This window comes from Paenibacillus sp. FSL H8-0315, from assembly GCF_038005365.1.
GTDB lineage: Bacteria > Bacillota > Bacilli > Paenibacillales > Paenibacillaceae > Paenibacillus_AQ > Paenibacillus_AQ odorifer.
In genome coordinates, this window is sequence record NZ_JBBOTA010000001.1 from 3,402,616 (window position 1) to 3,517,958 (window position 115,343).

99 protein-coding genes, 12 tRNA genes, 6 rRNA genes, 1 other RNA gene and 2 riboswitches (2 of these 120 only partly in view) are annotated in these 115,343 nt (G+C 45.2%); of the genes, 102 read left to right on the plus strand and 16 right to left on the minus strand.

The features are described from left to right. The 28 genes from MHB56_RS14825 to MHB56_RS14960 form a co-directional block, all read left to right on the plus strand. Positions 1–407 carry the final stretch of an anthranilate synthase component I family protein gene (locus tag MHB56_RS14825; RefSeq protein ID WP_445667744.1) on the plus strand. Its footprint begins 1,207 nt before the window's first position, so the window shows 407 of its 1,614 coding nt (coding positions 1,208–1,614); its start codon lies off the left edge, out of view; its stop codon occupies positions 405–407. Further along, positions 404–985 (plus strand): aminodeoxychorismate/anthranilate synthase component II, encoded by a 582-nt coding sequence (pabA, locus tag MHB56_RS14830; protein ID WP_036678733.1) that lies wholly within the window; start codon positions 404–406, stop codon positions 983–985. The genes MHB56_RS14825 and pabA overlap by 4 nt, the downstream gene beginning before the upstream one ends. Beyond that, the gene (locus MHB56_RS14835; RefSeq protein WP_076130082.1) at positions 982–1,863 is read left to right on the plus strand and encodes an aminotransferase class IV; all 882 of its coding nucleotides are present in this window, start codon (positions 982–984) and stop codon (positions 1,861–1,863) included. The genes pabA and MHB56_RS14835 overlap by 4 nt, the downstream gene beginning before the upstream one ends. Continuing rightward, positions 1,860–2,717, plus strand: a complete 858-nt coding sequence (gene folP / locus MHB56_RS14840; RefSeq protein WP_076186830.1) for a dihydropteroate synthase — start codon at positions 1,860–1,862, stop codon at positions 2,715–2,717. The genes MHB56_RS14835 and folP overlap by 4 nt, the downstream gene beginning before the upstream one ends. 30 nt (positions 2,718–2,747) lie before the next feature. Further along, positions 2,748–3,110 carry a dihydroneopterin aldolase gene (folB, locus tag MHB56_RS14845; RefSeq protein WP_076138480.1) on the plus strand — a complete coding sequence of 121 codons (363 nt, stop codon included), beginning with the start codon at positions 2,748–2,750 and terminating at the stop codon, positions 3,108–3,110. An 11-nt stretch (positions 3,111–3,121) separates the two neighbouring features. Further along, positions 3,122–3,673: a 2-amino-4-hydroxy-6-hydroxymethyldihydropteridine diphosphokinase gene (gene folK / locus MHB56_RS14850; RefSeq protein ID WP_036678725.1), complete on the plus strand. Its 552-nt coding sequence runs from the start codon at positions 3,122–3,124 to the stop codon at positions 3,671–3,673. Beyond that, a complete protein-coding gene (locus tag MHB56_RS14855; protein ID WP_076099929.1) occupies positions 3,625–3,834 on the plus strand; it encodes a helix-turn-helix domain-containing protein in 210 nt (69 codons plus the stop codon). Before folK ends, MHB56_RS14855 begins: the two co-directional genes overlap by 49 nt. A 33-nt stretch (positions 3,835–3,867) precedes the next feature. Beyond that, positions 3,868–4,884, plus strand: a complete 1,017-nt coding sequence (dusB, locus tag MHB56_RS14860; protein ID WP_341143709.1) for a tRNA dihydrouridine synthase DusB — start codon at positions 3,868–3,870, stop codon at positions 4,882–4,884. A 201-nt stretch (positions 4,885–5,085) separates the two neighbouring features. After that, on the plus strand, positions 5,086–5,565 hold the full coding sequence (gene greA / locus MHB56_RS14865) for a transcription elongation factor GreA (RefSeq protein ID WP_036678719.1): 480 nt from the start codon (positions 5,086–5,088) through the stop codon (positions 5,563–5,565). A gap of 248 nt (positions 5,566–5,813) precedes the next feature. Next, on the plus strand, positions 5,814–7,331 hold the full coding sequence (gene lysS / locus MHB56_RS14870; protein ID WP_038573979.1) for a lysine--tRNA ligase: 1,518 nt from the start codon (positions 5,814–5,816) through the stop codon (positions 7,329–7,331). 405 nt (positions 7,332–7,736) lie between these two features. Continuing rightward, a 16S ribosomal RNA gene (locus tag MHB56_RS14875) occupies positions 7,737–9,294 on the plus strand. 263 nt (positions 9,295–9,557) lie between these two features. Further along, a 23S ribosomal RNA gene (locus MHB56_RS14880) occupies positions 9,558–12,484 on the plus strand. 128 nt (positions 12,485–12,612) lie between these two features. Further along, positions 12,613–12,729: ribosomal RNA gene (gene rrf, locus MHB56_RS14885) — 5S ribosomal RNA — on the plus strand. Together the 16S, 23S and 5S rRNA genes form the textbook arrangement of a ribosomal RNA operon. Before the next feature lie 432 nt (positions 12,730–13,161). Next, entirely contained in the window at positions 13,162–14,619 is a 1,458-nt protein-coding gene (gene guaB / locus MHB56_RS14890) for an IMP dehydrogenase (RefSeq protein ID WP_036679982.1), read from the plus strand. Positions 14,620–14,744: 125 nt separating this feature from the next. Continuing rightward, complete coding sequence (locus tag MHB56_RS14895; RefSeq protein WP_076130392.1) at positions 14,745–16,139, plus strand: D-alanyl-D-alanine carboxypeptidase family protein; 1,395 nt, start codon at positions 14,745–14,747, stop codon at positions 16,137–16,139. Between the two features lie 112 nt (positions 16,140–16,251). Next, entirely contained in the window at positions 16,252–17,133 is an 882-nt protein-coding gene (gene pdxS / locus MHB56_RS14900) for a pyridoxal 5'-phosphate synthase lyase subunit PdxS (RefSeq protein WP_036679980.1), read from the plus strand. Positions 17,134–17,151: 18 nt separating this feature from the next. Then, positions 17,152–17,748 carry a pyridoxal 5'-phosphate synthase glutaminase subunit PdxT gene (pdxT, locus tag MHB56_RS14905; protein WP_076130391.1) on the plus strand — a complete coding sequence of 199 codons (597 nt, stop codon included), beginning with the start codon at positions 17,152–17,154 and terminating at the stop codon, positions 17,746–17,748. A 74-nt stretch (positions 17,749–17,822) separates the two neighbouring features. Then, positions 17,823–19,109 carry a serine--tRNA ligase gene (gene serS, locus MHB56_RS14910; RefSeq protein WP_038568043.1) on the plus strand — a complete coding sequence of 429 codons (1,287 nt, stop codon included), beginning with the start codon at positions 17,823–17,825 and terminating at the stop codon, positions 19,107–19,109. Between the two features lie 67 nt (positions 19,110–19,176). Continuing rightward, positions 19,177–19,265, plus strand: a tRNA-Ser gene (locus MHB56_RS14915). A 134-nt stretch (positions 19,266–19,399) separates the two neighbouring features. Continuing rightward, positions 19,400–20,452, plus strand: coding sequence for a tyrosine-type recombinase/integrase (locus MHB56_RS14920; protein ID WP_341143710.1), 1,053 nt, complete (start codon positions 19,400–19,402; stop codon positions 20,450–20,452). A gap of 575 nt (positions 20,453–21,027) precedes the next feature. Beyond that, positions 21,028–21,309 carry a hypothetical protein gene (locus MHB56_RS14925; RefSeq protein ID WP_341143711.1) on the plus strand — a complete coding sequence of 94 codons (282 nt, stop codon included), beginning with the start codon at positions 21,028–21,030 and terminating at the stop codon, positions 21,307–21,309. A gap of 324 nt (positions 21,310–21,633) precedes the next feature. Next, the gene (locus MHB56_RS14930; RefSeq protein ID WP_341143712.1) at positions 21,634–21,819 is read left to right on the plus strand and encodes a helix-turn-helix transcriptional regulator; all 186 of its coding nucleotides are present in this window, start codon (positions 21,634–21,636) and stop codon (positions 21,817–21,819) included. After that, positions 21,816–22,688, plus strand: a complete 873-nt coding sequence (locus MHB56_RS14935; RefSeq protein ID WP_341143713.1) for a hypothetical protein — start codon at positions 21,816–21,818, stop codon at positions 22,686–22,688. Before MHB56_RS14930 ends, MHB56_RS14935 begins: the two co-directional genes overlap by 4 nt. 1,000 nt (positions 22,689–23,688) lie before the next feature. After that, positions 23,689–24,564, plus strand: a complete 876-nt coding sequence (locus tag MHB56_RS14940) for a hypothetical protein (protein WP_341143714.1) — start codon at positions 23,689–23,691, stop codon at positions 24,562–24,564. Between the two features lies 1 nt (position 24,565). Then, a complete protein-coding gene (locus MHB56_RS14945) occupies positions 24,566–27,685 on the plus strand; it encodes a DEAD/DEAH box helicase (protein WP_341143715.1) in 3,120 nt (1,039 codons plus the stop codon). A 404-nt stretch (positions 27,686–28,089) separates the two neighbouring features. Continuing rightward, complete coding sequence (locus MHB56_RS14950; protein WP_036679977.1) at positions 28,090–28,431, plus strand: hypothetical protein; 342 nt, start codon at positions 28,090–28,092, stop codon at positions 28,429–28,431. Between the two features lie 11 nt (positions 28,432–28,442). After that, entirely contained in the window at positions 28,443–28,595 is a 153-nt protein-coding gene (locus MHB56_RS14955) for a small acid-soluble spore protein P (RefSeq protein WP_076138623.1), read from the plus strand. A 105-nt stretch (positions 28,596–28,700) separates the two neighbouring features. Beyond that, positions 28,701–29,792 carry a hypothetical protein gene (locus MHB56_RS14960; protein WP_076130388.1) on the plus strand — a complete coding sequence of 364 codons (1,092 nt, stop codon included), beginning with the start codon at positions 28,701–28,703 and terminating at the stop codon, positions 29,790–29,792. Between the two features lie 104 nt (positions 29,793–29,896). Here the strand turns inward: MHB56_RS14960 and MHB56_RS14965 are convergent, their stop codons facing one another. Together MHB56_RS14965 and tadA are read right to left on the minus strand one after the other, a co-directional pair. After that, positions 29,897–30,466, minus strand: coding sequence for a GNAT family N-acetyltransferase (locus tag MHB56_RS14965; protein WP_076187218.1), 570 nt, complete (start codon positions 30,464–30,466; stop codon positions 29,897–29,899). Further along, on the minus strand, positions 30,467–30,988 hold the full coding sequence (tadA, locus tag MHB56_RS14970) for a tRNA adenosine(34) deaminase TadA (protein WP_076130386.1): 522 nt from the start codon (positions 30,986–30,988) through the stop codon (positions 30,467–30,469). A gap of 304 nt (positions 30,989–31,292) precedes the next feature. Here tadA and MHB56_RS14975 point away from each other — a divergent pair, with 304 nt between their 5' ends. Together MHB56_RS14975 and rluF are read left to right on the plus strand one after the other, a co-directional pair. Continuing rightward, a complete protein-coding gene (locus MHB56_RS14975; protein ID WP_076280415.1) occupies positions 31,293–33,620 on the plus strand; it encodes a sensor histidine kinase in 2,328 nt (775 codons plus the stop codon). Beyond that, on the plus strand, positions 33,610–34,311 hold the full coding sequence (gene rluF / locus MHB56_RS14980; RefSeq protein ID WP_036679985.1) for a 23S rRNA pseudouridine(2604) synthase RluF: 702 nt from the start codon (positions 33,610–33,612) through the stop codon (positions 34,309–34,311). The genes MHB56_RS14975 and rluF overlap by 11 nt, the downstream gene beginning before the upstream one ends. 113 nt (positions 34,312–34,424) lie before the next feature. On the opposite strand, the gene motB is transcribed toward rluF, so the two are convergent. Together motB and motA are read right to left on the minus strand one after the other, a co-directional pair. Beyond that, positions 34,425–35,240, minus strand: a complete 816-nt coding sequence (gene motB / locus MHB56_RS14985) for a flagellar motor protein MotB (RefSeq protein WP_076130384.1) — start codon at positions 35,238–35,240, stop codon at positions 34,425–34,427. Further along, entirely contained in the window at positions 35,224–36,024 is an 801-nt protein-coding gene (gene motA / locus MHB56_RS14990) for a flagellar motor stator protein MotA (protein ID WP_036679967.1), read from the minus strand. The genes motB and motA overlap by 17 nt, the downstream gene beginning before the upstream one ends. Positions 36,025–36,230: 206 nt before the next feature. Between motA and MHB56_RS14995 the strand changes: the two genes are divergently transcribed. Next, a complete protein-coding gene (locus MHB56_RS14995; RefSeq protein ID WP_036679966.1) occupies positions 36,231–36,524 on the plus strand; it encodes a hypothetical protein in 294 nt (97 codons plus the stop codon). A 228-nt stretch (positions 36,525–36,752) separates the two neighbouring features. After that, positions 36,753–37,040 (plus strand): 4a-hydroxytetrahydrobiopterin dehydratase, encoded by a 288-nt coding sequence (locus MHB56_RS15000; protein WP_076130383.1) that lies wholly within the window; start codon positions 36,753–36,755, stop codon positions 37,038–37,040. A gap of 81 nt (positions 37,041–37,121) precedes the next feature. On the opposite strand, the gene MHB56_RS15005 is transcribed toward MHB56_RS15000, so the two are convergent. From MHB56_RS15005 to MHB56_RS15030, 6 genes are all read right to left on the minus strand, one after another. Beyond that, positions 37,122–37,478: a c-type cytochrome gene (locus MHB56_RS15005; protein WP_036679962.1), complete on the minus strand. Its 357-nt coding sequence runs from the start codon at positions 37,476–37,478 to the stop codon at positions 37,122–37,124. A gap of 127 nt (positions 37,479–37,605) precedes the next feature. Then, positions 37,606–38,091, minus strand: coding sequence for a GNAT family N-acetyltransferase (locus tag MHB56_RS15010; RefSeq protein ID WP_076280416.1), 486 nt, complete (start codon positions 38,089–38,091; stop codon positions 37,606–37,608). 189 nt (positions 38,092–38,280) lie between these two features. Next, positions 38,281–38,772, minus strand: coding sequence for a C40 family peptidase (locus MHB56_RS15015; RefSeq protein ID WP_036679958.1), 492 nt, complete (start codon positions 38,770–38,772; stop codon positions 38,281–38,283). A gap of 5 nt (positions 38,773–38,777) precedes the next feature. Then, positions 38,778–38,920: riboswitch (cyclic di-AMP (ydaO/yuaA leader) on the minus strand. 362 nt (positions 38,921–39,282) lie between these two features. After that, entirely contained in the window at positions 39,283–39,711 is a 429-nt protein-coding gene (locus MHB56_RS15020) for a C40 family peptidase (RefSeq protein ID WP_076130394.1), read from the minus strand. A 57-nt stretch (positions 39,712–39,768) separates the two neighbouring features. Continuing rightward, a riboswitch (cyclic di-AMP (ydaO/yuaA leader) is annotated at positions 39,769–39,907 on the minus strand. 218 nt (positions 39,908–40,125) lie between these two features. Beyond that, positions 40,126–40,956, minus strand: a complete 831-nt coding sequence (locus MHB56_RS15025) for a hypothetical protein (protein WP_341143716.1) — start codon at positions 40,954–40,956, stop codon at positions 40,126–40,128. Between the two features lie 11 nt (positions 40,957–40,967). After that, entirely contained in the window at positions 40,968–42,974 is a 2,007-nt protein-coding gene (locus MHB56_RS15030) for a M1 family metallopeptidase (protein ID WP_341143717.1), read from the minus strand. Positions 42,975–43,077: 103 nt separating this feature from the next. Here MHB56_RS15030 and MHB56_RS15035 point away from each other — a divergent pair, with 103 nt between their 5' ends. Continuing rightward, complete coding sequence (locus tag MHB56_RS15035) at positions 43,078–43,584, plus strand: YwhD family protein (protein WP_036679953.1); 507 nt, start codon at positions 43,078–43,080, stop codon at positions 43,582–43,584. A 79-nt stretch (positions 43,585–43,663) separates the two neighbouring features. Here the strand turns inward: MHB56_RS15035 and MHB56_RS15040 are convergent, their stop codons facing one another. After that, a complete protein-coding gene (locus MHB56_RS15040; protein WP_038568063.1) occupies positions 43,664–44,137 on the minus strand; it encodes an AbrB/MazE/SpoVT family DNA-binding domain-containing protein in 474 nt (157 codons plus the stop codon). 205 nt (positions 44,138–44,342) lie between these two features. Then, positions 44,343–46,409 carry a transglycosylase domain-containing protein gene (locus MHB56_RS15045; protein WP_076278004.1) on the minus strand — a complete coding sequence of 689 codons (2,067 nt, stop codon included), beginning with the start codon at positions 46,407–46,409 and terminating at the stop codon, positions 44,343–44,345. A gap of 181 nt (positions 46,410–46,590) precedes the next feature. On the opposite strand from MHB56_RS15045, the gene MHB56_RS15050 reads away from it, so the two are divergent. The 3 genes from MHB56_RS15050 to argS all read left to right on the plus strand — a co-directional run bounded on the left by MHB56_RS15050 (position 46,591) and on the right by argS (position 50,520). Then, complete coding sequence (locus MHB56_RS15050; RefSeq protein ID WP_341143718.1) at positions 46,591–47,769, plus strand: hypothetical protein; 1,179 nt, start codon at positions 46,591–46,593, stop codon at positions 47,767–47,769. A 625-nt stretch (positions 47,770–48,394) separates the two neighbouring features. Next, a complete protein-coding gene (locus tag MHB56_RS15055; RefSeq protein ID WP_036679946.1) occupies positions 48,395–48,838 on the plus strand; it encodes a DUF1934 domain-containing protein in 444 nt (147 codons plus the stop codon). Then, entirely contained in the window at positions 48,835–50,520 is a 1,686-nt protein-coding gene (gene argS / locus MHB56_RS15060; protein WP_036679944.1) for an arginine--tRNA ligase, read from the plus strand. Before MHB56_RS15055 ends, argS begins: the two co-directional genes overlap by 4 nt. A 128-nt stretch (positions 50,521–50,648) precedes the next feature. On the opposite strand, the gene MHB56_RS15065 is transcribed toward argS, so the two are convergent. Further along, complete coding sequence (locus MHB56_RS15065; protein WP_036679942.1) at positions 50,649–51,815, minus strand: S8 family peptidase; 1,167 nt, start codon at positions 51,813–51,815, stop codon at positions 50,649–50,651. Between the two features lie 460 nt (positions 51,816–52,275). On the opposite strand from MHB56_RS15065, the gene rpoE reads away from it, so the two are divergent. The 35 genes from rpoE (at position 52,276) to MHB56_RS15240 (ending at position 79,906) form a co-directional block, all read left to right on the plus strand. Then, positions 52,276–52,824 carry a DNA-directed RNA polymerase subunit delta gene (rpoE, locus tag MHB56_RS15070; RefSeq protein WP_036679939.1) on the plus strand — a complete coding sequence of 183 codons (549 nt, stop codon included), beginning with the start codon at positions 52,276–52,278 and terminating at the stop codon, positions 52,822–52,824. Positions 52,825–53,149: 325 nt separating this feature from the next. Then, positions 53,150–54,757: a CTP synthase gene (locus tag MHB56_RS15075; protein ID WP_076130377.1), complete on the plus strand. Its 1,608-nt coding sequence runs from the start codon at positions 53,150–53,152 to the stop codon at positions 54,755–54,757. Positions 54,758–55,027: 270 nt separating this feature from the next. After that, the gene (locus MHB56_RS15080; RefSeq protein WP_036679935.1) at positions 55,028–55,414 is read left to right on the plus strand and encodes a response regulator; all 387 of its coding nucleotides are present in this window, start codon (positions 55,028–55,030) and stop codon (positions 55,412–55,414) included. Between the two features lie 207 nt (positions 55,415–55,621). Then, entirely contained in the window at positions 55,622–56,476 is an 855-nt protein-coding gene (gene fba / locus MHB56_RS15085; RefSeq protein WP_036679934.1) for a class II fructose-1,6-bisphosphate aldolase, read from the plus strand. A 188-nt stretch (positions 56,477–56,664) separates the two neighbouring features. Beyond that, complete coding sequence (locus MHB56_RS15090; RefSeq protein ID WP_036679932.1) at positions 56,665–57,918, plus strand: UDP-N-acetylglucosamine 1-carboxyvinyltransferase; 1,254 nt, start codon at positions 56,665–56,667, stop codon at positions 57,916–57,918. Between the two features lie 164 nt (positions 57,919–58,082). Continuing rightward, entirely contained in the window at positions 58,083–59,435 is a 1,353-nt protein-coding gene (gene rho / locus MHB56_RS15095; protein ID WP_036679930.1) for a transcription termination factor Rho, read from the plus strand. Between the two features lie 25 nt (positions 59,436–59,460). Continuing rightward, the gene (locus MHB56_RS15100; RefSeq protein ID WP_038568079.1) at positions 59,461–60,738 is read left to right on the plus strand and encodes a radical SAM protein; all 1,278 of its coding nucleotides are present in this window, start codon (positions 59,461–59,463) and stop codon (positions 60,736–60,738) included. A 121-nt stretch (positions 60,739–60,859) separates the two neighbouring features. After that, the gene (rpmE, locus tag MHB56_RS15105; protein ID WP_036679927.1) at positions 60,860–61,057 is read left to right on the plus strand and encodes a 50S ribosomal protein L31; all 198 of its coding nucleotides are present in this window, start codon (positions 60,860–60,862) and stop codon (positions 61,055–61,057) included. Between the two features lie 117 nt (positions 61,058–61,174). Next, an RNA gene (gene ffs / locus MHB56_RS15110) (signal recognition particle sRNA large type) lies at positions 61,175–61,443 on the plus strand. Between the two features lie 137 nt (positions 61,444–61,580). Then, positions 61,581–63,350 (plus strand): DNA polymerase III subunit gamma/tau, encoded by a 1,770-nt coding sequence (gene dnaX / locus MHB56_RS15115; RefSeq protein ID WP_076280419.1) that lies wholly within the window; start codon positions 61,581–61,583, stop codon positions 63,348–63,350. A 47-nt stretch (positions 63,351–63,397) separates the two neighbouring features. Continuing rightward, positions 63,398–63,709 (plus strand): YbaB/EbfC family nucleoid-associated protein, encoded by a 312-nt coding sequence (locus MHB56_RS15120; protein ID WP_036679924.1) that lies wholly within the window; start codon positions 63,398–63,400, stop codon positions 63,707–63,709. 38 nt (positions 63,710–63,747) lie between these two features. Continuing rightward, positions 63,748–64,347: a recombination mediator RecR gene (recR, locus tag MHB56_RS15125; RefSeq protein ID WP_036679922.1), complete on the plus strand. Its 600-nt coding sequence runs from the start codon at positions 63,748–63,750 to the stop codon at positions 64,345–64,347. 137 nt (positions 64,348–64,484) lie between these two features. Then, positions 64,485–64,736 (plus strand): DUF2508 family protein, encoded by a 252-nt coding sequence (locus MHB56_RS15130; RefSeq protein WP_076130375.1) that lies wholly within the window; start codon positions 64,485–64,487, stop codon positions 64,734–64,736. A gap of 42 nt (positions 64,737–64,778) precedes the next feature. Continuing rightward, a complete protein-coding gene (locus MHB56_RS15135; RefSeq protein WP_370510561.1) occupies positions 64,779–65,036 on the plus strand; it encodes a pro-sigmaK processing inhibitor BofA family protein in 258 nt (85 codons plus the stop codon). Between the two features lie 301 nt (positions 65,037–65,337). Continuing rightward, positions 65,338–66,895, plus strand: a 16S ribosomal RNA gene (locus tag MHB56_RS15140). 124 nt (positions 66,896–67,019) lie between these two features. Further along, a 5S ribosomal RNA gene (rrf, locus tag MHB56_RS15145) occupies positions 67,020–67,136 on the plus strand. Positions 67,137–67,182: 46 nt separating this feature from the next. Beyond that, positions 67,183–67,259 (plus strand) — tRNA-Ile (locus MHB56_RS15150). Between the two features lie 24 nt (positions 67,260–67,283). Then, positions 67,284–67,359 (plus strand) — tRNA-Ala (locus MHB56_RS15155). 139 nt (positions 67,360–67,498) lie between these two features. Continuing rightward, positions 67,499–70,425, plus strand: a 23S ribosomal RNA gene (locus MHB56_RS15160). Positions 70,426–70,507: 82 nt separating this feature from the next. Then, positions 70,508–70,599: transfer RNA gene (locus tag MHB56_RS15165), tRNA-Ser, on the plus strand. A gap of 30 nt (positions 70,600–70,629) precedes the next feature. Continuing rightward, positions 70,630–70,706, plus strand: a tRNA-Met gene (locus tag MHB56_RS15170). An 8-nt stretch (positions 70,707–70,714) separates the two neighbouring features. Continuing rightward, positions 70,715–70,790, plus strand: a tRNA-Val gene (locus MHB56_RS15175). Between the two features lie 32 nt (positions 70,791–70,822). Beyond that, a tRNA-Thr gene (locus MHB56_RS15180) sits at positions 70,823–70,898 on the plus strand. A gap of 14 nt (positions 70,899–70,912) precedes the next feature. After that, positions 70,913–70,990 (plus strand) — tRNA-Asp (locus tag MHB56_RS15185). 62 nt (positions 70,991–71,052) lie between these two features. Further along, positions 71,053–71,125, plus strand: a tRNA-Phe gene (locus MHB56_RS15190). Between the two features lie 8 nt (positions 71,126–71,133). Continuing rightward, positions 71,134–71,219: transfer RNA gene (locus tag MHB56_RS15195), tRNA-Tyr, on the plus strand. 5 nt (positions 71,220–71,224) lie between these two features. Further along, positions 71,225–71,297: transfer RNA gene (locus MHB56_RS15200), tRNA-Lys, on the plus strand. Between the two features lie 149 nt (positions 71,298–71,446). Next, positions 71,447–72,541, plus strand: a complete 1,095-nt coding sequence (locus MHB56_RS15205; RefSeq protein WP_076307322.1) for a PucR family transcriptional regulator — start codon at positions 71,447–71,449, stop codon at positions 72,539–72,541. 111 nt (positions 72,542–72,652) lie between these two features. Continuing rightward, complete coding sequence (locus tag MHB56_RS15210; RefSeq protein WP_076126826.1) at positions 72,653–73,774, plus strand: ABC transporter ATP-binding protein; 1,122 nt, start codon at positions 72,653–72,655, stop codon at positions 73,772–73,774. A 210-nt stretch (positions 73,775–73,984) separates the two neighbouring features. After that, on the plus strand, positions 73,985–74,923 hold the full coding sequence (gene hprK / locus MHB56_RS15215) for an HPr(Ser) kinase/phosphatase (protein WP_036687047.1): 939 nt from the start codon (positions 73,985–73,987) through the stop codon (positions 74,921–74,923). Between the two features lie 12 nt (positions 74,924–74,935). Next, the gene (lgt, locus tag MHB56_RS15220; RefSeq protein ID WP_076126827.1) at positions 74,936–75,967 is read left to right on the plus strand and encodes a prolipoprotein diacylglyceryl transferase; all 1,032 of its coding nucleotides are present in this window, start codon (positions 74,936–74,938) and stop codon (positions 75,965–75,967) included. Between the two features lie 5 nt (positions 75,968–75,972). Continuing rightward, positions 75,973–76,629 (plus strand): pyrophosphatase PpaX, encoded by a 657-nt coding sequence (gene ppaX / locus MHB56_RS15225; protein ID WP_076308717.1) that lies wholly within the window; start codon positions 75,973–75,975, stop codon positions 76,627–76,629. Next, complete coding sequence (locus MHB56_RS15230) at positions 76,626–77,135, plus strand: acyltransferase (protein ID WP_172628771.1); 510 nt, start codon at positions 76,626–76,628, stop codon at positions 77,133–77,135. The genes ppaX and MHB56_RS15230 overlap by 4 nt, the downstream gene beginning before the upstream one ends. Before the next feature lie 293 nt (positions 77,136–77,428). Next, a complete protein-coding gene (locus tag MHB56_RS15235) occupies positions 77,429–78,637 on the plus strand; it encodes an acyltransferase (RefSeq protein WP_341143719.1) in 1,209 nt (402 codons plus the stop codon). A gap of 111 nt (positions 78,638–78,748) precedes the next feature. Next, complete coding sequence (locus MHB56_RS15240; RefSeq protein ID WP_341143720.1) at positions 78,749–79,906, plus strand: acyltransferase; 1,158 nt, start codon at positions 78,749–78,751, stop codon at positions 79,904–79,906. Positions 79,907–79,976: 70 nt separating this feature from the next. Here the strand turns inward: MHB56_RS15240 and gntK are convergent, their stop codons facing one another. Further along, on the minus strand, positions 79,977–81,506 hold the full coding sequence (gntK, locus tag MHB56_RS15245) for a gluconokinase (RefSeq protein WP_341144376.1): 1,530 nt from the start codon (positions 81,504–81,506) through the stop codon (positions 79,977–79,979). 280 nt (positions 81,507–81,786) lie between these two features. Between gntK and MHB56_RS15250 the strand changes: the two genes are divergently transcribed. The 26 genes from MHB56_RS15250 (at position 81,787) to MHB56_RS15375 (ending at position 109,555) form a co-directional block, all read left to right on the plus strand. Next, positions 81,787–83,004: an ATP phosphoribosyltransferase regulatory subunit gene (locus MHB56_RS15250; RefSeq protein WP_341143721.1), complete on the plus strand. Its 1,218-nt coding sequence runs from the start codon at positions 81,787–81,789 to the stop codon at positions 83,002–83,004. 69 nt (positions 83,005–83,073) lie between these two features. Then, a complete protein-coding gene (gene hisG, locus MHB56_RS15255) occupies positions 83,074–83,712 on the plus strand; it encodes an ATP phosphoribosyltransferase (protein ID WP_036687062.1) in 639 nt (212 codons plus the stop codon). Positions 83,713–83,750: 38 nt separating this feature from the next. Beyond that, positions 83,751–85,061: a histidinol dehydrogenase gene (hisD, locus tag MHB56_RS15260; RefSeq protein ID WP_076126836.1), complete on the plus strand. Its 1,311-nt coding sequence runs from the start codon at positions 83,751–83,753 to the stop codon at positions 85,059–85,061. Next, the gene (gene hisB, locus MHB56_RS15265; protein WP_036687073.1) at positions 85,048–85,656 is read left to right on the plus strand and encodes an imidazoleglycerol-phosphate dehydratase HisB; all 609 of its coding nucleotides are present in this window, start codon (positions 85,048–85,050) and stop codon (positions 85,654–85,656) included. The genes hisD and hisB overlap by 14 nt, the downstream gene beginning before the upstream one ends. Before the next feature lies 1 nt (position 85,657). Continuing rightward, positions 85,658–86,281 (plus strand): imidazole glycerol phosphate synthase subunit HisH, encoded by a 624-nt coding sequence (hisH, locus tag MHB56_RS15270; protein ID WP_341143722.1) that lies wholly within the window; start codon positions 85,658–85,660, stop codon positions 86,279–86,281. Positions 86,282–86,323: 42 nt separating this feature from the next. After that, positions 86,324–87,061: a 1-(5-phosphoribosyl)-5-[(5-phosphoribosylamino)methylideneamino]imidazole-4-carboxamide isomerase gene (gene hisA, locus MHB56_RS15275; RefSeq protein ID WP_341143723.1), complete on the plus strand. Its 738-nt coding sequence runs from the start codon at positions 86,324–86,326 to the stop codon at positions 87,059–87,061. Positions 87,062–88,138: 1,077 nt separating this feature from the next. Next, positions 88,139–88,897: an imidazole glycerol phosphate synthase subunit HisF gene (gene hisF, locus MHB56_RS15280; RefSeq protein ID WP_036687077.1), complete on the plus strand. Its 759-nt coding sequence runs from the start codon at positions 88,139–88,141 to the stop codon at positions 88,895–88,897. After that, the gene (hisIE, locus tag MHB56_RS15285; protein ID WP_076126841.1) at positions 88,894–89,607 is read left to right on the plus strand and encodes a bifunctional phosphoribosyl-AMP cyclohydrolase/phosphoribosyl-ATP diphosphatase HisIE; all 714 of its coding nucleotides are present in this window, start codon (positions 88,894–88,896) and stop codon (positions 89,605–89,607) included. Before hisF ends, hisIE begins: the two co-directional genes overlap by 4 nt. Positions 89,608–89,621: 14 nt before the next feature. Beyond that, complete coding sequence (hisJ, locus tag MHB56_RS15290; RefSeq protein ID WP_341143724.1) at positions 89,622–90,449, plus strand: histidinol-phosphatase HisJ; 828 nt, start codon at positions 89,622–89,624, stop codon at positions 90,447–90,449. Between the two features lie 26 nt (positions 90,450–90,475). Continuing rightward, complete coding sequence (locus tag MHB56_RS15295; RefSeq protein ID WP_036687083.1) at positions 90,476–91,426, plus strand: ribose-phosphate diphosphokinase; 951 nt, start codon at positions 90,476–90,478, stop codon at positions 91,424–91,426. Positions 91,427–91,658: 232 nt separating this feature from the next. Next, positions 91,659–93,398, plus strand: a complete 1,740-nt coding sequence (locus MHB56_RS15300; RefSeq protein ID WP_076282607.1) for a tetratricopeptide repeat protein — start codon at positions 91,659–91,661, stop codon at positions 93,396–93,398. Positions 93,399–93,548: 150 nt separating this feature from the next. Continuing rightward, complete coding sequence (trxB, locus tag MHB56_RS15305; RefSeq protein WP_036687084.1) at positions 93,549–94,502, plus strand: thioredoxin-disulfide reductase; 954 nt, start codon at positions 93,549–93,551, stop codon at positions 94,500–94,502. A gap of 350 nt (positions 94,503–94,852) precedes the next feature. Next, positions 94,853–96,280 carry a glucuronate isomerase gene (gene uxaC, locus MHB56_RS15310; RefSeq protein ID WP_076192647.1) on the plus strand — a complete coding sequence of 476 codons (1,428 nt, stop codon included), beginning with the start codon at positions 94,853–94,855 and terminating at the stop codon, positions 96,278–96,280. Between the two features lie 57 nt (positions 96,281–96,337). Then, a complete protein-coding gene (locus MHB56_RS15315; RefSeq protein ID WP_341143725.1) occupies positions 96,338–97,342 on the plus strand; it encodes a LacI family DNA-binding transcriptional regulator in 1,005 nt (334 codons plus the stop codon). Positions 97,343–97,499: 157 nt separating this feature from the next. Further along, positions 97,500–98,969 (plus strand): tagaturonate reductase, encoded by a 1,470-nt coding sequence (locus MHB56_RS15320; protein ID WP_076280345.1) that lies wholly within the window; start codon positions 97,500–97,502, stop codon positions 98,967–98,969. 33 nt (positions 98,970–99,002) lie between these two features. Continuing rightward, positions 99,003–100,493 carry a UxaA family hydrolase gene (locus tag MHB56_RS15325; protein WP_076219204.1) on the plus strand — a complete coding sequence of 497 codons (1,491 nt, stop codon included), beginning with the start codon at positions 99,003–99,005 and terminating at the stop codon, positions 100,491–100,493. 207 nt (positions 100,494–100,700) lie between these two features. Then, the gene (locus tag MHB56_RS15330) at positions 100,701–100,925 is read left to right on the plus strand and encodes a DUF1858 domain-containing protein (RefSeq protein ID WP_076186866.1); all 225 of its coding nucleotides are present in this window, start codon (positions 100,701–100,703) and stop codon (positions 100,923–100,925) included. A gap of 15 nt (positions 100,926–100,940) precedes the next feature. Then, a complete protein-coding gene (locus tag MHB56_RS15335) occupies positions 100,941–102,200 on the plus strand; it encodes a DUF438 domain-containing protein (protein ID WP_341143726.1) in 1,260 nt (419 codons plus the stop codon). A 209-nt stretch (positions 102,201–102,409) separates the two neighbouring features. Further along, on the plus strand, positions 102,410–103,360 hold the full coding sequence (locus tag MHB56_RS15340; protein ID WP_036687097.1) for an ROK family glucokinase: 951 nt from the start codon (positions 102,410–102,412) through the stop codon (positions 103,358–103,360). 46 nt (positions 103,361–103,406) lie between these two features. Further along, positions 103,407–104,306, plus strand: coding sequence for an RNase adapter RapZ (gene rapZ / locus MHB56_RS15345; protein ID WP_076126855.1), 900 nt, complete (start codon positions 103,407–103,409; stop codon positions 104,304–104,306). Positions 104,307–104,360: 54 nt separating this feature from the next. After that, positions 104,361–105,308, plus strand: a complete 948-nt coding sequence (locus MHB56_RS15350) for a gluconeogenesis factor YvcK family protein (protein WP_169744815.1) — start codon at positions 104,361–104,363, stop codon at positions 105,306–105,308. 45 nt (positions 105,309–105,353) lie between these two features. After that, positions 105,354–106,283: a DNA-binding protein WhiA gene (whiA, locus tag MHB56_RS15355; RefSeq protein WP_036687104.1), complete on the plus strand. Its 930-nt coding sequence runs from the start codon at positions 105,354–105,356 to the stop codon at positions 106,281–106,283. Between the two features lie 97 nt (positions 106,284–106,380). Beyond that, on the plus strand, positions 106,381–106,650 hold the full coding sequence (locus tag MHB56_RS15360) for an HPr family phosphocarrier protein (RefSeq protein WP_036687106.1): 270 nt from the start codon (positions 106,381–106,383) through the stop codon (positions 106,648–106,650). Between the two features lie 169 nt (positions 106,651–106,819). Further along, the gene (locus tag MHB56_RS15365) at positions 106,820–107,575 is read left to right on the plus strand and encodes an SIMPL domain-containing protein (protein ID WP_076126857.1); all 756 of its coding nucleotides are present in this window, start codon (positions 106,820–106,822) and stop codon (positions 107,573–107,575) included. Positions 107,576–107,701: 126 nt separating this feature from the next. Beyond that, positions 107,702–108,805, plus strand: coding sequence for a PdaC/SigV domain-containing protein (locus tag MHB56_RS15370; protein ID WP_076303372.1), 1,104 nt, complete (start codon positions 107,702–107,704; stop codon positions 108,803–108,805). Between the two features lie 111 nt (positions 108,806–108,916). Beyond that, a complete protein-coding gene (locus MHB56_RS15375; protein ID WP_076186860.1) occupies positions 108,917–109,555 on the plus strand; it encodes a GDSL-type esterase/lipase family protein in 639 nt (212 codons plus the stop codon). Between the two features lie 89 nt (positions 109,556–109,644). On the opposite strand, the gene clpP is transcribed toward MHB56_RS15375, so the two are convergent. Both clpP and MHB56_RS15385 read right to left on the minus strand, forming a co-directional pair. Next, positions 109,645–110,241: an ATP-dependent Clp endopeptidase proteolytic subunit ClpP gene (gene clpP, locus MHB56_RS15380; protein ID WP_036687113.1), complete on the minus strand. Its 597-nt coding sequence runs from the start codon at positions 110,239–110,241 to the stop codon at positions 109,645–109,647. Positions 110,242–110,434: 193 nt separating this feature from the next. Then, positions 110,435–110,509: transfer RNA gene (locus tag MHB56_RS15385), tRNA-Arg, on the minus strand. Between the two features lie 268 nt (positions 110,510–110,777). Between MHB56_RS15385 and MHB56_RS15390 the strand changes: the two genes are divergently transcribed. From MHB56_RS15390 to gpmI, 5 genes are all read left to right on the plus strand, one after another. Beyond that, a complete protein-coding gene (locus MHB56_RS15390) occupies positions 110,778–111,830 on the plus strand; it encodes a sugar-binding transcriptional regulator (RefSeq protein WP_036687118.1) in 1,053 nt (350 codons plus the stop codon). A gap of 113 nt (positions 111,831–111,943) precedes the next feature. Then, a complete protein-coding gene (gene gap / locus MHB56_RS15395; protein ID WP_036687120.1) occupies positions 111,944–112,954 on the plus strand; it encodes a type I glyceraldehyde-3-phosphate dehydrogenase in 1,011 nt (336 codons plus the stop codon). A 116-nt stretch (positions 112,955–113,070) separates the two neighbouring features. Beyond that, positions 113,071–114,252 carry a phosphoglycerate kinase gene (locus MHB56_RS15400; RefSeq protein ID WP_036687122.1) on the plus strand — a complete coding sequence of 394 codons (1,182 nt, stop codon included), beginning with the start codon at positions 113,071–113,073 and terminating at the stop codon, positions 114,250–114,252. A gap of 26 nt (positions 114,253–114,278) precedes the next feature. Further along, a complete protein-coding gene (gene tpiA / locus MHB56_RS15405) occupies positions 114,279–115,031 on the plus strand; it encodes a triose-phosphate isomerase (RefSeq protein ID WP_036687124.1) in 753 nt (250 codons plus the stop codon). A gap of 1 nt (position 115,032) precedes the next feature. Continuing rightward, positions 115,033–115,343: the 5' end (the start) of a 2,3-bisphosphoglycerate-independent phosphoglycerate mutase gene (gpmI, locus tag MHB56_RS15410; RefSeq protein WP_076305439.1), read on the plus strand. 1,234 nt of this gene lie beyond the right edge of the window; 311 of the gene's 1,545 nt are visible here — the first part of the coding sequence; its start codon is at positions 115,033–115,035; its stop codon lies off the right edge, out of view.

Sequence of the window (115,343 nt, forward strand, 5' to 3'; positions counted from 1 at the left end):
TGCATCTCGTTTCGCAGGTAGAGGGCCAGATTGCGCCGGATAAAGACGCTTATGCGGTTATTGCAGCTTTATTCCCGGGGGGAACCATCACAGGGGCTCCCAAGGTAAGGACAATGGAGATTATCGAAGAACTGGAGCCGGTTCGACGGGGACCCTATACAGGTTCGATGGGTTTTATTGACTATAACGGCAATATGGAATTAAATATTATTATAAGAACGCTGGCTGTAAAAGACGGGGTCGGATATATTCAGACAGGTGCCGGCATAGTGATCGATTCTGATCCCTACCGTGAATACCGTGAATGCCATAATAAAGCCAAAGCGGTAGTGAAGGCAGTACTCTGTAGTGAACTGCAGCAGGAATTGCCAGCTACCAGCGGAGCCGAAGGGGGAGTAGCACTGTGATCTTGGTCATCGATAATTATGATTCCTTTACGTATAACCTCGTACAGTATTTAGGTGAGCTTGGGGAAGAGGTTAAAGTGCACCGCAATGATGAAATTACCATCGAAGAGATTGAAAAACTGGCACCTGACCATATTCTGATTTCACCAGGCCCATGTACACCAAATGAAGCGGGAATTAGTCTGGAATTGTTGCATCATTTCAAGGGGATCATTCCGATCTTCGGCGTATGCCTTGGACATCAAGCGATTGGACAAGCATTTGGTGGCAATGTCATCCGTGCTGAGCGTTTGATGCATGGGAAGACATCGCCTATTTACCATAACGGGACCTCAGTTTTTGAAGGTCTGGAGTCTCCATTTACAGCTACCCGATATCATTCACTGATTGTAGAGCGGGAGAGTCTCCCAGATTGCTTGGAGATTACGGCTGAGACTGAAGAGGGGGAGATTATGGCATTGCGCCATAAAGAATACCCTATTGAAGGTGTGCAGTTCCACCCGGAATCTATTATTACGGATCATGGTCATACGATGCTGCGTAATTTCTTGAAACGGAGAGCCGGAGAAACGGCATGAAATATATAGGATTTAACAATGGTGTCATTGACGCCCGAGAAGCCGTGGTTTCTGCCTTGGATCACGGCTTTTTGTACGGCATTGGCTTGTTCGAAACCTTTCGGACCTATGGGGGAGTTCCCTTTTTGCTGGAGCGTCATTTGAAGCGTATGGCAGAGGGGTGCAAGGAACTGGGCATTCCATTTGAGGCAGAAGCGGCACATCTACTTGACTGGATTAAGCGCGTCATGGACAAAAATGAATTAAAAGAAGCTTATATACGCTATACCGTAACAGCCGGTGAGGATATTCTCGGATTACCTGCTGGTGATTATCAAAAGCCCAATCATTTGTTGTACATCAAAGCGCTGCCGAAAGTACCAGATAAGCTTAACAGTGAAGGCAAAGAGCTGCAGCTGTTGTCCTTGCGGCGTAATACTCCTGAGGGAACAGTGCGATTCAAGTCGCTGCATTATATGAATAACATTCTGGCTAAGCGTGAGCTTAGAGGGTATGCTTCTGCGGCAAATGGTGCTGAAGGACTAATGCTGACGGCAGAAGAATTTATTGCGGAGGGCATTGTCAGCAACATCTTTTTTATTAAAAACAACAGGCTCTATACCCCAGATCTCACCACAGGCATTCTTCCGGGAATTACCCGGGAAATGGTGCTGGAGCTGGCTCTTAGTGCAGGCCTTAGTGTTGAAGAAGGAACATATCACTGGGAGCAGTTGAAAGCTGCTGATGAAGTGTTTCTTACCAATTCCGTACAAGAAATTGTTCCTGTTACCGGGGTGTGGCACGGAGATGCAAGATTTACTATAGGTACTGGCCAGTGTGGAACAATTACTGCTGGCTTGATTTCATTATATAGAGATAGGACGGCGATTGCGAAATGAGACCAGTCCTCTTTAAGCGGACATACCGTTGTGGAAATACAGACTTGGAGTTAGGAAATCGAACATTGATTATGGGCATCCTTAATGTTACCCCTGATTCTTTTTCAGATGGAGGACTTTGGGATCATCCGGACAAAGCCGTTGAGCATGCGCTGCGTATGGCTGCAGAGGGTGCTGATATTATTGATATCGGCGGTGAATCTACTCGTCCTGGTCATCAACCGGTGGGACTTGAAGAGGAGTTAGCCCGTGTATTGCCTGTGATCGAGAGTATTCATAAGGCGGCACCTCATCTTCCGTTATCCATCGATACCTATAAAGCTGAGGTAGCCCGCCAAGCTATGGCTGCGGGTGCCCATATCATTAATGATATATGGGGTTGTAAGGCTGATCCGGAAATGGCGGCAGTGGCCGCTGCTGCTGACTGTCCTATTATTTTGATGCATAACCGGCAGGACCGTAATTATACGAATCTGAGTGCGGATATGTCGGCTGACCTTAAGGAAAGTATTGATCTTGCGTTAGCCGCAGGTGTTAAGCCGGCCAATATCATATTGGATCCAGGTATCGGCTTTGCTAAGGATTATAATGAAAACCTGCAGGCAATGATGCTTTTAGACGGGTTGACTGAGTTAGGCTATCCGTTGTTACTGGCGACATCCCGCAAAAAATTCATCCGCACGGTACTTGATTTGCCGTCTGATGATGTTGTGGAAGGCACCGCAGCTACAGTAGCTTTTGGTATTGCTCAGGGTTGCCAGATCGTACGTGTACATGATGTATCTCTAATTAAACGAACGGTTAAGATGTGTGATGCGATGTTGTATGCTGCACCTCCAGTGGTGCGTGAATAGCTATATTTTACGAAAAAGGGCGGATTAATCATGGATAAAATGACAATGCATCGCATGGAATATTACGGATACCACGGTGTATTTGAGGAAGAGCGTAAGCTGGGACAACGTTTTTACATTGATTTAGAGCTTGAGCTTGATTTGCAGGGTGCGGGCTTGAATGATGATTTGAATCAAACTGTGAATTATGCTGAAGTTCATGAATTAGTCAAAAATATTGTCGAAATAAAGTCTTTTAAGTTGATTGAAGCTTTGGCAGAATATATTGCATCCTCCGTACTGGACACTTATACTGTTATCAATGCAGTAACGGTTAAGGTAACTAAACCTCATCCGCCTTTCGACATTCATTTTCAGGGAGTGACTGTAGAGCTGCGCAGAACTAGAAAGTGAGAACAAGGTCCATGAATATACATTCCACCTCTGAAGAATCAGAGGCTTATATTGCTTTAGGGGCTAATTTGGGTGACCGCGAGGGCACACTGTCAGAGGCTTTGAACAGACTGGACGCTCATGATGAAATATCGGTGGTCCGCTGCTCCAAAGTTTACGAGACAGAGCCAGTAGGTTATTTAGATCAGCCGCAGTTTCTCAATATGGCAGCAGCTTTGCGAACGACACTTGCGCCCGAGTCCTTGCTGGAAGTGATGTTGGGGATTGAAACGCAGCTGGGTCGTATCCGGGATATCCGCTATGGACCGAGAACGGTAGATTTGGATTTGTTGTGGGTTGAGGGTCAGGTACTCGATACACCACATTTAACGTTACCGCATCCACGCATGTTAGAGCGTGCTTTTGTATTGTTTCCGCTCAGTGACATCGTTCCACAGAATGAACAATCTTCCGGACTTCGCAAGCTGATTACAGCAGCGCTTCAAGACATAGACGGGAAGGAAGGAATTCGGTTGTGGACAACAAGCGTTTGGGACGGAGGGTCAGGGCATTCCGTAAGCTAAAAGGGTATACTCAACAGGATCTTGCGGATCTTGCCGGAATTTCCTTGGCTGTGCTTGGTGCAGTCGAGAGGGGTAACAGACGATTAGAAGATCAAATTTTAGATAAAATTGCGAATGTTCTAGGGGTTACAACAGAAGAGCTTGTGGATCCCAACTCATAATTTCCAAGAATTAAAAGGCAGGAAGTGATACGAATGCTGAAGATTGGCGATATCGAGATGAAAAATCAGGTTGTTCTGGCACCTATGGCTGGCGTGTGCAATCCGGCTTTTCGTCTGATCGCTAAGGAATTTGGTACAGGTCTGGTCTGTGCGGAAATGGTAAGCGATAAGGCCATTATTCACGGAAATACACGTACTCGCGAAATGTTGTTTGTAGATGAACGGGAGAAACCGCTTAGTTTGCAGATTTTTGGCGGGGATAGAGCATCACTGGTGCAAGCAGCTAAAGTCGTTGATAAAGAAACCCATGCTGATATTATCGATATCAATATGGGATGCCCAGTGCCAAAAGTGACTAAATGTGATGCGGGAGCCCGCTGGCTTTTGAATCCCGACAAAATCTATGAAATGGTCTCTGCGGTTGTCGATGTTGTCGATAAACCGGTAACCGTGAAAATGCGGATTGGCTGGGATAGCGACCATATTTTTGTCGAAGATAATGCGCGTGCGGTTGAACGTGCCGGGGGTAAGGCTGTCAGCGTACACGGTCGTACCCGCGAGCAGCTTTACACAGGCCATGCGGACTGGAACTACATCAAGATGGCAAAAGAAGCAGTTTCCATTCCCGTTATCGGCAACGGAGATGTTAATACACCTGAAGATGCTCGGGCTATGTTGGATCAGACTGGCTGCGATGGCGTAATGATCGGGCGTGGAGCACTAGGTAATCCTTGGATGTTGTATCGTACGATTCAATATTTGAGCACCGGCGAGCTTATGCCTGAACCTGGTTTGGATGAGAAGATTAAGGTTGCTATTCTTCATATGGATCGTCTGGTAGCTCTTAAGGGAGAAGCTGTAGCTGTCCGTGAGATGCGTAAGCATATGGCTTGGTATTTAAAAGGCTTGAAGGCTGCCGCTAGAGTGAAGGATGTCCTTATGACAGAAACAAAACGCGATGGAATGGTGAGGATATTGAATGATTTTGTCGTTCAATTAAAGCATGAAGAAGAGAGCAAGGGCATTGAAATGTCTTCTTCTGCTGTATAATCGCCTTTTTTCTGCTGATATTTGAACACATCTGACTTTATATGTGGTGTCATTGACATTTTGTAGCGGTTCCAATATAATTTCACAGTATAAAATCGCCGTTACAGTAAGAGCAATGCAGCAGGGAGGGTTCTTATCCTTCTAGATTAGCATATAGTATGGTGTTTTCAATAATTGTATACGACAGGAGAATCGGTTGAGATGAGCGATAAAGAAGTCATCCTTACGCCGGACGGGCTAAAACGTCTGGAAGATGAGCTGGAGACCCTCAAATCCGTAAAACGCCGTGAGGTTGCTGAACGGATTAAGGTAGCGATTGGCTACGGAGATATCAGTGAGAACTCGGAGTATGAAGACGCGAAGAATGAGCAAGCTTTTATCGAAGGACGCGTTCTCACTTTGGAGAAGATGCTTCGCAACGCGCGTATCATCAATAGCGACGAGATCGTTACTGACGTAGTAAGTATTGGTGTTACTGTAAGTGTCGAGGATTTGGAATATGGGGACACTATGGAGTATACGATCGTAGGTACAGCAGAATCTGATCCACTGAATAACAAGATTTCCAACGAAAGTCCGGTAGGCAAAGCTATTATCGGAAAAAAAATAGGTACGGTAGTTGATGTTTCTACACCTGCAGGAGTTATTCAATATAAAATTCTCGATATCAGAATGAAGTAATATACAGACCTTAATGTCTGTAAATAGATGTGCTGCCATATGTATTAGTCATTTCACTGTACATAGGTAGATAAGGGAACATGTTTGGGAAAGCTTCCTTAGGGAAGCTTTTTTCAAATCATCCAGAAACGATAGGTAAAACAAACTGCTTATATTTTGAGCTGGAACGGGACTGTCCTCTAACTATGGAGACGGAGCCGTTTCTTCTTGTGTATATGATATTACTGAGTTATAAGGGGATGAATCGCATGACCGAGGAAATGAACAATGTGGACAATGCAGAGAACGAACTTAGTGAGCTTTTGCAGATCCGCCGTGCCAAACTGGACGAGCTAAGAGGACTTGGTATTGATCCTTTTGGCAAAAAATACGAGCGCACAGCTAACGCTGGCGATATCGTAGCTAAGTATGATGGACTTTCCAAAGAGGAATTGGACGAGCTTTCTGTTGAAGTGAGCATTGCTGGGCGTATTATGGCAAAACGCGTTATGGGTAAAGCCAGCTTTGCGCATATCCAGGACCTTAGCGGAAGAATTCAGCTTTATGTTCGTCAAGACAGCATTCCTGAAACTCAATACGCGGCGTTTAATGTTCTCGATCTGGGAGATATTATCGGCGTTCGTGGAACAGTATTCAAAACCAAAACAGGCGAGACCTCCATCAAAGTGCATAATCTCGAAGTCTTGTCCAAGTCCCTGCTGCCACTTCCTGAAAAATATCATGGTCTTAAAGATGTAGAACTGCGTTATCGCCAGCGCTATGTTGATTTGATTATTAATCCGGAAGTTCAACAGACCTTTATTGCCCGTTCAAGAATTATTCAATCGATGCGTCGTTATTTGGATTCACTTGGTTATCTTGAAGTTGAAACACCTACACTTCATACGATCGCCGGTGGAGCAGCTGCGCGTCCGTTTATTACTTACCACAACACACTTGAAATGCAGCTGTATATGCGGATTGCTATCGAGCTTCACTTGAAACGCCTTATCGTTGGCGGTTTGGAAAAAGTGTATGAAATCGGCCGTGTCTACCGTAACGAGGGAATGTCGACTCGTCATAATCCAGAGTTCACTATGATTGAGTTGTACGAAGCATATGCCGACTACAAGGACATCATGAATCTCACGGAGAATATGATTGCACATATTGCCCAAGAGGTATTAGGTACACAACTGCTGGATTACCAAGGCAAAGAGGTAAATCTGTCTCCAGGATGGCGTCGTGTAACTATGGTTGATGCTGTTAAAGAAGTAACCGGTGTTGATTTCAGCGTTCACATGACAGATGACGAAGCACAAGCTTTGGCAAAAGAACATCGTGTGCCTGTTGAGAAACATATGACGTTCGGTCATATCCTTAACGCTTTCTTCGAGCAATTTGTAGAGGAAACTCTAATTCAGCCAACCTTTGTAATGGGACACCCTGTTGAGATTTCACCACTTGCGAAGAAAAACGATGAGGATCCACGCTTTACCGATCGTTTTGAGCTGTTTATTGTGGGTCGTGAGCACGCTAATGCATTTAGTGAATTGAATGATCCGATTGACCAACGTCAACGCTTTGAGGCACAGATCCAGGAGAAAGAGCAAGGTAATGACGAAGCTCATGAGATGGATGATGATTTCATCCGCGCCCTGGAATATGGTATGCCGCCTACTGGCGGACTGGGAATCGGCGTAGACCGTTTGATCATGCTGCTTACCAATTCTGCATCGATTCGCGATGTATTGCTGTTTCCACATATGCGTAACCGTACTGAATAGTATCTATAGAACACAGGGCTTAAGGGAGCTGTCTAAGGGCAGTTCTCTCAGCTACTGTTGATTAGAAGCAGTGCTTTCACTTCATCGCTCCTATAGAATGTAGAGATTTAATATTAGTTTCAAAAAAACTCTTGCAATGCATCTCCATACATGATATATTCTAAGTCCGGCCAAGAAGTACACATGCCGAGCTCGAAAAAGAAGTTAAAAAAAGAGCTTGACATTAAATAGCCGAACATGATATAGTATAAGAGTTGCTGCTGAGACATTAAACGGCGCCAACGAGAACTTGATCTTTGAAAACTGAACAACGAGTGAGTGGGAAATCACGTAAGTGAAATCCAAATTAGAGAATTAATTTTCTCGTCAGATGTTTCAAAATGAGCATATCGCTCTTTTCAATACTAATTGGAGAGTTTGATCCTGGCTCAGGACGAACGCTGGCGGCGTGCCTAATACATGCAAGTCGAGCGGAGTTATTTTGAAAGCTTGCTTTCAAAATAACTTAGCGGCGGACGGGTGAGTAACACGTAGGCAACCTGCCCTTCAGACTGGGATAACTACCGGAAACGGTAGCTAATACCGGATAATTTCTTTTTTCTCCTGAGAGAAGAATGAAAGACGGAGCAATCTGTCACTGAGGGATGGGCCTGCGGCGCATTAGCTAGTTGGTGGGGTAACGGCCCACCAAGGCGACGATGCGTAGCCGACCTGAGAGGGTGAACGGCCACACTGGGACTGAGACACGGCCCAGACTCCTACGGGAGGCAGCAGTAGGGAATCTTCCGCAATGGGCGAAAGCCTGACGGAGCAACGCCGCGTGAGTGATGAAGGTTTTCGGATCGTAAAGCTCTGTTGCCAGGGAAGAACGTCCGGTAGAGTAACTGCTACCGGAGTGACGGTACCTGAGAAGAAAGCCCCGGCTAACTACGTGCCAGCAGCCGCGGTAATACGTAGGGGGCAAGCGTTGTCCGGAATTATTGGGCGTAAAGCGCGCGCAGGCGGCTATTTAAGTCTGGTGTTTAAACCTTGGGCTCAACCTGAGGTCGCACTGGAAACTGGGTGGCTTGAGTACAGAAGAGGAAAGTGGAATTCCACGTGTAGCGGTGAAATGCGTAGATATGTGGAGGAACACCAGTGGCGAAGGCGACTTTCTGGGCTGTAACTGACGCTGAGGCGCGAAAGCGTGGGGAGCAAACAGGATTAGATACCCTGGTAGTCCACGCCGTAAACGATGAGTGCTAGGTGTTAGGGGTTTCGATACCCTTGGTGCCGAAGTTAACACAGTAAGCACTCCGCCTGGGGAGTACGGTCGCAAGACTGAAACTCAAAGGAATTGACGGGGACCCGCACAAGCAGTGGAGTATGTGGTTTAATTCGAAGCAACGCGAAGAACCTTACCAGGTCTTGACATCCCTCTGAATCTGCTAGAGATAGCAGCGGCCTTCGGGACAGAGGAGACAGGTGGTGCATGGTTGTCGTCAGCTCGTGTCGTGAGATGTTGGGTTAAGTCCCGCAACGAGCGCAACCCTTAACTTTAGTTGCCAGCAAGTAATGTTGGGCACTCTAGAGTGACTGCCGGTGACAAACCGGAGGAAGGTGGGGATGACGTCAAATCATCATGCCCCTTATGACCTGGGCTACACACGTACTACAATGGCCGGTACAACGGGAAGCGAAGCCGCGAGGTGGAGCCAATCCCATCAAAGCCGGTCTCAGTTCGGATTGCAGGCTGCAACTCGCCTGCATGAAGTCGGAATTGCTAGTAATCGCGGATCAGCATGCCGCGGTGAATACGTTCCCGGGTCTTGTACACACCGCCCGTCACACCACGAGAGTTTACAACACCCGAAGTCGGTGGGGTAACCCGCAAGGGAGCCAGCCGCCGAAGGTGGGGTAGATGATTGGGGTGAAGTCGTAACAAGGTAGCCGTATCGGAAGGTGCGGCTGGATCACCTCCTTTCTATGGAGAATCGTTCTCTGCAATGAGAACATTCAAATCGGAAGTTTAACTTCCACAAACTCAGGTTTAGGCCTGTTACTCACTCGTTGCTCAGTTTTGAGAGTTTAAGCTCTCAAGTAAGACTTGATCCTTGAAAACTGGATACCGAAACGAATTTGCGTTTTAGAACATCTTTTAGCAACTTGTGTAAACAAGTAAATGTTATTAGTGAGATGATTCCAAAGAGAATGTCATCGTATGATATTTTCCTGCGGAAAAATCAAGGTTAAGCTAATAAGAGCACACGGAGGATGCCTAGGCGCCAGGAGCCGACGAAGGACGTGGCGAACAACGAAACTGCCTCGGGGAGCTGTAAGCAAGCTTTGATCCGGGGGTGTCCGAATGGGGAAACCCAGCTGTGGTAATTCGCAGTTACTCATTTCTGAATACATAGGAAATGTAGAGGCAGACCAGGGGAACTGAAACATCTAAGTACCCTGAGGAAGAGAAAACAATAGTGATTCCGTCAGTAGCGGCGAGCGAACGCGGAACAGCCTAAACCTAAGAGCTTGCTCTTAGGGGTTGTGGGACGTCTCACATGGAGTTACAAAGGAATATGGTAGGTGAAGAGGTCTGGAAAGGCCCGCGATAGAGGTAAAAGCCCTGTAACCTAAACTGTGTTCTCTCCGAGACGGATCCCGAGTAGTGCGGGGCACGTGAAACCCCGTATGAATCCAGCAGGACCATCTGCTAAGGCTAAATACTACCTGGCGACCGATAGTGAAACAGTACCGTGAGGGAAAGGTGAAAAGCACCCCGGAAGGGGAGTGAAATAGAACCTGAAACCGTGTGCTTACAAAAAGTCAGAGCCCTATTAATGGGTGATGGCGTGCCTTTTGTAGAATGAACCGGCGAGTTACGTTTAACATGCAAGGTTAAGCCGAGAAGGTGGAGCCGCAGCGAAAGCGAGTCTGAATAGGGCGAATTAGTATGTGGACGTAGACCCGAAACCGTGTGATCTACCCCTGTCCAGGGTGAAGGTGCGGTAACACGCACTGGAGGCCCGAACCCACGTACGTTGAAAAGTGCGGGGATGAGGTGGGGGTAGCGGAGAAATTCCAATCGAACTCGGAGATAGCTGGTTCTCCCCGAAATAGCTTTAGGGCTAGCCTCGGTATAAGAGTAGTGGAGGTAGAGCACTGATTGGGTGCGGGGTCCGCAAGGATTACCAAGCTCAGTCAAACTCCGAATGCCATATACTTATTGCCGGGAGTCAGACAGTGAGTGCTAAGATCCATTGTCAAAAGGGAAACAGCCCAGACCATCAGCTAAGGTCCCCAAGTGTGTGTTAAGTGGGAAAGGATGTGGAGTTGCACAGACAACCAGGATGTTGGCTTAGAAGCAGCCACCATTGAAAGAGTGCGTAATAGCTCACTGGTCGAGTGACTCTGCGCCGAAAATGTAACGGGGCTAAACACACCACCGAAGCTATGGCTAGATACGTATGTATCTGGGGTAGGGGAGCGTTGTGTAGGGGTTGAAGGTGTACTGAAAAGAGCGCTGGACACTACACAAGTGAGAATGCCGGTATGAGTAACGAAAAGATCAGTGAGAATCTGATCCGCCGAAAGCCCAAGGTTTCCTGAGGAAGGCTCGTCCGCTCAGGGTAAGTCGGGACCTAAGGCGAGGCCGAAAGGCGTAGTCGAAGGACAACAGTTTGAAATTACTGTACCACCGTAATCCGCTATGAGCGATGGGGTGACGCAGGAGGGTAGTGACGCGGACTGATGGATGTCCGTCTAAGCAGTGAGGCTGATGTGTAGGCAAATCCGCACATCATTAAGGCTGGGCTGTGATGGGGAGCGAAAATTATAGTAGCGAAGGTCATGATCTCACACTGCCAAGAAAAGCCTCTAGCCAGGAGAAGGTGCCCGTACCGCAAACCGACACAGGTAGGCGAGAAGAGAATTCTAAGGCGCGCGGAAGAACTCTCGTTAAGGAACTCGGCAAAATGACCCCGTAACTTCGGGAGAAGGGGTGCCCCGGTAGTGTGAATAGCACGAGGGGGCCGCAGTGAAAAGGCCCAAGCGACTGTTTAGCAAAAACACAGGTCTGTGCGAAGCCGCAAGGCGAAGTATACGGGCTGACGCCTGCCCGGTGCTGGAAGGTTAAGGGGAGTGGTTAGGGGTAACCCGAAGCTATGAACCGAAGCCCCAGTAAACGGCGGCCGTAACTATAACGGTCCTAAGGTAGCGAAATTCCTTGTCAGGTAAATTCTGACCCGCACGAATGGCGTAACGACTTGGGCGCTGTCTCAACGAGAGATCCGGTGAAATTTTAATACCTGTGAAGATGCAGGTTACCCGCGACAAGACGGAAAGACCCCATGGAGCTTTACTGCAGCTTGATATTGAATTTGGGTACGATCTGTACAGGATAGGTGGGAGCCGTAGAAATCGGAGCGCAAGCTTCGGTGGAGGCGCCGTTGGGATACCACCCTGATCGTATCTAGGTTCTAACCTAGTGCCCTTACCGGGTACGGGGACCGTGTCAGGCGGGCAGTTTGACTGGGGCGGTCGCCTCCTAAAGAGTAACGGAGGCGTTCCAAGGTTCCCTCAGAATGGTTGGAAATCATTCGCAGAGTGCAAAGGCATAAGGGAGCTTGACTGCGAGACCTACAAGTCGAGCAGGGACGAAAGTCGGACTTAGTGATCCGGTGGTACCGCATGGAAGGGCCATCGCTCAACGGATAAAAGCTACCCTGGGGATAACAGGCTTATCTCCCCCAAGAGTCCACATCGACGGGGAGGTTTGGCACCTCGATGTCGGCTCATCGCATCCTGGGGCTGAAGTAGGTCCCAAGGGTTGGGCTGTTCGCCCATTAAAGCGGTACGCGAGCTGGGTTCAGAACGTCGTGAGACAGTTCGGTCCCTATCTGTCGTGGGCGCAGGAAATTTGAGAGGAGCTGTCCTTAGTACGAGAGGACCGGGATGGACGTACCGCTGGTGCACCAGTTGTTCCGCCAGGAGCATGGCTGGGTAGCTACGTACGGACGGGATAAGCGCTGAAAGCATCTAAGCGTGAAGCCCCCCTCAAGATGAGATTTCCCAATTAGTAAGACCCCTTGAAGACGACGAGGTAGATAGGTTGGAGGTGGAAGTGCAGCAATGCATGGAGCTGACCAATACTAATCGGTCGAGGGCTTATCCTATACTTAGAATGCAGATTCGTTTCGGATTCAGTTTTCAGGCATCAAGCCTGTAACACGCTTAGAAATTAATTCTCACTTCTGGTGAAGAACCGAATTTCACGCGGCAGCGTCTGTTTCACAGACGCATGTTTGGTGGCGATAGCGGAGGGGTTCCACGCGTACCCATCCCGAACACGACCGTTAAGCCCTCCAGCGCCGATGGTACTTGGACCGAAGGGTCCTGGGAGAGTAGGACGTTGCCAAGCACGCAAGACCACTGTTGAGTAATCGACAGTGGTCTTTTTGTTATGTAAATAGAGAATTCATTGGGCTATATTTTGAGATACTAAGATGGAGATAAGCGTGGTTTAAAAGGTGAACAGAGGCGAACTGTAAATTTTTAACACACTAAATTGTCCTCTCAGCACGGACTAACGTCCAATAATTCGCTTACTCGGCGGCCGTTTTTTGAATACCTACTCTGATGATGTAATGTTCTTGACAGTCCAAATGCCCTTTGCTAAGATGGCAATAATATATTTTTGGATAAGCATCTCAAACCTTAATTGAAGATCTACACTTGTTCAGCCCCCAGATGTACAGAATTGTCTGTCGTGAATGGACTGGAGTCAAAGGTTCTTCTTTCATAAAGTTTGTAGGCGGGTATAATTTAAAACAACCGAGGAGGAATGACCCAGGTGTGGAAAGATAAGTTTGGTAAAGAAGGTCTAACTTTTGATGATGTGCTGCTGGTTCCGCGTAAATCTGAGGTACTGCCTAAAGAAGTGGATTTGACCACAGTTCTAAGTAAGAATGTGAAGTTGAATATTCCACTTATGAGTGCAGGTATGGACACAGTCACAGAAGCAGCCATGGCCATTGCAATTGCTCGTGAGGGTGGCATCGGGATTATACACAAGAATATGCCTGTAGAGCAGCAAGCGGAAGAAGTAGATCGTGTGAAGCGTTCCGAGAGCGGAGTTATTACGAATCCATTCTCACTTACGGCAGAACACATGGTATCTGATGCAGAGCTTTTAATGGGTAAATATCGCATTTCCGGAGTGCCGATTGTAGACAGTGACAATAAACTTGTCGGTATTCTGACTAATAGAGACTTACGCTTTATTCATGATTTCAATATTCAAATTAAAGAAGTTATGACACATGAGAATCTTGTAACAGCTGCTGTGGGTACAACCCTTCAGGAAGCAGAAGGTATCCTGCAACGTCATAAGATCGAGAAGCTTCCCCTTGTGGACGAGAATAATATTCTTAAGGGCCTCATCACCATTAAGGATATTGAAAAAGCTATTCAATTCCCTAACGGAGCCAAAGATGCACATGGCCGTCTACTTGTTGGAGCAGCTGTTGGTATCTCTAAAGACACCTTCGAACGTACTGCAGCATTAGTAAAAGCTGGTGTGGACTTGATCGTCGTCGATTCTGCACATGGTCACCACATTAATATAATTGAAGCGGTTCGCCAAATTCGTGAGCTGTATCCTGATCTTACGATTGTTGCTGGTAACGTAGCTACAGGCGAAGCAACCCGTGAACTTATTGAAGCTGGTGCATCTGTAGTTAAAGTAGGTATTGGACCAGGATCGATCTGTACTACACGCGTTATCGCTGGTATCGGCGTACCACAGGTTACAGCCATTTATGATTGTGCGACAGTTGCTCGCGAGTACGGAATTCCTATTATCGCTGATGGCGGTATTAAGTATTCTGGGGAGATCACTAAGGCTATCGCAGCTGGTGCTCATGCTGTAATGATGGGAAGTATGTTTGCGGGTACAGAAGAAAGCCCAGGGGAATCTGAGCTTTATCAAGGCCGTAAATTTAAAGTATATCGTGGTATGGGCAGCATGAGTGCCATGAAACAAGGCAGTAAAGACCGTTATTTCCAAGATGATGATAAAAAGCTCGTTCCTGAAGGAATTGAGGGACGTATTGCTTTTAAAGGGCCTCTTTCTGACACTGTTCATCAATTGATCGGCGGATTGCGCTCAGGTATGGGCTATTGCGGTACGAAGTCATTGGAAGAACTGCGTAACGATACTTCTTTCATTCGCATCACAAGTGCTGGACTTCGTGAAAGCCACCCGCATGATGTGCAAATTACAAAAGAAGCACCAAACTATTCCGTATAATGGACTAACCGTATTATTTTTTGGACAGACAGGACTATTTCGTCCTGTCTGTCTTTTTTTGCGGGTACCCCTGTGTTAGAATAGAACAAGCTATTGATATGAGATTTAAAGGAGAGTCGTAATCATTGAAGCACAAACGAAAATTTAATGGTAAGCAAATTGTAATTAAGACAGCGACTGTAGGTCTGCTTTTAAATATGTTAATGAACCCTGTAATTCCAGCATTGGCTGAAGCGGGCAAAACTCCGGCTACAACCGAGGGTGCCGCAACTACTACTGAAACTGCACCCAAGACCAACGCAGTTAAGATCCCTTCTGTGGAATCTCTTAACTTGGAATTGAGTTCTGCTATTCTAATAGAACCAACTACAGGCCAAGTACTTATGGCTCTAAATCCAGATACACCACTCCCGCCTGCGAGTATGACCAAGATGATGACTGAATATCTTGTATCTGATGCCGTGAAAAAAGGAGACATCTCTTGGGATCAGAAAGTTATCATTCAAGAGAATGCTTCCAAACAGGTCGGATCACGAATTTTTCTGGCAGCTGGAGATGAACATACGGTTAAAGAGCTATACATAGCGATGGCCGTAGGATCGGCGAATGATGCCACAGTTGCTTTGGCAGAATTGGTATCGGGTTCAGAAGAACAATTTGTAGAACTAATGAATCAGACTGCACAGAAGATGGGCATGAAAAATACCTATTTTATTAACTCAACTGGACTTGATCGGGCAGACATGCCGAAGAAATTCCGTCCTGATCTTGATAAAGAGACTGTAATGTCAGCTAGAGATGCAGCTACTCTTGCTAAATTTATAGTTACTGACCACCCGGACTTCACTGAATTTACAACGATTCAGTCTTATAAATTCCGTGATCGGGATACAGCGCCGATCATTAACTACAACTGGATGCTGGAAGCTAACAAAAGTATCCCCAACTTTAAGGCATATGCTTATCCAGGTCTAGATGGACTGAAGACTGGCCATACCACAAATGCAGGTAACTGCTTTACCGGTACTGCTGTGCGTGATGGAATGCGTCTAATCAGTGTTGTTATGGGTGCTAATTCAGAGGCACATCGATTCACAGAAACAAAAAAAGTGCTCGACTACGGATTTAACAACTTTGAAATCAAACAGGTTGTAGCTCCGAAGGCTGTTATTGCTGGCACGGAAACAGTTCCGGTACTGAAAGGAAAGAATAAAGATGTTTCTATAGTTACTGATGAAGGAGTTTCTTTCATTGTTCCTAAGGGAACGGTTTCTCCTGAAGTTACTACAACTGTTGTAACAAATGACCCTGCAACTTTGGTTGCTCCTATAGCTCAATCCTCTAAAGTAGGTAAAGTTACCTATTCCTACAAGGCTGAAGGCATGCAAGCAGCACAGGAGAAAACAGTTAATCTGATCACAGTAGAGGAAGCTGAGAAGGCTGGCTGGTTCAAGTTGTTCCTTAGAGCGATTGGCGATTTCTTCGGTGATTTATTTTCAGGGATCAAGAACTTGTTCTAATGCAGTTTGGTGTCGAAATCAGCAGTAAATCCGAGTAAATGGGTTGTAGATTTCCCTTCATTGGGGTAAAATTACAAGTTAGATTAAGATAGATCATTCGGGGGGTTAGGACATGGAAACAGGTACATCGCGAGTTAAAAGAGGCATGGCAGAAATGCAAAAAGGCGGCGTCATTATGGACGTCATGAATGCAGAGCAAGCAAAAATTGCTGAGGCTGCTGGTGCAGTTGCTGTTATGGCTCTGGAACGCGTACCTTCTGACATTCGTGCAGCTGGCGGTGTAGCACGGATGGCCGATCCTACAATTGTAGAAGAGGTTCTCAAGGTGGTAAGTATCCCTGTTATGGCTAAGGCTCGTATCGGCCATTATGTAGAAGCGAAAGTTTTAGAATCTTTGGGTGTTGATTACTTGGATGAGAGTGAAGTTCTTACTCCTGCTGATGAAGTATTCCATATTGATAAACATGAGTTCACCGTTCCTTTTGTATGTGGAGCGAAGGACTTGGGAGAAGCACTGAGACGTATTAACGAAGGTGCCTCCATGATCCGTACAAAAGGTGAACCAGGAACAGGCAACATTGTTGAGGCCGTGCGTCACATGCGCTTTATCAACAGTCAAATCCGTAAAGTAACGAATTTGTCCAAGGACGAGCTATATAATGAAGCAAAGAACCTGGGAGTTTCCTACGAGCTGTTGCTCGAAGTACATGAGCTTGGCAAACTGCCGGTTGTTAACTTTGCCGCTGGGGGTGTAGCTACTCCTGCAGATGCTGCTCTTATGATGCATTTGGGTGCTGATGGTGTATTCGTAGGCTCGGGTATTTTTAAATCGGACAATCCTGAGAAATTTGCGCGTGCGATTGTTGAAGCCACTACACACTATACTGATTACAAACTGATTGCTGAAGTATCCAAGAACCTTGGTGCACCAATGAAGGGGATTGATATTGCAACTCTCACCCCGGCTGAACGTATGTCGGAGCGTGGCCGTTAATAGAGAGAAGGTTGTAGGATGAAGATAGGAGTATTGGCGCTGCAAGGCGCTGTTACGGAGCATATTGTTAGTATAGAGAAGACCGGTGCAGAAGGCGTGCCTATCAAGCGTGTGGAGCAGCTAGAAGAGGTTGAAGGCCTGATTATCCCCGGCGGAGAAAGTACAACGATTGGAAAGCTAATGCGGAAATATGGCTTCATAGAAGCCATCCGTGATTTTTCTGATCAGGGTAAGCCTATTTTTGGCACATGTGCGGGTATGATCGTGCTGGCCAAAAAAATTGCCGGTGGTGAACCGGGGCATTTGGAGCTAATGGATATTACCGTAGCCCGGAATGCATTCGGCCGCCAACGGGAAAGCTTTGAATGTGATCTGGAGGTTAAAGGCATTGATGAGCCGGTTCGTGCTGTGTTTATACGTGCACCGCTTATCAACGAGGTAGGACCGGGAGTTGATGTGCTTACAGTCTATAATGATGAGATTGTAACCGCGCGCGAAGGCAACTTGCTGGTGTCTTCTTTTCATCCAGAACTGACCGATGATTTCAGACTGCACCAATATTTTGCCGATATGGTAGAGGCGAATAGGGAAGTCCAACAACAAAATCGCATATAAAGAACATCCTGACTCTTTCAAAGCTGTAATCAGCATTTTGAAAGAGTTTAGGCTGTTTTCAGGAGGGAAACTTTGTGTTAGATGTAAAAATACTACGTAGTGATTACGCAAGAGTGGAAGAGGCTTTAGAAAAACGGGGCAAATCACTGGACTTAATTGCTGATTTTCCACAACTTGATTTGCGTCGACGTGAATTACTGCAAGAAACCGAAGGTCTTAAGAACCGTCGTAATACAGTTTCAGGTGAAGTAGCGAAAAAGAAAAAGAACGGCGAGCCAGCAGATGATCTAATTACAGAAATGCGTACAGTATCTGACCGAATTAAAGAGCTTGATGATGAAGTACGTGAACTGGAAGCTCAGATTGCTGATCTTACTATGAATATCCCTAATATTCCTCATGATTCAGTTCCAGTAGGGAAATCCGAGGATGATAACGTTGAATTACGCCGCTGGTCGGAGCCCAAAGAGTTCGGATTCACTCCGAAATCACATTGGGAGCTTGCGCAGCAGCTTGATATTATTGATTTTGAAGCTGCAGCAAAGGTTACAGGATCCCGGTTTGTTTTCTATAAAGGACTTGGAGCACGTCTAGAACGGGCGCTGATTAACTTTATGATGGATCTTCACAGTGGTGAGCATAACTATGAGGAAATGCTGCCGCCTTACATTGTAAACAAAGACAGCTTGTATGGTACAGGACAACTGCCTAAATTCGAAGAGGATCTGTTCAAGCTGCGGGATACCGAATACTATTTGATTCCTACAGCTGAAGTACCGGTAACGAACTACTATCGCGAAGAGATTTTGACGGCAGCTGACCTGCCTAAATACCATGTAGCTTACAGCTCTTGTTTCCGTTCTGAGGCGGGCTCGGCGGGCCGTGATACTCGCGGTTTGATTCGCCAGCATCAATTCAACAAGGTAGAGTTGGTGAAGCTCACCACCCCTGAATCCTCTTATGAGGAATTAGAAAAAATGACAGCAGACGCTGAAAGTGTGCTGCAGCTGTTGGGACTGCCTTATCGTGTACTTGGGTTATGTACGGCTGATATGGGCTTTACATCGGCTAAGACGTACGATTTGGAAGTGTGGTTGCCTGAGAGTGGGATGTACCGTGAGATCTCCTCTTGCTCAAATACAGAAGACTTCCAAGCACGCCGGGCAAATATTCGTTTCCGTAAGGATCCAAAATCGAAGCCTGAATTTGTTCATACGCTGAACGGCTCTGCTTTGGCTGTTGGACGTACGGTTGCTGCAATTCTTGAGAATTATCAGCAAGAGGATGGCAGTGTTCTGATTCCAGAATGCCTACAACCTTATATGCGCAATGTAAAATCGATACAACCAAAAACTATTTAAAGATATAGTTGCTTTTTCTTTGCATTGTATGGTACAATCCTAATGCATGTGAAATTTAAATGCATTTGGAGAGGTACCGAAGCGGTCATAACGGGGCGGTCTTGAAAACCGTTAGGGTGCAAGCCCACATGGGTTCGAATCCCATCCTCTCCGCCATTCCTTTATAAATGCACACCGCATAAGGCTTTGCGGTGATTATGATTGAAACGCACTAGACTGTTGAACAACGGTCTGGTGCGTTTTTTTGTGTTCGTGACCGTTAGAGAAAAATCTAACGGGAGGTACTCAATATGAATGTGAACACAGGAAAAACAGCCCATAAACGGGGGCAAAGAAAGAATAATTTAGACATACCTCAGCGGTTATTAGACCGCCTTACTCCTTCGGTCTTGGAAACGCCCCGCTCCACGCTTCAAGAAGCCGAGAAACCTCGCCCTGAGACGTTGACACTGGACAAGCTATTTAACCGCTACTATGCCGCACGGCAAGCGGCAGGAGCAGCAGAACGCACCTTAGAAGACTACAGGAAGCATATGAACTGGTTTCGACGTTTCTTGGCATCGGAGTACAGCGGTCTAGATAACTTTGTACCTAACCGTGATGTCATTCGTGTATGGATTTCATCTATGTTGACGTTACAGAAGTTGAAACCTTCGACAATAAATATCAGATTACGTACAGTTAAGGCAATGTTCAATTGGGCTATAAGTGAAGGGATTATTAGAGAATCCCCTTTTGAGAATGTAGAATTATTGAAAGTACCTGAAGAAGACTTCCAAGTAATTTCAAAGGCACAGGAACGGAAGCTTTTTAATTGCTGTGAATTGACTACCTACTTAGGACTGCGTGATGCATTATTGATGTCTTTTCTGCTTGATACAGGAGTACGTATTGGGGAGTGTATGAGAATATTTGTAGAGGAAGTTGATTTACAGAACCGCTCTGCTTCCGTACGTGCAGAATCAGCTAAAACTAGAAAAGCGCGAACAGTTTACTTTGGAGTAAGAACCCAAGAGCTATTGGTTATTTACCTCGCTTGGCATGAGATGAACGGACAAGCTCCAAATTTATTTCTAAATGAATATGGTCAGCCATTAGATAAGAATTGGGCAACCAGATGTATTAGCTACATCGGGAAGAAGGCAAAGATTACGGGGGTTCGTATAAGCCCTCACACATTCCGACATACATTTGCTACTCGTTATATAAAGGCAACAGGTGACCCTTTTTCATTACGACGATTGCTCGGACATTCATCAATGGAAATGGTCAACCGTTATGTTAATCAGGATGTTGCTGATGTTCGTGAGCAATATGAGAAGTTCATGAATAGAGGGGATTGAATGATGCTTACGGACTAAGGTATGGCTGGGAAGATGGCGTAACTGCCACCCGAACTTCTGGGCATTGTCAGAAAGCATGTAAGCGATGCTGTAGATTATTTTGATGAGCACTACAAAGGGTAACGTTAGCGTTATTTTTGTTGTATAATATGGGAGGGAATACCACTTATATTATAAGTTATATTATAACTTCATTACCCCCTTACTAAAAATAAGGGGGTGTTTTGCTATATTTTCAAGCAATATTCTTAACCATTTTGATGCCAACCTAGGGAATGGAATTAAAGAATTTTTAAAAACTTATTGGTTTGTAATTGGAATGCTATTTGGTGTCATATTGTATCTGATTGAACAAAAGTTTAAGAAATAACTTTTGAGGAGGGATGTGCTTGAAGCATGAGAACAAAATCATTGGAATTGAGGAATACAGAAGGATAAAGGCTTAAGGGATTATCCTAAACCACAACCTATTAAGAAAGTGACGGCAGAACAAATGAAGTCGTCAAATGAGAAGGAATGACGAGAAGACTGACTAAAGTTCAGAACATCAAACATGATTAATAGGAGTGAGCGTTATGAGTTCAATAAAGCAGTTAGAGCAAATTATCGAAGATGAAAAAGCTTTGAGGTTACTGGAGATGGTTGGAGAGTATTTTAAGTATACTGAAAAGGCTCGCACAAAATTAGACGATTTGACAATCATGCTCAAAGATATAATCTTAGAGCCTTACACATGTGAAGGGCGATTTAATGCTGATTACGAATTACTTCGCAGTTTAGATAGTGTGATACTAGGAACTGGCACAAAAGAAGAGTTCGTTGAATTTATTAAGAATTGTCAGGACAAGCAGGGCTAATATTTATCTTTCCCGCCGCCGTAATTTTCTTGAACTTCAGTGTGAAATAGAAAAATATACTTCTCCCTAAAATCTAATATTTGATTGTATAGACGACATTCCAAAACGGAGGTCGTCTTTTTTTTTCGGCGACTTTGGCAGTATCAGCATTCTACATGTTTGGTTCCCGCTTTCCTCTCCAACATCCATTATGAATTTAAAATTTATTCGACTATGTGGGGATTTTTGAAGCGGTCCACTTAAATATATAAATGTGTCCGAATAAGGCATATTAGGACTGAATCAAAGCTCTATTATAAAAGATTACTCAAAGGAGAAGTGTTAATGGAAAGTTTAGTGAGTTCGAATGTAGTTTGTGACAGGTACGGTATTTCTAAGCGTACGCTATGCAGATGGAAACTTGAGGGATTACCTTCAGTCAAATTATCATACAACATGGTTAGGTATCAGCTTGATGAAGTGGCTAAATGGATTGAAGATAATAAAGTTATGGCGGAAGGAACAAGATGAGTAGCGCAATAAACAAGAAAGAATATGTTATTTATTCATATAAAACAGGGGAAATTGTAGCTACATTGGATAAATACGAACATGACCAGAAAATACAGAAAGCGGTTAATGCTTATAAATGGGCCAATAAGCACGAAGAAAAATTTGTATTCGCTCATATGGAAGCTGTTAAGGATATTATATCCGTACTAACTAGACCACAGCGCGGGCTATTATTATTGCTTCAAACCTACGCAGACTATGAGGGTATCCTGAGAAATACCGCGTTAAGAAAGCGAGATAAAACGGTAATGACAAATGCAGACATTATGAAGGTCTTAGGTATATCTAAGCAGACTTACTCTGACTTTTTGAGTAATTGCTTAAAAAACCATATCATTATCAAAGGTGATGGTGGATGTTATAAGTTGAATAACAAATACCATTTCAGAGGTAAGATGAAGGATGGCGATAATACGGTGAAAATATGGAGGACGGAAGTAAGGAGTATGAAGGATAAAGTTAGCTATGCAAACTTGGGATTACTGTATGATTTGATTCCACATATCCATTTCACAACTAATACAATTTGTGCGAATCCATATGAAACTGACCCAACGAAGATTAAGAAGCTTAATAAGAAAGAAATATGTGAGTTACTTGATATTAGTCACCATACATTCAATCGCCTACTTGTAATGATATATGACGGAAAGGCTGTACTTGCCGAAGTGAAAATATTGCGAAAGTATAAATCATACTTAATTAATCCTTGGGTATTCTATCGTTTGGACGGAAGACCGAATGATGGCTTAATCGAAGAAGAAGTTGACCCCTATCAACCGGAAAAGACACTGCGCTCAATCTTTAGTTTGAAAGATAAAGAGTAAAAAGTGGAAATTTCTCGGACGAAGTATACTGGAAAGTTGAAGTTTCTCGGACAATGAAATCGCCAAAAAACTCAGTGGAATCAAGGGTTTTAAACGATTTTAGGTTCCGCTTTATTCTATTCTTAATATAGTCTACTCTATAATATTATTTCATCTACTAAGCTAAAATGGTGTTCTCGTCACGATGCGAAGCAAGTAATAGTCAATCTTAGAGAGTATGTTCTCTGATTTCAGATTGATGATTCAAATTATAGGCATTAGCAAGGAATATATAGCTGATAGAATCTAATATATAATTGAAGTACCCTGCCATCGGAAATGAATGGTTAGGGTACTTGCCCCGCCTATATATGTGGGGCATGTATAGAATCTTATTTACATTGGCAGAGCAATAGATAATAGGATGGATTAATATCCAAACAATACTCTACTTGCCAATGGATAAAATATATCTTATGCAAATGGTCATCCAAATCTAAGCGCTCACGTAATCACTCCTATTGGTGGCGGCGCTAAGATTCAGATAGAAGGATGTTATGAGCTTGTCAAAATATTGCCAACCAGAATACTGCCAACCAAAATGTTGCTTAGTAGATTATTGCTTAGCAGAATGTTGCCGCTGGAACCGATGGATACATAATTACGAGACACACTTTATCCAACTAAAGTGCGCTTAGTAAACCGGAGTTTTTGTGTGTGACCCTGCGTAGTCCTAACTTCCTCGTTCTGATTCCGTTCCGGCGAATATCCCCCTCCCCCACTTCAGATAAGGTATATTATCAGAATAGTATTTAATAAGTTCGTTCAGATGATTGTATTTAGAAGAACGTTAAAAGTGGATATGATAATGGTTACTTCTGCAGTTAAAAAAACTGGTTAAAACAAGACTAAAAGATAAAGAGAATTTAGCACATATAAGGAAAAAGGTGGTATAGTGGAGTGGAAACATACAACTAGATTCTGGAGAGAGACCGATAATTAAGATAGTAGGTGTCAAAGAATGGCATATCCATATTCGAAAGTAATATCAACTCTAGAAGAAGCCAACCGCCATAAATTCACTACGTATGAGCTTGAATATCCTAATGACAAAGAAGATTTTTTGGCTTACATACTTCCAGTTTTAAAAGAGGAATATGGTATTACAGGTAAAGAAATAGAATTAAAAATGTCAAACTTAAGTGATGAAAAATCAAAAAACATACAAAACTTTCTTAAGAAGTACAATACAGCTAATCCTGGAAAAAAGGCACCTCCAAAAAGCCCTTGGTTAAAAAATACTCGGAGCAAGCTCCCTGAAATTATTGCGAGGGACATCCTCAGAAGAATCGAAGGAGTTACTTTTCCTTGTAGATATAGTTTGGAAGAAGACGACCCTGATATGCCTAAAAGAGGTGTTGATGGTCTAGGTTTTGTGTTTGAAGAATCAGAGAATGGTATAAACTTAAAGTACATTGTCTCTACAGAAGTAAAGGCATCAGAAGATAAGGCTAGTCCACCAAGTTCTGTACACACAGCTTCCGATAGTATGTTCCTTTCATTAAAAAGTCTTGCAGACTTTGATGAGAGATTAAAAAAGTCACTCGCAAGCGCTATTGATGTTATGCCACAAGGAGAATTTATAGCTCTTGTATTTTCAATCGTGAATACATTAGAAGAGAAGGATACTGAAGCGATTGAAGAATTGAAAAAGAAAATGATAGTCGTTCCTTTTTTACTAAGAAAAAGGGAATTTTGGACAGAAGCTGATTATGGAAAGTTCAAAACTCATCACACAGATTTTTCATCCGCAATAATACGGTATTATATTTTAACATTAGGCTATTCGCTAGGTGACTTTGCAGATGAAATTTATGAAAAATTAAGGGCTGATTAGTATGAAAGAGTTGAAATCAAATAATAAAATAAATGAACTGACTAAATTCATGAGAGCGAATGAGATAGTCAGTTCTTGGACTGAGTATGATTTGAAAAAAAGGCTTCATGTGGAAGCATATCCTCCAGAAATCAGCAAAAATTCTGGATTATTTGCGTTTCTATATCAAGGTTTAGGTTATGTGATTGACGAGCAAAATAAGGAGACTTCTAATGTATTCTTCAATAAAAGTTATGACCTATGGAAAACATTATGGTTTTCATCAAAGCCTAATGATACTTACGAATATACTAAAAGTCTGTTTTTTTTAGCTGCTACTGGAATACAAACGAAGTCAATTGCAGAAGTAAGAATGATATTAAAAGAGGAAAAACTACAAGAAATTCATTCGAAATTACATATAGACAATTGGGCGCATTACTTAGAACAAAGCTTATACATAATGCTGCTGATATTAATTAGAAAAGCAAATGGATGGGAAGATATAAATTATATAGAAAATATCATTAATGAGATAAAGAAAAAACAAGATGAGTTAGAACCAAAATACCTTGAGGTTCTAGAAGAGATGAATAACCCTTTCCCAAAGGTTAGCTGGTTAGCATCTTTGCTTCATGTTATGGAATCTTTAGAGGTGTACTGCAACTTTGCTGTCAATGGAAAGCCAGATAATGTTGATAAGGTAATTATGAGGTTTAGTGCAGATGCTTATCAATTAGCTGCCGGTTCAGACAAGCAAGAGGATAAGTTTATTATAAAGCTATATGAAAAGTCACTTTTAGAAATGGTGAATAATTCAATTTGGACGAATTCGTATGGTATATCTGAAAAGCTAGACGAGTATATCAAACATTTAACTGCTAAAGATAATCTGGCACCAATTTTTGAGCTATACCCATCACAACAAAAAGCTTTGCAAAAAAACTTTTTAGATTCTAGTAAAACAGCAGTAGTTGTTCAAATGCCAACAAGTGCAGGAAAAACACTACTTTCTAAGTTTTATATATTGCAAACATTAAATCTTTATCAAGATGCTAAGATAGCTTATATAGTTCCTACAAGAGCATTAGTTAATCAAGTTAAGAAGGACTTGAAAAGAGATTTTAAATTGCTAGGTATAAAAGTTGATGTAGCTATACCTTTTGCCGAAATAGACCCATTAGAAGAGGAAATTCTGCTTGATGATTTTGATATTTTAGTTACAACACCTGAGAAATTAGATGTATTATATCGAAGTAAACATAAGTCTTTAGAAAATCTTAAATTAGTAGTGGTCGATGAAGCACATTCTTTGGCTGACAAGACAAGAGGTTCAAAATTAGAATTACTTTTAGCACTCTTGAGAAGAGAAAACAGAAATTTAAGATTGTTACTCTTAAGCCCATTTTTAGATAATGCAAAAGAATTAGCTCATTGGCTTGGTGAATCAAGAGGAATAGAGATATTCGTTGACTGGAAACCGGCTCAACAATATACAGGTACTTACAGCCTTAATAAGCTTGCTAGAGCCAATTATAAAGGCAGCATTAACTATATACCTTCAAGTCTTAATACCATGTATAATACTTCTTTTGAAGTAGCAATTAATCGTTCTACTTCTAATATTACGTCGAAAACAGATAGGGCCTTAATAGTTGCAAAACTTTATGAGAACATCGGTGGAGTTTTGGTTCTCTGTATAAATAGGGATTCTGCTGAAAATGTAATAAGAAAGCTTATTGAAAATAGAGAGATAGTGAGTGCAGAACATTTAGGACGTCTTAATTCACTTCTTAAATTAATTGAAGAGGAAATTGGGTCAGACAGTTTGTTATATCAAGCTGTTCAAAAAGGATGTGCATATCACCATTCGTCATTGCCAATGAATATTAGAGAAGAAATCGAAACTGGAGTTGTTAACAAGCAAATTACAATTATTGCAGCTACCACTACTCTAGCTCAAGGCATGAACTTTCCTATTTCGACTGTAATATTTCAGGGAATGAGTGTTCCAGACAACGGATTTTCACGACCTATGACAGACGCGGAATTTTGGAATATATCAGGACGTGCAGGAAGAGCATTAACAGACAAAGAAGGGCATATTATCGCAATAACAAAAACAGACAAAGACGTAAAGCAATTCAATGAGTATTTGACTAAAAAAAATAATGAAGTTTTATCATCACTCCTGGACACATTACAAACTTTATCAGAACACGTAGATTTTAACCTTGCACTACTTAGAAATTCTAAGGGATTAACAAACCTGCTCCAATATATTTATCATATCCTATCTGTAGACAAAAATATTGAGGTAGAAGATGTTGTTCGTGGAAGTCTTGTATATTATCAATTAAGTCAAAAAGGAAATACTAAGCTTGCAGAAAAGTTGGTAGCATTTACGAAGGAATATCAAAATCATATTACTTCTGATTTGAAAAACAAAAAGAAAATGGAGGTAGTAAATGGAAGTGGACTAAGTAGTCTTAGTATGAATTATTTGTTGGCGAATTATAGTAAGGAATTAAAGTTAGATGCGTCAAGTTTATTTGTTGAACATGATAACATGCTATCTGAAATTATAAAAATCGTAAGTGGTGTTCCAGAAATCGACTTAGGTGTTTATAAGAAGGACGGGAAATTAAACCCTGAACTTGTTGCAGAAATTACGAAGGATTGGGTAAATGGAAAATCTTTAAGAGAAATAGCGCTCAAGCATATTCATTATAAAGACAATCTTGATGATAAGATTCAACATTGTGGGAAGTACATTTATGGGACATTAACAAATAATTTATCTTGGGGAGTTGCTGCATTACAAAAAACAATAGGAATGAGAACGCAAGAGGATGTATCTTTCTCTTTAGAGGATAGTCTAATCCCATCGTATATTTACTTTGGAGTAAATTCAAAAGAAGCAGCAGCGTTGTCAATGCTGGGGGTACCTAGATTTGCTTCAGAGGTTTTAGGGAAGTATTGGAGTAAGCAAAATGGTAACCTAACAAAAGAAAAGGTAACTACCTTAAAAAAATGGTTAAATGAAATAACAGAAAGTGAATGGATAGAACAGTTTGAAATGAGTAAAAAAGATACAGCTAAAATCAGTTATAATAAATGGCGAAGTGAATATGCAGAATGACTATAAGTTCATAAGTAATTCTCTTTAATTTATTCACTTAAAATGAGAATTGACTTGAATAGTTTGGGATACTAAGATTAAACTATCCAACGGTCACGCACCAAATCGAACGTTTTAACTCAGACCGCTGTAGCGGTTCAACGATAAAGTGCCATAATGTCAATCAGCATAAGGGATTGCGGGATTTTACAGCGAGGGGCGGTCTTGAAAACCGTTAGGGTGCAAGCCCACATGGGTTCGAATCCCATCCTCTCCGCCATTCCTTTATGAACTTAAAGAATAATTAGATAGAAACCGTTCCCTCTGGGGGACGGTTTTTTGTTTTGTTTGGTAGACCCAGTTCTATTGAGAATAAAAAGCTTCATTTCTCCGCAATGTATTAGAGAAGGAGGATGATCATAATCATGGATAGATCATTAGAAGTTGATCAGCATAAGCTTGTCTCAGCCTGGCAGGAGCGCTTGCCGGCGTTGATGGATGATGGGGATAGTTTCAGTGTGCTGGCGGATAATGGGGATCCGAATAGCTTGCTGATTCATTTTAATGCGGCAGGTCATCAAGGCTATTCGCTGGATTTTCGCTGCAAGTATGTAGATAGCAGAGAAGTGGCAGTGGATCTGCTGGATGTGGAACAGAGCGGTCTCCATATTGATGAGCGTAGTGATGCCGTACAGCAGCTGGCACAGCAATACTCACGGCAAATTCATGAATGTGCTCAGGCTCTTCAGAACTTGACCAATCCTTAGGAGGAATGAAAATGTCGAAACCAAAAAGTATCCCTGTTCCTGGGGCAGAGCCAACAAGTGGTGAGCGGAGAAAAGACCATACTCCTTCAGGCCCAGAACCACTTTCAGGTTCTAAAAAGGTGAAACAAGCGAACCATGTTGACCACCATAATCCACAAGGTTAACAAATAAAAACGTTAAGAATTTTAAAGAAGTGTTTCTTGATTTTTACAAATGGTTTATCATAGGAGGGGGAGAGATTTCTTTTACAATGGGAGAGGAGAACAATAATGAACAAAAAGTGGGGTTTGTCGGCCGCTGCATTGCTGCTTACAGCAGCAGTAATTCTGCCGGGATGTGCAAGTAAACAGGAGGCGCCAAAAGAGGCCTTAAAATCAGCCGCTACTAAAGCGACTACAATGTCATCTTATGAGATGAAGAGTAAATTCACGATCAACGATCTTACGATCGAGACTTCTGACGCTGAATCTGCTGCAATGACTACACAGGTACTTAGTATGCTTAAGAATGCTGATATTACCATTGATGGGGTATATCAAGCAGAGCCAATGCAGACAGAACTAACTATGGTTCTGAATCTGAAAGGCGATATGAGCATGAGCTTTAATGTTCCTATGGTAATGACTGCCGAGAAGTTGTATGTTAAGATTCCATCTATTCCTTTCGTACCGATTCCTGAGACAATCCTCAATAAGTTTGTAGAGGTTGATCTGAAGGCGTTGGCAGAGCAGGAGGGTGCAGAATTTAACCCAAGTACGATGGATACTCAAAAAATGCAGAAGCTGTCTAATGAAGTGGTGGACACTGTCCTAGCTGAATATGACGAAGAAAAATATTTTAACGAGATTGATCCCAAAGATGCTAATTTACCAGAAGGTGTGGAAGCTAAACAAGTCGTTCAGTTCCAAGTGACTAACGATAATGTTAAAGAAGCAATCACTATCTTGGTGAATAATGCCCTGCCAAAAATCATTGATATCGTAAGCAAGGAAGAATACAAGGATATGCTGCAGATTAAAGATGCAGATCTAGCTAAGGCTAAAGAAGAACTGACATCAGGTGAAGCTAGAACTGAATTGGATAAGGGCTTAGCTGATCTTGATAAGTACCTTACCATCAACCAGTTCCACTATAATACTGCGATCAATAAGGACGGATACGCTGTGTATCAGGATTTATTGATGGATGTTAAAGTAAATGATCCGGAAGATGGCACAAAAGTGGCCTTCTCAGTAAATGGAACGGGCCAATACAGCAAGATCAACGAAAAGCCGGTATTCAAGATTGGTATCCCTCAAGGTGATGATGTAATTACAATGGATCAACTTGGAGAAGAATTCGGTGGTTTGGGAACTTATTAATCCCAGTTCGCAAGATAAAGACCCGCATGAGGCGTATATTATACGCCCATGCGGGTCTTTTTTTAGGAAAAAAGTAGCGCTGATTCCTGCGACAATGCAGAATCCTATTTCTGTTCCTCTGTCAGCACATCTTCAGTTAAGATTGCGTAGGTTTGGTGATCCTGCCACTGTCCATTTATTTTAAGATACTGACGGGCAACCCCTTCAGGTTTAAACCCACTCTTCTCCAGGACTCTTCGGGAAGCTTCATTATGCAATAAAATAGCTGCCTGAACTCTATGTAGACCTAAGGCTCGGAAAGCATAGCCAAGGACTAATCCGACCGCTGCTGTCATATAACCTTGTCCTTGCATCCGATGATCCATTAAATATCCTAAATCAGCATATTGTGCTACACCTCGTGAGACGTTGGACAATGTGATCTGACCGATTAGCTGTCCATCCAGCAGATAAATGCCGAACATATAAGCTCTGTCCTGTAGGGCGTCCTCAATACGCTGATTGATGATCTGTTGCTGACTCTCCAGGGTAAAGAAGTGCTCATCACGTTTTGGCTCAAACGGTTCGTGGGTTACCCGGTTATTTAAACGAAGCTCCAGCAGGCTCTGTGCATCCTTAAGCTCAAGTGGAGAAATATAGATCCCTTGAGAGGTATGATATAGAGTAAGGGTCATTTAGGAGTCCTCCTTTTGTTTAATTGGCTTTTTACGTAAACGGCGAAAGAAGGAGGTGAGTAGATCTGCACATTCTTCTTGTAAAACATCCTGTATTACCTCAGTTCTATGATTAAATCGCGGCTCTTCAAGCAAGTTCATGAGGGTCCCGGCACATCCAGCTTTAGGGTCAGGCGTTCCATATACCGTGAGAGGCACTCTGGACTGCACTATTGCTCCTGCACACATCGGACAAGGTTCTAGGGTGACGTACAGCTGGCAATCCAGCAGACGCCAAGAATTCATGACATTGCTGGCCTCGCGAATGGCTACCATCTCTGCATGGGCTGTCGAATCCATTGTCGTTTCTCGTAAATTGTATCCACGTCCTATAATTTCACCATGTCGAACAATGACAGCGCCAATAGGAACCTCACCTAATGCCTCAGCTTTACGTGCTTCTGCGATCGCCTGCCTCATCCAATATTCATGAACCGCTTGTATATCTTCTGGCGATTCATTGGCTTTAATATTCAAGATCATCTTCCCTTCTTCTGTAACCATTATACAACGAACAAATATTCGTTCTTAACAAAATGTGCATAACTCTGTGGATAACAGCCTACTTATACACATTTTTGTACACACCGGACTTTAATAATTTGTTTATATGTGCATAAGATGTGGATGGTTTCTTATATATTGTAGAGAAACACCTTTTGAATTTCAATATTTGGTGAATTAATAGGCTTGTTTTAAATGTCCTTTTCAAATGAGGGGGCAAAAGGTATGATGTTTATTATAGGCTCCGCAAGGATTTACCAGTGGATAAGAGGTGAATAACAGTTTGTCCATAAAGACAAAACTATCTGCTATTATTTTTGGAGCGGTACTGCTAATTTTAGCATTGAATCTGACATTTAACCTTTATGCCGCTCAGAATAATCTAAGAAATGAAAACGTAAATAATATGCAGATCACCGCTATGCAAATGGCTGTTTCTGTAGAACAAAGTAACTATAGCTCTAACTATGTAGAATATCAAATCGCGCATAACTTAAGAATGGCTGCCATCTTTGCCTCTAAGGAATTGGGTCCGGATTATAAGAATATAACCAACGCTCAACTTAAGGCCCTAACTTCCAAGTTGGGCGTGTCTAATATTTCAATTCTGGTAAAGACTGATAATGATATCGTGGTGACAAGGGCATCAAATCCGATTGATATTGGAATGTCCACTCAAGGTTGGGGGTACTGGTACCTTGCCCTTTTGGAGTTATTTGATAATCAGGAAGTCACTGTGGGGCAAGGTCAGTCATTGGATCATTTTTGGTCAGGCCCATTTGAATATTCAACCTACAATCCCGATTTCATTGAGAAGTGGGGTTATTATCATGATGAAGCAAGCAACTACATCATTAATCCTGTTATTCTCAATACTGCGGCAAGTGAATATATCGAAATCACCAACCCCGATCAAATTGTAGAGCGAACCAAAGAAGTTAATCCAGGGATTTTAGAGCTTACAGGATTTAATCCAACAACATTTGGTTTAGCAAGTATGGCGGGTGATGGAAGCGATGCATTTAAAAAGAAACTTGGCAACCGCCCAATTAAGTTCGGTACCTATACTTATGGTAATGTGGAGCAAGATAAAGCAGCTATTCTATTAGCTCAGCAGAAGCAGAAGCCAGTTACACTGGAGACGAAGGTACATGGGAAAAGAGTGCTCAAAAGCTTCATTCCTATTCAGAATCCTAAAATGGAGCCTTACGTAATCGGTGTAGTTTTGGATTATTCTGTGATTTCATCCGTAGTTCATGAACAATTAGCCAATTATTTGACTACGTCTCTGTTATTGCTGGCATTATTTTTGCTATGTAGTTACATACTTTCAGGTTTTATTACTCGTCCAATTCAGGCTATACTTGCCAAAGTCAATGACGTAGCGCGAGGTAAGTTCGAACCTCCATTAAAGGTAACCTCTCGTGATGAGTTAGGTCAATTAGCCTTGCGGATTAACGCTATGACTTCTCATCTTATGCAACGCACCAATCGTCTTAAGCAGACGCTGGAAGAGAACCGGGCGGTTAAGGAGCATTTGGAATCCGTAATTAACGGTACGTCGGATGCGATTCATACGTTGGATATGGAGGGACGAATCACTAGCACTAACAGAGCCTTTGAGGAGCTGTACGGATGGAGTGCAACAGAAGTGATAGGCAATATGCCATATCTTGTACCCGCGACAGCGCTTAAGCAAGAGGAAGAGCGGCTTGACGCGTTAAGAAATGGTGCAGTTCTGCCGCCGATCGAGACAGTGAGACTTAAACGGGACGGATCATTAGTTGAAGTTAGCGTTAGTACCTCGATAATTCGAGATGAAGAGGGTTATCCCCATTCCTTTATTCACGTTTCCCGTGATATGACGGAACGCAATCGAATGGAGGAGCTGCTTAGACGCTCTGAGAAACTAACTACAGTCGGCCAATTGGCCGCAGGAGTAGCTCATGAGATTCGTAACCCTCTTACCACGTTAAAAGGATTTCTACAGCTTCAACAGGAGAAGGAGCTCTTGGTTCCGCTTCATGTAGAGCTGATGTTATCCGAGCTGGAGCGGATTAATCTTATCGTCAGTGAATTTTTAATCCTGGCTAAGCCGCAAGCCGTTCATTTTCAGGAGAAAGATCTTCGCTACATATTAGGTGATGTAGTTTCTCTATTGGATAGTCAGGCTCATCTACATGATATTCAATTTAGTACGAAATTCTCTGAACAACCTGCTACTGTACATTGTGAAGAGAACCAGCTGAAGCAGGTATTTATTAATATTGTTAAAAATGCAATTGAGGCTATGCCTGAGGGTGGCGTCATTTCAATGGAACTGTGGAACTCTGTGGATTGCGTCTTTATTGTAATCAAAGATCAGGGTGAAGGGATTCCAGAGGACGTGCTGCCTAAGCTGGGTGAACCGTTCTTCACGAATAAGGAATCGGGGACTGGGCTTGGGTTAATGATTAGCCAGCGTATTATTCAGGCTCATAAGGGTCATTTGGAAATACAAAGTGAAGTTGGCCGGGGGACAACCGTTATGATTAAGCTGCCTGCAGCTGGAGGGGTTACACCTTGGCTTAACATTAAGGATGAACGGAGTGAAGAACAACGTGAGAATTAATAAATTCATCAGTGAGACAGGATACTGTTCACGCCGAGAAGCAGACAAGCTTGTGGATGCCGGCAGAGTTACGATCAACGGAGAGCCTGCTGTGCTGGGCAGTCAGGCTGTTCCGGGCGATGATGTGCGAATAGATGGTATAGCGCTTGAAACCTCAAGCCAGACGGTCTACATTGCTCTAAACAAGCCGGTTGGGATTACATCAACCACAGAACAGCATATCAAGGGGAATATTGTCGATTTTGTAGGTCATCATGAGCGTATATTCCCGATTGGTCGTCTCGATAAGGATTCGGAAGGATTAATCTTGCTTACTAATGATGGTGATATCGTTAATAAAATTTTGCGGGCGGAAGGCCGGCATGAAAAAGAATATGTGGTTACCGTGGACAGACCCATTACGCCTTCATTTATTACCGGCATGTCGAGCGGTGTGAAAATATTAGGTGAGAAGACGCTGCCCTGTGAGGTCACGCGTATTACGGAGCGTGTCTTCCGTATTATTTTGACAGAGGGCAAAAATCGCCAGATTCGTCGTATGTGCAGCGCTTTTGGCTATGAGGTGCGAAAGCTGCAACGCATTCGGATTATGAATATTCGCCTGGGGGCATTGCAAACGGGAGAATGGCGGGAGCTGTCTGCTGATGAGAAGAAGGAGCTTGGAGCTACGCTGAACTACGAGTTACTGTAGGAATGTTATTACAATGTTACAGGTCCATATAGAATGTAGTACTCGCAACAAAAAAAGAGCTGTCCGGGGTCTAAGACCTTTGGACAGCTCTTTTTATTACCTTACGAAATCAATTATTCAGCAGAGGGAACAATCCCTGTAAACTCTTTGGATTCTTGATATTTGCGAATAATGGAAACCTCTACCCGGCGATTCTTGCTTCGGCCGGTAGCTGTGTCATTATCCGAAATAGGATGATACTCGCCGTATCCAATCGCACTAAATTTGCGCGGATTTAGATTTGTGTTCTGCAGCAAAATCTTCATGAACTGAAGTGCCCGATCCGCACTCAGATCCCAGTTGGATGAATAGTTGCTATTGGAAATCGGAATATCGTCGGTGTGCCCTTGCACTACTACATCATAATCCGGGAATTGCTGCAGCATCGTTGAGATGGATTTAGCTAATTGCCGCGAATCATCCTTAACAATGGCTTGGCCAGAGGCGAACAATGCGTTATCACTGATCGTAATCATTAGCTGAGATTGATTAAGCTTCGTACTGAGCAGATCAGTTAGGCCGTTGCTCTTAATATATTGATCGAATTGTTTCTTAAGCTTCTCTAAATCCTCTTGTTCCTTTTGTCGTAGCTTTGCCATTTCTGCTTCTTCAGCTTTCTTGGAAGTAGAGCTACCCATCTTATCATTTTTCCCCAGATCTTCTTGAGTTTTACTAGGCATTGCTGCCCGCTCTTCAAGAATACCTGTACCGCCATTAAGTGCGGAACTGAAGGCTTGACTCATCTCTTCAAATTTCTTGGCATCCGTTGCGCTCATAGAATACATAACGATGAACAGAGCCACCAGAAGAGTCATGAGGTCGGAATAAGGTAACAGCCACGATTCATCGGCATGTTCTTCATGCTCTTCGTGTCTAGTCTTTTTGCTCACCTGATCCACCGTCCTTCTCATTTAACTTAACGCGTTGCGAAGGTGTTAGGAATACAGCAAGCTTCTGATTGATGGCAATAGTAGATACACCGGACTGTATGGACAAAAGACCTTCGACCATCATCATTCGAACTTCGATTTCTTGTTTGGAGAGACGTTTCAGTTTATTAGCAATAGGATGCCATAATACGTAACCTGTAAAGATACCAAGCAAAGTGGCGATGAAGGCAGCCCCGATTGCCGCAGCCAATTTGTTCATATCACTCATATCAGCCAGAGCGGCGATGAGGCCGATAACCGCCCCGAGCACCCCAAGGGTAGGAGCATACATACCTGCCTGTGAGAAAATGAGCGCTCCTGCTTTATGTCTATCCTCTGTGGCGTGGATATCCTCCATGAGGACATCGCGGACAAAATCCTGATCATTTCCATCAATGATCATCCGCATGCCATTCCTGAGGAAGTTATCTTCTATTTCATCGACCTTTGATTCTAGAGCCAACAGACCTTCACGCCGTGTGATAGAAGCCCATTCCATGAACATAGTGATTAATTCGGGTTTACTGATTAATTTCTTTTTGATAAAAATCATTTTGAACAGACTTGGAATCTTTTTGACCTCGTTGAAAGGAAAGGCCATGAAAATAGACGCTGCCGTACCCACCAAGATAATAACGTAAGCAGCAGGTGTGGCCAAAGCATGAAGTGGAGCGTGCTTGAGGATCATGCCCCAGATTACAGCAACCAAACCAAAAATTAAACCAATTATTGTTGAAATTTCCATTTTGCACCTCGTCCGTGAGATTTAAGATGTGTTCCGACAATGCCGCGTATATCATCCTTGAAACAGCGGCAGGGCACTCTGTGCGAAACCGAATTAACGTATATTCTTATTTATCGACATCATTCGGTTTTTTGTGAAGTCATTTTTTCGGCTATAATGGATAAGGTAAGTAATTATTCATCTGTGAAGAAAACGGAGTGATATACGTGGGTGTAAAGCATGGTAGAGATTACGGTGAAATTCTAACAGATTTGACCGAAGCCGTCGGACGAATTTCCGATGGATATTTATTTTTTGAGATGGATCCGGACGAGTGGCAGGAACTACCCCAAGAATCAAAGCTGGAGGTATGGGAAGCATTGGCTGAGGATCTTTTCTTCGCGCTGGGTAATGAACCTATGATTGAAGTGGGGAGCGGCGTAATTATTTACGATAAGGACACGCATCGCATTAATATTTTAGTTGGCGAAGAGGATTTGGCTTCAGTGGTTTTGATTTAGGCAGAGGAGACGTCTGGACGTAATTTGCCCGTAGTTAGTAGCCCGTGTTAAAATTGATAAAGCCGAGTTATAATCGCTGGGATTTGTGAATACATTAAATCGAAAATATCGCCTTTATCCTGGCACATCCCTTGGACCTCAGAAGCTAAGGGATGTTTTGTTTAACGCCTAAGTCATGTAAAGGGAACTGCGCACTTTACTGCAATTTTTTGTAAGGGAGGAAACGAATTGTTATTTACGGAAGAGGAACTGCGTGAGGAGATCACCAAGCTGGAGGGATGGAAGCTGGATAATAATGTTATGGTGCGAAAATATATGTTCAGCCAATATATGAAGGGCATTGCGTTCGTTGATGAAGTAGCCACGATTTCAGAAGCCTTCGATCATCATCCACATATTACGATTGATTATAAAACAGTTACCCTGCGACTTGAATCTAATGAAGAAGATGGGATTACGGCTCTAGATCTTCGAGCGGCGCATGAATTTAATGAAGCCTTTGAAAAAAATCATTAGTTTAGCCAAAATCATAAAATAAACGCCCGTGCATAGATAGTCACCTATCTCATACACGGGCGTTTTTAGTTGCTTGATGGGTTACTTTTTCTCTGAGAGCCAGAGTGCGACGTTGGCGATCTCTTCAGGGGCTAGCTTCTCTTTAAAGGAAGGCATTTGACCACGTCCTTTGGTGACGATGCTGTAGATTTCCTCAGCGTCATGCTGGCCGCCTTCATTCTGAAGACTTGGTCCAACTCCACCTTGAAGCTGATCGCCGTGACAGGTGATACAGCTGGCTTTCACGGTTGCTTCTGCCTTTGCTGCGTCCAGTTGAACTACCGGCATCGTGGGCTTATTTTCTTCCGCTACCTCTTCTTTACCCGGAAGTGTAAACATGAGTACTACCGCAAAGGCACAGGCGGCAAAAAACAAACCGCTCATGATCCATTTCTGCATCCCAATTCGTCCCTTCTATGTAAGCTGCTCCCTACATTATAGCTTATGGTGAAGCGTTATCATAGGGTTTGTGACAAAAAAATGAACGAGAATACAATCATTCTTATGAAATATCTGGTATTTAATATCATTTGTCATAGACCATGCAATAAAAAGGTTTGTCTCCTGTAGGTGTGCGGCGTTCATACGTATCTGTAATCGTAAATCCACATTTTTGATAAGTTCGAATGGCGCGTTGGTTCCAGGTCAGGACTTCTAGATCTATCTCTCGATCAGGATAACGACTCAAGGCTGTCTGGACGATGGCATCTACGAATAGTTTGCCTAAACCATGGCCGCATAGATCGGGGCGCATCCCAACTCCTAAACGGACGACTCCTTCCATCGGGAACAACTGTGCGAATCCGCACAAAACCTCTTGTTCATTTAATATGGAGATATATTGTTCCTCCCGGAGCTGCGGATCACCAAACTCGATGCCAAGAGCCTGCATCTGCTCCCACGGCATCCAGCCATAAATATTATATGGGGGCGTATAGCTCCACTTACAAATAGCTTCTCCGTGAATTGCCTCCATAGGAACAACATGAAAAGTTACCGAGGGATTTATCATAAAGTCAACGATCTCCTTTCACGAGGACATTGCTATATTACTAATTATATACAAAATGGGGGAGGTTCGACTCAGAAACTTTATATGAGAGGAATGTTTTACAAATTATGAGAGGGGTAAATAAGTAATAAGACAAAAAAACAAGCTCTCCTCCAAGAGTTACCTTGGAAAAGAGCCTATGTACGTTACTTATTGCACATCATCATTGTCTTCCGATTCAGCAGCAACCGATTGATAAGCGTCTGTGCTCATAATGCGCTTGGCACCAACGTAGCGTTTCACGTAGTAGCTATCACTCAGAGAGCTAATCGTAACACCGCGTGAGGTAGAAGCGTGTGCGAACTTACCTTCACCGACATAAATGCCGACATGGGAGACACCTTTGCCACTTGTATTGAAGAATACAAGATCTCCGGCTCTTATATCATCACGGGAGATTGCTGTGCCCATTTGATATTGGGAACCTGATTGGTGTGGAAGGTTAATGCCAATCTTATCAAACACATACATTGTAAATCCGGAGCAATCAAATCCGTTAGTGGATATACCGCCGGATACGTATTTAGTACCGATGGCCTTGTCAATCACTTTATCCATTTTGGAATCTGCGAAAGCGCTTCCTGCTCCGATGGTGAGGATGATGGAAAAGCTTAGTACTGCTGCTGCTAACTTCTTCTTCAAAAGTGTATACCCCTTCCAAATGCCTACGAGGTTAGCTTAAGGGTTCGGTTGAAGGTCCCCTATGACCCCTCTATATAATGGAGGTCAATTCACCCAAAGTTGGTTCCCCCGTTTTCCTAATAGTTAGGAAACTCGGCTCATACTGTTGATTAGGATTAGCTTGTAATCAATACATGACAAAACCTTTGTAAATAACAACTTAATGATTACAAAAATGTTACTAAAATCTCACTGCGCTAATTGTAACAAACAGAAAGCCGCTTGGCAATCGTTTTTAACATATTAATGCAGAAAAATTGGCATTTTTACGGTAGAAAGGCATATGTAAGCGTTAATAATGACCTAATTTTTAATATAATTGCAATTTTTATCAAATAAACGTGTTTCAATTGGGCTCTATTAGTGTAAAAATATATTATGGAAAAAAGAAAAACCCGAATTTGATTACGGGCATAATCAGATTCAGGTTCATATAGTTGTAATTATGAGGTTATAGTTGTGAGGAAGGTTTCAATCGAAGGCTACAGCTTGATAAGCTGAAGTACTCATTACTCTTTTAGCGCCAACATAACGATTGGCCCAGTAGGCCTGACTGAGTGAAGTGATGGTCACTCCACGCGAAGAGGACGATTGTGCGAATTTTCCGTTTCCAACATAAATGCCGACATGGGATACTCCATTGCCAAGTGTGTTAAAGAACACTAGATCACCAGAACGCAGATTGCTTTTGGATACAGCAGTTCCAACGCTATATTGAGCTTTTGATGTACGAGGTAAAGTAAGACCCACATTCTTGAATACATATTTTGTAAATCCAGAGCAATCAAATCCGGCAGTGCTTGTACCTCCGGTTTTATAGGCAACTCCAATAGTCTTTGAGATTACAGTGTCCATCTTAGAGTCGGCAAAGGCGCTTCCTCCACCAATAGATAATGCCATTACAAGTCCTAGCGCCGCAGCGACGCATTTTTTTCTTAAATTATGTCTTTTCAAAAGATGTACTCCTTCCAAGGCCTGCGAGGTTAGCTTAAGGGTTCGGTAGAAGATTCCCTATGATCCCTGTAAAGCGAGATCAATTCACCCAAAATATGGTTCCCCCACTTCCCGGTGCAAAGGAATTAGGCGTGTTAAGCACCAAGAGAATGACGTTTCGACAGTTACACTTACGATAAATACATTTAGTTATGTAGGAATCGTTTCAATTGATTACAAAATTGTTACTAATAGCACAGGACTTATTGTAACAGAGCTTTTATGATTTTGCAAATACTCTTAAGTTATCCGTAATGAGAAAAAGTCCCAGCTCCTGAATACAGGAATTGGGACCTTTTTATTATGTCAAATAAGGTTAATTTATTGTGGAAATGCTTTGCTACACCATAGATGATATTGTGCAGAGATTCCCCACATTTTTAAGAGCGTAGAAGGTAGTGGTGAGATTTGCCGTATTATAAGTGCCGGCAGGCCGGGACAGAACAGACCCGTCAGTCCGCACACTAGCAGTAAGAGCAAGCCTCCCGCACCAAGTACAATGGAAACACCTATAGCAGGAATCAGTGACCGCAAGCAGATGAACAGTGAGGAGAACATTCCTGTACCGCCGGTGTAACCAAACTGCATATATAGAAGAAACAGGCGCACGATAAAAATATATATAAGCCATGCCAATACGTATGGTACTAAATGAAGTAACAAAGTGTAGTTAAACAAAGAGGATAAGAACAGCCCGTACATTTTTGGAGCAAGCCAGTAAAGCGGCAGCAGGGTCAGCACCCATTCGATTAGGCTAAAGACTAAGACAGGTAGTCCATAGATCTTCATGCCGGGGAAAAAGAACAGCCCGCGCTCGCCCTTTCGCTCCTGGTGCAGCTCATGCAGCAATCCTGCCCTTATGAAAGGAGAAAGCAGAAGTCGCAAGACAACAAGTCCTAGAAGCATCCATAACCAAGTGCGTATCGCAGGGTCAGTATTCAAGCTGAACTGTCCCTCGATATAATACAACAGTCTGCCCATACCGCTGCCGCCGGCGTCTTTATCTGGATAGCGCAGTAGAATTGGAATAATAGCAGATCGGATGAAACCATACATAAAGTAGCCCCAGAGCAGTCGGTAGATGAAGAGCAGAATTAAAATATAAAATTGCTCCTTCATGCTTTGCCAGCCGCGGGTTATCGATATTCTCACAATCATTCACCTCACCAGACAAGAGTTCCGAGCACGGTTTCAAGTAGTTTAGTTACACTTAACGTCCAGCGAGAGAGCGTCTTGGGCTCTATTTCCGCCAGCCTAAAGTTGTTTAAATGTTTGCTCTCCAATAAGATGGAATGCTCAGGGTCAATCTCAGCAGAGAGAAGAGGCTTATCGCTTAACAATTGAAACGTAGTCTCTGCTCCTTCACCGTTCCAGACCCGCTGTACCGAAGAGCTGTCGGCGAATGTGAATTTCACGGGAACATCATCGTAATGGCTCCCTTTATTTGAAATCTTCACTAATGATTCGTAGCTTTGAGCATCGCCGCTGTTATTTTTTTTAAAAGTAATCGTATCTACTGAGAAGTCAGGCGCACCATCACCATAAATGTAATCATCGAAATAGGCCTGCCATGATTTTTTGGTTACCTTCTCAACGACTTTCTGAAAATCTGACGTAGCGGGATGCTGGAAACGGAACTTACGAGCGTAGGAGGACATGATGTTGTTCATTGCTTTGGTACCTACCTGGCGTTCGATATCTTTAAGTACAAGCTTGCCGCGGATATAAACATTTCGGCTATAGGAATCCGCCCCTGCATATTTCCACGTTTCCAGATTTAACGGCTCAGGTATAGTTACCAGGCTGGCCTGTAAAGGCAAATTAGACTTGATACCGTATTCTTGTTCCATAAGTCTGTCTTCGGCATAGGAAGTAAAGCTTTCATCCAGCCAGGCCTCCTCGAATTCATTACTGGCTACCATACCGTAGAAGTATTGATGGCCGATCTCATGAATGACGGTTCTTTCAAGTGAGGTATCTGGAGAAGAATCTGCGGCCCCAAAGGCTGTAATAAGTGTAGGATATTCCATTCCTCCAGCGCCGTTTCCCTCCTTAGGTGGGACGATAATAGACAGCGTAGAGTAGGGATAAGGGCCATACCATTTGCTGAAGTAGGTCAGGGCAGCCTTGGCAGCTTGAAGGTAACGCTCTTGTAAGTCTTTGTGCAGTGGGTCGAGATACACCTTAATTCGTACTCCAGGCACTTCCGGCGTAGAGAAAGCCTCCTCTGCTACTGTAAAATCAGGGGATGCAGCCCAAGCGAAGTCGTGGACATCATCGGCGTAGAACTGATATATTTTTTGATCTTGTTTGAGCTTGGCATTTTTTACAGGAAATCCGGTCGCAGCCACCGTATAGTTGGAAGGAACGGCAATCGTTACATTAAAGATGCCAAAATCACTGTAAAACTCAGAGGTCCCGTGATACTGATGCAGGTCCCAGCCTTCTTCTTTAACTCCGCGTGTGCCCTTAGGCTCGTATACACTAAGCTTAGGGAACCATTGCCCAGCCATAACGAAGTTACCTGAAGCACCCATGCGAGCAAAGATTTTGGGCAGCTGGACTTCATACTGAAGCTTAAGTGTTACACTTTCCCCACCATTAACAGGCTGAGGAAGATGTACCTTTAGAAGCGTCTTATCGTTGATATTGCCGTCATCAGGTTGAACATATTGCACTCTTTGCATTAGCGAAGTTCCCTCTGTCGTGCGCAGATCGGTCAGCGTCATATTTCCGAAGCCGTTCTCAGGCATGCTGTCGCCTCTGAGCGTCCCCCCGGATTCCTTCATAAAGGTGGTATCTGATGAGGCGAATGCATTTGGATACATGTGAAAATATAAATCACTTACTGGCTTTACTCCGGGGTGTGTCCAGGTTACTGTCTCAGAAGCTTTTAAGGTTTCTGTGTCAGGAACAAGCTGGACATCAATGTGATACTCGACTACCCGCTGGCTTAAAGCCTCCTCTGCCGGGACGGGTGCGCTCTCAGGCAATACCTGCTGTGGTACGGCTGCAGGCGCTGTGCCGCTGGAGGACTTGGCCTCTTTTGAAGCAAAGCTAGTAACAGAAGCTGTTGAGCTATCCCCTGAAAAGGCCCATATTCCTCCTCCCAGCAGCGCGAGGATGGCCAGGGTCGCAAAGATGATGTACTTTAATGACAGTGACTTCATAGTGTGATTCCTCCCGTGACAAGCATCTACGGGATGTATATGTTTGCAATCGCCGCATTATTAGCTAAAATTAAATTATTCGTAAGAGGAAGGGTGTGCACTCGTGGACAACATACAACCGGAGGGCAAGAAACAGATTGCCTTAAATATTGTGAACGCTAAAAGTAAACATAAAGGCTTTGGAGCAGGCTCTATAGATCTCAACAACGTTTCACCTGTCATTATTGATGGTGATGTGGCGGTTATTGATATCGGTGCCATGCATGCCAAGAGCAAGGTGGAAAAAGGAATTAAATTTTCCATGAATCGTGAAGATGTACCGAATGGAAGACAGGTTTGGGTGGTATGGGTAGCGGTAGACCGTACATTGGAAGCTCAATTTTATGGTGGAATCACAGCCTGTGAAATGTGGATTGATACAGAAGCGCGCCGCGGATGGAAAATTCTTGCCGAGCATGTCAATAAGCTGGATGCAGCTCTTAAACGCAAGATCGATGTGGCAGGGCTTGGAGCCATTGAGAAGTCGGCGCTCAAATCCCTTCTGATCTCTCATAATGAAGCATGGTGGAATGCATCCTCAGATGAGCTTAAAGCTGCACTGACTGAATAGTATAGGAGCCTCCAGAAGGGTTATCCGATATAAAAAAAGCTTCGACCTCCGGAAATAGGAGCGTCGAAGCTTTTTTAATTTATGATTTGCTTGTACTGCTAAGCTTGCGTTTGAGCTGACTCACTCTGGCTTGGCTAATCCCGAGGATTTCTGCAAGTTCTTTTTGGTTGGCATAGGGATGATCTTCAATAGCTTGTTCCAGACGTTGGCACATTTCCTCTGTCTTCGACTTTCGGATGCTGGTGTTGTGCTCTGGTGCCTCAACAACAAAATCCTCACGTGACTCTGGCAATTGAGACATGCGTTCAGGATCGACAATTTCTTTTAGACAGCTGCTACAAATAAACTGCTCTTTATAGTAGGTGACATGGTCGTGGCTTCTGCAAAATGTACACTCTGTCGAGGTGTACTTCCTAAGGACGATGATTTTTTCGTCTAAAACAAAAAATTCGATAGGATCACCAATGTCGATATTACGCGTCATACGGATTTCTGCGGGAACCACAATTCTCCCAAGACTGTCTAAACTCCGGATCATGCCTGTATCCTTCATCCCATGTCCCTCATTTACATCATTATATTTTGGTTTCTAATAACTATTATAGCAGTAATTGAGAGTTAAGAGAATGGGGTAATCATAATAAATAAAACGGTTACATCCCTTATGTGATAAGTGATATTTGAATTTGGAAATCCTGTTGTTACTACAATATATAACTTATAAAAAAAGAAAAACCCCTTCAATATAAATGAAGAGGCTAATTCAACCACCAGCGTTTAATGTTCTTCCATAGGGAACGATTCTCTTCAGCAGGATCTACCTTGCTTTGTGTGTCATCGACAGCAGGAGCGGCGCCAGTTCCATGCAATTCGCAGTATTCGGTGGGCTCAGTTCCACTAATAAAGGTTTCCAGTTCTTTGTCGGGACATGCTGCTGTAGCAAGTTTACCGGATTGCGGATTGACGTATACGCTGACCACTCCATCTGGAATGGGGAAAATTTTTGGAGGGACATTTTCCAGCGCTTTTTCAGTAAATTGGGCGAAAATAGGAGCCGCACGCCGTCCGTCGGTAGTTGCGATGTCGCGCCCCTTGTCGTATCCAACCCAGACTGCCGTGGATAGCTCCGGGGTGAAACCTACCATCCAGCCATCTGTATCCGTAGTACCAGTCTTGCCGGCTACCGGACGTTTGATTATGGAAGCCACACGATTGCCCGTCCCCCCAGTCTCGAATACCCCCTCCATTAAACGAGTCAGGACATAGGCAGCTGAAGGTTCTACGACGGTTACTCCTTTGGGTTGAGGTGCTTCATACAGGACCATGCCATTTGAATCAGTTATTTTTAGAATGGCTGTGGTCGGCATTTTCTGACCGCTGTTTCCAATTACAGCAAAAGCCGCAGCCATTTCAAGCGGACTGATCGGTGAAGTGCCTAGTGCCAGCGAAGGTACGCTTTGAAGTGGACTGTCAATGCCCATTTTCGCAGCCATTTCGCTCACTTTATCCGCGCCGATCTTCATAATTGTATTAACAGCATAGATATTGTCCGATGCTGCGATAGCTTGCCGCATATTAATTTCACCCAGATACTTATCCCCAAAGTTTCGGGGCTGATACGTTTTGCGGTTGTTATCATAATGAAACATCGTTGGCTGACTATTGAAGACCGAAAGTCCTGTCATCTCTTTGGAAGAGAGTGCGGCCAAATACATAATCGGCTTAAAGGAAGAACCCGGCTGGCGTGTGGTGGCCAAAGCATGATTGTACTGGTTGGTACGATAATTTTTTCCGCCGACCATTGCTTTGATGTAACCGGTGCGAGGATCGATGGATACAAGCGCAGTCTCCAGATCACTAGTTTGATCCATCTCTTTGTCAACGGCATTTTCTGCGGCATGCTGCATGTCAGGGTCAAGGGTGGTATAGACATTTAGTCCGCCTTGCTCCAGCTCATCATTACTGATGTGGAGCGATTCTATAGCCAAATTGCGGATATAATCCCGGAAATAAGGCGCAGCTACAAGCGTATCCTTTTGTCCTTGCGGCTTGAAGTTTAAGTTCTCTTGGACAGCTTGTCCAGCTTCTTCCTGAGTGATATTACCTAAATTCGCCATGACGGTCAGGATGATTCTCTGGCGCTTTTTAGCATTGTCCATGTGGTTGTATGGTGAATAATAGGTAGGTCCCTTTGGAATTCCAGCCAGCATGGTACTCTCTGCCAGGTCTAAATCAGCTGCAGATTTACCAAAATACATCCGTGAGGCTGCTTCAATGCCGTAAGCACCGTGGCCATAATAGATATTATTTAAATACATGTTCAGGATTTCATCTTTGCTGTATTTCATCTCCAGCTGCATCGTATAGACAGCTTCTTTAGCCTTGCGCGTCCACGTTTTTTCATGGGATAGGTAGAGGTTACGTGCGAGCTGTTGAGTTAGCGTACTAGCACCCTGCGACCGGTTCCCCTCTTCCAGATTGACAAGAACAGCTCGTGCCATCCCTTTCAGATCAAATCCGGAATGCTCATAAAATTTACGATCCTCGACTGCTAGTGTAGCTTCAATGAGCAGGGGAGAAATTTGACTTAATTTGACGGGTTCACGGCTGCGGCCGTCTGAGGTAAAGGTGGCAAGAACATTGCCCCGGGAGTCAAACAGCTTGGAGCGCACATCATCGCTAATCGGTGGAAGATCTTTTTGATATAGATAACCGAGCAGAGCTCCGGTGGTTAATACAAATAATATGATCAAGGCTGCCAGCAGCCGAAATAAACGCCGGAAGCGGCTTTTTCGTTTCGGTGGATTCGTTGATTCGCGTGTCATGGCACCAGACTCCTTTCTTTCATATTATGGGGAAGGATCTGGAAGGATATTCATTAGGGATATGGAGGGTAACAAATTGTTTCTATTTTGTGATTGTTTAAGGTGGATAGGGTATCCTCTCTGGCGGTATAACAGAGTAGGGATTGTGAGTAAGGGTATATACATATTAGGAGGTGTCATCATGAAATGGACGAAAAGGATTCATAAGACGACAATAACCGCCCTCTCGGCGACGCTTATTATGGTTTCAGGCTGGAGTGCACCTGTAACTTCTGTACATGCTGCACCAGCACCAGCGACTTGCGGCACGGGAGATCACGGCTTGCTACAGGCCCTGCAAAACAAGCATTCAGGCGATGTATCCACACCGCTTAGCTTTTCTGATGTTCAGTTTTTGAATGGGAATACCGGACGGGCAGCAGGTAATGGATTTATGATTGGTACCTCTGACGGAGGTTGCCATTTTCAAGAGATATATCAAGGCCAATGGAGCTTCAAACAATTCGATTTTCCCGATAATGTACATGGCTTTGCTCTTGCTTCTGTAGAGGAGGGGCAGGCTCAATATTTAATTGGTACCTCTAACGGTGGCTCGGAGTGGAAGAGACTTTCGAACAATGCCGTCAGCTTTGAAAGAATAAATTTTATCGATAGTAAGAAAGGTTTTGCTTATGAGAGAGCCGCCACGTTTTACACCAAAGACGGGGGGCTGAGCTGGAGTAAAATTTCCACCCCACCCAATACACGAGGCGCTTATTTTAGTGACCGGAATACCGGCTGGGCGGTTGTAATCGTGCCGGGAAGCGGATATCGGGTAATGAAGACCACAGATGGAGGGGGAACTTGGAGCCTTTCACTGAAGGCGGCTTTTGCCGAGCCCGAGTTTGGACAAATCTCCGCTAAGGGAGATCAAGTCGCTGTAGTGCTCTATGGCGGTACGGGGATGAGTCAGACCTCCTACTCGCTATATGAAAGTGCGAACAGGGGGAAAAGTTGGAATCGTGTGATCGCTCAGGAAACTGCCGGCGGCGGACCTGCGCCAGGCAGTGGCAAGGCTGAATTCAATAAAGGGCCAGCCGCTGGCAAACCCGGGAACCTGCAGCTTGTGGGAAACAGCACATCTTTTTTAGTGGGATTTTCCCCAGCAGCAGAGAAAGTGGCAGTTGGACGCTCTTATAACGGCGGTAAGCAATGGACTAATCTTCCGGAGCTCGCTGGTTATGACGGGGTAATCTCCTTCACTAGTAATAAAGAGGGCTGGCTCGCCATCCGTGAGCTTGATTACTCTTCCTTGTATGTGACCAAAGACGGCGGAGCTTCATGGGAACGCAGGTTTTCTTTAAAAGTGATGACCCAATAATTCTCTTCAATAAAAAATATAAGGGTCCGAAGTATTGTGAAAATCGCAAATAAACAGCAGAGCAGCGATTCTCCGGATAATTGGAGAATCGCTGCTCTGTATTTTTTATCCTTGGTTGCTTGCTTGAATAGTACCCTTATCAGTGGCCTTATCAGATCCCTCATCCTCGGAGGGGTACGGACCCAGTTGACGTTATTTGCAAATTTTCGGCCTTTGGGATAGGGTTTCGGACTCCAGTAACACTATCGCCTAGAAAGAGGTTCAAATGGGTTGCTTTTTATGCCAATAGCGACTAAGGGGTCCGTTATCACACCGAATATGGAATCATACTGCGTTTAAGGTCATCTATGTCCGATAGGTGCTTGGTAGGTGCAAATATAATCGAAGTAAATGATATACATAGAGAATGGACGTTCAAAGTGTGCTTTTAATCATCAATATGGTAATATTTTATGTGCTTATGAAGATATGCTTGATTCTGTATTGAAATACTTCTTTGAACTGGATTATAGTGTACAATGGGAAAGCGAAATAGGCCTTTGATTAATATAAAAATGTTTAAGCTTTGCCATTAGACGTTTTTCTTATGCAGAATGCAGAGGCTTGCAGAATGGAGGAACGTGTGATGCCTGAAATACAGTCTGACAAATATGATGTCTCTATTACGCTCGTGAGCCTTCAAGATGGTCAGCGAAATGTTATGGAAGCGAATGGAGAAGTAACATCCAAGGGACCGCATCTATATATTCAATATGAAGAATTAGAGCAGGGTCCTCGCGGAGAGGAAGTTTCTGTTCGTACAACGATAAAGATTGCAGGCAATCAACTGAAGCTAATCCGCCATGGCGGGATTCAGTCGGAGCAGAGCTTTGAAGCTGGACGGCGTCTGCCAGGATTCTACCGCTCGCCATATACGCAGTTCAATCTTTCTACGGAAACGAACAAGCTGGAAGTTGTGCGCGAAGGGCGTTCTTTAACGGTTGCCTGGGAATATGATTTGTACGTTTACGAGGAATTGACAGGAAAGTTCGCTATTAGTTTGCATATACAGGAGGAACCGAAATTATGACACATAGTAAGAATCCGTTAGAGCTTGTAAATGAACGGGTAAAAGAAGCCATCGCCGATGCGATTGTGAATGCTGGGCTGGTTGCACCGGAAGAGGTTCCGGATATTGTACTTGAAGTGCCAAGAGATAAGGCGCATGGTGATTTGGCTACGAATGCTGCCATGCAGTTGACCAAAATTGCTAAACGTAATCCACGCCAGATTGCTGAAGCTATTATTGAGCATTTGGATACGAGCCGAGCTTCTATTGAGAAAGCGGAGATTGCAGGACCAGGCTTTATTAACTTTACCCTGTCTAAGAATTACTTGTACCCAATCATCAGCCTTGTTGCTGAGCAGGGGGATGACTATGGCCGTATTAATCTGGGTCAAGGTCAGAAGGTTGAAATGGAGTTCGTCAGTGCCAATCCAACGGGTAGCCTACATTTAGGGCATGCCCGTGGTGCTGCTGTCGGTGATGCGCTGTGTAATGTGCTTGATTATGCAGGTTATGAGGTGACCCGGGAATATTATATTAATGATGCCGGTAACCAAGTGGCTAATCTGTGTAAATCCATTGAAACCAGATACCTTCAGGAGCTGGGACAAGAGGCAGAAATGCCGGAAGATGGTTACCATGGTGAGGATATTAAGGGTTTTGCGAAGGAGCTTGTGGCAGAAAAGGGCGATACCTTGCTCGAGATGAGCCCTAGTGAGCGCGCTGCTTTTTTCCGGACCTATGGACTTAATAAAGAGTTGGATAAAATCAAACGTGATCTAGGTCTTTTCCGTGTAAACTTCGATATCTGGTTCAGTGAAACCTCGCTGTATGAGAACGGAGAAGTACTGCGCTCGCTGGACGAGCTCCGTGATCGTGGAGAAGTGTACGAGCAAGATGGGGCAACCTGGCTGCAAACGACAAAATACGGGGATGATAAAGACCGTGTCTTGATCAAAAATGATGGCACATATACCTACCTTACCCCGGATATTGCTTATCACAGCGATAAGTATGGCCGCGGTTACGATAAAATGATTAACATTTGGGGCGCTGATCACCATGGTTATATTCCGCGGATGAAGGCGGCAATGTCAGCCCTTGGCAATGATCCTGAGAAGCTAGTGGTTCTGATTGCTCAGATGGTCAGCCTGTTCCAGAATGGTGAAAAGGTCAAAATGTCCAAACGTACCGGCAAAGCGGTTACGATGGAAGATTTGATGGAGGAAGTAGGAATCGATGCGATTCGTTATTTCTTCACCATGCGCAGCATGGATTCTCATCTTGATTTCGATATGGATTTGGCGATCTCTACTTCTAATGAAAATCCTGTATTCTATGTTCAATATGCGCATGCGCGTATTTGCAGTATTTTCCGTCAGGCAGAGGAGCAAGGGATTTCTATCCCTGATTACGCGGAAATTGACTTCTCCAAGCTGACAGCAGTGCATGAATATGACCTGCTGCGCAAAATTGGTGAGCTCCCGGCAGAAATCGCTGTTGCGGCTGAAGGTTATGCTCCACATCGCCTCATCCGTTATGTATATGAGCTGGCTGCGATGTTCCACAGTTATTACAAAGCTGAACGTGTAATTACTGAGGATGCTGCTCAAACCGTGGCGCGTCTTGCACTGCTGGGCGCAACACGTACTACTATTGCCAATGTACTGCGTCTTGTCGGAGTTTCTGCACCGGATCGCATGTAAATCAACAGCAAACGACAAAAAATCCGCCTTCCGGTTTCCTGGGGGGCGGATTTTTCTTTGCTGCCGTTCTTCGCACCGGCATCAGCTGCGCTAACGTCAGAGTGACCCACCCGGTGCCCGGGCGGGGTCTACACGTTCGCGGAGACCGAACGCTTCGCCCTTACTCCTGCTCTCAGCAGGCGTAGGGCATCGGCAGAGCCGCCGCCTAGGGATGCGCGGCGCTGCCCCTTACGCAGCCGCACCGGGGACGCGGTGCGGCGCAAGAGCAGCTTCAGCTCCCTTGGCGTGAGGCCCGGTCGCAGTGCGAGCAGCAGTGCGGCGGCTCCCGTGACATGCGAGGTCGCCATGGAGGTGCCGCTCATTTCTTTGTAGCCCTCCTTCAGCCAGCAGGAGGGCACGCCTTCGCCGGGCGCGTATACATCGATATATGAACCGCGATTGCTGAAGCCGGCAACCCGGTGTCTTTTATCGATGGCGCCCACGGCTATCGTCTCGGGATAACGTGCGGGATAGTCCCCGCCACGTTTGCCGTCATTCCCAGAGGAGGCAATGACGGCGATTCCGGCCCGATACGCTTTTATAACCACATTGTGGAGCGCCTTGCTTCTAGTCTTCATTCCAAAGCTCATATTAATGACGTCGATTCGGTTCTGCACACACCAATCAATACCTAGCACAATATCGGATACATAGGCTGATCCACTATGATCAAAAGCCTTGACTGGATATAGCAGCGCTCGCGGCGCCACTCCCATCATTCCGCGATTCCCCCCTGCTGCCGCTAAGGTTCCGGCGATATGAGTTCCGTGCCCATTATCATCCAGCGGCAGCATTCCGCGGTGTAGTAGGTTGACTCCAGTGGCTAATGAATGCTTCAGATCGGGATGACGGTAATCCGCGCCGGTGTCAATGACGCCGATTTTGACGTGAACTCCGGTTGATTTAGACCATGCCTGAGGAGCATGAATCGCTTTCACCCCCCATGGGAGCGCTGCGATTCCGCTTTTTTCGTTAGCTATGGAATGGATTTGGATTTGCAGATCGTCTTCGACATTTAGAAGGTCTGCAAATCGGTTCATCAGCTTTCCGGCGGCAGCGGGCACGAAGAAGGCCCGAATCAGCGGAGATACCTGTACTTGCCGCAGCTCGGGCTGCTTTGCTTTTAGAGCCTTCCATTGTGAGAAAGCTCCGGCATACTGGCGGGGATCGTTGAAGGTAAGAATACGCCGCTCACCATTTTTGGGGGCAACCGATATTTCTTCAAGAAGCATGTTCCAAAATTTGTAATAGTCCATAGGTTTCGCTGTCCCTCCTCGGTGCCCTGCTGCCATATTGTATGAGCGGAGGGAGGGGTCCGAATGGGAACTTGCCCTTTTTTAAGGAAATGGGCTGCCCAGCGTGTCAAAAGACGGCGCTTTACATAAAATAAACAGAAGAGATTAAAACTCTCTTTGTAACATCCCGTAAGGAGCCGATCCTTGGCGTGGATACAGTCATGCGCGGAGGTCTTCCTCCGCCTTTTTAAATCCCATTTCTAAAAACTTTGGGTGCGGCGAACCTTGCTACAATTACATATCAACTCTTCTTGATGAAGACAGGTTTCCTGTATGGATAATAAGCAGGAGGCTTTTTCTGTTGGACGGTTCTTGCATTTGACTTGCATTTTGTTGTTAAATAGGTTTTACTTAGTTTTGTTAATGGATATTATTGAAATAAACCGTAATGTGAACAATGCGTGAGAGGAAGTGTCCTTTAGTGAGTACGCCACTCAATTTAAAGCTAGACCCTGAGAAAGTTAAAGAAATGCCAATGGTGGATCTTGCCTTTCTGGTGCTTAAAGCAGCCAATACACCGTATTATTACCGTGATCTGATGGTCGAGGTAGCCAAGTTACGCGGCATGACCGATCAAGAAAGCCAAGATACTATTGCCCAGTTATATACCGAGATTAACATTGACGGGCGTTTTGCCTGTGTCGGAACCAACCTTTGGGGACTGAAACGCTGGTATCCTCTTGAGCGCTCCGATGATCCGGTTGGTAACACTAAACGGGTGCGCATCATCAACGATGAAGACGATGATTTGGAAGATGACGATTTTGCTGATGAAGAAGAAAACTACACAGCTGAAGAAGAGGATTTCGACGCTATCGATGAAGATCGCGACGACCTCTATTCTGACGACGACAGCGAAGAAGAAGTCGACGAAGATGTCGTGATCGATGAAGATGACATAGACGAAGACGATACGGACGAAGACGATGCAGAAGATGGCGACGATGAAGATTCCGAGGATGACAAGTAAGATCAATAATCAGAAGAGTCTTGTCTGTGGCATAATTCCTCCCTTGACAGTGGGGGATCGTCAGAGTAAACTATTGCATGGGCTTATCATGTAAGTTAATAAACGTGTTTTCTAAAATAAAAAGTGCCCCGGTTCTACGGGTGTCACTTTTTTGTTTTTTTAGATGCAAAGTAGCTGTAGATTAATGGAATTTGAGGGATGACGGTTTATGTTTTCCCCGGTGAATTAAACTTTTGATTTCCCCTGTTTTGATGATAGTAAAACGGGTTACGATAAACACCATGTGCCGCTTTTATGTTTGGACTTTATTTAGGAGGGTTTTACAGTGACAAAGTATATTTTTGTAACGGGTGGCGTTGTGTCTTCCCTGGGTAAAGGCATTACCGCCGCTTCGCTGGGCAGGCTGCTCAAGAACAGAGGTCTAAAGGTAACGATTCAGAAATTTGATCCGTATCTTAACGTAGACCCTGGAACAATGAGCCCTTACCAGCACGGAGAAGTCTTCGTAACGGATGACGGTGCAGAGACTGACCTTGACCTTGGGCACTATGAACGGTTTATTGATATCAATCTGTCGAAGAACAGCAATGTGACGACAGGTAAGATCTATTCATCCGTAATCAGCAAGGAACGTCGTGGAGAGTACTTGGGTGGAACTGTACAAGTTATCCCGCATATTACGAATGAGATCAAAGAACGCGTGTTCCGCGCGGGCCGCGAGACCAACTCTGATGTTGTTATCACAGAGATCGGCGGTACTGTAGGGGATATTGAAAGTCTTCCGTTCCTGGAAGCGATTCGTCAAATCAAGAGTGATATTGGCCGGGAAAATGTGATGTATATCCACGTAACCTTGATTCCTTATATCAAGGCTGCTGGAGAAGTGAAGACGAAGCCGACACAGCATAGCGTTAAAGAGCTGCGCAGTATCGGTATTCAACCGAATGTCATCGTGTGCCGTACGGAATATGAGCTTTCCGCAGATATGAAAGCCAAAATCGCACTCTTTTGCGATATTGATGCTAATGCTGTTGTGGAATGCCGCGATGCTTCGACGTTATATGAAGTTCCATTGAACCTTCGTGATGAAGGATTGGACGAGATTGTTGTTAATCATTTGAAGCTTACAACACCTGCGCCAGATATGCGCGAATGGGAAAGTATGCTTAGCCGGATTCAGAAATTAGAGAAGACAGTAGAAATCGCAATTGTAGGTAAGTACGTAGCACTGCATGACGCCTATTTGAGCGTTGTTGAATCACTTTCACACGCAGGTTTTGCTGCGAATGCAGAGGTTAAGATCCGCTGGGTGAATGCAGAGGAAATTACGGATGAGAACGTGGACGAAATGCTGCGTGGTATTGGCGGTATTCTTGTTCCTGGTGGTTTCGGTGATCGGGGAATCGAAGGTAAAATCTCCGCTATTCGTTATGCCCGTGAGCAATTGATACCTTTCTTTGGCATTTGCCTTGGAATGCAGGTTTCTGTAATTGAATATGGCCGTTCTGTTCTTGGACTACAAGGTGCAAACAGCTCCGAAATCGATCCAAATACACAATATCCATTGATTGATTTGCTTCCTGAGCAAAAAGATATTGAAGATATGGGCGGCACTATGCGTCTTGGGTTGTATCCTTGTAAGATTATTCCGGACTCTCTGGCAATGTCTTGCTATGATGATGAACTGGTATATGAGCGTCACCGTCACCGGTATGAGTTCAACAATGCTTACCGTGACGAAATTGAAAAAGCAGGACTGGTTATCTCCGGAACTTCTCCGGATGGCCGTCTAGTTGAGATCGTAGAGCTTCCAGAGCATCCGTGGTTCCTCTCGGTTCAATTCCACCCGGAATTCACTTCACGTCCGAACCGCCCGCAACCGCTATTCCGTGAATTTGTCAAAGCCTCTTTGACGCATTCCGAGCAGCAATAATTTATACACAGACAGAAAGAACCCTCGGTTCTTAAATAGTCGAAGAGAGCCTTCATCCGAAGGCTCTCTTTTTGTATTACCCTTTAATAGAAATATTGTAACTGACATTTATTTCATTTTAGACTCTTTATTTACCCATTTTATCCAATTAGCAGGATTTGGACAGTAAAGCACGAATAATAGGTTTCGTATGGAGTAGTTTCTAAAGGGGCCGGTCGCTGTGGAGAGCGCGGTATAGTCAATCTGCCTTAATTTCTGGGAGGGTATCGTATGGAAAAGAAGAAAGTATTAATTGTCGATGATCAGAATGGGATCCGGATTCTTCTTATGGAAGTGTTCAATAGTGAGGGATATACAACATTTCAAGCGGCTAACGGAAAATTGGCATTAGACATTGTTCGCAGCGAGTCACCCGATTTGGTCTTACTCGATATGAAAATACCGGGAATGGATGGACTCGAGATTCTGAAGCATCTAAAGGAGATCAATCCGTCCATTAAGGTCATTATGATGACGGCCTATGGTGAACTGGACATGATTAAGGAGGCGACCAAGCTAGGGGCGTTAATGCATTTTACAAAGCCGTTCGACATAGACGAAATGCGCGTAGCGGTAAACATGCATCTTCATAACAAGTCTGTGGATCAATGCAGTTAGAACGGTGATTTCTGTATCGGTCCTATTTAGCGTGGTGACTCCGAAGAGGATGAGTGTAATTGTTATATGGGCTGGATAAAAATCGTCCCACCGGGACATTTTTTTGTTTACCCTATTTAGTATTTGACACAGGATGTGCTATAATAAGCCTGTATGTGATGTCGGTTTAAAAACATAGCCAACCAACATTCTTAGGAGGATGAAACCATGCCATTAGTATCTATGACAGACATGTTGAACAAAGCACTTGAAGGAAAATATGCAGTAGGTCAGTACAACATTAACAACTTGGAGTGGACTCAAGCTATTCTTGGTGCCGCTGAACAAGAAAAATCACCAGTAATCCTTGGTGTATCTGAAGGCGCAGCACGCCACATGGGCGGCTTCACTACTGTTGTTAAAATGGTTGAAGGTCTAATTATTGACATGAATATCACTGTTCCTGTAGCTATCCACCTTGACCATGGATCTAGCTTTGATAAATGTAAAGCAGCAATTGATGCTGGATTTACATCCGTAATGATCGACGGTTCCCATCACCCAATCGATGAGAACATCGATATGACTAAAAAAGTCGTTGAATATGCTCACGCTAAAGGCGTTTCTGTAGAAGCTGAAGTAGGTACTGTTGGTGGACAAGAAGACGACGTTATCGGCGGCATCATGTATGCTAAGCTTGATGAGTGCGTACGTATTGTGAAAGAAACAGGTATCGACACCCTGGCTCCTGCACTTGGTTCCGTTCATGGACCTTACCATGGCGAGCCTAACCTCGGATTCAAAGAAATGGAAGAAATCCGTGACGCTACTAACATCCCAATGGTTCTTCATGGTGGTACAGGTATTCCTGAACATGACATCAAGAAAGCCATCTCCCTGGGTACTTCCAAAATCAACGTGAACACTGAGAACCAAATCGTGTTCGCAAAAGTGGTTCGCGAAGTTCTAGCTGCTAAACCTGATGCTTACGATCCACGTACATTCATCGCACCAGGCCGTGATGCAATCAAAGAAACCGTTATTGGTAAAATTCGCGAATTTGGATCCAACAACAAAGCCTAATCATTGTAGCTTCCGCCTCAGGTGGACAAGCAATTTGTTAAAGGATAGGGCTATTACTCTGTCCAGTTGAATAGTTTGATGAGGAAAGCACACCGCTTAGCCGGTGTCTTTCCATTTTCATCACTAAAAGTCCACAGCACGTATTGCCCACCCAGCTGCAATACACGTAGGGGGAAATTGATAAATCTATGGAAAAATTAATGATTGGCGGTGGACGTCCGCTAGAGGGCGTTGTAACCATCAGTGGAGCAAAGAATAGTGCCATCGCGCTTATTCCTGCGGCAATTTTGGCCGAATCTGAAGTTGTTCTGGATAATTTACCGTCCCTTAGTGATGTAGCCGTATACTCCGAAATCTTGCAAGAGCTTGGCGCTAATGTATCCTGGTCAGGCAATCAGATGAGAATTGACCCTTCACGTATTGTATCTATTCCAATGCCCAATGGGCCGGTTAAGAAACTTAGAGCTTCGTATTATATGATGGGAGCTCTGCTTGGAAGATTCAAAGAAGCGACAATAGGTCTTCCTGGTGGCTGTAATTTTGAACCTCGTCCAATTGATCAACATATCAAGGGATTCGAGGCTTTGGGAGCAACAGTTACCAACGAACATGGTTCTATCCACTTATATGCAAAAGAGCTACGCGGTGCGAAGATTTATCTGGACGTATCAAGCGTAGGTGCCACTATAAACATCATGCTGGCGGCTTCACGAGCCAAAGGCTCTACAATTATTGAAAATGCGGCTAAAGAGCCTGAGATTATAGATGTAGCTACCCTATTGAACTCTATGGGCGCTGTTATTAAAGGCGCTGGTACAGAAACCATCCGGATCGAAGGGGTCTCGGAAATGCACGGTTGCCGTCATTCCATTATTCCCGATCGGATTCAAGCAGGAACTTATATGATTGCCGCTGCGGCTACGCGCGGTAATGTGTTGATAGATAATGTTATTCCTAAGCACTTGGAAGCCTTAACAGCCAAGCTTTTAGAGATGGGCGTGGATATTGAAGAGCTTGATGAAAGTATCCGAGTTATAGGTAGAGCTAATTATGAACATGCAGATGTTAAAGCACTGACCTATCCTGGATTTCCTACAGATTTACAATCTCCTATGACAAGTATGCTGACACAGGCAGAAGGGGTTAGTGTGCTTAGCGATTTCGTCTACAGCAACCGCTTCAAGCATGTGCCAGAGTTGGTAAGAATGGGCGCAAAGATTCGTGTTGAAGGCCGATCTGCAATTATTGAGGGCAGTAAACTTAATGCTGCTAAAGTAAAGGCAGCTGATCTGCGTGCGGGTGCAGCCCTTGTCATTGCCGGGTTAACAGTAGAAGATGGTATTACTGAAGTGACCGGCGTAGAGTATATTGATCGTGGTTATGATAATTTAGTGAGCAACCTTCGGCAACTTGGTGCTCATGTTTGGCGTGAGAATGAATAATATTAGGATATCCCGCTTGGAAGGAGTATTAATTTGCGGCCAAACCGCATATTTCCTTCCATTTGGGGTAATACTAACCTAATGAGCATTTTAATAGAATCATATTTTTGCCTAGTAGATAGACTAGGAAGAACTCATTTAAAAATTGAATAGGTGGTTATTACATGGATCTTCAAATTTCCGATCTGGAAGAAATGAAGCTGACCGAGTTATATAAGCTGGCCAAGAAATACCAGATTCCTTATTACGGACAGCTGAAGAAACGGGAACTGATCTTTGCGATCCTTCGGGCACAGGCAGAGCAGAGCGGTCTCATGTTTATGGAAGGCGTACTAGAAATTTTGCCTGAGGGCTATGGATTTCTTAGGCCGATTAACTATTTGCCCAGTGCTGAAGATATTTACATCTCAGCTTCACAAATTCGTAAGTTTGATCTCAGAAGCGGAGATCTTGTGTCTGGTAAATGTCGGACACCAAAAGAAAATGAACGATATTTTGGCCTGCTTCAAGTCAATGCCGTTAATGGCGAGAACCCTGCTAGTGCAGCGGAGCGTCTTCATTTTCCAGCATTAACACCACTTTATCCGCAAGACAAGCTACCGCTTGAAACATCCCCTACTCATTTGTCTACCCGAATAATGGATTTGCTCGCTCCTGTAGGTTTGGGGCAGCGGGGTTTGATTGTAGCACCTCCAAAAGCAGGAAAAACGCTCCTCTTAAAAGAAATTGCCAATAGTATTTCCACTAATAATCCTGAGATTGAGCTCTTTGTATTGCTGATTGATGAACGTCCTGAAGAAGTAACCGATATGCAGCGTTCTGTAAAAGGCGAAGTGGTTGCATCGACGTTTGATGAGCTTCCAGAGAATCATATTAAAGTGGCTGAGCTTGTGTTGCAAAGGGCACTTCGTTTAGTTGAGCACAAGAAGGATGTAGTTATTCTTTTGGATAGCATTACGCGTCTGGCGCGTGCTTATAATCTGGTGGTTCCACCATCTGGACGTACACTTAGCGGGGGGATTGACCCGGCGGCTTTTCACCGGCCGAAGCGGTTTTTTGGTTCTGCACGGAATGTGGAAGAAGGCGGCTCATTAACTATTTTGGCAACAGCATTAATAGATACTGGCTCGCGTATGGATGATATTATATATGAAGAATTTAAGGGTACCGGTAATATGGAGCTTCATTTGGACCGCAAATTGGCGGAACGCCGGATATTCCCAGCTATCGATATTCGTCGTTCAGGTACACGTCGCGAAGAAGTGCTCTTGAGCAAAGAAGAACTGGATACGATTTGGGCGATTCGCAAAAATATGAACGAGTCCTACGATTTTGTGGAGGGATTCATCAAAAAGCTGCGTGATACGAAGACTAATGCTGAGTTCTTGGCATCCTTTGACGTTGCTGGGGCAAAAACAACACCAAACGGGACTGCAAGTAACGGAGGCACCTCCAACAGCGGTACAGCTGCTCGTCGTACCACACGGGCGAAGACACCTTCAGTACCTACAACTTGAGAATTGATAATAAGAGGAGACTAACATGTATTTGGTATATGCCGACGGGCAAGGAAACGTATATGATCATCCTGAACTGTACGGGCTAGCCCGTAGTGGGGATATGATTGTTGAAATGCTGGAGGAAGAATTAATTCCATTACCAGAAGGTGCTACGCTCGTGGGCTTGCCTAGTACACGTGCTGTGGGTATGAATCCTGAGACGGGTGAAATGATGTCTTTGCCGGAAGGTTCGCAGGCTGTCGGAGCGCTGCTGCCGCAAGGCTACACTCGTCTATGTCTTCCTGGTTATGTGAAGACAGATAAGTCTTATAAGCTTCCTCTGTTTGGGTATTCGGCTGTAGTGTGGAAGGATGGCGGGTTCTATGTTGCGGCAGACCCTACCGATAATCCAGAGAAATGGAATCCACTTAATTGTGACAAAGAAGATCTTGAAGTCAGTGTTGGTGAGATGACAGCCAAATATCCTGATAACCGCCTCTATGAGCATCTTTCTAACTGTGCGCTTGGCTATGAATGCCTGACTTCCTCCAATACCTTTTTAGGGCGTTGGGAGGGCGGTGTACCCGTCTCTTATTCATGTAATGCTGGATGTTTTGGCTGTATTTCTGAGCAACCTGATGATAGCGGCTTTGTATCTCCGCAGACTCGGATGAATTTCCGGCCTACGGTCAACGAAATTTCACAAGTTATGTTGGAGCATTTAAAGACGCCTGAATCGATTATCAGCTTTGGACAAGGCTGTGAAGGGGAACCTTCCACGCAGGCAAAACTTATTATAGAAGCTATTCGTGAAGTGCGCTCGATTACTGATATGGGCTATATCAATATCAACACCAATGCGGGATTAAGCGATCATATGCGAGGAATCGTTGATGCTGGGCTCGATTTGATGCGTGTCAGCACAATCAGTGCCCTTGATGACCATTATAATGCTTATTACAAACCACGCGGTTATACATTGGCCAATGTAGAAAAATCTTTGAAATACGCTGCTTCGCAGGGGGTTTACACATCGATCAATTATCTGATCTTCCCTGGAGTGACTGATCGCGAAGAAGAGATTGAAGCGATGCTGGAGTTTGTAAGACGTACTGATCTGAAGCTTATTCAGATGCGCAATCTAAACATTGACCCGGAGAGTTATTTAGAGTTGATTCCTCCTGCCCAGGGTGAAATCCTTGGGATGAAGACGATGCTTGATATTTTCCGCGATGAACTGCCGGATGTAGTTATAGGCTCTTATACACATGTGCCACCAGCAGATATGGCGCGGGCTAAGCGGCGGGGAATCAATATTTAAGCAGCTAAAATGTAAAAATGAAACATATTGCCCAATTTGATATTTCGTGCTAAAATACCACAGTGTAATCATATAACTCTGGGTCCGCATGAGGCTTAGGGCATGAGAGGTGAAATTCAAAATGCAAGAAGCAATTCAACCAAAGTATAATGTAACTAAGGTAACCTGCGCATGTGGCAACACTTTCGAAGCTGGCTCTGTTAAACAAGAGCTTCGTGTCGAAATTTGCTCCAACTGCCATCCGTTCTTCACTGGCAAGCAGAAGTTCTTGGATGCCGGCGGTCGCGTTGATAAATTTAAGAAGAAATATGGTATCTAATTCGAACAGTCGCTTTGCGGCTTAACAGTTAGATTGAGCCCCCAGCTGTATAGCTGAGGGGCTCATTTTATGTCTTAGAGTTGATTTTTGTCCGAGCGTGAGCTATACTTATCTTCGCCGTGCTAGACGGGGAGGTAGCGGTGCCCTGTAACTCGCAATCCGCTGTAGCGAGGTTGAATTCCTGTTAGAGGTGCTATCGATGTGAGGCCTTGGTTCCTACGGGCTGTGTTGACAGTTGGGTCCTCCGCAATGAGTGCTTATGAACCTGGTCAGGTCCGGAAGGAAGCAGCCATAAGTAAGATTACTCTTGTGCCGGAGGGTGGCCTAACTCGAGCAGTCATGTAGGGTTGCCGCTTGGATCGTAGCCATCAATAACAGGTGCACGGTTTATAATTCTGTTTATCATAGCATCTTTGCCACAAGCAAAGATGCTTTTTGTTTTTGGTCAATAGCCGATGAATATAGTATAATAAATTTGCGACAAATGCCGGGAAAGCGGCAGCTTAAGAGAGGGTAATGCATAGTGGAACATATCGCGCTGTACCGTGCTTGGCGGCCGCAGTCGTTTCAAGACATGGTTGGACAACAGCACATTATCCAAACGCTGCAGAACGCAATTCGTGAACAGCGGGTTTCGCATGCCTATCTGTTCAGCGGTCCGCGGGGAACTGGTAAGACAAGTGCTGCTAAAGTCTTAGCTAAAGCGGTTAACTGTGAACGTGGGCCAGGTCCGGAACCTTGTAACGAATGTCCATCCTGCTTGCGAATCGCTGCGGGTAATGTAATGGATGTGCAGGAAATAGATGCGGCATCAAACCGGGGCGTAGAGGAGATTCGTGATCTGCGTGAGAAGGTGAAGTATGCACCTACCGAGGTGCGCCGTAAAGTGTATATCATTGATGAAGTGCATATGCTGACGACAGAAGCTTTTAATGCTCTATTAAAGACTTTGGAGGAACCGCCGTCACATGCGATGTTTATTCTTGCGACAACGGAACCTCACAAATTGCCGGCGACAATAATTTCCCGTTGTCAGCGTTTTGACTTCCGTAGAGTGGCGTTAGAAGAACAGACCGCCCATCTGACTGCTATTTGTGAGAAGGAAGGGATTACAGCGGATAACAACGCATTGCAGTATATTGCCCGTCTATCTGATGGTGGTATGCGTGATGCATTGAGCTTGCTGGATCAGATTTCATCCTTTACAGATGGTAATGTTACGTACGAGCAAGTGTTAGGAATGACAGGGGGAATTCCCTCCGAGCAATTTGCACGTCTTGCCACTGCCATATTAGAAGGTGATATGGGTCTTCTTCTGGAGCTCGTTGAGCAGCTTATGCATGAAGGTAAAAGTGCAGATAAATGCCTAGAGAATCTCATGTATTATTTCCGTGATTTATTGATGATTAAGATGGTACCCGAGGCCGATCAATTAACAGAGCGGGTGCTGAATCCTGCTGAATTTAAAGATATGGCCACCGCATTTTCTCGGGAGCGTCTATTTCAGATTGTAGATACAATCAATAAATACCTAGGTGAAATGAAATACGCAACACATCCTCAGACACTGTTTGAAGTGGCGCTGATGAAGCTTTGCAGCTTGCAGCAAGAGGTAAGTCAGAGTGCCGCATTTGCTCCGTTAGGTGAAACAAATGCCGGAGTAAGCGCGAATAATTCGAGCATTGACTCTGGTGAACTGGATCTTCTCAAAAGACAGATCGCAGCACTGGAGAAGAAGCTGGAACAGGCAATGCAATCCGGTGGTATTTCCGGAGGAGGGCGTGATGGTTCTCCTGCACCGAAATCGCACGCGGTTCCAACACCGCGGGTTTCTTCAGCCTCCAAAATGCCTCCTAACGTAGATAGGTTTATTGCTGGTAAGGATAGTCCCGATTTTGCAGCTATCTATAAACAGTGGAGCCTTGTCCTGCAAGGAGTAAAAGAGGAAAAGGTAACGGTTCATGCATGGTTTGTAGACGGTGAGCCAGTATCGATTATGGAGGATGCGGTACTTGTTGCATTCAAGAATACGATTCACCGCGATACTACTGAGAAGCCGGCAAACAGACAGGTTATTGAGAGTGTGCTTGCAGCGCGTCTAGGCAAACCTTATAGACTTGTAACCATGATGCTTCGTGACTGGAATGAAGCTGCCCAGAAGTCTGTGGGACAGACTGGCAAAGAAGAACTGCAGCTGGAGCATGAACACGATACTGCAGAAGCTAAACCTGAACCTTGGATTGATGAGGCTATCCAGCTTTTTGGAGAAGACCTTGTTGTCATAAAAGAGTAATATAAACATACTAGCGCTAATTGCGCATTCCAAAGGAGAGACGATGTATGAATAATATGAACCAAATGATGAAGCAAGTTAAGAAAATGCAGGAGCAAATGCTTAAAGCTCAAGAGGAACTCGGAGGCAAGGTTATTGAGGGTTCATCAGGTGGCGGCGTAGTTACTGTTCAAGTAAACGGCCACAAAAAATTGCTGTCTATTCAAATTAAACCGGAAGCCGTTGATCCGGAAGATGTTGAAATGCTGCAAGATCTTGTAATCACTGCTGTAAATGATGCATTGACTCAAGCTGAAGAGCTTGCTAACAATGACATGGGTAAATTCACTGGTGGAATGAAGATCCCAGGCTTGTTCTAATAGCCCACTCCACTTCAGTCTAAAGGAGAATTATTAATTTGTATTATCCCGAACCGCTAGCTAAGCTGATCGATGCTTTTACGCGTTTGCCCGGGATTGGACCGAAGACAGCCGCCCGGTTAGCTTTTCATGTGCTTAACATGAAAGAGGATGAAGTCATTGATTTTGCAAAAGCGCTAGTAAGCGTCAAACGCAATCTTCACTATTGCTCGGTCTGCTGTAATATTACGGATACGGACCCATGTAAGATATGTCAGGACAAAACTAGAGATCCTTCAGTGATATGTGTGATTCAAGACTCTAAGGATTTGGTGGCTATAGAACGAACCAAGGAGTTTAATGGATATTACCATGTTCTTCAGGGTGCTATTTCACCTATGGAAGGTATCGGCCCTGATGATATTCGCCTGAAAGAATTATTGACCCGTCTGAGTGATGAGAGAGTAAGTGAGCTTATAATGGCGACTAACCCCAACATTGAGGGAGAAGCAACGGCGATGTACATTTCTCGTCTTGTTCGGCCGTTTGAGATTAAAATCACCAGGATAGCTCATGGCTTGCCTGTAGGTGGCGATCTTGAATACGCTGATGAAGTTACTTTGTCCAAAGCGTTGGAAGGCCGTCGCGAGCTATTCTAGCAGCTCTATAGTGGTATTTTTCAAAAAGGAAGCCCTCGGGTTTCCTTTTTTTTGTTCTAAGTTTGTCCCTATCCCGATATGAATGAGAATAACGAGATGTGTATTTTGCATCAGAATTATTCTGAGGAGGAATTGAAATGGGATGGTGGAGAGAGCTGTGGTGGGGAGTGGATAAGGAACAAGGCGCAAAGGAAAGTGAGGGATGGGAAACCCTCTTAGAGGTCCGTAAGGCGCATTCAGAGTGGGAGAGGGCGTACCTGATGTTCGACGAGGCGTTGGGACAGGATCAGATAGATTACGCGATATATATTTTGGAGGCTGCAGAACGTAAATATCAGATACATCTCAAACATGCAAAAAGCTTGGGGTTGAACAGCAGTCAAATATAAGGGCTTATAAATAAATGTATAAGGGGGATCTACATGCTTAGAATGATAGCTATGGGCGTATTGATATTATCCGTTATCTTATTAGGTTTAGTTGTATTTAGAAAAAAGCTGGGTTTTGGGTGGCTAAGTTTATTTGGGGTTCATTTGGTATTGGCTGCACTCGGGATATATGTAGTGAACTTCTCAGGTTTGCTCACGCAGGTGTATATCCCTTTGAACCCTGCAACTATAGGCGCAGTAACGGTTCTTGGGCTTCCTGGCGTGGTTATGTTACTCGGATTAAGAATAATTTTATTTTAATGCTTGACGTGGCTTTGAAAAATATGATACATTAAGTCTCGCCCGTTTGGACAAGCTGTTGATTAACAACTTGCTGAAATGGTCAAGCAAAAAAAGAAATTAAAAAAATGCTTGACGAAAACAAAGGCGCTGTGATATATTATAAAGGTCGCTGCTGACAAGCAACGACGACGAAAGATGAGACATTGATCTTTGAAAACTGAACAACGAGTGAGTGGGAAATCACGTAAGTGAAATCCAAATTAGAGAATTAATTTTCTCGTCAGATGTTTCAAAATGAGCATATCGCTCTTTTCAATACTAATTGGAGAGTTTGATCCTGGCTCAGGACGAACGCTGGCGGCGTGCCTAATACATGCAAGTCGAGCGGAGTTATTTTGAAAGCTTGCTTTCAAAATAACTTAGCGGCGGACGGGTGAGTAACACGTAGGCAACCTGCCCTTCAGACTGGGATAACTACCGGAAACGGTAGCTAATACCGGATAATTTCTTTTTTCTCCTGAGAGAAGAATGAAAGACGGAGCAATCTGTCACTGAGGGATGGGCCTGCGGCGCATTAGCTAGTTGGTGGGGTAACGGCCCACCAAGGCGACGATGCGTAGCCGACCTGAGAGGGTGAACGGCCACACTGGGACTGAGACACGGCCCAGACTCCTACGGGAGGCAGCAGTAGGGAATCTTCCGCAATGGGCGAAAGCCTGACGGAGCAACGCCGCGTGAGTGATGAAGGTTTTCGGATCGTAAAGCTCTGTTGCCAGGGAAGAACGTCCGGTAGAGTAACTGCTACCGGAGTGACGGTACCTGAGAAGAAAGCCCCGGCTAACTACGTGCCAGCAGCCGCGGTAATACGTAGGGGGCAAGCGTTGTCCGGAATTATTGGGCGTAAAGCGCGCGCAGGCGGCTATTTAAGTCTGGTGTTTAAACCTTGGGCTCAACCTGAGGTCGCACTGGAAACTGGGTGGCTTGAGTACAGAAGAGGAAAGTGGAATTCCACGTGTAGCGGTGAAATGCGTAGATATGTGGAGGAACACCAGTGGCGAAGGCGACTTTCTGGGCTGTAACTGACGCTGAGGCGCGAAAGCGTGGGGAGCAAACAGGATTAGATACCCTGGTAGTCCACGCCGTAAACGATGAGTGCTAGGTGTTAGGGGTTTCGATACCCTTGGTGCCGAAGTTAACACAGTAAGCACTCCGCCTGGGGAGTACGGTCGCAAGACTGAAACTCAAAGGAATTGACGGGGACCCGCACAAGCAGTGGAGTATGTGGTTTAATTCGAAGCAACGCGAAGAACCTTACCAGGTCTTGACATCCCTCTGAATCTGCTAGAGATAGCAGCGGCCTTCGGGACAGAGGAGACAGGTGGTGCATGGTTGTCGTCAGCTCGTGTCGTGAGATGTTGGGTTAAGTCCCGCAACGAGCGCAACCCTTAACTTTAGTTGCCAGCAGGTAAGGCTGGGCACTCTAGAGTGACTGCCGGTGACAAACCGGAGGAAGGTGGGGATGACGTCAAATCATCATGCCCCTTATGACCTGGGCTACACACGTACTACAATGGCCGGTACAACGGGAAGCGAAGCCGCGAGGTGGAGCCAATCCCATCAAAGCCGGTCTCAGTTCGGATTGCAGGCTGCAACTCGCCTGCATGAAGTCGGAATTGCTAGTAATCGCGGATCAGCATGCCGCGGTGAATACGTTCCCGGGTCTTGTACACACCGCCCGTCACACCACGAGAGTTTACAACACCCGAAGTCGGTGGGGTAACCCGCAAGGGAGCCAGCCGCCGAAGGTGGGGTAGATGATTGGGGTGAAGTCGTAACAAGGTAGCCGTATCGGAAGGTGCGGCTGGATCACCTCCTTTCTATGGAGAATCGTTCTCTGCAATGAGAACATTCAAATCGGAAGCTAAGCTTCCACAATAGAACCCTCGGGTTCGAACACTCACTCGTGTTCAGTTTTGAAAGAGCAAGTCTCTTTCGTATGCGTTTGGTGGCGATAGCGGAGGGGTTCCACACGTACCCATCCCGAACACGACCGTTAAGCCCTCCAGCGCCGATGGTACTTGGACCGAAGGGTCCTGGGAGAGTAGGACGTTGCCAAGCGGACAACCAATTCATTGGTTGATTCACAATGTTATATATGTTATATGGGCTTTTAGCTCAGTTGGTTAGAGCGCACCTCTGATAAGGGTGAGGTCGGTGGTTCGAGTCCACCAAGGCCCACCATATAACATTATAGAGTAATTTTATGGGGCCATAGCTCAGCTGGGAGAGCGCCTGCCTTGCAAGCAGGAGGTCAGCGGTTCGATCCCGCTTGGCTCCACCATAAATTTTTAAATGAATAACTTTTTCAACTTGATCCTTGAAAACTGGATACCGAAACGAATTTGCGTTTTAGAACATCTTTTAGCAACTTGTGCAAACAAGTAAATGTTATTAGTGAGATTTTTCTTCGGAAGAATCAAGGTTAAGCTAATAAGAGCACACGGAGGATGCCTAGGCGCCAGGAGCCGACGAAGGACGTGGCGAACAACGAAACTGCCTCGGGGAGCTGTAAGCAAGCTTTGATCCGGGGGTGTCCGAATGGGGAAACCCAGCTGTGGTAATTCGCAGTTACTCATTTCTGAATACATAGGAAATGTAGAGGCAGACCAGGGGAACTGAAACATCTAAGTACCCTGAGGAAGAGAAAACAATAGTGATTCCGTCAGTAGCGGCGAGCGAACGCGGAACAGCCTAAACCTAAGAGCTTGCTCTTAGGGGTTGTGGGACGTCTCACATGGAGTTACAAAGGAATATGGTAGGTGAAGAGGTCTGGAAAGGCCCGCGATAGAGGTAAAAGCCCTGTAGCCTAAACTGTGTTCTCTCCGAGACGGATCCCGAGTAGTGCGGGGCACGTGAAACCCCGTATGAATCCAGCAGGACCATCTGCTAAGGCTAAATACTACCTGGCGACCGATAGTGAAACAGTACCGTGAGGGAAAGGTGAAAAGCACCCCGGAAGGGGAGTGAAATAGAACCTGAAACCGTGTGCTTACAAAAAGTCAGAGCCCTATTAATGGGTGATGGCGTGCCTTTTGTAGAATGAACCGGCGAGTTACGTTTAACATGCAAGGTTAAGCCGAGAAGGTGGAGCCGCAGCGAAAGCGAGTCTGAATAGGGCGAATTAGTATGTGGACGTAGACCCGAAACCGTGTGATCTACCCCTGTCCAGGGTGAAGGTGCGGTAACACGCACTGGAGGCCCGAACCCACGTACGTTGAAAAGTGCGGGGATGAGGTGGGGGTAGCGGAGAAATTCCAATCGAACTCGGAGATAGCTGGTTCTCCCCGAAATAGCTTTAGGGCTAGCCTCGGTATAAGAGTAGTGGAGGTAGAGCACTGATTGGGTGCGGGGTCCGCAAGGATTACCAAGCTCAGTCAAACTCCGAATGCCATATACTTATTGCCGGGAGTCAGACAGTGAGTGCTAAGATCCATTGTCAAAAGGGAAACAGCCCAGACCATCAGCTAAGGTCCCCAAGTGTGTGTTAAGTGGGAAAGGATGTGGAGTTGCACAGACAACCAGGATGTTGGCTTAGAAGCAGCCACCATTGAAAGAGTGCGTAATAGCTCACTGGTCGAGTGACTCTGCGCCGAAAATGTAACGGGGCTAAACACACCACCGAAGCTATGGCTAGATACGTATGTATCTGGGGTAGGGGAGCGTTGTGTAGGGGTTGAAGGTGTACTGAAAAGAGCGCTGGACACTACACAAGTGAGAATGCCGGTATGAGTAACGAAAAGATCAGTGAGAATCTGATCCGCCGAAAGCCCAAGGTTTCCTGAGGAAGGCTCGTCCGCTCAGGGTAAGTCGGGACCTAAGGCGAGGCCGAAAGGCGTAGTCGAAGGACAACAGTTTGAAATTACTGTACCACCGTAATCCGCTATGAGCGATGGGGTGACGCAGGAGGGTAGTGACGCGGACTGATGGATGTCCGTCTAAGCAGTGAGGCTGATGTGTAGGCAAATCCGCACATCATTAAGGCTGGGCTGTGATGGGGAGCGAAAATTATAGTAGCGAAGGTCATGATCTCACACTGCCAAGAAAAGCCTCTAGCCAGGAGAAGGTGCCCGTACCGCAAACCGACACAGGTAGGCGAGAAGAGAATTCTAAGGCGCGCGGAAGAACTCTCGTTAAGGAACTCGGCAAAATGACCCCGTAACTTCGGGAGAAGGGGTGCCCCGGTAGTGTGAATAGCACGAGGGGGCCGCAGTGAAAAGGCCCAAGCGACTGTTTAGCAAAAACACAGGTCTGTGCGAAGCCGCAAGGCGAAGTATACGGGCTGACGCCTGCCCGGTGCTGGAAGGTTAAGGGGAGTGGTTAGGGGTAACCCGAAGCTATGAACCGAAGCCCCAGTAAACGGCGGCCGTAACTATAACGGTCCTAAGGTAGCGAAATTCCTTGTCAGGTAAATTCTGACCCGCACGAATGGCGTAACGACTTGGGCGCTGTCTCAACGAGAGATCCGGTGAAATTTTAATACCTGTGAAGATGCAGGTTACCCGCGACAAGACGGAAAGACCCCATGGAGCTTTACTGCAGCTTGATATTGAATTTGGGTACGATCTGTACAGGATAGGTGGGAGCCGTAGAAATCGGAGCGCAAGCTTCGGTGGAGGCGCCGTTGGGATACCACCCTGATCGTATCTAGGTTCTAACCTAGTGCCCTTACCGGGTACGGGGACCGTGTCAGGCGGGCAGTTTGACTGGGGCGGTCGCCTCCTAAAGAGTAACGGAGGCGTTCCAAGGTTCCCTCAGAATGGTTGGAAATCATTCGCAGAGTGCAAAGGCATAAGGGAGCTTGACTGCGAGACCTACAAGTCGAGCAGGGACGAAAGTCGGACTTAGTGATCCGGTGGTACCGCATGGAAGGGCCATCGCTCAACGGATAAAAGCTACCCTGGGGATAACAGGCTTATCTCCCCCAAGAGTCCACATCGACGGGGAGGTTTGGCACCTCGATGTCGGCTCATCGCATCCTGGGGCTGAAGTAGGTCCCAAGGGTTGGGCTGTTCGCCCATTAAAGCGGTACGCGAGCTGGGTTCAGAACGTCGTGAGACAGTTCGGTCCCTATCTGTCGTGGGCGCAGGAAATTTGAGAGGAGCTGTCCTTAGTACGAGAGGACCGGGATGGACGTACCGCTGGTGCACCAGTTGTTCCGCCAGGAGCATGGCTGGGTAGCTACGTACGGACGGGATAAGCGCTGAAAGCATCTAAGCGTGAAGCCCCCCTCAAGATGAGATTTCCCAATTAGTAAGACCCCTTGAAGACGACGAGGTAGATAGGTTGGAGGTGGAAGTGCAGCAATGCATGGAGCTGACCAATACTAATCGGTCGAGGGCTTATCCTATACTTAGAATGCAGATTCGTTTCGGATTCAGTTTTCAGGGAGTCAAATTCCTGTTTGGATTGCTGTGGTACTGATATCGTTTGGAGAGATACCCAAGTGGCTATAAGGGGACCCTCTGCTAAGGGGTTAGACTGCGTAAGCGGTGCGTGGGTTCGAATCCCACTCTCTCCGCCATTTTCAATCCATAGCAATACTAATTATTGTGGCGGTGTAGCTCAGCTGGCTAGAGCGTACGGTTCATACCCGTGAGGTCGGGGGTTCGATCCCCTTCGCCGCTACCATAATACCTGGAGGCTTAGCTCAGCTGGGAGAGCATCTGCCTTACAAGCAGAGGGTCGGGGGTTCGATCCCCTCAGCCTCCACCATTTTCATCTTTTTAGAATTGCTTTTACACCGTGCCGGTGTAGCTCAACTGGTAGAGCAACTGACTTGTAATCAGTAGGTTGGGGGTTCAAGTCCTCTCGCCGGCACCATTTTTAATTAATGCGGAACCGTGGTGTAGTTGGCCTAACATGCCTGCCTGTCACGCAGGAGACCGCGGGTTCGAATCCCGTCGGTTCCGCCATTTTTTCCACAAAATGAGTGGGAAGTGTAAGACTTTTCCGCTTAATTGTCATGTAATCTTATGGCTCGGTAGCTCAGTCGGTAGAGCAGAGGACTGAAAATCCTCGTGTCGGCGGTTCGATTCCGTCCCGAGCCACCTTTTTTGGGGGATTAGCGAAGTGGCCAAACGCATCAGACTGTAAATCTGCTCACGTACGTGTTCGGTGGTTCGAATCCATCATCCCCCACCATTTATGAGCCATTAGCTCAGTTGGTAGAGCACCTGACTTTTAATCAGGGTGTCGAAGGTTCGAGTCCTTCATGGCTCATCCCAAACAGAAAGTCATCACCTTAGGGTGGTGGCTTTTTTTGTGTTTTTATGTCGTATTATAGTAGCGCGCTGCTGTAGTGATTAACATAATATTAGAGAATATGCTAAAATAGGCGAAAAGAGCAAAAGTGGTGGAGTATGGTGACTATGGATAGCGAAACATTGCGAAAAAAGTTAGAGCAGCTCACCGGAAAGAAAACCGGAATCAAGCAGTTAGGGAGGCAACATTCAGCTTCTCTTTTTAGCCTGGGATTGGAAGCACAAGAACAGCCGGTAATCCATGAAGGTCATCTTTGGGCACCATTATATGAGACTGATGGACGTGTAACCGCTATCTGGGTGGAATTGGATGGACTTAACTCTTTGGAAATACAATTAGTGAATTATGCAGTTCGAAACTTTGCAATTGCACTAAAAGCTACTGGGGTTAGAGAAGAAGGGGAAGCGGAGGCTCGGCAGCTGGGTACCTGGTTGAACACCGAACTGGAGCAAGAGAAAAATGACTCTGAGATACCCGATGAGATGGCTCTAAAGGGACGTTTATTCGGAGATATGGTTCCATTCCTACTTAGCAGTGAGAATGCACATAGCCCGCAGATCACTTATCGTTCCTTAATGAAGCTGCTGCGCAGCTATTTTGAGAATGAAATTCTGCTTATACCTCTTCAAGAAAAAGAATGGTTAATATTGGCCCGGAAGGAACTACTCACGGGCGGAGATGATAAGGATGAGGAAGAAGAGAGTGTAGATGAAATTCTGGCTCAGACCAGTATGGGTTTACACGAACTGATAGCCAGCGAATGGGTAGGTGTATTCCATTTGGCTGTAGCCCCGGCTATAGTCCCTGTTAAGGGATTGACGGGATCCGTGGCCTTGCTGAGGGAGACCATTGTACTCGGACGTATTTTCCAAGTGGGTGAATATATTCATTTACCTTGGGAGCTGCATTTGGAACGTTTGGTTAACAGCATTCCTGATGCACGGCGTAAACAGTTACTTGGACAGATTGGCGACTATTCTACCGTATTATCGGATAAAGAGATGCTGATGACCCTGGAGACGTTTTTTGAGATGGATTGTAATGTAAGTGAAACAGCCAAGAAGTTATATATTCATCGCAACACGCTTTTATACCGTCTGGACAAGATAAAACAGGAGACGGGTGCCGATGTGCGTAGCTTTGGGGACGCTGCTATTGTGAAGCTTACTATGCTTTTGTATAAAGTGACGAAAAGGAAATAGGTTTTTTGTGAACGTTACAAATAGCCACCGTGTCCCGTCTAGGGTAATATAAATGTACAAGGAAAAAAGAATTTTTCAATTAATCAATAATTAACTCGAGGGGGAAATACAATGGCAGGCGTACGTTTAGAGCATATTTTCAAAAAATACCCGGGTTCAGATAAAGCAACAGTAATGGATATCAATCTTGATATTAAAGATAAGGAATTTCTAGTATTGGTTGGACCATCCGGTTGCGGTAAATCCACAACTTTGCGTATGATCGCTGGTCTGGAAGAAATCTCCGAAGGTAAAATGTACATTGGCGATCGTGTAGTCAACGACGTTGCACCTAAAGACCGCGATATCGCGATGGTATTCCAATCCTACGCCCTGTATCCGCATATGAGCGTATACCAAAACATGGCTTTCGGTTTGAAACTTCGTAAAGTGAAGAAAGATGAAATCGACAAGAAAGTACGTGAAGCTGCTAGAATTCTCGATATCGAGCATTTGCTAGATCGTAAACCAAAAGCACTTTCCGGTGGTCAACGCCAACGTGTCGCTTTGGGACGCGCTATCGTACGTGATCCACAAGTCTTCTTGATGGATGAGCCTCTTTCCAACTTGGATGCTAAACTTCGTGGTCAAATGCGCGCTGAAATCACTAAACTGGTTAAACGCCTTGAAACCACTTGTATCTACGTAACGCATGACCAAACAGAAGCTATGACAATGGGTGACCGTATCGTAGTTATGTATGATGGTATCATTCAACAAGCTGCTTCCCCTGAAGAGTTGTACAATGAACCAACTAACCTGTTCGTAGCTGGATTTATCGGATCCCCTACAATGAACTTTATCAATGGTACTTTGTCCGAAGCAAACGGTTCTATCCGTTTCCGCGCTGAGAACCTTGATGTTGAAGTACCAGGCGGAAAAGCTCAAATCATCCGCAGCAAAGGCTACATTGGCAAAGAAGTAATTATGGGCGTTCGTCCAGAAGATATCCATGAAGAGCCAGTATTCTTGGAAGCTTCCCCGAACACAATCTTTACTTCATTGGTTGATGTAACTGAAAACCTTGGTCACGAAATGCTCCTTTACTTGAGCGGCCTTGGTAAATCTACTGTAATCGCTCGTGTAGATGGACGTTCCACTACTCGCGAAGGCAGCAAGCCAAAATTGGCTATCGATATGAACAAAGTTCACTTCTTCGATAAAGAATCCGAAGTTAACATTCTGTTGGGATAAGATCGCAGGATCTTTTCTCTCTTGATAAAGCCACCCGAAAGGGTGGCTTTATTGTTTAATTAGGGTCGTAATGGATAGGCGTTAAGATTGCATTCACAAGCGTTATCAATTAAGATAGCAGGAGAATTACCTCCGGAATTGTAATGAGATCGCTGTCAACCGGACGCAGTAAGCGGACATATACCGCAGGTGACGAAAGGACGAATTTACATGGCTAAGAAAGTAAAAGTATCTGAATTGGTACAACATTTTCAATTAGAGGTTATTTCCGGCCAGGAAGGTCTAAAACGACCTATTACGGTCGATGACCTGAATCGCCCTGGACTAGAGATTGCTGGTTATTTCGAATATTATCCGGAAGAACGTGTTCAACTATTAGGTAAGACAGAACTCGCATTCTTCTCCATGCTGCCTGAAGCTGAACGTAAAAGTAGGCTTCGTGGAATCTGTAATGACAATACCCCTTGTATCGTAATTACCCGTAGTTTGGATGTGCCACAGGAGTTAATTGATATAAGTAATGAAAAGGGACTTCCTGTGCTTCGTAGCTCGATGGCTACGACTATTTTCTCCAGCCGTTTGACGAGCTTCTTAGAAGGGAGATTAGCCCCTACAGCAACGATTCATGGTGTACTCTGTGATGTATATGGTGTAGGTATGCTGATTACTGGTAGTAGTGGTATTGGTAAGAGTGAGACAGCCCTTGAACTTGTAAAACGTGGACATAGACTGATCGCTGATGATGCCGTGGAAATCCGCCAGACTTCAGATAACCAGCTGCATGGTACAGCCCCTGAGTTGATCCGTCACTTGTTGGAAATTCGCGGAGTAGGTATCATTAACGTAATGACACTTTTTGGTGCGGGTGCTATCCGTAATCATAAACGGATTACACTTGTCGTTAGATTAGAGGCTTGGCAGCAAGACAAGCAGTATGACCGGCTTGGACTTGATGAGGAAACAACGCGGATTATTGATACCGATGTTCCACTTGTAACCATTCCTGTACGTCCAGGACGTAACCTTGCCGTTATTATTGAGGTTGCTGCGATGAACTATCGCCTGAAGCAAATGGGCTTTAATGCAGCCCTGCAGTTTACGAATAAGTTAACTGCGACCATATCTGAGGATATGGACGATCTCGATTAGGAGTGTGAGACAATGTTCCCATTAGCAATAGATCCTATTGTATTCTCAATTGGATCACTACCTGTACACTGGTACGGGTTAATACTAGGGGTCGGTGCACTCGCGGGATTATTTCTTGCGATCCGCGAGGGCAAACGGTTCGGAATCCCGCAAGAATTCTTTATGGATATGCTGCTACTGGGTGTACCCTCGGCAATTATAGGGGCACGGATTTATTTTGTAGCTTTTAAATGGGACGATTATAAGCATAATCTGATAGACGTCTTTAAGATCTGGAATGGCGGCATCGCCATTTACGGCGCATTAATAGGAGCGATTATTTGCGGAATTATTTATTTCCGTTATAAGGGTTACCCTTTCTGGCGTATTGTTGATATTTGTGCACCTGGACTACTGGCGGGTCAAATGATTGGCCGCTGGGGAAACTTTGTCAACCAAGAGGCATACGGCAGCGTAGTTGAGGAATCTTTTTTACGGGATAAACTGCATTTACCTGACTTCATCGTTAATCAAATGTACATAGGAGATGCTTTTCATCATCCGACCTTCCTGTATGAATCTCTTTGGAGCTTACTAGGGATTGCGTTATTGATGGTTCTCCGTCGTCAGAAGTTTGTACGTGCTGGGGAAATCTTCATGTCTTACTTTATATGGTATTCCATCGGTCGGTTCTTCATCGAGGCTGTGCGTACTGACAGTTTAGCTTTTAACGGAAGTGCAGGACTGGCTTCGTTTATAAACGGCTTATGGAGTCCGATGGAATGGTTAGGTTTTGAACAAGGATATCTGGATCCTGCCTATGGTAATATTCGTATTTCTCAGCTGCTTTCTCTACTTATTATTGTGGCAGCTATATTGCTGATCGTTATTCGCAGAGTAACCGGAGAGCCTAAAGCACATTATTCTGACCCTATCGTATGTACTAAACCGATCCAAGCAGATACTGTAGTGCCAGAAAGCGCAGTAAATACACCGCAGAAAACTCGTCAAGGAACACAACCTGAGCAAGGACAGCCAGCGGATGGAGATAAGAAGGAGCAGTAAAACTTATGATAGAATGCGTTCTTTTTGATCTGGATGGAACGATTGTCGATACGAATGAGCTAATCATTAGTTCATTTATGTACGCGCTGAAGGACAATGGTCTGGCTCCACTGACCAGAGAAGAGATAATTCCGCATATGGGAACAACCCTTCAGCAACAGATGAGAGTATTCTCTGGACTAGAGGATGTAAATGGTACGTTAGAAAAGTCCTATCGTTCTTATAATAATGAGCATCATGATGAGTTAGTGCGTTCCTTTCCGCTTGTAAAGGAGACCATTGAGGAGCTCTCGCGTCGTGGGATCAAACTTGGGATTGTAACTACTAAGATCCGTCCAACAACGATCAAGACCCTGGAAAGGTTCGATTTGCTTAAGTACATGAATACGATTGTGACTGTGAACGATGTTACTGAACCAAAGCCACATCCGGAGCCCGTACTGACAGCGGTCCACAACCTTGGTGTTGATCCTCGCAAAACCTTAATGATAGGTGACAGTGCAGTTGATATTCAATCAGCCAAAGCTGCCGGTGTATACGCTGCTGGAGTATCTTGGTCTTTGAAGGGCGAGGATACGCTCCGCAAGTATGATCCGGACTTTATCATCCATAACATGAAGGATATTATAGAAATTATGGAGCGAGGAACGAATGAATCGTGAGAAACGTAACCCGTTATCCAGTAGAAGGTCATAACTCACTTTGGTATATTTACCGTACGGTCAGCCCTTGGAAGGGTGTCCGCAACTTTATTTTTATTCAGATTGCCCGCTATTGTCCGATTCTACCGTTAAAGAATTGGATCTATCGACGGATGCTGGGGATGAAGGTTGGTAAACACACGGCTTTTGGTCTTATGGCAATGGTGGATGTGTTTTTTCCGGAGAAAATAACGGTAGGTGAGAATTCTATTATTGGTTATAACACGACGATTCTGGCGCATGAGTATCTGATCAAGGAATATCGCCTGGGCGAAGTGGTGATCGGTGAAAATGTATTGATCGGCGCGAATACAACGATTCTTCCCGGTGTAACCATTGGAGATTGGGCAGTTATAGCTGCTGGCTCCGTGGTGCACAAAAATGTGGCGGCTGGCTCTTTTGTCGGAGGCAATCCTCTGCGAGAGCTGCGCCCCTCTTCAACGGAAGAACATTCGGAACAAGTGTAAACGATGCTTTTTTAACCCTGCAGTTACATATTGCGTTTTTTTAGCGCAGGTTCTGCAGGGTTTCTTGCGTCTTAGAGAAGATTATTAAGGAAACTTTAAGTTCTTCTTAAGTTTTTAGAACAGATACATTCGATATAATTAGCGTTAGTGATAAGGCGAATCCCACGCTAGGCATTCAGCTTCAAATATCAGAATGTAAAATCAGCAGGTGCAGGCTTCCTGGTATTTTCAGTTTCCACATTCCGCTTAGCGTCTCTATGAACAACCATCATAGTAGAGAAGAGGAATATAATATGAACACTGCGAGACAGGAAAGGCTGCCCCAGCTGGATATTTTCAGAGCATTAGCGATCTTAGGCGTATTGCATGTGCATTCCTCATCTTTTGCCGCTGGAGAGCAGGCACTGCATTCCCCTTATTATTACTGGCTGAACTGGATCAACATTTTCTTTAAATTCGGTACGCCCTCATTTATTTTTCTGAGCAGCTTTGTATTGTTTTATAATTATTATGGGCGTCCTGTGACACGCAGCTTGATTATTAATTTCTACCGTCGTCGATTAAAGTATATTTTATTACCTTATCTGCTAGCCTCTACGGGCTATTACGCACTAACCTTATATGTGAACGGACGATTGACCCAGAACCTCGGTGGCAACCTGTACAGCTTTATTAGAGCGTTATTCTCAGGTTCCGCATATGCGCATTTGTATTTTGTATTTATCAGCATTCAGTTTTATTTGCTTTTTCCAGTACTGCTTAAGCTACTCCAGAGTTCCCGCTTTTTAATTAAATGGGCGGTTCCGCTCGGATTGGCACTTCAGTGGGGGTTTATTTTCTGGAATAAATACGAACTGCACATTGTTGAAAAAGGGAGCCTCGCGATCTCTTATCTGGCTTATTATATGATGGGTGCTTATATCGCAATTCACTTTGAGAAGGTGAAGACTTGGCTGATGAAGCCATGGAGGGAGCTAACTGCCAAGCAAAAAGGATGGACTGCCCTGTTAGTGAGCGGGTGGTTAATTGCAGCCTTTATCCATGTGCAGCTATGGTATGTGGCCCGCCATTTTGGGGTGTGGACGGATTCGCTGTGGTACGAGCTATTATGGAATGTCCATACGATGTTATCAGCATTGGTTCTGTTGTATGCTACATTCCTGATCTATCGTAAGGCCTCTCGCGGGATTGTTGCTTTTTTAACACGTTTGGGTGAACTCTCATTTGCGATATATTTGATTCATCCGCTATTGCTGGCGGTATATCGCAGGTTCCGATATCAGATTCCCCTAGAGTCGCTAACATATGTTTTGTTCATCTACGGAGGGCTTGTGGTCGCACTGGGAGGGAGCTGGCTTATTGTGCAGTTTGCTTTCCGGCGAGTTCCGGGTTCATGGATTATTTTTGGAAGCGTGCCTCGCTCTTTGGAATCCAGTCCGCAGGAAAAGTCAGGTTATATCTCTGAGGAACGGGCAAAGGGGTTCGTGCAGCAGGAGAAATAGCGTTAGAAGAAGGTCTGATACACGCACACGCTTAAACGTGGGGAAGTAGCCTTCATAATATTTGATTAAAAAGGCATCACTTCGATGCGGAGCTTAACAGGAGGAAAGATTATGAGACAAAAAGAAAGAATTCCGCAGCTGGATATTTTTCGGGCGATTGCTATTTTTGCAGTGCTGGCTATTCATGCTACTTCACGAACGTTGGCGGAGACACTAGGTACAAACATGTTTCATCCGTTCTTATTTATTAATAAATTCAGCCAGTTCGCCGTACCTTCATTCATATTTTTGAGTGGGTTCGTGCTCTTCTATAACTATATTGACCGTCCGCTGGGTGGCAAAACGCTAGGAAAGTTCTACACTAGAAGGCTGCTTTATATTATTGTGCCTTATGTAGTATTTTCATTGCTGTATTTTGCGTTAAAAATGAATGCCGGGAATACTTGGGGCTTACCTCCGGGGGAGATGGCTTCTAAGCTATGGAAGTATTTATGGACAGGAACGGCATATACGCATCTGTATTATATTATTATCATTATTCAGTTTTACGTGTTATTTCCGCTCATTTTGTGGTGTTTGCAAAAGGTTCGTCATCTGGCGGCTTGGGCGCCACTGATCGGGTTATTACTACAGTGGGGTTTTGTGCTGCTGAATAAATACATGACCAATCACGGGTATTGGCAGTTATCCAAGGGGAGTCTGGCGATCACTTATTTCTCGTATTTCCTGCTGGGTGCTGGGATTGCAGTGTATTACTCTTCTTTGAAAAAATGGTTAGTGCCTTCACGTGAAGGCTGGCGCGCCGGTAAAGGTCCGGTTTGGATTACGTTGTGGTTGTTATGGATTGTAGCAGGGGTTATTCATGTTGAGCTATGGTTTAACAACTACACGAAAAAAACTGTCATCAACAGCTTATGGTATGAGGGTTTCTCTAATCTACATGCGCTGCTCTCTTGTGTGGTGCTGTTGCAAATCTCCTTCTTGCTCTATGGAGCGGGTCGTAGCTTGCTGACAAGACTTTTGGTATCTGTGGGAGCATGCTCCTTCGGAATTTATCTATTGCACCCTATGCTGCTGTATTTCTATAGAAAATTACCGTTTCACGGGGGTTCTCTTGCGTACATCGCAGCGATTGTAGGAGGATGGCTTGTTGCGCTGCTGGTTTCATGGCTGGCAGTGGCTCTCGTCTTCCGGTATGTGCCTGCGTCTTGGATTATTTTCGGATCAGGCGCACAAAAGAAAGCAAAAACAGGCTCCATAAGCGCATAGTCTACTGCTAGGTAATATAAAAGCGCCGGTCTCCCGTATATGCGGGTTGACCGGCGCTTTTATTTTTTGTCTATTCTCCAGCTTGTTCCCGCTGAAACTCCGCAATAGCTTGATACTGGCTTTCCAGACTACGGTAGACGGAAATATAAATCGGCAGCAGCTGCTTGTACACTTTGGTATGTTCATCAATCGGATCATGCTGGTAAGTTGAACCGATCATGTCGAATACAACATCGAAGGAGTCCACGCGGCCCGTTGCGTAAAGACCAAGCACTACTGCTCCGAGGCAGGAGCTTTCAATACTCTCCGGAATGATGACCTCTTGATCAAAAATATCAGACATCATCTGCCGCCAGACTGAGGAGCGGGCGAAGCCGCCTGTAGCCAGAATTTTGCTAGGACGCCCGATTTGCTCTTCCATAGCCAGCAGAACCATATACATATTGAAGATTACGCCTTCTAGTACCGAGCGAATCATATGCTCCTTATGGTGATTCATCGAAAGGCCGAAGAAGGAGCCACGAGCATCAGGATTCCACAGCGGTGCCCGTTCACCAGTTAAGTAAGGATGGAACAGAAGACCACCGCTACCTGCCGGAACTTGTTCCGCGATGCGCGTTAGAACCTCGTAAGGGTCAATGCCAAGACGTTTGGCGGTTTCGACTTCAGAAGCAGCGAACTCATCCCGTACCCAGCGGAACAGCATACCGCCGTTATTAACGGGCCCTCCGATCACCCAATGTTTTGGGGTTAAGTTATAACAGAAGGTCCGTCCTTTAGGGTCGGTAAGCGGGTTATCCACTACGGTGCGAATCGCTCCGCTTGTTCCAATCGTTGCGGCCACTACACCGGGTTTAATCGCGCCTACGCCAAGGTTGGACAAGACGCCATCACTGGCTCCTACGACAAAAGGTGTAGTCGGGAGCAGTAACAGCTCCTCTGCTAGACCGGGAAGCAGGCCTTGCATGATCTCTGTGGTGGGAACAAGCCGTGAGAGTTGATCTGGTGAAATATGGGCTATCTCCAGGGCCTCTTTATCCCACTCCAAAAGTTCAAGGTTGAGCATGCCTGTAGAAGAGGCAATGGAATGATCGATGATGTATTCGCCGAACAGCCGAGCGAATATGTATTCTTTTATAGAAATGAATTTATAGGTTTGTTGAAACAACTGAGGCTGCTCTTCCCGAAGCCACATTAGCTTGGTAATCGGTGACATAGGATGAATAGGCGTTCCTGTGCGCAAATACAACTCATGTCCGTTGAACTCGTTCTTCAGGCGAAGTGCAGATCCGGCACTACGGTTGTCAGCCCAAGTGATGCAGGCAGTAAGTGGTTTACCCAGCTGATCAATTGCAATGACACTGTGCATGGCTGAACTGAAGGAGACGAATAGGATCTTATCTGGAGTTACGGCGCTTTGCCGCATGACATTAGAGAGGGTATGAAAGACTGCACGTAGGATTTGCTCTGGGTCCTGCTCCGCTATAGAAGGGGAGGGTTGATGCAAGGGATAACCCATATTCGCTTGTGCAACTATGGCTCCATTCTCCTCGAAGAGAACTGCCTTTGTACTTGTAGTACCAATATCAACGCCAATCATATAGGATTTAGTCAAGCGTTAGCCCTTCTTTCTAGTTGAAAGTATATTTTTAGAACACCAATTACAAAATTATGAAGTACAATCGTATTAGCTCATTATAGTATTCGATAAGCGGGGAGGCAAAAATAAAGAAAATGCCAAACGCTCGACTAAGGGTTTGATTGACGAAAAAGCAGTGAACATGATACGATATTGAAAATACTTTAATTTGCTACCACTTTACCATAGTAAAGTAAACATAAACAGTATCTAATGATAACTGACGAGGTGAACAATGAAGATGTCCAAACCAAAGGGATTTGAGAAGCCGTCTGGCGTTCGGGACTATCTGCCCCGGGCCGTAACGAAATTGCGCAAAATTGAGAACGATGTACTGCATTGCATGAGTCGCTGGGGATATCGGCAAATGATGACTCCAACGTTGGAATATTACGATACAGTTGGCGTGGCTAGCTCTACGTCGGACCAGAAGCTCTATAAATTACTTAACAATCGTGGTCAGGCTTTGGTGCTTCGATCAGAAATGACTGCCCCGGTTGCCCGTGTTGTTGCCTCTCTATTGAAGGATGAGCCACTGCCATTGCGTCTGTCATATCACGCGAATGTATTCCGTGCCATTGAGGAAGAAGCGGGGCGGGAAGCGGAGTTCTTCCAGACAGGTGTAGAGCTGGTAGGTGATGATTCACCTGAAGCTGATGCGGAGGTAGTTGCGCTTGCTATTTCTTCGCTGCAAGCCGCGGGTGTGAAGTCTTTTAAGATCGCTATGGGGCATGTAGGCTTTCTAAATGGGTTATTTCAAGAGGCACTTCCTGAACTGCCTGAGGCTCAAGAGGAGCTGAAAAGTCATTTGCTGGGCCGTGACTATGTTTCTTTCCGGGAGACTTTACGGCGGCTGGATCTTACAGAAGCGCAGAAGAACGAACTGGATGGGCTGCTGCGTCTGCGCGGAGGCAAGGAGATTTGTGGACAGGCGCTAGAGCTGAGCAATCATCCGCTCGCGCGTCATTCGATTGATCATTTGTGCAAGGTGTGGGAGGTGCTGGTCTCTTACGGCGTATCACAGCATGTACTGATTGATCTGACGATGATCGGGGACTTTTCCTATTATACTGGCATGACTTTTGAAGGTTATGCAGCGGAATTAGGATTTCCGGTATGCAGTGGTGGTAGATACGACAATCTGCTGCAACAGTTTGGGCGTCCGATCCCATCCACAGGATTTTCCTTAAAAACGAATCGCATCCTGGATGGTGTAACTGGAGTGGTCGAAGAGGAAGAGCTGCCTATTTTGATCCAATATGATGCGATTCGCAGAAAAGAAGGCTTGGAAGAGGCAACACGCCTGCGGTCAGAGGGTCATGCAGTCGTTACTAGACTTGCTGCAGGTCCAGAAGAGCTTGAAACGGTGAAGCGTTTGGATACGGACACGGTTGAAGCAGAGGGTGTACGGTACGGTGAGATCTATACATTCGTATCTTTTGTAAGTGAGCATGGCTGAGGATATCGCTAGTACAAAAAGCGATTAACATAAATTTTGCATGGAGATGGAAAAGGAGGCAACTTAACAATGGCACAGATATTGAAGGTGGCTATGCCAAAAGGCCGGATTTACGAAAAGGCTGCTGAGCTGTTCCGCCAGGCAGGTCTTCCGATTCCACCGGACGGTGAGGCATCACGCAAGCTTGTTATTCCGCTGCCTGAGGCAGGGATGGAGTTTATATTGGCGAAACCAGTAGATGTACCTACATATGTAGAATATGGCGTGGCGGATATTGGTATCGTGGGCAAGGATGTTTTGCTGGAGGAAGATCGTGATGTATACGAGCTGCTTGATCTTGGCATTGCCCGCTGCCGGATGTCGATCATCGGATTGCCGAACTGGCAGCCGGGAATTCAGCAGCGTGTAGCGACGAAATATCCGAATGTAGCTTCAAGGTATTTTAGGGAGCAGGGCCAACAGGTCGAGGTAGTGAAGCTGAATGGATCCATCGAGCTTGCACCACTGATTGGTCTGGCCGATCGTATTGTGGATATGGTAGAGACCGGGCAAACGCTGCGGGACAACGGATTAATCGAAATGAAGAGTATATTCGAAATTACAAGCCGCCTGGTGGCAAATCGTGTGAGCTATCGGATGAAAAATGAAGAGATACAGCAACTGTGTGACCGACTACAGGCAGTTATAGGGCAACCTAATTTGCGGTAGGCGGCAACAGATGTTAGGGGTAAAGGGAGGAACCAGCGATGAAGGTTGTGTCGAGCAAGGACTTTAAGCTAGAGCGGGAAGTGGAGTATGGTACGCCAGAGCAAAATCAGGCGGTAAAGGAAATTGTGGCCGCCATTAAAAAAGAAGGAGACACAGCGCTTCTTCGCTATACGGAGCAATTTGACCGGGTTGCACTTACGCCGAATCAACTGCGGGTAACGCCGGAAGAGCTTCAGGCAGCGTATGGCCGAGTAGAGCAATCTTTCGTATCTGCCATTCAAGCAGCTGCAGCCAATATCCGGGCGTTCCATGCCAGACAGAAACGGAATTCATGGATGGATTTGCAGCCGGATGGCACGATTCTGGGGCAGATTATTCGTCCGCTGAAGCGGGTAGGGGTATATGTACCTGGTGGCAAAGCAGCTTATCCCTCCTCGGTGCTGATGAACGTGATCCCAGCACAGATCGCGGGTGTGCCGGAGATCGTCATGGTGACTCCGCCATCCACCGGCGGTAAAGAAGGGATTGATCCTTACATCCTGGTTGCTGCTGCAGAAGCAGGTGTGAATGAAATCTACCGTGTGGGCGGAGCGCAGGCGGTAGCTGCTTTGGCTTTTGGGACGGAGAGCATAGCGCCGGTAGATAAAATATGTGGGCCCGGCAACATATACGTTGCGCTGGCTAAACGCGAGGTATATGGCGCCGTGGATATCGACAGTATCGCGGGTCCAAGCGAAATTGTCGTGCTGGCAGATGAGACCGCTGAGCCGGCTTATGTCGCAGCGGATCTGCTCTCGCAGGCCGAGCATGACGAGATGGCCTCGGCGATTCTGGTCACGCCATCGCAGAGCCTGGCGGATAACGTGGCGGCCGAAGTGGAGCGTCAGCTGCAAGAGCTGCCGCGTCAGGCGATCGCCCGTTCTTCGGTAGAGAATTACGGCGCGATCATTGTTGTGGAATCTATGGAGGAAGGGATCTCCGTAGTGAATAGACTGGCACCAGAGCATCTGGAGATTGTTGTCGAAGATCCTATGGGCCTCGTAGGCAGCATTGAGAATGCTGGAGCCATCTTCCTGGGAGCGTATAGCTCCGAGCCCGTGGGTGATTATTTTGCCGGGCCAAATCATATTATCCCAACCAATGGGACCGCACGTTTCTCGTCACCAGTGGATGTGGATGATTTTATTAAAAAATCAAGTCTGATCTATTACAGTAAGGAAGCACTCTTGCGTGATGGGAAGACCATTATAGAGTTGGCACGTCGCGAAGGCTTAGAAGGCCACGCACGAGCCATTGAGATTCGACTCAAGAACGAAGGAAAAGGTGGAGACGGATATGGAGAACAATAACGAACAGGCCCTGCGCCAAGCTGGATTAAGCCGTAAAACAAACGAGACGGATATAAAGTTGTCTCTTAACGTAGATGGAAGTGGAGTTTCAGAGCTGGAGACGGATGTTCCTTTTCTGAATCATATGTTGGATCTGTTCACGAAGCACGGACAATTTGACCTGTCTGTACAGGCGCGTGGAGACATCGAGATTGATGACCACCACACGGTTGAAGACATTGGGATCTGCCTAGGGCAGGCACTGCACGAAGCACTGGGTGATAAAAAAGGAATCAAACGTTATGCGAGTGTTTTTGTACCGATGGATGAGGCGTTGGCGCAGGTTGTGATCGATATCAGCAATCGCCCGCACTTTGAATATCGTGCAACCTATCCTTCACAGCAGGTGGGCAGCTTTTCGACGGAGCTTGTTCAGGAGTTCCTGTGGAAGTTCGCGCTCGAAGCACGGATTACGTTACATGTTATCGTACACTACGGTTCTAACACACACCACATGATTGAGGCTGTATTCAAAGCGCTTGGACGGGCGCTGGATGAAGCAACTTTGATTGATCCCCGTGTGAAGGGTGTGCCTTCTACGAAGGGAGTGCTGTAGGATGACTGTTGCAATCGTCGATTATGGCATGGGCAACCTGCACAGTGTGAGTAAGGCGGTAGAACGTCTCGGTTATGAGTGTGTAGTGACGGGTGATGCCGAGCAAATTCTCGCTGCTGATAGTGTCATTCTGCCAGGTGTCGGTGCATTTGGCGATGCGATGGGGCATTTGCGGGAGAATGGTTTGGATCTTGTCGTCAAACAGGTAGCCGCTGGAGAGCAGCCTCTGCTTGGGATCTGTCTTGGCATGCAGCTGTTGTTTAGCACCGGTGAAGAGCATGGCAGCCATGAGGGGCTAGATATTCTCTCGGGTTCAGTGGTGCGGTTCGCTCCTAGAGATGGCTATAAGGTGCCGCATATGGGGTGGAACAAGCTCAGCTTTAGACAGCCGGAGAATCCGCTTTTTGTTGGCCTTGAGGAGGGGCATGTGTATTTTGTCCACTCTTATCACGCGCTTGTAGCAAAAGATAGTGATCTGCTGGCTGTCACGGATTATGGTTACCCAGTCACGGCTATTGTCGGGCAAGATAATGTGTTCGGTATGCAGTTCCATCCGGAAAAAAGCGGAGAGCTGGGAATCAAGCTGTTGGGTAATTTTTTGAAGATTAAGAGAGAGCGGGCGTAAGCCACGCTATAAATATAACGGAACGAAAGTGGGGAGCGCCAAATGTCTTCTTTTATTGTATATCCGGCGATTGATATCCGGGATGGAAAATGCGTCAGGCTGCAGCAGGGGGATTACAATCAGGAAACGATATACAATGATAGTCCACTAAAGGTGGCAAAATCATGGGAAGAGCAAGGTGGAAAGTTCATTCATTTGGTGGACTTAGATGGTGCGAAAGCGGGTCATCCTGTGAACGATGCGATTATCGGTGCTATTGCTGCTAATGCTAACGTTCCTGTGCAGGTGGGTGGCGGTCTTCGCAATCTTGCGGACGTAGAGAAATTGCTCGGACTTGGCGTTAGCCGCGTTATTATCGGTACTGCTGCGATTAATGATCATGCTTTTACCGAAGAGGTATTGGCAAAATACGGCGATAAAGTCGCGATCGGCATTGATGCGCGCAACGGTTATGTTGCGACACACGGCTGGCTGAACACCTCTGAAGTACGTGCTGAAGCTCTTGCCAAGGAATTGGCGGCAAAAGGAGCCGAGACATTCATTTACACCGACATCTCCCGCGACGGGATGATGCAGGGACCGAACGTGGACGGTATCCTGTCCATGGCGCGGGCCAGCGGTAAAACTGTGATCGCGTCCGGCGGAGTCACCAGTCTTGATGATCTGTTGCGTCTGAACGTGCACAGCGGCAGCGGTGTAGGCGGAGCTATTGTTGGCAAGGCGTTATACACGGGCAATATTGATCTTTCTGGAGCTTTGCGAGCGCTTGGGCAGAAATAGCGTTGGGCGAGCGCGCTAATTGATGAGCGGATGAACAAAAAGACGACATGAGCTAGCCAAGGAATAGTGGATTAATGAAACAGACAGAACCAACAGTGGGTTAAAGAAATAGACTTAACAGTAACGTAGTGAACACAAATCACTAAATCACCAAACTAATTAATAAACGAGCGAATGAACAAAAAGACAATAGATGAACTAGTAAATGAGCAGTGGGTTAAAGAAATAGACGTAACAGTAAATGAGTAACTAATAATAATTAAATGAACGCACAGAGAAGCAAACTAGCAAAAGTTAAACGAACAAACCAGCAAACCAGCAAAAGGGCTTAATAACAAAGCAACAAACCAACAAAAGAGCTAAAACAAACCAGCTGGCCAATAAAGCAACAAACCCAACTAGCTAATGTGTTTTCACTTTGCAAAAATCTCATCTCATTACGAATGGCGTAACGACTTGAGCGCTGTTTCAACGAGGGATCCGGTGAAATTTTAATACCTGTGAAAATGGAGGTTACCCGCTAGCTAAAACCCGCTTCACAATCTGCTACAATAGGCGTAATGAGGCGGCGGGAAGGGTATTTTTCCTCGGATGATGATTTAAGTGTACTTTATACCGCTATTTTTCACATTTAGAGCTGATTAGCTAATTTAGTTGTATTTCGTGCAGCTATAACTCAGAGATGAGTTGATTTATAAGCTTATCCCCAGATTTAGTTGTACGAAATGCAGTTAAAAGAGTAGCTTGCAAAAAGGTTGATAAAATAACTGCACGTTGTGCAACTAAATACTCGTGGGCTTGCAGGTGGCGCGAGCCCTTCCGACCACATAAGGGCCAAAACCGCGGAACATGAAGGTGTTATGGGTCAAGGAAGCGGCTACGAAGGGGTTAGCGATCATAGCACATGTTCAGTCGTGTGGGCTATGGTTCAGCCGGATGGGCTATGATCCGCCATGCCAACAATCGAGGTTTCCAAAGGGCAGGGGCCCTTGGGCTCCCCCTGGGCTAAGAGGGCTTTAGGGGGACGGACACACTTTAGGTGCTTGAAACGCTTTTTAAAGAAAGGGGGATTTCATAATGTTAGCAAAACGTATCATCCCCTGTCTTGACGTTAAGGATGGACGGGTAGTCAAAGGCGTTAACTTTGTGAATCTGCGTGATGCTGGAGATCCGGTAGAGCTAGCGGCGCTGTATGACCGCGAGGGCGCAGACGAGCTTGTGTTTCTCGATATATCGGCTTCCGTAGAAGGTAGAGCAACGATGATCGAGGTTGTGCGGCAGACCGCTGGTGAGATTGCCATTCCTTTTACAGTGGGTGGAGGGATCTCTACAACTGATGATATGAAAAGGATTCTTCGTGCAGGCGCAGACAAAATCGGCATTAATACGGCAGCCATCACTAATCCTCAGTTAATTTTGGACGGTGCTCGCCGATTTGGCTCCCAGTGTATTGTAGTAGCGATAGATGCTAAATATAATGAGGCTTTTGGTGAATGGGAAGTGTACACTCATGGCGGGCGTAAGCCCACCGGCATCCGTGCTCTGGCTTGGGCTAAAGAAGCTGAGAAGCTGGGCGCAGGCGAGATTTTGCTCACTAGCATGGATGCAGATGGCACAAAAGACGGCTTCGACCTGAAGCTAACCTCGGCAGTATGCGATTTGCTCAGTATTCCTGTGATTGCTTCTGGCGGCGCTGGGAAGAAGGAGCATTTTTACGATGTATTTACGGAAGGGAAAGCCGATGCGGGACTTGCGGCGACCATTTTTCACTATAAAGAGATTGCAATTAATGATTTAAAGGCAGATTTGAAGCAAAAAGGGGTAGAAATCCGATGAGCGAAACACAAAACAATACCACATTAAGCCAAAAAGAAGCTCTGGCAGGCATTCGCTGGAATGAAGCGGGTCTGGTGCCTGCAGTTGTTCAGGATGCTAGCAGTTTAGAGGTACTGATGGTTGCTTATATGAACTCCGAATCGTTACAGCTCTCACTGGAGAGTGGCCAGACTTGGTTTTGGAGCCGCTCGCGCAGCGAACTTTGGCATAAAGGCGGAACCTCAGGCAACACACAAGCTATTACCTCCATATCCTATGATTGTGATAGCGACACACTACTCGTGAAGGTTGTGCCTGAAGGACCAGCTTGCCATACTGGAGCTACGTCATGCTTTTTCCGTGAGATTCCTTTGAATAACCCAATAACAGATGCTTCGAAACCAGTGTCTAGTTTGACAGATGGTGAGCGTTTTGCTGTTCTTGGTGAGCTGGAGCGTGTGATTGCTGAGCGGGAAGTGGAACGCCCGGAAGGCGCGTATACCACTTATCTGTTTGATAAAGGCGTGGATAAGATCCTCAAAAAGGTAGGCGAGGAAGCTTCCGAGACCATAATTGCCGCCAAAAATAAAGATAACGCCGAGCTGCGTCTTGAGGTTAGTGATCTGATCTATCATCTGTTGGTATTGCTGCAAGAGCGCAAGCTTCCACTGGATGAGATTATGGAAGAGTTGAGTACCCGTCACGAACGCCCACGCCGGGATCAGTACTAAGGGAGGACTGAGTGATGCATATTGATTACCACACGCATCATGAACGCTGTGGCCATGCCGTGGGTAAGCTTGAGGAGTATGTACAGCGCGGGATAGAGCTTGGACTTCAGCAGCTGGGATTATCCGACCACTTGCCGCTCATCCACGTAGATCCCGCCAGCTATTATCCAGAAATGGCTATGCCAATGGCTGAGCTGCCTCGTTATGTGGAGGAATGTCTAACCTTAAAGGAGCGTTACCGTGGAGTCATAGATCTGCGGGTGGGGCTGGAAGCCGATTATATCGAAGGCTATGAAGAGCAAATTCGCGAGATTTTGTCGCCGTATCCATGGGATTATCTTATAGGTTCTGTACATTTTCTTGGGGAGTGGGATATTACGGATCACCGCCAGGTTCATGGTTGGGAAGGCAAAGATGCGCTAGAGGTATATCGTCTTTATTACGATGCGGTAAAGAAGTCGGCGTTATCGGGATTATATGATATTATAGGACATATGGATGTTATTAAACGGTTCGGTTATGGCCCACAAACACCGGAGGGCACGGCTGAGGTAAGGGCGCTGGAGCTAGAGACCTTAATGGTTATAGCGGATAGCGGAATCGCCATGGAGCTGAATGCATCCGGACTTACGAAGCCTTGCGCTGAGATGTTCCCGGCCGAGCATCTGCTACAGGAGGCCCTAAAGCTCGGCATACCGCTGACATTAGGCTCCGATGCACATGATCCTGCCAAGCTGGGGGACGGGCTGCAAGAGGCGCGTAGTATGCTTTGGCACACTGGTTTTCGTGAGCTGGCTGTATTTGAGGGACGCCGCCGTACCACTGTTCAGTTCAAACTATAATAATTTATAATCCGCAGGAGGGTATTATGCATCATCAACAATTACGTATTTTTTCCGGTTCGTCGAATCCAAAGTTAGCGGCTGATATTGCGGAGCGACTTGGTGTTGAATTGGGGCAGATAAAGCTGACCCGCTTCATGAGCGGCGAGATTTACGTGCATTACGAAGAAAGCATCCGGAACTGCGACGTATTTTTGGTGCAATCCCTTTCGCATCCCATTAATGAGATGTTCGTGGAGCTGCTGGTGATGATAGATGCTGCCAAACGGGCTTCAGCTCGTACAGTGAACATTATTGTGCCGTATTATGGGTACGCTCGGCAGGAGCGGAAGTCCGCACCTCGTGAGCCGATCTCGGCTAAGATGGTGGCTGATGTGCTGACGACCGCTGGAGCAACCCGCGTAATCACCATCGATTTGCACGCAGCGGCGATTCAAGGCTTTTTCAACATTCCGGTCGATCATCTGACTGCACTCGATTTGATCAGCAGCCATTTGAAAGCCAAGGCAATGTCTGATCTGGTCATTGTTTCCCCGGATGCAGGGCGTGCGTCTATGGCTGAGAAGCTGGCGAATAAGCTGGATTCACCTTTTGCCATTATGATCAAGAAGCGCCCAGCCCATAATGAATCGGTAATCACTCATGTCATTGGTGATGTCGAGGGACGGACACCTATCATTATTGAGGATCTGATCGATACTGGGACGACCATTGTGAATGTGGTAGAAGGTCTGAAGGAGAGAGGTGCGAAGGACAGTATTGTCTGCGCGACGCACGGATTATTCTCAGGGCCCGCGCTACAGCGGCTTGACCATCCTTCTATTCAGGAAGTGGTTACGACAGATTCTATTGCACTACCTGATGACCATTCAAGTCGGTTTACAGTATTATCTGTTGCACCGATGCTTGCTCAGGCCACACACATCATCCTCGAGGGTGGTTCGATCGATAAGCTATTTAGAGACGCGGGAATTTAATTCCCCGTCTTTTTTATTTTTTGTCAAAAAAGATGTTGTAAGCAGAGTGGTAGAGTCTTTCTCAACTTGAGATTCTCGCTGTCACATGTGGTATACTGTGTGGAGATACCCGCGCCCAATAAGGGAACGGAATAGCGATTAAGGATGGAGCTCCGGCATACCCCATAGGGCGCCGCCCTCCTATTTTTCGTTAGTATAAGGAAGCTTCTTATAAGGGAGGTGCCTTGCTTCCATGATTGAGAGAACTTCAGAGTATGAACTGGGGAATGATAATGTGATTCCTGTAACTCTGAATGCCAATTTTTTCTTTGAAAGAGCCGTTCGGTCCTTGGATCGCTTTCAATATGATAAGGCATTAAAGAATTTTCGCAAAGCTGTAGAGTACGAGCCGGAGAATCCGGTCAATCATTGCAACGTGGCTGGCGTATTATCAGAAATGGGCAATTATGAAGCGTCCAACGACATTTTAACCCATGTACTGGAGAATATTGATCCGGCAATGACGGAATGTTATTTCTATATGGCTAACAACTTCGCCAATATGGAAAGCTATGAGGAGGCAGAACGCTCACTCGTCACTTATCTCGAAGAAGATGTGAACGGTGAATTTCTGGCCGAATCGGAAGAATTGATGGAGCTGCTGCAATATGAGCTGGACCGTCCTGCTCCACTTATCCGGATTAGAAGCCGGGAAGGTGTAATAGAGCATGAGCGAGCCCGAGCACTGTTGGAGGAGGGCAAGTTTACACAAGCCGTCACTTTGCTTGAAGAGATTGTGAGCAATACGCCTGACTTCCTGGCGGCACATAACAACCTAGCCCTAGCGTATTTTTACATGGGTCGTTTTACCAAAGCTAAGGAATGTATTATGCGGGTGCTGGAGCAGGACTCCGGGAATTTGCATGCACTCTGTAACTTAGCGATCTTCCTTCAGTATGAAGGTGACCGCGGGCAACTGGATGGATTGTTACGCCTTCTGGAGACCACCATTCCGTTTCATCAGGAGCATCTGTTCAAAATGGCCACCACCATGGGGATTCTGGGACGCCATAGAACCGCCTATGGCCATTTTAGACGTCTGTTGAAGGATGAAGAGGTCGGTGGCGACGCCAGTCTCTATCATTACTGTGCGGCAGCTGCCAGCAATAGTGGCCTGTATACAGAAGCCCAACGCTGCTGGCAGAAGGCAGCTAAGCTTGATCCGGAATCGGCTGTGCCGAGATTTTTTCTGGCTCAGCTGCAGCAGGCGCAGGGGGAAGGTAAAACGCTGTCGCTGGTCAGCTACAACTATCAGCTTCCTTTTCAGGAGCAGCTGAAGCTGTGGAAGGACAACAAGGGCAGCTTTACCGAAGAGGTACGGAACAATCCGCTGCTTCGCTCTTCCTTCTTCTGGGCGCTCCGCTACGGGGATGCCAATACGAAGCTTCAGGTTACAGAAGCTCTTCGGTGGATCGAAGATGAAGAGATGTCCGAAATTCTGCAAGGACTTCTAAAGCAGCAGCCCTTGCAGGAAGAAAAGCTGCAAGAAGCGGCACTTCTTAGTCTGCAGCGGCTGATTGGAAGTGTTCCTGAAGAGAATGTGCTTCAGGAAGTCAAAGAAACCTCTTCCCCGCGTCTGAAGGGACTGCCGGAATGGAGAGAGGATTGGCAGAAAGTTATCGACCAGACCCTTAGTATGATGGATCGAAGATATGATGCAATCCACAAAAAAGATGCTGAATTACTGTGGAAGCAATTTCTGAGCAGCCTTTATCCGGATGTTCCGTTTATCCGTCATGCGAATGGCTGGTGTGCTGCCTTAGAATATCTAATCGCTAAAACGCATAACCTGCCGGTCACCTACCGTGAAGTAGCCCAGCGTTACAATGTTTCCGTTTCTATGGTCAGTCGTTATGCTCGGCGCATAGATGAGGAATGTAGTTTCGAGGGAAGTGTGAGCGACAGCCTTCCGCCATTTACCGAGAATATCTAAATCGATCATGTAGTATTTCGTAGAAACGGAGCCCTTTTTATATGTCTTGCGTAACGCTAATGTTCCTTATAGGGGCACCGAAGGCGGCTATGCTTGCCAAAAAAGGGCCCGTTTCTTCTAAATAAACCCTATTGTGAGGAGGCCACTGTTATGTACAAAACGATTGTAATCGGAACAGGCCCAGCCGGGCTTACTGCTGCAATTTATTTGGCACGTGCCAACCTAAACCCACTTGTGATTGAAGGTATGCAACCGGGTGGACAACTGACAACGACAACAGAAGTCGAGAACTTCCCAGGCTTTCCTGAAGGAATTCTAGGCCCGGATTTAATGGACAACATGCGCAAGCAGGCTGAACGTTTTGGGGCTGAATTTAAGAATGGTTGGGTGGATTCAGTTGATTTTTCACAGCGTCCATTTAAAGTGACTGTAGATGGATTGGGAGTATTAGAGGCGGAGTCAGTGATCATTTCAACCGGCGCATCTGCCAGATATTTAGGAATCCCCGGAGAGCAGGAGAATGTGGGCCGTGGGGTCAGCACTTGTGCTACTTGTGACGGATTCTTTTTCCGTGGCAAAAAGATTATTGTCGTCGGTGGTGGAGATTCAGCGATGGAGGAAGCCAGCTTTTTAACCCGATTCGCTTCCAATGTAACATTGGTTCACCGTCGTGATGAGCTTAGAGCTTCGAAGATTATGCAGGCTCGCGCACGGGATAACAGTAAGGTATCGTGGGCTCTTAACCGTACACCGCTAGAGGTTACAACCGACGAGTCTGGCGTTAAGGGGCTGACGGTTCGCAATAATGAGACGGGAATTGATGAACTCATCGAAGCGGACGGAGTGTTTGTCGCGATCGGGCACACGCCGAACACCGGATTTTTAGGGGGGCAAATTACGACCGATACCAACGGCTACATTGTGGTCAACCCTGGAACGACAGAAACGAACATCCCGGGCGTATTCGCTTGTGGCGACGTGCAGGATACCCGTTATCGTCAGGCAATTTCCGCAGCGGGATCTGGCTGTATGGCAGCAATGGATGCTGAGAAGTACCTAGAGGGCACGATGGTGCATGACTGGAGCGAAACACTGGATAGTTAATTTTGCGAGAAATCGTAGTCGATGACATATAAGCAGGTTATCCTTTTTCTAAAGGGTTGCCTGCTTTTTTCAATATTGGCGGGGCCGTGTCCAGATATTAAATATGTTGTTTATTTATTACCGCTCGGAAGTTAAAATAACTGTAACAATGTCTTTATAAAAAGACTTGCGCATTTTAAAAATACGTTTACAATGAAGATATAATGTTAACGTGAACAATTTATAAAAACCCTATTATAATCAATAATTTTAAGTTTAAAATATTTATTAAGAAATCGACCGATTGAATAAATGTTCACGTTAAACTTTGTATAACTCCCATTCGAACTTAAAGGAGAGCAGCAAACCTCATGAGTAAAAAATTCATGGATGAGAACTTCCTATTGTCGAGCGAGACCGCAATTAAGCTGTTTCATCATCATGCGAAAGACATGCCCATTATCGATTATCATTGCCACCTCAGTCCAAAAGAAATTTATGAGAACAAAACGTTCAACAATATCACCGAAGCTTGGCTGTATGGCGACCATTATAAATGGAGAGTGATGCGCGCTAACGGTATAGAAGAGAAATTCATTACTGGCGATGCCAGTGATTATGATAAATTTTTAGCTTGGGCTAGAACGGTTCCGATGATTATCGGGAATCCGCTATACCATTGGACGCATCTGGAGCTGCAACGTTTCTTCGGTGTATATGAGTTGCTGAATGAAGCTAACGCACCAAAAATTTGGGATGAAGTGAATAGACAGTTACAGGGTGAAGGATACGGAGCAAGAGATTTGATCATTAAATCGAAGGTGACTACGGTTTGTACTACCGATGATCCTGTAGATAATCTGGAATATCATGAGAAAATCAGTAATCTGAGTGGATTCAATGCTAGCGTTGTGCCGGGATTCCGGCCAGATAAAGCGCTTGAAATCAACCGTCCTACCTTCCAGCCTTGGGTAGCTCAGCTAAGCGAAGTTTCGGGAATGGCTGTTAAGAATTACGGACAGTTTCTTGCAGCATTGGAGAGCAGAGTGAGATTCTTCCACGCCAGAGCCGGCCGTGTATCTGACCATGCTTTGGATGCGGTAATGTTTGAGCCTACTACCTTGGAGGAAGCTACAGCTATATTCGCTAAAGCACTTTATGAAGGCACTGTAAGTGAGAGTGAAGAAAAGAAATATAAAGGATTCACGCTAGTATTCCTCGGCAAATTGTATAACGAGCTGGATTGGGCGATGCAATTCCATATTCATGCGCTACGGAATAACAACAGCGTAATGTTCGGACGTCTCGGACCTGACACGGGTTATGATTCTATCAATGACGGCGTGATTGCTAAGCCTTTGGCGGGTCTGCTCGATGCGCTGGATCGTGAGAATGCGTTGCCTAAGACCATTTTGTACTCATTGAACCCTAATGATAATCATGTTATTGCCAGTCTAATGGGTAGCTTCCAGGGCGGCGGTATTCCAGGGAAGATTCAATTCGGAACCGCATGGTGGTACAACGATAATAAAGACGGCATGCTGGAACAGATGAAGACACTTGCTAATCTAGGCGTACTTAGCCAATTTGTTGGGATGTTAACAGACTCCAGAAGCTTTTTATCGTATACCAGACATGAGTACTTTAGAAGAATCTTGTGTGATCTAGTAGGCTCTTGGGTAGAAGCTGGAGAAGCCCCGGATGATATGGAGTTACTGGGCAGTATGATTGAGAACATCTGTTACAATAACGCTGATCATTATTTTAATTTCTCGAAACAGGCATTGGTGACTAGGTAATCGTTATGATATCCTTACATGGAAGAGCCAAACCCGTTTAATAAGGAAGGTTGACCCATGGCACCTACAATCAAGGATATCGCCAAATTGGCGAATGTATCGCATACAACTGTATCGAGAGCACTTAACAATAGTCCACTAATTAAAGAGGTCACACGTAAAAAAATTGCCGAGATCGCTGCGCAAGTGGGTTACGTCCCTAATTACAATGCCAAAAGCCTTGTGATGCAGCGATCCTATACCATTGGTCTGTTCTTCACGAGTATTGCCAAGGGCACAACTTCTGGTTTCTTCTCTGATACGATTCGTGGTGTAAATAGGGTCATAGATGTAGAGTACAATCTGTTCATCCGTGGGATCGACGATTATGCGGATTACTCCTCTATTCATCGCAAACGTTTTGATGGAATTATTCTAATGAGCCAGAGTGAAGCAGATAATAAATTCATTTACCATGTTGTCCAGCAAGGCATTCCAATCGTTGTGCTGAACCGGGAAATTGATGACCGTTCCATTATCAACATCATCTCGAACGACCGGGAAGGTGCTTATAATGCAGGCAAATACCTGATCGAAAACGGGCATCAAGACATTGCAATTATTGAAGGTGTCGAGGGCTTTAAATCCACACAGGAACGCAGAGATGGCTTTATAAAAGCTTTGATTGACCATAATATCCCTGTTCGTAATGACTACATGATAAGCGGTAGTTATGATATGCAAAGTGGATATGAGGCGATGGGCAAGCTGCTGGATCTCGAGAAGCCACCGACGGCTGTATTTTGCTCCAATGATGATATGGCGATCGGGGCTATGAAAGGCGTGTTTGAGCGAGGGCTGCAGGTGCCAAATGATATCTCTGTTGTTGGTTTTGACGACATTGGGTTTTCACTTTTTGCCAATCCTTCACTCACCACGGTCAAACGTCCTATTGAGAAGATTAGTGAGCAAGGCGCTCGCCAGCTGTTAAGCTTGGTCAAGGAACCCTCAGAAAAAGACGGGCGAATCTCGATCGAGACAGAGCTTATTGCCAGAGAATCAGTCAGGAAGTTGCAGAAGTAGAGGCTGCGCATAGCAGCCTAATCCTTTACCTTCGTAAAGGGTTGCTATCTAAAATTTTCACGTGTGCATATATTTAATTGATTAGTAATATAAATATGATTTTATATAGTTTATTTAATAAGTTTATCGTGTGCATTTACTATTAGGAGGCGTTAATATGAAAAGATTAAATAGTGATAATTGGACAGCTTACAAGCAGTATCCTGAGAAGGTTCTACAATTTGGCGAAGGCAATTTCATGCGCGCCTTTGTAGATTGGCAGATTCATACCATGAATCAAAAAACGGATTTCAATGGTGGAGTGGTTGTTGTACAGCCATTGGCTAACGGACTGGCAGAAATGCTGAATGATCAGGATGGGCTGTATACCCTTTATCTGCAAGGCATTAAAGACGGAGCGGCTGTAAAAGAACACGAGGTAATTAATTGTATTACGCGGACGCTTAATCCCTATTCACAGCATGAGGAGTATATGAAGCTGGCTGAGAACCCTGAGCTGCGCTTTATCGTGTCTAATACTACTGAAGCGGGAATTGCTTTTGAAGCTGGTGACAAGTTAACCGATACGCCGCAGAGTAGTTTCCCAGGCAAGCTGACGGCCTTATTGTACAAACGTTATCAAACTTTTAATGGGGAGGCTTCTAAAGGTTTTATCATCATTCCATGCGAGCTGATTGACCGGAATGGTGATGAGCTCAAAAAGGTTATTTTGAAATATGCTGAGCTGTGGAATCTTGGAGAAGGTTTTGTGAACTGGTTGAATGAAGCTAATACCTTCTGCTGCAGTCTGGTGGACCGCATTGTTCCCGGTTATCCAAGAGACAGCATTGCCGAGATTACAGAAGAGCTGGGTTATGAGGATAAGCTGGTCGTTGTCGGCGAGCAATTCCATCTTTGGGTGATTGAAGGGCCACAGTGGATTAAAAAGGAGTTCCCGGCTGAACTAGCAGGTCTTAATGTGCTGGTGGTGGATGACATGGCCCCTTATCGCACTCGTAAAGTGAGAATTTTAAACGGAGCTCATACAGCTATGACACCAGTAGCGTATTTGTACGGTATTGATACGGTTGCTGAAGCCATTGAGCACGAAGAGGTTGGGGCGTACGTGAAGTCCTTAATCTATGATGAGATTATTCCAACGCTGGATCTGCCGGCAGAGGAATTGAATTCTTTTGCAGACGCGGTATTAGAAAGATTCCTGAACCCTTATGTGCAGCATTACTTGATGAGCATTTCCCTTAATTCTATATCGAAGTTTAAGACAAGAGATCTGCCTTCTTTACTGCAATATGTAGAGGCCAAAGGACAATTGCCTGAAAAGCTTGTCTTCTCATTGAGCGCATTAATTGCCTTCTATAGAGGACGCAGAGGGGAAGAAAACATTCAACTGGCTGATGATGCGGATATTTTGGAATGGTTCGCCTCCTTATGGGGAGGATGGGATGGCACAGACACCGGGCTGCGCGCACTGGCCGTCGAAGTACTTGCCGCAACCAATCGCTGGGGCTGTGACCTGAATGAAGTGGCTGGACTTACTGACAAGGTGACAGAAGGACTGATTGCGATTGAGAAAAATGGCATGAAGCAAGCCTTAAAAGCGTTCGTGAAGAGACCGGCACACAACTAATACCCTGGAGGTGACAATGATATGATCAAGACGATGAAAGAAGTATTGCAGATTAATGAGGCTGATAATGTCGCTGTTGCACTAAAAGACTATAAAGCAGGCGACACCATTGTGATTGGTTCAAAAGAGATTAAAATTACTGAAGATATCGCTAGAGGCCATAAAATTGCACTATCCAGCATTAGCGAAGGTGAAAATGTATTGAAATATGGTTACCCCATTGGTCATGCTATAGCGTCTATCGCGCCGGGGCAGTGGGTGCATACCCATAACACTAAGACAAACCTAACAGGGGTAGAGGAATATACCTTTGAGCAGAAGCTGACGCCGAATCCTTTTGCAGCGGAGAATTTGACCTTTAAGGGCTATCGGCGCTTTGATGGATCTGTAGGTATCCGCAATGAGCTGTGGATCGTCCCTACTGTTGGTTGTGTGAATGGAGTGGCGGAGCAGATCATCAATATTTTCAAAGCAGAGGTTGGAGATATCGCACCTTTCGATAACGTGCTCGTGCTTAAGCATAACTACGGTTGCTCCCAGCTGGGCGATGATCATGACAATACACGTACGATTCTGGCTAACGCGGTTAAACACCCGAATGCGGGCGGCGTGCTTGTGCTCGGATTGGGCTGTGAGAATAACAATTTGCATATTTTTAAAGACATGCTGGGCAGCTATGATGAGGATCGTGTGCGTTTCCTTGTCTCCCAGGAGGTTGGGAATGAGATTGAAGAAGGCGTGAAGCTGCTGAAGGAAATCTATAATAATGTCCAAGGCGATCAACGGGAAGAGGTATCACTCTCCGAGCTGAAGATCGGTCTGAAATGTGGAGGCTCCGACGGGTTATCCGGTATTACTGCGAATCCGCTCCTTGGACGTCTGTCTGATTATATGGCTGCTCAAGGCGGGACCACTGTACTGACAGAAGTGCCTGAAATGTTTGGTGCCGAAAAAATTCTAATGGAACGTGCTGCGGACGAAACTATTTTCAACAAAATTGTCGATCTCATTAATGACTTTAAGCAGTATTTTATGGACTATAAACAGCCGGTATATGAAAATCCTTCTCCAGGGAATAAAGCCGGAGGAATTACTACGCTTGAGGATAAATCATTGGGTTGTACTCAAAAATCGGGGAACGCTACAGTTATGGATGTCCTCAAGTACGGGGAGCTTATCACTAATAAAGGCTTAAATCTCCTTAACGCACCTGGCAATGATCTTGTGGCTTCCTCTGCACTGGCTGCTGCTGGCTGCCAATTGGTGATCTTTACGACCGGGCGGGGAACACCATTTGGTACATTCGTGCCAACGATGAAGGTATCTACCAATACCCCATTGTATGAAGGCAAACGTCATTGGATCGATTTTAATGCAGGTGTGTTGGTGGAAGATGGTTCTCCAGATGAGGTCCTGCGCAGCTTCATAAACTATATTATTGCGGTGGCCAGCGGTGAATGGGTTAATAATGAAAAGAATAATTTCCGTGAGATCTCCATATTCAAAACAGGAGTAACGCTATAATAAATCATTAATTAATGACAAATCAGGCTGTCTCTTATGCTTTTTAAGCGTAGGGGGCAGTTTTTTTAGGTTCACAGCATACATAATCCGTCTTAAAAAGAACGATAATTGCTTTCTTTTGAATTAGTGATTGCAATCACAATGGTCCTGTACGGCCTGTGCTAATCTTTTATTGAGAATAGTTCTCACATAAAGGAGAAGAGTCAGATGGAAAAAGTGCTGAGTTTGGATGAATCTATATTCGAGATGGTATCACGGCATCCGGAGGTCATCGAGATTATGGTAGAGCTGGGCTTTAAGGATATTGCCAAGCCTGGCATGCTGCAGACCGCTGGCCGTTTCATGACCTTATCCAAAGGAATTAAGCTGAAGAAAATGGAACTCGAGCACGTGAAGCTAACTTTTGAACGTCATGGTTTCGAGATTATTTAATAAAGGAGTGTTAATATGAGCGAACTGATTAACAACCGTGAAGTTGATGTGCCGGAACAGACTCGTCGCCAGGCTATGCTTAAGGAAATTATTAAAGAGCTGCATGCAGGCAAAAGTGTAGAAGAGGTTAAGGCGCGGTTCGCCGAAGCTGTGGGTGATGTTACCGTAGCGGAGATTTCCGCGATGGAGCATTCATTAATGACCGAAGAAGGGATTCCGGTATCCGAGGTCCAACGTCTTTGTTCGGTGCATACAGCCATCTTTAAAGGCTCTATTGAGCAGATTCACCGCTCGTCCCAGCCCGAGGAGCAGCCAGGCCATCCAGTACACACCTTCAAATTGGAGAATCGTGAGATCGAAAGACTTGTTAACTTCCGCATGGATCTGCACGCAACAAAGTTTCAAAAGAATGATAGTGAGGAACTGATCTTCAAATTGTTGGAGGATCTTAGCTTGCTGCTGGATCTTGATAAACACTATAGCCGAAAAGAAAATCTGCTGTTCCCATACCTCGAAAAATACGGCATTTATGGCCCGACCAAGGTAATGTGGGGAGTGGATGATAATATCCGCCGTATGATTAAAGAGGCAAAAGCAGCGCTCAGCACTTATAGCGGAAACGCAGCAGAAATAGGTATTCAGCTTGAGGAGATCATCAAGGAAGTTAATGAAATGATCTTTAAGGAAGAAAATATTCTATTGCCCATGGCCCTGGACAAACTGACGGAAGATGAATGGGTCAAAATCGCCCGGGAGAGCGATGAGATCGGGTTCTGCCTAACCGCACCGGAGCAGGAGTGGATCCCTGAGCGGGCCGCTGAGCCGGGAGGCGCAGTGCTGGAAGAAACAGAAGGAGCTACGCCGCAAGGCGGGTTTGTCCGTTTTGAGACAGGGTTGTTGTCACTGCATCAACTGGAGACCGTACTCAACCATCTGCCTGTAGATCTAACCTTCATTGATGAGAATGATGTTGTCCGATATTTTTCACATGGGAAGGAACGTATCTTTGCCCGAACTAAAGCGGTTATCGGCCGTACAGTACAGAACTGTCATCCCCCGCAAAGTGTTCATGTGGTAGAGAAGCTTTTGGAAGACTTTAAGGCAGGCCGTAAGGATGCTGAAGACTTCTGGATCAATATCAAGGATAAGTTTATCTACATCCGTTACTTCGCTGTACGAGACGAGTCAGGCCAATATATGGGCACGCTAGAGTTCACACAGAATATCGCTCCAATCCGAGCATTAGAGGGCCAAAAGCGCATTTTATCAGAATAAATCGGTGCGTTGGGTTATTTTCCAGATAATAATATAGGTACAAGACTCTCTTACTTAGGCGTAAGGGGGTCTTTTTAGAATATAATAGAGTATACTCTTAAAATAAGGAATTCCCGGGTGTGTTGTCTTTCCTTGACCACAGAGAGGGCTTCTATTATAGTTGGTACTTAGGATTAACTATTTTAGTATAAAAAAAGGTGGCTTGTTACATGTCTGAGAATATCTACGTTGGCGTGGATTTGGGTGGAACTGCAATTAAGGTTGGAATCTGTAATGCTGAAGGTACCCTTCTTCATACTTATGAGGGACCTACAGGAACTGCAGAGGGTGTCGATACTGTTATCGATAATATCGAGAAGTATGTACGCCAAATTGTGGAGGATTCCCCGTACTCTTGGGATCAGCTTGCAGGTGTAGGAGCGGGTGTAGCCGGGTTCACAAATATTCGTGAAGGAATCATCATCCTTGCGCCTAACATAGGATTTAGAGATGTGCCGATCCGTTCCATTTTGGAAGATCGTTGGAACAAGCCTGTCAAAATAGACAATGATGCGAATGTGGCTGCACTGGGCGAAGCTTGGAGTGGTGCGGGACGTGGCGTTGATAACTGTGTCTGCTATACGCTTGGAACAGGTGTCGGTGGCGGAATTATTATTAATGGAAAGATTTATCAAGGCTTTGCGGGATTAGCTGGTGAGCTTGGTCATATCACAGTAGTGCCGGATCTGGAAGCTATTCAATGCGGCTGTGGCAACATGGGCTGTCTGGAAACCGTTTCCTCCGCTACAGGTATTATCCGCATGGCTAATGATGCAGTAGCTCGTGGCGATCGTACTTCCCTCTCTATGGTAGAGAAGATTGCTGCGAAAGAAGTCTTTGATGCGGCTAAGGCTGGCGATGAAGTAGCTATCCGTATAGTGAATCGTGCAGCGTACTATCTGGGTAAATCCATGGCTTCTGTTGCGGCTGTGCTTAACCCTGAAGTATTTATCGTTGGCGGCGGTGTGTCTAAGGCTGGAGATATTCTATTTGACGAGGTTCGTCGTGTGTTTGCGAAATTGACACCGGCTCCGCTTCAAACTGGTGTTTCGATTATTCCAGCTGAGCTTGGCAATGACGCAGGTATTGTTGGGGCTGCCGGCCTTTTGCTGCGTTCTTAAAAGACGGGAAGTATTCATATACTAAATCTAGGGAGGGGACGCTTTTATGACCGAATTGGACAATACCCCAACGGCTGGAGCCACCCTGATTATTATTACGGGAATGTCAGGTGCGGGGAAGACAATTGCTGTACAAAGTCTGGAAGACCTAGGGTTCTTCTGTGTCGATAATTTACCACCGGTGCTGATTCCCAAGTTCGCAGAGCTAATTGAACAGTCAAAGGGTAAGATTGCCAAGGTAGCCCTTGTAATTGACCTGCGTGGTCGAGAATTCTTCACTGCTTTGTCTGAGTCTCTTGCCTATATCAAGGATGAGTCAACCATTGGCTGTGAGATCTTGTTTTTGGATGCTACAGATTCAGTACTTGTTCAGCGTTACAAGGAAAGTCGACGTCATCATCCATTAGCACCTAAGGGGCTGCCGCTTGATGGTATCAAGCTAGAACGTAAGATGCTTGAAGAATTGAAAAATTCAGCTACGTTATGTTTAGATACCAGCAGTATGAAGCCCGTGCAGCTTAAGGAGAAGATCGTTTCACGGTTTTCGCATCTAGGAAAAAGTACGCTTTCCGTCAATATTACATCCTTCGGATTTAAGTACGGTATTCCTATTGATGCAGATCTTGTCTTTGATGTCCGCTTCTTGCCTAACCCACATTATGTGGACCATCTGCGGCCTAAAACCGGCCAGGACAGTGAAGTCTACGATTATGTAATGAAGTGGCCTGAAACACAGGTGTTCCTGACCAAACTGCTCGATATGCTTCATTTTCTAATTCCGCAATATCGTAAGGAAGGTAAGTCCCAGATTATCATTGGCATTGGCTGTACGGGAGGTAAACACCGTTCCGTAGCCATTTCCGAGTATTTGGGTAAAATGCTGGGCGTTAGCGAGACGGAATCCGTAACCGTTAGTCATCGGGATTCCGAGCGTGATCGGCACTAGAGAGAAGGGGTCATAGTGGCTGAAGAACAAAGACAGCGTCCACGTATCGTCGTTATGGGCGGTGGCACGGGGTTATCTGTCATGCTTCGTGGTTTAAAAGAGAAGCCATTAGATATTACTGCTATTGTTACCGTTGCCGATGATGGGGGAAGCTCTGGTATTTTACGCAGTGAACTGCAAATGCCTCCTCCTGGGGACATCCGCAACGTATTGACAGCTATGGCTGATGTTGAGCCGCTCATGGCAGAGATTATGAGATACCGTTTCAACACGGGTGAGGGACTAGCTGGTCATAGTCTCGGCAACTTGATTCTTGCTGCGCTCACGGATATATCCGGCGATTTCGTTACAGCTGTACGGGAGCTCAGTCGATTATTCGCTGTTCGCGGCCGGGTATTGCCTGCGGCCGGTGAGGCTGTAATCCTGCATGCAGAAATGTCGGACGGCACGATTATCACGGGGGAGTCCAAAATCCCTGAAGCTGGCGGGATCATCAGACGAGTGTCCTTGGAGCCGCCAGATGTAGAACCGTTGCCCGAAGCGCTTGAGGCGATACGGAATGCAGATGCGATCCTGCTGGGTCCTGGCAGTCTGTATACGAGCATTCTTCCCAACCTGCTTGTTCCGAAACTGGCAGAAGCGGTTGTATCTTCGAATGCTATCAAAATTTTCGTCTGCAACGTAATGACTCAGCCGGGTGAAACGGATAACTATACCGTCAGCGATCATCTTCAAGCTGTATATGATCATATCGGGATCGATTTATTCGATTATGTTATTGTTAATGACGGTGAGATTCCGGAACAGGTCCAGACGAAGTACGCCGAGAAGGGCGCGCGCCCGGTGCAGCTTGATAAAGAAGCGCTGGATGGCAATGGATACAAGGTTATAGCCGATAAACTGGTTTTATTCCGAACTTATTTGAGACATGATACCGATAAGCTTAGTCATCACATTTATCAGCTTGTGCAGGATTGGATAAACAGAAACCCTAGGGTATAACTTATAGATGAGAACGAAGTACTTATCAAGAAAGAGGTGAGACCCTTGTCTTTTGCGGCCCTTACCAAAAAAGAGCTGACGATGGTGGAGAGTGAACCCTGCTGCGAGAAGGCGGAAATGTCAGCGCTTATCCGTATGAATGGATCTGTGCAGCTTTCAAGCAAAAAGGTTATTCTCGACATTTCGACGGAGAACGCCGCGATTGCAAGGCGGGTATATTCTTTACTTAAGAAATATTACCAGGTCCATATTGAGCTACTCGTGCGTAAAAAAATGCGTTTGAAGAAAAATAACGTCTATATCGTCAGAATCCCAAACCGTGTACAAGAGATCCTAAAGGATCTTAGAATTGTGTCGGAAGGATTTATTTTTACCGATGGTATTGATGATGAGATTGTTGGGAATAACTGCTGCAAGCGTGCTTATTTGCGCGGTGCCTTTCTGGCTGGCGGATCGGTTAATAATCCGGAAGGCTCCTCCTACCATTTGGAGATTTCCTCGATGTATGAGGAACATTGTAAAGCATTAGTGGATCTGGCTGGGGAATTCCACCTAAACGCACGCTGTATTGAACGTAAAAAAGGGTTCATTCTTTACATTAAAGAAGGCGAGAAGATTATTGAATTCTTAAGTTTGATTGGAGCGCATCAGGCGCTGTTCAAATTTGAGGATGTAAGAATTATGCGCGATATGCGTAATTCCGTGAATCGGATCGTGAACTGCGAGACCGCAAATCTCAACAAAACAATAAGTGCTGCGGTGCGGCAGATTGAAAATATCAAGCTGTTGCAGCGAGAAATGGGACTGGAGAATTTGCCGGATAAACTGCGTGAAGTAGCAGAAATTCGAATGGCGCATCCAGATATCAACCTCAAGGAGGTTGGTGAAATGCTCAAAGGTACAGTCAGTAAGTCGGGAGTAAATCATCGGCTTCGTAAGATTGATGAGCTGGCGGACAAGGTTCGAGGCGGCTAATTACTTTTTTTCTAGTGTGGTTTACGTTATAATGATATAATAATATAAAATTAATGTGAAACTTTTGGGGAGAACTCAATTAGGGGGTAAGCGTTTCATGACAAAGCACCCGGTAGTTGTTCGGTTGAAGACAGGGCTTCATGCCCGACCGGCAGCATTGTTTGTGCAAGAAGCTAACAAGTTTTCGTCGGAGATTTTCGTGGAAAAAGATGATAAAAAAGTAAATGCTAAAAGTATTATGGGGATTATGAGCCTCGCTATCAGTTCCGGCACGGAGATTTACATTAGCGCGGACGGTGCGGATGCCGATCAAGCTGTAAACGCTTTGACAAGTCTGGTCAGCAAAGAAGAGCTTGAGAACCAATAATAGGAAGACAACATCGTTTCTGCTAGGAAGACTTTATTTATCGCATGACCAAAAGCCCTTCGGGGCTTTTTTTAATACCAAAAAATAGATGGAGAACGTGCAACATTTACCAAAATGACTCGTCTAGAGGATAATAACAAATCACAAGAAATGAAAGGGGCTGGCAAATATGAAAGGTTTATTGAAGAAAATTGGTTCAGTGATGATCGTAGGGAGTTTGTTAATTGGAGGGATCAGCATGAGTGGTGTTTTCCAAGGTCCTGCAAAGGCTTACGCAGATGAAGTGCAGAAAAATGTCGTTAGTGTAGTAGGTAAAGGCGAATTGTCCCTCAAGCCGGATATCGTATACTTGTCCATCGGTGTGGATACTACGGCCACAACTGCGCAAGAAGCGCAGAAGACCAATGCCGCTAAAATTCAGAAGATTATGACTTTACTGAAGAATACTTGGAAAATTGCAGATAAAGATATTCAAAGCACGCAGTTTTATGTGCAACCCAATTATAGTTACAGCGAAAAAGAAGGACAGCAAGTGAAGGGGTACAACGCCAATCATACGCTGTTAGTGTCTTATAGAGATCTGACCAAGGTTGGTGAATTGCTGGACGCTGCATCTGCGGCAGGGGCGAATAATATCGGAAATGCACGTTTTTCTGTGGAAGATACTTCTGCATTTGAAGCTCAGGTGATTGAAAAAGCGATGGCGAATGCAGATGTTAAAGCAGGGGCTATTGCTAAGGCAGCTAAACGCAGCTTGGGTCAAGTGATCACGGTCAGCCAAAATGATGGCGATATCACTCCGGTTTATTTTGAACAGAATCTAAAAATGAATATGGCTGCAGCAGATGCTGGTGCAAGCACATCCGTGCAACCCGGAGTAGTTAAAGTTACAACTCAGCTGAGCGTAATGTATGAATTGAAATAGTATCAGAACAAGGTGAATGCAGAGAGGAGAGGTGATCTTCCACTAGTAATAGTGGGGGGCGCCTCTTTTTTTGTGTAAGTTCTCTACGATTCTGTTTAATAAATTGGAAAGGAGAGGAAAAATAAGATGATGAATATTATTTCAAAAGAATCAGCACGCAAATGGGGCATAGGTCTGATGTCAGCAGGTTTATTGTTTGGTGGAGGTCTGCTGCCCAGCGAAACGGGTTATGCAGCAGCTAGTAAAACGGAGAATAAAGCTATTGATTCGCGTATCGTTTTAAAGGCAAACGGGATAAATTCGTTGCAGGAAGGTATTTTGAAGGAAGGACAGGCCTGGATTCCCATAACTTTTATGCGAGATGTGTTGGGATTACCGCTTGTGTATGATAAGAAGGAAAATGCGTACATGATTGGAAAAGGATCGACCAAGGCCAAGTTGATGTTATCCAGCTACGGTACTTCTGTGTGGGTGAACAACTATTTCATTCGAGAGTATGAAGGGAAGTTAATTAATAATCGCCTCTATGTTCCATCAGGATTGTTAAATGATTATATGGGTTATAAGGTAGATTGGAGTCGGGCCGCCAGTAGGCTGAATGTGGTGAACAGACCGCAGAACGCGCTGACGGTAACCACGGAAACTTATGCTAAAGATCGGGCAGAAGCTTTTATTCAGCTTGATTATCCGAAGATCAGTGGATTGGGCAACTCCAGTGCGCAACAAGCTATTAATAATACTTTGAAGGAAAGTGTTATGAAATTCGCGGCGGGTGCAGAACAGGATATCTCCGATCGAGATGGAGCAGAGCCCAAATACACCTATGATTCAGGTTATGTAGTGACCTACAATCAGAATGGTGTGATCAGCATAGTGATGCATCAGTATAGTGATACGGGCGGGGCCCATGGAATGACTAACCGTGAAGCCTTCACCTTCTCGCTTAAGGATGGTAAACGTCTACTGTTGGGCGACCTGTTTGGAGCTAATCCAAACTACAAAAAACAGCTGAATGCAAAGCTGAGCAAGCTACTGAAGGCAGAGGATAGTTATTTGGGAGGATTCAACGGATTGAATACGGAGAAATATTTCTATCTGAAGGACGACAAGGTTGTTCTGTTCTTCCAATTATATGAGTACACAGCGTATGCTGCAGGCTTCCCTGAGTATACTTTTAGTTTCAAAGAGCTTTTACCGGATGGCAGTAGCCCGTTTGCTGGCATAAAATAAATGGAAATGCTTCGTCTCCGCTAATGTCGGCACAAGACATCTCCCCCTTACCAGAGTTGTCTCTTGTTCATATGCTAAAGGGAGTAACTAGTTTATGAACGGGGGAGAGCTATGGGCTACCAATATACTGCAATTGGCGATTCCTTGACGACTGGATTTGGTGCTCTGCCAGGTAACGGTTTTGTACCGGTGTACCGTAGAATGGCAGAAGGGAGACTGCGGACTACTGTAGCCTCTACGAATTTAGGCGTGAACGGAATGACTACTTCAGAGCTGGAGCAGCGGCTGCGCGGAAATTCCATGATGCGTGAGGCCGTTCGAGTAGCTGATATCATCACTGTGTCTATCGGTGGTAATGATTTGATTCACGCGGCCAAATCAGCAGCAAGACAGCAAGGCAACTTATCCGCAGAACTGCGCAGATCGCTTCAGGAATGCAAACAAAATTTCTCTGCAATTATGAATATCCTTATACAATTGAAGGCGAGGACGCGTAGACCTTTTATCATTAGAATTGTGGGATTATATAACCCCTATCCTCAGGTGGTTGGTGCGACAGAGTGGGTCAGGCAGTTTAATCAATACGCAGCACAGTACAGCAGCCGAGTATGTGGATTTGCTTCGATTTACAGTGAGTTCGCAGGAAATGAGAGAGGGCTGTTATCCATTGATCATTTGCATCCGAATGGCCGGGGTTATCGCGTAATTGCCGAGAAGCTGGATGCGCTAGGTTATGGCGGCCTGGCTTAATTGGATTTAGGTCTTCTATAAAATATAAAGAGGCTGTGCTCTAACCATAACGGATAGAGCACAGCCTCTTTATATTTTTACTTTATAGCTTACACACCGCTAGGCAATGTCTTCTCGATTACTTTATCTACGATACCGTATTCAGCCGCGTCTGCAGCAGTCATGAAGTAGTCGCGATCTGTATCCTTCTCAATACGTTCTAGAGGTTGACCCGTACGTTCTGCTAGAATACGGTTCAGCTTATCGCGCAATTTGAGGATGCGGCGGGCACGGATTTCAATGTCCGTTGCTTGACCTTGAGCACCACCCAGAGGCTGGTGGATCATGATCTCGCTGTTAGGCAGTGCGAAGCGTTTGCCTTTGGCGCCAGCGTTTAGCAGGAAAGCTCCCATGGAAGCTGCCATACCCACACAGATGGTGGAAACGTCTGGTTTAATGTACTGCATTGTATCAAAAATAGCCATACCTGCAGTAATGGAACCGCCTGGGCTATTCACGTAAAGGTGAATGTCCTTGTCAGGATCTTCGGCAGCCAAGAACAGCATTTGTGCGATGATAGAATTGGCTACCACGTCATTAACCTCCGTTCCAAGGAAAATGATGCGGTCCTTCAGCAGGCGGGAATAGATGTCATAAGCGCGCTCGCCGCGGTTGCTCTGTTCTACTACCATAGGAATATAACTCACGTGGAAAACCTCCTTGATATTGGTTCTTTAAATGTATTCATTTTTACTCTTGCCGTATTACCCACATGATAAACAAATTCAAACAAAAAGTCAAAGAAAGTCAAACTTATATTCAAAAAAAAGAGCCGACAAGCGGCTCTTTGGTTAAGTAGTAGTATAGGCACTACTAAATTATGTGCAAAAATGAAATTAATGGCGCGCCCGCCAAGAATCGAACTTGGATCTCAGGCTTCGGAGGCCTACGTCATATCCATTGGACCACGGGCGCAACAAAAATGATTATAATACAATTTTTACACAATTGCAATGTAATATTAATACTGGACAAGCGCTTTAGGGGCAGGCATCGGGCGCTATATCTTTTTCTGACCTTATTAATGTATAAGAAGACAAGCGCTTGAGAATTCTACTCTCGGAAGACTTGCGCTTCGAGCAATATTTGGTTAGAATATGGGTGGGACTTAAAAAGTTTACCCGGGACGTTTTGAGACCATGAACAAGGGAATAGAGGAAGACGAAGTTGCAGGAGTGAAAGTATGCGTAATTTATTAGATATCCAAAAGCAGCTTCTGCCTGATCTCATGGAAACCCTTAAGAGACGGTACACGATTCTTCATCAGATCATGCTGTCCGATATTATTGGGCGCAGAACGCTAGCCGCTTCGCTAGATATGACTGAGCGGGTACTGCGTGCCGAGACGGATCTTCTGAAATCGCAAGGGCTTATTGAGATCGAGAGTGTTGGCATGCGCATTAGCGCTGCTGGACGTAGACTGCTTGATTTGCTAGAGCCGGTTGTTAAGAGCCTATTTGGTCTGGATGAGTTGGAAGAGAAAATTCGAGCAACGTATGGTCTGGATAAAGTTATTGTAGTACCGGGTGATTGTGAGTCATCGCCGTTCACCAAACGAGAGCTTGGCCGAGCGGGTGCTAAAGCGCTGCTGAGTATACTTCGCGCAGATGATACAGTTGCCGTCACAGGTGGATCTACGCTTGCCGATATGGCTGATCAACTGACACCGCCGTTGTCCCTTTCCTATAAGAACGCTTGGTTTGTTCCGGCGCGTGGAGGATTAGGAGAGAGTATGGAGATTCAAGCCAACACGATTGCCTCAACAATGGCAAAGCGGGTTGGAGCCAACTACCGGTTGTTGCATGTCCCTGATTTGCTTAGCGGGGATGCATACCAATCGCTGGCACTTGACTCTAATATTGGAGAGATTGTACAAACCATCCGTAGTTCGCGTATTATTGTACATGGGATTGGGGATGCCATTGAAATGACCCGCCGCCGCAAACTGGACGAGGCTACAGTCTCGGAAATCCAGGGTGAAGGGGCAGTGGCCGAATCTTTTGGCTATTATTTCAATGAAGAGGGTCAGGTTGTCCATACCATGCTTACGATGGGTCTACGTCTAGAAGATATTATTCGGACAGAGAAAGTCATCGGTATTGCAGGAGGCAAACCCAAGGCCAAAGCCATTCATGCCATGCTGCGTTTCGGGCAGGAGAATATTCTCGTCACGGACGAGGCTGCTGCAGTAGAAATAGGCAAGGAAATTGACAATCAACTACAGCTATCTTCGTAGTTTTTAGATTGCAGGCAATAACATACTTCTTGCATCATACTTAACATTGTTGTCATGACAGACCTCACCGTCTGTTTTGAATAAATAAAACGAATTCTAGGAGGAACTATTCAATGAGTGTAAAAGTTGGAATTAACGGTTTTGGACGTATTGGACGCCTTGCTTTCCGCCGTATTCAAAATGTAGAAGGTATCGAAGTGGTAGCAATCAACGACTTGACTGACGCTAAGATGCTTGCTCATTTGCTTAAATATGATACAACTCAAGGTAAATTCCAAGGTGATGTTGAAGTGCATGATGGCTTCTTCAAAGTCAATGGTAAAGAAGTTAAGGTTCTTGCTAACCGCAACCCTGAAGAATTGCCATGGGGCGACCTAGGCGTTGATATCGTACTTGAGTGCACAGGTTTCTTCACAACTAAAGAAGCAGCTGAAAAACACTTGAAAGGTGGAGCTAAGAAAGTAGTTATCTCCGCTCCAGCTACTGGCGACATGAAAACTGTCGTTTACAACGTTAACGATGACATTCTTGATGGTACTGAGACTGTTATTTCCGGCGCATCTTGCACAACTAACTGCCTAGCTCCAATGGCAAAAGTACTGAACGACAAGTTCGGTATCGTTGAAGGCTTGATGACTACAATTCATGCTTACACTGGCGACCAAAACACTTTGGATGCTCCACATGCTAAAGGTGACTTCAGACGCGCTCGTGCAGCAGCTGAGAACATCATTCCTAACACTACTGGTGCTGCTAAAGCAATCGGTCTGGTTATTCCAGAACTTAAAGGTAAATTGGATGGTGCAGCTCAACGTGTTCCAGTTGCAACTGGTTCCCTGACTGAGCTTGTAACTGTTCTTGATAAGAGCGTTACTGTTGAAGAAATCAACGCAGCAATGAAAGCAGCTTCCGATCCAGACACTTATGGTTACACTGAAGATGAAATCGTATCTTCCGACATCAAAGGTATGACTTTCGGATCCCTGTTCGATGCTACACAAACTAAAGTATTGACTGTTGGCGACAAACAACTGGTTAAAACTGTTGCTTGGTATGACAATGAAATGTCCTACACTGCACAATTGGTTCGTACTTTGGAGAAATTCGCTAAAATCGCTAAGTAATTGACTTGATATAAGCAACATCTATAGAGCGGAAACAGAAATTCCTTGTTTCCGCTCTTTCTAAATGTATTTCTTGTTTCCTGCTAGAAACAATTTTGGGTGTGGAGGAATTAATCATGAACAAAAAAAGCGTCCGTGATGTAGAAGTAAAGGGTAAGCGCGTATTTGTACGCGTGGATTTCAACGTACCTGTAGAAGACGGTAAAATTACTGATGATACTCGTATTCGCGAAACACTTCCAACCATTAAATATTTGATCGAGAACGGTGCAAAGATCATTCTTGCGAGTCATATGGGTCGTCCTAAAGGCGAATTCGTAGATTCCATGCGTTTGACTACTGCTGCTGAACGTCTGTCCGAGCTCCTTGGCAAACCCGTAGCTAAAGCTGACGAAGCAATTGGCGAAGCTGTAAAAGCAAAAATCGCTGAGCTAGGCGAAGGCGACGTACTTGTACTTGAGAATGTTCGCTTCTACCCAGGTGAAGAGAAAAACGATCCTGAACTGGCTAAACAATTCGCTGAATTGGCTGATTTGTTTGTTAATGATGCGTTTGGTGCGGCTCACCGTGCACATGCATCGACAGAAGGTATCGCTCATTTCTTACCAGCTGTATCCGGTCTTTTGATGGAGAAAGAATTGTCCGTTCTTGGTAAAGCTCTTTCTAACCCAGAACGTCCTTTCACTGCGATCATCGGTGGTTCGAAAGTTAAAGACAAGATTGATGTTATTGATAACTTGTTGTCTTTGGCTGATAACGTCCTGATCGGCGGTGGATTGTCTTATACATTCACTAAAGCACAAGGCTTTGAAATCGGTAAATCACTAGTAGACAACGACAAACTTGACGTTGCTCTTGGATTCATCGAAAAAGCAAAAGCACTTGGTAAAAACTTCATGCTTCCTGTTGATGTTGTTGTTGCTGATAAATTTGGTGCTGACGCTAACACTAAGATCGTTGATTACAATGAAATCCCAGAAGGTTGGGAAGGACTTGATATCGGACCTAAGACTCGTGAACTTTATGCCGATATTATCAAGAACTCCAAGCTGGTTGTCTGGAATGGACCTATGGGCGTATTCGAAATCGATAAATTCGCTGAAGGTACACTTGCAGTAGCAAAAGCTTGTGCAACTACTGAAGGTTACACTGTTATTGGTGGCGGAGATTCCGCAGCAGCAGCAGAGAAATTCCACCTGGCTGATCAAATGGATCATATCTCCACTGGTGGCGGTGCATCCCTTGAGTTCATGGAAGGCAAGGCGCTTCCTGGCGTAGAAGCACTGAACGATAAGTAAGACCTAAGAAGGAGGCAACATAAGTCATGAGAACACCTATTATTGCAGGTAACTGGAAAATGTTCAAAACAGTTCCTGAAGCAGAAAGCTTTATTGCTGAAATTAAAGGCAAAGCAGAAGTAGAAGGCGTTGAGACTGTAATCTGCGCTCCATTTACTAACCTGCCTGCACTTGTAGCAGCTGCAAAAGGTACTAACATCAAGATTGGTGCACAAAACCTACACTTTGAAGATAACGGTGCTTACACAGGCGAGATCAGTGGTGTAATGCTAAGTGATCTTGGTGTGGACTATGTTATCATTGGCCACTCTGAGCGTCGTGCTTATTTTGGCGAAACGGATGAAATCGTGAATAAGAAAATGCATGCTGCATTCCGTCACGGAATTACTCCTATCGTATGTGTTGGCGAAAAGCTCGAAGAGCGTGAAGCTGATCAAACTAAAGCAGTATGTAAAGTACAAACTGAAGCTGCATTCCAAGGTCTTAGTGCCGAGCAAGCAGCAAAAGTTGTTATTGCATACGAACCTATCTGGGCTATTGGCACAGGTAAATCTTCCACTTCCCAAGATGCTAATGAAGTTATTGCTTACATCCGCAGTCTTGTAAAAGATCTGTATGATGCAGCAACAGCTGAAGCTGTTCGTATTCAATACGGCGGCAGCGTGAAGCCTGAGAATGTAACTGAGTACATGGGCCAAAGCGACATCGATGGTGCGCTTGTTGGCGGTGCCAGCTTACAACCGGATTCCTTCGTTCAATTGGTTGAGGGGGCGAAGTAAGATGTCAGCTCCAAAACCCGTAGCTTTGATCATCATGGATGGTTTTGGTTTGCGTGGAACGACAGAAGGTAATGCCGTTGCTCAAGCCAACAAACCTAACTATGACCGTTACCTGAAACAATATCCTAACACTACACTCACTGCTTGCGGTGAAGCTGTAGGCCTTCCGGAAGGGCAAATGGGCAACTCCGAAGTAGGGCATTTGAATATTGGTGCAGGCCGGATCGTTTATCAGGATTTGACTCGTATCGATAAATCGATTCGCGAGGGTGAGTTCTTCGATAACGAAACCCTGGTTAGCGCAGTTAGAAA

What these genes read in the sequence shown, in the direction of transcription:
- lgt (WP_076126827.1), top strand. Translation starts at nt 74,936, where the DNA reads ATGTTCCCATTAGCAATAGATCCTATTGTATTCTCAATTGGATCACTA.
- MHB56_RS15360 (WP_036687106.1), top strand. Translation starts at nt 106,381, where the DNA reads ATGACAAAGCACCCGGTAGTTGTTCGGTTGAAGACAGGGCTTCATGCC.
- motA (WP_036679967.1), bottom strand. Translation starts at nt 36,024, where the DNA reads ATGGAAATTTCAACAATAATTGGTTTAATTTTTGGTTTGGTTGCTGTA.
- hisG (WP_036687062.1), top strand. Translation starts at nt 83,074, where the DNA reads ATGGCACAGATATTGAAGGTGGCTATGCCAAAAGGCCGGATTTACGAA.
- MHB56_RS15370 (WP_076303372.1), top strand. Translation starts at nt 107,702, where the DNA reads ATGATGAATATTATTTCAAAAGAATCAGCACGCAAATGGGGCATAGGT.
- MHB56_RS15120 (WP_036679924.1), top strand. Translation starts at nt 63,398, where the DNA reads ATGAATAATATGAACCAAATGATGAAGCAAGTTAAGAAAATGCAGGAG.
- fba (WP_036679934.1), top strand. Translation starts at nt 55,622, where the DNA reads ATGCCATTAGTATCTATGACAGACATGTTGAACAAAGCACTTGAAGGA.
- MHB56_RS15045 (WP_076278004.1), bottom strand. Translation starts at nt 46,409, where the DNA reads ATGACACGCGAATCAACGAATCCACCGAAACGAAAAAGCCGCTTCCGG.
- MHB56_RS14935 (WP_341143713.1), top strand. Translation starts at nt 21,816, where the DNA reads ATGAGTAGCGCAATAAACAAGAAAGAATATGTTATTTATTCATATAAA.
- argS (WP_036679944.1), top strand. Translation starts at nt 48,835, where the DNA reads ATGACACATAGTAAGAATCCGTTAGAGCTTGTAAATGAACGGGTAAAA.
- MHB56_RS14950 (WP_036679977.1), top strand. Translation starts at nt 28,090, where the DNA reads ATGGATAGATCATTAGAAGTTGATCAGCATAAGCTTGTCTCAGCCTGG.
- MHB56_RS15055 (WP_036679946.1), top strand. Translation starts at nt 48,395, where the DNA reads ATGCCTGAAATACAGTCTGACAAATATGATGTCTCTATTACGCTCGTG.
- MHB56_RS15330 (WP_076186866.1), top strand. Translation starts at nt 100,701, where the DNA reads ATGGAAAAAGTGCTGAGTTTGGATGAATCTATATTCGAGATGGTATCA.
- pdxT (WP_076130391.1), top strand. Translation starts at nt 17,152, where the DNA reads ATGAAGATAGGAGTATTGGCGCTGCAAGGCGCTGTTACGGAGCATATT.
- MHB56_RS15235 (WP_341143719.1), top strand. Translation starts at nt 77,429, where the DNA reads ATGAACACTGCGAGACAGGAAAGGCTGCCCCAGCTGGATATTTTCAGA.
- pdxS (WP_036679980.1), top strand. Translation starts at nt 16,252, where the DNA reads ATGGAAACAGGTACATCGCGAGTTAAAAGAGGCATGGCAGAAATGCAA.
- MHB56_RS15010 (WP_076280416.1), bottom strand. Translation starts at nt 38,091, where the DNA reads ATGATAAATCCCTCGGTAACTTTTCATGTTGTTCCTATGGAGGCAATT.
- dusB (WP_341143709.1), top strand. Translation starts at nt 3,868, where the DNA reads ATGCTGAAGATTGGCGATATCGAGATGAAAAATCAGGTTGTTCTGGCA.
- MHB56_RS15390 (WP_036687118.1), top strand. Translation starts at nt 110,778, where the DNA reads ATGCGTAATTTATTAGATATCCAAAAGCAGCTTCTGCCTGATCTCATG.
- MHB56_RS15205 (WP_076307322.1), top strand. Translation starts at nt 71,447, where the DNA reads ATGGATAGCGAAACATTGCGAAAAAAGTTAGAGCAGCTCACCGGAAAG.
- MHB56_RS15250 (WP_341143721.1), top strand. Translation starts at nt 81,787, where the DNA reads ATGTCCAAACCAAAGGGATTTGAGAAGCCGTCTGGCGTTCGGGACTAT.
- MHB56_RS15315 (WP_341143725.1), top strand. Translation starts at nt 96,338, where the DNA reads ATGGCACCTACAATCAAGGATATCGCCAAATTGGCGAATGTATCGCAT.
- hprK (WP_036687047.1), top strand. Translation starts at nt 73,985, where the DNA reads ATGGCTAAGAAAGTAAAAGTATCTGAATTGGTACAACATTTTCAATTA.
- MHB56_RS14945 (WP_341143715.1), top strand. Translation starts at nt 24,566, where the DNA reads ATGAAAGAGTTGAAATCAAATAATAAAATAAATGAACTGACTAAATTC.
- MHB56_RS15080 (WP_036679935.1), top strand. Translation starts at nt 55,028, where the DNA reads ATGGAAAAGAAGAAAGTATTAATTGTCGATGATCAGAATGGGATCCGG.
- hisA (WP_341143723.1), top strand. Translation starts at nt 86,324, where the DNA reads ATGTCTTCTTTTATTGTATATCCGGCGATTGATATCCGGGATGGAAAA.
- ppaX (WP_076308717.1), top strand. Translation starts at nt 75,973, where the DNA reads ATGATAGAATGCGTTCTTTTTGATCTGGATGGAACGATTGTCGATACG.
- MHB56_RS14930 (WP_341143712.1), top strand. Translation starts at nt 21,634, where the DNA reads ATGGAAAGTTTAGTGAGTTCGAATGTAGTTTGTGACAGGTACGGTATT.
- gap (WP_036687120.1), top strand. Translation starts at nt 111,944, where the DNA reads ATGAGTGTAAAAGTTGGAATTAACGGTTTTGGACGTATTGGACGCCTT.
- MHB56_RS14835 (WP_076130082.1), top strand. Translation starts at nt 982, where the DNA reads ATGAAATATATAGGATTTAACAATGGTGTCATTGACGCCCGAGAAGCC.
- MHB56_RS15295 (WP_036687083.1), top strand. Translation starts at nt 90,476, where the DNA reads ATGCATCATCAACAATTACGTATTTTTTCCGGTTCGTCGAATCCAAAG.
- MHB56_RS14925 (WP_341143711.1), top strand. Translation starts at nt 21,028, where the DNA reads ATGAGTTCAATAAAGCAGTTAGAGCAAATTATCGAAGATGAAAAAGCT.
- greA (WP_036678719.1), top strand. Translation starts at nt 5,086, where the DNA reads ATGAGCGATAAAGAAGTCATCCTTACGCCGGACGGGCTAAAACGTCTG.
- MHB56_RS15040 (WP_038568063.1), bottom strand. Translation starts at nt 44,137, where the DNA reads ATGAAGGATACAGGCATGATCCGGAGTTTAGACAGTCTTGGGAGAATT.
- hisJ (WP_341143724.1), top strand. Translation starts at nt 89,622, where the DNA reads ATGCATATTGATTACCACACGCATCATGAACGCTGTGGCCATGCCGTG.
- hisF (WP_036687077.1), top strand. Translation starts at nt 88,139, where the DNA reads ATGTTAGCAAAACGTATCATCCCCTGTCTTGACGTTAAGGATGGACGG.
- MHB56_RS14920 (WP_341143710.1), top strand. Translation starts at nt 19,400, where the DNA reads ATGAATGTGAACACAGGAAAAACAGCCCATAAACGGGGGCAAAGAAAG.
- folP (WP_076186830.1), top strand. Translation starts at nt 1,860, where the DNA reads ATGAGACCAGTCCTCTTTAAGCGGACATACCGTTGTGGAAATACAGAC.
- MHB56_RS15300 (WP_076282607.1), top strand. Translation starts at nt 91,659, where the DNA reads ATGATTGAGAGAACTTCAGAGTATGAACTGGGGAATGATAATGTGATT.
- MHB56_RS15090 (WP_036679932.1), top strand. Translation starts at nt 56,665, where the DNA reads ATGGAAAAATTAATGATTGGCGGTGGACGTCCGCTAGAGGGCGTTGTA.
- MHB56_RS15030 (WP_341143717.1), bottom strand. Translation starts at nt 42,974, where the DNA reads ATGAAGTCACTGTCATTAAAGTACATCATCTTTGCGACCCTGGCCATC.
- MHB56_RS14960 (WP_076130388.1), top strand. Translation starts at nt 28,701, where the DNA reads ATGAACAAAAAGTGGGGTTTGTCGGCCGCTGCATTGCTGCTTACAGCA.
- folK (WP_036678725.1), top strand. Translation starts at nt 3,122, where the DNA reads ATGAATATACATTCCACCTCTGAAGAATCAGAGGCTTATATTGCTTTA.
- lysS (WP_038573979.1), top strand. Translation starts at nt 5,814, where the DNA reads ATGACCGAGGAAATGAACAATGTGGACAATGCAGAGAACGAACTTAGT.
- MHB56_RS15240 (WP_341143720.1), top strand. Translation starts at nt 78,749, where the DNA reads ATGAGACAAAAAGAAAGAATTCCGCAGCTGGATATTTTTCGGGCGATT.
- folB (WP_076138480.1), top strand. Translation starts at nt 2,748, where the DNA reads ATGGATAAAATGACAATGCATCGCATGGAATATTACGGATACCACGGT.
- hisB (WP_036687073.1), top strand. Translation starts at nt 85,048, where the DNA reads ATGGAGAACAATAACGAACAGGCCCTGCGCCAAGCTGGATTAAGCCGT.
- MHB56_RS15340 (WP_036687097.1), top strand. Translation starts at nt 102,410, where the DNA reads ATGTCTGAGAATATCTACGTTGGCGTGGATTTGGGTGGAACTGCAATT.
- tpiA (WP_036687124.1), top strand. Translation starts at nt 114,279, where the DNA reads ATGAGAACACCTATTATTGCAGGTAACTGGAAAATGTTCAAAACAGTT.
- MHB56_RS15135 (WP_370510561.1), top strand. Translation starts at nt 64,779, where the DNA reads ATGATAGCTATGGGCGTATTGATATTATCCGTTATCTTATTAGGTTTA.
- MHB56_RS15335 (WP_341143726.1), top strand. Translation starts at nt 100,941, where the DNA reads ATGAGCGAACTGATTAACAACCGTGAAGTTGATGTGCCGGAACAGACT.
- MHB56_RS15320 (WP_076280345.1), top strand. Translation starts at nt 97,500, where the DNA reads ATGAAAAGATTAAATAGTGATAATTGGACAGCTTACAAGCAGTATCCT.
- MHB56_RS15350 (WP_169744815.1), top strand. Translation starts at nt 104,361, where the DNA reads ATGGGCGGTGGCACGGGGTTATCTGTCATGCTTCGTGGTTTAAAAGAG.
- hisD (WP_076126836.1), top strand. Translation starts at nt 83,751, where the DNA reads ATGAAGGTTGTGTCGAGCAAGGACTTTAAGCTAGAGCGGGAAGTGGAG.
- MHB56_RS14965 (WP_076187218.1), bottom strand. Translation starts at nt 30,466, where the DNA reads ATGACCCTTACTCTATATCATACCTCTCAAGGGATCTATATTTCTCCA.
- MHB56_RS15325 (WP_076219204.1), top strand. Translation starts at nt 99,003, where the DNA reads ATGAAAGAAGTATTGCAGATTAATGAGGCTGATAATGTCGCTGTTGCA.
- gntK (WP_341144376.1), bottom strand. Translation starts at nt 81,506, where the DNA reads ATGATTGGCGTTGATATTGGTACTACAAGTACAAAGGCAGTTCTCTTC.
- hisH (WP_341143722.1), top strand. Translation starts at nt 85,658, where the DNA reads ATGACTGTTGCAATCGTCGATTATGGCATGGGCAACCTGCACAGTGTG.
- rpmE (WP_036679927.1), top strand. Translation starts at nt 60,860, where the DNA reads ATGCAAGAAGCAATTCAACCAAAGTATAATGTAACTAAGGTAACCTGC.
- MHB56_RS15365 (WP_076126857.1), top strand. Translation starts at nt 106,820, where the DNA reads ATGAAAGGTTTATTGAAGAAAATTGGTTCAGTGATGATCGTAGGGAGT.
- MHB56_RS15005 (WP_036679962.1), bottom strand. Translation starts at nt 37,478, where the DNA reads ATGCAGAAATGGATCATGAGCGGTTTGTTTTTTGCCGCCTGTGCCTTT.
- MHB56_RS15100 (WP_038568079.1), top strand. Translation starts at nt 59,461, where the DNA reads ATGTATTTGGTATATGCCGACGGGCAAGGAAACGTATATGATCATCCT.
- MHB56_RS15400 (WP_036687122.1), top strand. Translation starts at nt 113,071, where the DNA reads ATGAACAAAAAAAGCGTCCGTGATGTAGAAGTAAAGGGTAAGCGCGTA.
- MHB56_RS15050 (WP_341143718.1), top strand. Translation starts at nt 46,591, where the DNA reads ATGAAATGGACGAAAAGGATTCATAAGACGACAATAACCGCCCTCTCG.
- MHB56_RS15065 (WP_036679942.1), bottom strand. Translation starts at nt 51,815, where the DNA reads ATGGACTATTACAAATTTTGGAACATGCTTCTTGAAGAAATATCGGTT.
- trxB (WP_036687084.1), top strand. Translation starts at nt 93,549, where the DNA reads ATGTACAAAACGATTGTAATCGGAACAGGCCCAGCCGGGCTTACTGCT.
- MHB56_RS15210 (WP_076126826.1), top strand. Translation starts at nt 72,653, where the DNA reads ATGGCAGGCGTACGTTTAGAGCATATTTTCAAAAAATACCCGGGTTCA.
- MHB56_RS15020 (WP_076130394.1), bottom strand. Translation starts at nt 39,711, where the DNA reads ATGGCATTATCTATTGGTGGAGGAAGCGCCTTTGCCGACTCTAAGATG.
- MHB56_RS14940 (WP_341143714.1), top strand. Translation starts at nt 23,689, where the DNA reads ATGGCATATCCATATTCGAAAGTAATATCAACTCTAGAAGAAGCCAAC.
- rapZ (WP_076126855.1), top strand. Translation starts at nt 103,407, where the DNA reads ATGACCGAATTGGACAATACCCCAACGGCTGGAGCCACCCTGATTATT.
- MHB56_RS15130 (WP_076130375.1), top strand. Translation starts at nt 64,485, where the DNA reads ATGGGATGGTGGAGAGAGCTGTGGTGGGGAGTGGATAAGGAACAAGGC.
- tadA (WP_076130386.1), bottom strand. Translation starts at nt 30,988, where the DNA reads ATGATCTTGAATATTAAAGCCAATGAATCGCCAGAAGATATACAAGCG.
- uxaC (WP_076192647.1), top strand. Translation starts at nt 94,853, where the DNA reads ATGAGTAAAAAATTCATGGATGAGAACTTCCTATTGTCGAGCGAGACC.
- rho (WP_036679930.1), top strand. Translation starts at nt 58,083, where the DNA reads ATGGATCTTCAAATTTCCGATCTGGAAGAAATGAAGCTGACCGAGTTA.
- MHB56_RS14955 (WP_076138623.1), top strand. Translation starts at nt 28,443, where the DNA reads ATGTCGAAACCAAAAAGTATCCCTGTTCCTGGGGCAGAGCCAACAAGT.
- hisIE (WP_076126841.1), top strand. Translation starts at nt 88,894, where the DNA reads ATGAGCGAAACACAAAACAATACCACATTAAGCCAAAAAGAAGCTCTG.
- MHB56_RS15375 (WP_076186860.1), top strand. Translation starts at nt 108,917, where the DNA reads ATGGGCTACCAATATACTGCAATTGGCGATTCCTTGACGACTGGATTT.